Raw genomic sequence first — 99,465 nt, forward strand, 5'->3', positions numbered from 1 at the left:
CGCCGATTCCAAACGGCGAGCGGGGCCTTGGCTTGGCCGCCATCGGCGACCTGCGGACGACGCGGATTGGAGCCTTACTGCCCCGCGTAACGCGGCGAACGCGGACCGTACAGGATGCCGCCTTGCGTGCCGGCGCTGAGCAGGGCGTTGCTGGTCATGCCGGCCACGCCATAGCTGCGATCGGACAGCGTGTTGACCACCTGGTCCACCACCGCCTGCACCAGCATGCCGATCAGGCCGCCGCTGCTGTTGCTGGCCTGCGCCATGGTCTGGTGTCCGTCCCAGAGCTTGGCGCCGCTGCGCAGGTCCAGCAGCGTCGCGTCGATGGACACGGTGACATTGCTGGAGATCACCTTGTAGCTGGCTCCGTATTCCTTGACCGTCATATACAAGGCCGCGTCGGCGCCGAAGATCTCGCGCAGGCGCGAGGCGGGCAGGGCATGGATGTCGTCCGGCGTGGTCAGGCCGTTCTGGCGGAAGGTCTCTTCCATGACGGCAACCGGCACCACGTAGTAGCCGGACTCGGCCAGCGGCAACGTCGCTTGCGACAGCACGGCGGCGGACGCGGCCACGTCGACGGACGTATTCAGCGGCGGCAGCACCAGGATGGAAGCCGGCTTGCTTTCACGGAACGCGGTGTAGTCCACGTTGCGCTGCGGACCGGCGCAACCGGCGAGCAGGGCGACGATGGCCAGCATGGCCAAGCGCAGTGATTTCATCATGTTCAGCTCCCTTTCTTCTTCGGCACGGCCGGCGCGGTCTTGGCGGCGGGTTCGGCGGCCGGCGTCTCGGCCTGAGCTTGCGTCTCGGCCTGGCCTTGCGCCGTGGCCTGCGCTTGCGGCGTAGCGGCGGGCTTGCCCGCGTTGCGCATCAGGAAATCCATGAACGGCGTGGATTCAGGAAAGGCCTGCTTTTCGCCCTGCAGCTGCTCGACGCCCTTTTCGCCGTCGCCCATCTTCAGGTACAGCATGCCCAAGTGCGCGCGAAAGCCAGGAGGCAGTTCGCGGTTGGTGGCGCGCGCCTTCTCGACGCTCTTTTCCAGCGTCTGCGCCTGCACGGCGTAATCGTTGCCGTCTTCCTTCAGGTAGGCGTACACGGTGGGTTGATAGCCTTCCCAGGTGTACAGGCTCTTGGGCTGCTGCGCGCAAGCGCCCAGCAGGCCGGCCAGCGCCGTGATCGCCAGCACGCGACCCGTACGGGCGAACGCCGTCCGGCGCGGCTGCGCCATCGTCTTCATCATGATGGTTTCCCCTTTTAGTTGGCCGAGGGCGCCCAGGCGCCTTGCGTGATGCCGTCGACCAGGCGATCCACGGCCTCGCGGATGGCCAGGTCCAGCACCTTGCCGTTGAGCGTGGAGTCGTAGCCGGCCGAGCCGCCGAAGCCGATCACTTCACGGTTGGACAGGCTGTACTCGCCCGCGCCCGACGCGGAATAGACGACTTCGGAGCTGGTCACGTCGACCACGTTGAGATCGACCTTGGCGTAGGCCACCTGCTCCTTGCCGCGCCCCAGGATGCCGAACAGCTGCTGGTCGCCTGTCACCTTGCGGCCGAAGGCCGTGACGTCGCCGGTGACCACGTAGCGCGCGCCCTTGATCTTGTTGGCCTGCTTGTTGAAAGCGGCTTCCTGGGCGATCTCGGACAGGTTTTGGCGGTCCATGACCTGGAAGCGGCCGGTGCGCTGCAGATGGCTGGTCAGGATGGTCTTGGCCTGGCCGCCCAGGCGGTCCACGCCGTCGGAGAACACGCCGCGCAGGAAGTCCGTGCGGTTGTCGAACTTGCCCACGGAAATCGGGCTGCGCGGGCCCTGGTAAGGCGTGCTTGCCGCCACCGTCGCGGGCACGGCGACGGACTTCGACCGCTCCGTTGCGCAACCCGCCATCAACACCGACACCAGCGCCAGCGTGCCTGCTTTCACCACCGTACCCAACATCAAGCTTCTCCTGAAAATTTCCCTTGGCCTCTGACGGGCCGCATTTCTGACATTTAGCGAAGCTGCAATATATACAATCTTTAACAACTTACATAATTTGAAGTGACGGGTCATTTGCCGCCATTTGTCAGGAATCAAGCGCTTGCCGGTTCGCGCCGCCGGGGAACAGGCAAGTGCTGGCGGCCACTCTAGCGGCTGCCTGGGAATGCGGGAATGGGAAGAGTCCGAAATCGTGGCCGGCCGGGCCGTGATCACGGCAAGCCGCAAGCACACCGGCAGCCCATGGGCCCGCGCCGGCCGCCCGCCGGCGCGCCTAGTGTGCTGTCCCGCAGATACGCCCGCACGAAATCCACCCCTAGCCGCCATGGCGTCGTTGCAAATCCTCGCGATACCTACGGGTATCGCTGCGGTTTGCGCCTAGCCCTGACGTCTATGGATGAATTTCGTCATGCGGACGTACCTACGGGACAGCACACTAGCGCAGCGTCAGCGTCGCGCCGATGACGCGCAAGGTCGGCATCAGCTGACGCCACGCATCCTTGGACAGCGCCTCGGGCCGGCGCAGCTGCGCCGACGCCGGATCGTCCAGCAGCTCGCCCTTGCAGGCGAACACGATGCTGTTGGTCATGTCGTCATCCACCACCTCGAACATCGCCGCGCCGAAGGACTCGCGCACGCGGGCCAGGTACTCGTGGTACAGCGGATGATTGACGTGGAAGTTGATCACCAGCAGGCCGTCGTCGCGCAAGGCGCGCAGGCAATCGGCATAGAACGCCTCCGAGCACAGCGCGTCGGGCATGCCCTGGTCGCCAAAGCCGTCGAGCAGGATCACGTCGGCGTGGTCCGACGCGTCGCGCAGGAATTCGGCCGCGTCACAGGCGATGACGCGGAACCGCCCGTCGTCCGGCGGCACCATGAAATCGCCGCGCAGCGCGATGACCGCCGGATTGATCTCCAGCGCCTCGACCTGCGAACGCGGCAGGTGCCGATGACAGAACTTCGCCAGCGAGCCGCCGCCCAGGCCCACCATCACGATGCGCTCGGGCTCGGGATTGAACAGCACGAAGCCCATCATCATGCGCGTGTACTCCAGCTCCAGCGCGTCCGGATTCAGCAGCGACATGCTGCTCTGGATGACCTGCTCGGAAAAATGCAGCGAGCGCCGGTCGCCCATATCACGCACGAAGGGCCGCGATTCGCTGTCGGGGATGGCGGTCGGCGGGGTGGAAGCGGCGGGATGGTCGGACATGAAGCGGCGCGGCGTTGCGGGAAGACGGGCGAACGATAGCACCGCCCGCGCCAGGACGGCAGGCGCGGCGACGAGGACGCGGCAGGCGCCATCAGTACAACCCCCTATTACCTCCGTGCCGCCATCTAATTATCGTATTTGAGAATTATCAAATAATAGAATTTTCTCCGACGCAGCGATGAACCCAGACCTCATTTCGGACTATGCAGTGATCGGCGCCGGCATCGCCGGCGCTTCCGTGGCCTACCGCCTGAGCGCGCATGCCCGCGTAATCGTGCTGGAGCGCGAGGCGCAGCCCGGCTACCACTCGACCGGCCGCTCGGCGGCCATGTTCATGGAAACCTATGGCACGCCGCAGATCCAGGCGCTGACCCGCGCCAGCCGCGCGTTCTACGAGAATCCGCCCGAGGGCTTCACCGAGCATCCGCTGCTGCACCCGCGCGGCGTGCTGTACGTGGCCACCGCCGAACAGCGCGACCTGCTGCAGCAGACCTACGACGAATTCCGCCGGCATTCCGACAACGTCCGCCTGATCGAACCGCAGGCCGCCGCCGCGCGCGTGCCCTGCCTGCGCGCCGAGCAGCTGTGCGGCGCGCTGGAAGAGCCGGACGCGCGCGACATTGACGTGCATGGACTGCACCAGGGCTTTCTGCGCGGCATGCGGGCGCGCGGCGCCACCCTGCGCGCCAATGCCGAGCTGCGCGCGGCCAGCCACGCCGACGGCGTCTGGACGCTGACGCTGGCCGACGGCGCCACGCTGCGCGCGCGCGCCATCATCAACGCGGCCGGCGCCTGGGCCGATCACGTGGCCGCGCTGTGCGCCGCCTCGCCGGTCGGCCTGCAGCCCTGCCGCCGCACCGCCTTCACCTTCAACGGCCCGCCCGACGTGGATTTCTCCGCCTGGCCGGCGGTGGTGGGCGTGGACGAAAGCTATTACTTCAAGCCCGACGCCGGCCAACTGCTGGGCTCGCCGGCCAATGCGGACCCGGTCGACGCGCACGACGTGGCGCCGGAGGAACTGGACGTGGCCACCGGCATCTACCGCATCGAGGAAGCCACCTCGCTGACGATACGGCGCCCCAAGCACACCTGGGCCGGCCTGCGCTCCTTCGTGCGCGACGGCGACTTCGTGGTGGGCTGGGACGAGGCCGCGCCGGCCTTCTTCTGGCTGGCGGCGCAGGGCGGCTACGGCATTCAGACCGCCGCCGCGGCCTCGGAACTGGCGGCCGCGCTGGTCGAGCGCCAGCCGGTGCCCGACGCGCTGCGCGCGCATGGCGTCGACGCCCTGGCCATGCGTCCGGGCCGCCTGCGCTGATCCCTTTTTTCCTTCCACCTGTTTTCCGGACGTCACCATGACCGCCATCACCCGTTATCCCAGCACCCTGCCGTTGCCGTTTTCGCGCGCCACCCGCGCCGGCGGCTTCCTGTTCCTGTCGGGTCAGATCCCGATGGACGCCGACGGCAAGGTCGTGCGCGGCGACATCCGCGAGCAGACCCACGCGGCCATCGCCCGCATCAAGGACACGCTGGCGCTGGCCAATGCCAGCCTGGCCGACGTGGTGCGCGTGACCGTCTGGCTGACCGACCTGGCGCAATTCGCCGATTTCAACGAAGCCTACCGCCAGCATTTCCAGGCCGATTTCCCGACCCGCTCCACGGTGGAGGCGCGGCTGGCGCTGGAAGTGGACGTGGAGATCGAAGTGCAGGCCTGGGTCGGCGACCGGACCTGATTTCCCCGCAAGCATTCCCACGCGCGCCGGCCTCGCGCACCCTGCAAACGCTCGACATGGAGTGGCAGCATGAAGATCTTTTCCGGTTCCCTGGCAACCGAAACCAATACCTTTTCCCCCATCCCCACCGGCCTGGGCGCCTACCGCGCGCGCGGCTACTACCCGGCCGGCCAGCATCCTGACCGCATGCAGATGTATGCCGGCCCGCTGTGGGCGGCGCGCCAACGCGCCAAGGGCAAGGACTGGACGCTGGTCGAAGGCCTGACCGCCGCCGCCATGCCGGCCGGCATCACCACGCGCCACGCCTATGAAACGCTGCGCGATGAACTGCTGCAGGACCTGCGCAACGCCGGCCCCGTGGACGTGGCGCTGTTCGGCCTGCACGGCGCGATGGTGGCCGACGGCTACGACGATTGCGAGGGCGATCTGCTGCGCCGCGCGCGCGAGATCGTCGGCCCGGACACGGTGATCGGCGCGGAGCTGGATCCGCACTGCCACCTGACCGCGACCATGATGGAATCCGCCGACCTCATCGTCTGCTACAAGGAATACCCCCATACCGACATCCTGGACCGCGCCTACGAGCTGGTCGACCTGTGCGTGGCCAAGGCCGAGGGCCGCATCCAGCCGACGCGCGGCGTGTTCGATTGCCAGCTGATCTCGGTCATGCACACCAGCCGCGAGCCGATGCGCGGCTTCGTCGACAAGCTGATGGCGATGGAAGGCAAGAACGGCGTGCTGTCGATCTCGATCGCCCACGGCTTCCCCTGGGGCGACACCGCCGACATGGGCGCCAAGGTACTGGTCTATACCGACGGCGATCCGGCACGGGCCGAGGCGCTGGCGCGCGAGCTGGGCCAGGAGATCATCGGCTTTCGCGAACAGCTGTCGCCGGCCTATCCCCCCACCGACGAGGCGCTGGACCAGGCCCTGGCGCACGGCGCCTTCCCGGTGGTGCTGGCCGATTCGGCGGACAACGCCGGCGGCGGCGCGCCCAGCGACGCCACCTTCATCCTGGAACGCGTGCTGGCGCGCGGCATCGACGACGTGGCGATGGGTCCGTTCTGGGATCCGGTCTCGGTGCAGCTCTGTTTCGAGGCGGGCGAGGGCGCCGAGGTGCAGCTGCGCGTGGGCGGCAAGGTCGCGCCCGTGTCCGGCCAGCCGCTGGACCTGCGCTGCACGGTGCTGGCGCTCAAGCGCGAGGCCGTCATGACGGGGCTGTCCAACACGCCGGCGCTGCTGGGCGACGTGGCCATCCTGCGCACGGGCGGCGTGGTGCTGGCGCTGACCTCGCTGCGCACCCAGGCCATGGGCACGGACATGTTCACGCAATTCGGCATCGACCTGGCCGCGATGAAGCTCATCGTGGTCAAGTCCTCGCAGCACTTCTACGCCTCGTACTCGCAGGTGGCCAAGCACGTCATCTACGTCGCGACGCCCGGCGCCATCACGCAGGACTACAACAGCCTGCCCTACCGCAAGGTGCAGCGCCCGAAATGGCCGCTGACCGCCTGACATGGGATCACGGCGCGGTCCGCAGAGGCCGCGCCGCGGGCAAGACCACGACACACAATACAAGGGGATGACCATGATCAAACGTTTCAGCCTGCTGGCCACGGCGGCGCTGCTGGCGCTGGGCGCCGCCACCGGCGCGCACGCCCAGGGCAAGACCCTGCGGCTGGTGCCGCACGCCGACCTGAAGACGCTGGACCCGCTCTTCAACACCGCCTACATCACGCGCAACCACGGCTACATGGTGTTCGACATGCTGTTCGCGCAGGACAGCAAGGGCCAGGTCAAGCCGCAGATGGTGGACAGCTGGCAGGCCTCGGACGACGGCAAGCGCTGGAGCTTCACGCTGCGCCCGGGCCTGAAGTTCAGCGACGGCACGCCGGTCACGGCCGAGGACTGCGTGGCCTCGATCCAGCGCTGGGGCAAGAAGGACACGCTGGGCCAGGCCATGTTCGCGGCCGGCGCCGAGCTGGCTGCCACCGGTCCGGAGACCTTCACGCTGACGCTCAAGGAACCCTTCGGCCTGGTGCTGGAAGCCTTGTCCAAGCCGTCCGGCCTGCCGCCCTTCATCATGCCCAAGCGCATCGCCGCCACCGATCCGAGCACGCAGATCACGGAAATGGTGGGCTCCGGTCCGTTCCTGTTCAAGCGCGATGAATGGGTGCCGGGCAACAAGGTCGTGTACGTGAAGAACCCGGCCTACGTGCCGCGCGCCGAGCCGGCGGACGGCCTGGCCGGTGGCAAGATCGTCAAGGTGGACCGCGTCGAATGGGTCTACATCCCCGACGGCAACACCGCCACCGCCGCGCTGATGAACGGCGAGGTGGACATGATCGAGCAGGTCACGCCCGACTTCCTGCCGGTGCTGGAAAGCAATCCCGACATCAAGCTGGACACCTCGGTGGCCTCGCAGGGCATGGTGGTGCTGAACACGCTGCATCCGCCCTTCAACGACGCCCGCGCGCGCCAGGCGCTGTACTACCTGGTGAACCAGAAGCAGATGCTGGCCGCCATGGGCTACCCCGACAAGTACCGCGTCGACTACTGCGCCACGCTGTACATCTGCGGCTCGCCCCTGGCCACCGACGCCGGCGCCGCGCCCTACGCCAAGCCGGACCCGGCGCGCGCCAAGCAACTGCTGCAGGAAGCCGGCTACAAGGGCGAGAAGGTGGTGCTGCTGTACCCCACCGACCACCTGAGCGCGCCCGCCGTGATGGTGCTGTCGCAGAACCTGAAAAAGGCCGGCGTCAACGTCGACCTGCAATCCATGGACTGGGCCTCGCTGGCCGCGCGCCGGCTGAAGAAGGATCCGCCCGCGCAGGGCGGCTGGAACCTGTTCCTGACCTGGGGCGGCTACTACGACGCCAGCACGCCGGTCACCAACCCCTGGCTGTCGGCCGCCTGCGGCAACAGCCTGCCGGGCTGGCCCTGCGACAAGGAACTGGACGAGCTGCGCACCGCCTGGATCCGCGAGACCGACGCGGGCAGGCGCAAGGAGCTGGCCGCACGCATCCAGGAACGCGCCTACCAGACCGTGCCCTACGTGATGTGGGGCGAGTTCAAGCCCGTGTACGCCACGCGCGGCCTGAAGGGCACCGAGCTGATCAAGGCCGGCGTCCCGGTCACGTGGAACATCGAAAAGCCGTAAGGCGGGCGCCGGGCGCCACGGCGCCCGGCCCAGGTTCCGGGGGGACCGCAGCATGAAATACAACCTGCGCCGCATCGCGGCGGTTATTCCGGTCATGGCGGTGGTGGCGGTCGTGGTCTTTATGCTCATCCACCTGTCGGACGGCGATCCGGCGGCGGTCATCGCGGGCGACAACGCCACCGCCGAGGACGTGGAGAAGATCCGCCAGAACCTGGGCCTGGACAAGCCGCTGCTGCAGCAGTTCGGCATCTGGGTCGGCAATATCGCCACCGGCGACCTCGGCACCTCCATCGCCACGCAGATGCCGGTGTCGCAGCTGATCGGGCAGCGCCTGGGGCCGACCTTCTCGATCGCCGCCTTCACCATGCTGTTCGCGGTGCTGCTGGCGATCCCGCTGGGCGTGCTGGCGGCCTGGCATGCCGGCCGCTGGCTGGACCGGCTGGTGATGGTGGGCTCGGTCTGCGCCTTCTCGGTGCCGGTGTTCCTGATCGGCTACAGCCTGGTGTATGGCTTTTCGATCAAGCTGGGCTGGCTGCCGGTGCAGGGCTACAAGCCGCCCGACCAGGGCCTGGTCCAATACCTGCGCCACCTGGTGCTGCCCTGTCTGTCGCTGGGCCTGGTCTACATGGCGCTGCTCACGCGCATGACCCGCGCCACCATGCTCGAGGCGCTGTCCGAGGACTACATCCGCACCGCCCGCGCCAAGGGCCTGGCGGCCGGCCCGGTGGTCTGGCACGCGCTCAAGAACGCGGCCAATCCCATCGTCACCACCATCGGCGTGGGCGTGGCGCTGCTGATCGGCGGCGTGGTCGTGACCGAGACCGTGTTCGCCATTCCCGGCCTGGGCCGCCTGACCGTGGACGCCGTGCTGCGCCACGACTATCCGGTGATCCAGGGCGTGCTGCTGGTGGCCTCTGGCATCTATGTGTTCATCAATCTGCTGGTCGACCTGAGCTACCGGCTCTTCGATCCGCGCATCCGCTACTGAACGGGGCCGCCATGACCACGACCTCAATCCCGCTGCCGGCGCGCAAGCCCGCCGGCCGCCGCGCGCTGCGTTCGCTGCGGCGCCATCCGACGCTGTACCTGGGCTGCGCCATCCTGATCCTGCTGGCGTTGGCGGCGCTGGCCGCGCCCTGGCTGGCCACCATCGATCCTCAGGACATCGACCCGCTGGCGCGCATGAAGCCGCCCTCGGCCGAGCACCTGTTCGGCACCGACGCGCTGGGCCGCGATGTGTACTCGCGCACCATCTGGGGCGCACGGGTCTCGCTGCTGGTCGGCGCGGCGGTGGCGCTGGCATCCACCGTGATCGGCGTGGCGCTGGGCATGCTGGCCGGCTACTTCCGCCGCGTCGACGCGCTGATCATGCGCGTCATGGACGGCCTGATGGCCATCCCCGGCGTGCTGCTGGCGATCGCGCTGATGGCCACGCTCAAAGGCGGCCTGGGCACCGTCGTCATCGCCATCGTGATCCCGGAAATCCCGCGCGTGGTGCGGCTGGTGCGCGCGCTGGTGCTGACCATCCGCGAACAGCCCTACATCGAGGCGGCGGTGGCGTCCGGCACGCGCGTGCCGGCCATCCTGTTGCGCCACATCCTGCCCAACCTGTTCGCGCCGCTGATGGTGCAGGCCACCTTCATCGCGGCCTCGGCCATCCTGACCGAAGCGGTGCTGAGCTTCCTGGGCGTGGGCATTCCGCCGCACACGCCCAGCTGGGGCAACATCATGGCCGAGGGCCGCAACTTCGTGGCGGTGGCGTTCCACATCATCCTCTATCCCGGTCTGTTCCTGGGCGTGACCGTGCTGGCCGTCAACCTGGTGGGCGACGGGCTGCGCGACATGCTGGATCCGCGCCTGGCCAAGAAACTCTAGGAGCGCCCATGCGAACCGAACCCGTATTGCGCGTGCGCGACCTGACCACCTGTTTCGACGGCGACGAGACCACCACGGTGGCCGTCAACGGCCTGTCGTTCGACCTGCTTCCCGGCGAGACGCTGGGCCTGGTCGGCGAATCCGGCTGTGGCAAGAGCGTCACCTCGCTGTCCATCATGCGGCTGCTGCGCGCGCCCGGCCGCGTCGCCGGCGGCGCCATCGAATTCGCCGGCCAGGATCTGCTGGCGCTGCCGGAGAAGGCCATGCGCGCCATCCGCGGCAACCAGCTGTCGATGATCTTCCAGGAGCCGATGACCTCGCTGAACCCCGTGTTCACCATTGGCCGCCAGATCGCCGAGTCGCTGACGCTGCACCAGGGCCTGTCGCGGCGCGAGGCGCTGGCGCAGGCCGAGCGGCTGCTGGACCTGGTGCAGATCTCCGATCCGGCCCGCCGCGTGCATGAATACCCGTACCAGCTGTCCGGCGGCATGCGCCAGCGCGCCATGATCGCCATGGCGCTGGCCTGCCAGCCCAAGGTGCTGATCGCCGACGAGCCCACCACGGCGCTGGACGTGACCATCCAGGCCCAGATCCTGCACCTGCTGCGCGACATCCAGGCGCGGCTGGGCACGGCCATCGTGCTGATCACGCACGACCTGGGCGTGGTGGCGCAGATGTGCCAGCGCGTCATCGTGATGTACGCCGGCCGCAAGGTCGAGGAAGGCAGCGTGGACGACGTGCTGGACCGTCCGCAGCATCCCTACACGCAGGCCCTGATCCGCTCGCTGCCGGCCTTCGCCGACGGCCAGGGGCACGACGTCCGGCTGGCCGAGCTGCCCGGCATCGTGCCGGTGATCACGCCCGAGTCGCGCGGCTGCGCCTTCGCCGCGCGCTGTCCGCAGGCAATGCCACGTTGCGCTCAGGAAATTCCGCCGGCCGTCGACGCCGCCGACCGTCACCGTAGCTGGTGCTGGGCGAGAGTCCAGGCGCCGGTCGACGCCATCACCGCATGAGGCCAGACATGGACACTCCGATTTCCGCCGCGCCCATGCTGCAGGTCAGCGGCCTGAAAAAACACTACCCGGTCGACGGCGGACGCGTGCTGCGCGCGGTCGACGGCATCTCGCTGTCGGTGCCGCGCGGCCAGACCTTGAGCCTGGTCGGCGAGTCCGGCTGCGGCAAGTCCACCACCGGCAAGTGCCTGATCCGGCTGACCGATCCGACCGAGGGCCGCATCCTGCTCGAAGGCCAGGACCTGGCCGCGATGAACGGCGACCAGCTGCGCGCCATGCGCCGGCGCATGCAGTTCATCTTCCAGGATCCGTTCTCGTCGATGAACCCGCGCATGCGCGTGCGCGACATCATCGGCGAACCGCTGCGCAATTTCGGCCACAGCCGCGCCGCCATCCGCGAACGCGTGGCCGAGCTGCTGGCCCGCGTCAGCCTGCGGCCCGACGCCGCCGAGCGGTATCCGCACGAGTTCTCCGGCGGCCAGCGCCAGCGCATCGTGATCGCGCGCGCGCTGGCGCTGGAACCGGCGCTGATTGTCTGCGACGAGCCGGTGTCGGCGCTGGACGTGTCGGTGCAGGCGCAGGTCATCAACCTGCTGATGGACCTGCAGCGCGACCTGGGCCTGACCTATGTCTTCATCTCGCACGACCTGAGCGTGGTGCGCCACATCAGCCATCACGTCGCCGTCATGTACCTGGGCAGGATCGTCGAGACCGGTCCGCGCGATGCCGTCTTCAGCCGGCCCGCGCATCCGTACACGCGCGCGCTGATGGCCTCGGTGCCGTCGGCGCGCCAGGGCGAACGCCGGCCCGCGCAGGTGCTCAAGGGCGAGATCCCCAGCCCGCTGTCGCCGCCGTCCGGCTGCGCCTTCCGCACCCGCTGCCCGCAGGCCGCGCCGCGCTGCGCCGAGGAAACGCCGGCGCAGCGCGAGATCGCGCCGGGCCAGCAGGTGGCCTGTCATTTCGTCTGAACCCGCATCCGCATCACATATCGCCCTTCCCGCCGGAGCCCGCCATGCCAGATACCCAACCCTATGACTACATCCTCGCCGGCGGCACCGTCATCGACGGCAGCAACACGCCCGGCGTCAAGGCCGACGTGGGCGTGCGCGGCGACCGCGTGGCCGCCGTGGGCGACCTGAGCGGCGCGGCCGCGCGCGAACGCGTCGACGTGTCCGGCCTGGTGGTCGCGCCCGGCTTCATCGACTCGCACACGCACGACGACAACTACCTGCTGCGCCGGCGCGACATGACGCCCAAGATCTCGCAGGGCGTGACCACCGTGGTCACCGGAAACTGCGGCATCAGCCTGGCGCCGCTGGCGCATCCCGCGCCGCCGGCGCCGCTGGACCTGCTGGACGAGGGCGGCTCGTACAAGTTCACCCGCTTCGCCGACTACCTGGACGCGCTGCGCGCCACGCCCGCCGCCGTCAACGCCGCCTGCATGGTCGGCCACTCCACGCTGCGCGCCGCCGTCATGCCGGACCTGCATCGCCCGGCCACGCCGGCCGAGATCGACGCCATGCGCGCGCTGGCCGAGGAGGCGATGACCAGCGGCGCCATCGGCGTCTCCACCGGCACCTTCTACCCGCCCGCCGCCCACGCCACCACCGAGGAGATCATCGAGGTCTGCCGGCCGCTGGCCACGCACGGCGGCATCTACGCCACCCACATGCGCGACGAGGGCGAGCACATCGTGCCGGCGCTGGAAGAGACCTTCCGCATCGGCCGCGAGCTGGACGTGCCCGTGGTGATCTCGCATCACAAGCTGGCCGGCCAGCCCAACTTCGGCCGCTCCAGGGAAACGCTGGCGCTGATCGAGCGCGCCATGGCCGCGCAGGACGTGTCGCTGGACGCCTATCCCTACGTGGCCGGCTCCACCATGCTCAAGAAAGACCGTGTGCTGCTGGCCGGCCGCGTCGTCATAACCTGGTGCAAGCCCTTCCCCGAACTGACCGGGCGCGAGCTGGACGAGGTGGCGGCCGAGCGCGGCAAGTCCAAGTACGACGTGGTCGACGAACTGCAGCCCGCCGGCGCCATCTATTTCATGATGGACGAGGGCGACGTGCAGCGCATCCTGTCCTTCCCGCCCACCATGATCGGCTCCGACGGCCTGCCCCATGACGAGCGGCCGCATCCGCGCCTGTGGGGCACCTTCCCGCGCGTGCTGGGCCATTACTCGCGCGACCTGGGCCTGTTCCCGCTGGAGACCGCCGTCTGGAAGATGACCGGCCTGACCGCCGCCAAGTTCGGCCTGGCCGGACGCGGCCAGGTGCAGCCCGGCTGCTACGCCGACCTGACGGTATTCGATCCGGCCCGCATCGCCGACGCCGCCTCGTTCGAGCGCCCCACCGAACGCGCGGCCGGCATCCATTCGGTGTACGTCAACGGCGCGCCGGTCTGGCGCGAGCAGGCCTTCACCGGCCAGCATCCGGGCCGCGTGCTGGGCCGGGGCCCCGAGGCGTAAACAAAGGCCGCCGCCCTCTCCACGGGCGGCGGGCGCCGGAGACCGAACCCCGCGACGCTACAATCCGCCTACACGCGGCAGGGCCTGCGGGCCCGGCCGCCCCAAAGAACCTGATACGCCCAACCGCCCATGGCAGCTGCCAAATCCGCTCCCCCCGCCATCGTAGGCAAGGAAGAAATGGGCGCCCGCCTGCGCGCCGAGCGCAAGGCCCAGAAGATGACCCTGCAGGCGCTGTCGCGCGCCTCCGGCATCGCGGTGTCCACGCTGTCCAAGGCCGAACTCGGCCAGATCGCGCTCAGCTACGAGAAGTTCGCCGCCCTGGCGCGCGCGCTGCGCATCGACATGACGCGCCTGTTCATGCCCGGCGATGCCTCGCCGGCGCAGGTCCCGCCCACCTACGTCAAGAACAGCCTGATCGAGGCGCGCGACTACATCACGCCCAACTATCACCACCGCCTGCTCATGGGCGAGTACCCGGGCAAGAAGATGATCCCGATCTGGGCCACCATCACCTCGCGCGAAGTGGTGGAGTTCGAGGACTACATCCGCCACCCCGGCCAGGAATTCGTGCTGGTGCTGGCCGGCAAGGTCCGCATCCAGTTCGAGAACGGCGACAGCGTGGTGCTGGGCAAGCTCGAATCGGCCTACTTCGACAGCGGCATCGGCCACGTCTACCTGACCCTGAGCAAGCAGCCCGCCGAGGTGCTGGCGGTGTGCAGCGACGTGGAAGAGATACCGACGCGCAAGCGGCCGCTGTAGGCCGCCGCGCCTTCCTCTCGTCTCATGCCTTGAACGTCACCCACGGCCGCAGCCGCGCGACGGATCGGATCAGTCCCGCCTGCTCCTGCGCTTCCAGCACGGGCCCGATCGGCTTGTAGGCCTGCGGCGCCTCCTCGATCCTGCGCTCTTCGCGCAGGGTCACGCACTGCCAGGTGCCCGGCGCGGTTTCCTGCTTCATGCGGCGCACAGCCTGTCGCCGCACGCTGCGGCCCGCGCCGTGGCTGCACGACCAGAGCCAGTCGGCATTGCCCAGGCCGCCGGCCACGAAGCTGAAGTCGCCCATGGAGCCGGGAATCAGCGCCAGGTCGCCCGCGCGCGCCGGCGTCGCGCCCTTGCGATGGATGTTCAGCCCCTGCTCGCGCAGCACCACGTTGTGCGGCACGTCGACCACCAGGCGGGCGCGCAGGCCGCCGACGGCGGCCTCCATTTCCTGCCTGACCATCTCGCCCAGCACCATGCGGTTGGCCCAGGCGTATCGGGCCGCCGTGCCCATGGCGGTCAGGTACTCGTCCGCCAGTTCGCCGGCCAACCCGTAGAGCTTGCTGTCCGGATGCTTCAGGCCCTTGGGCCAGGCGGCGCGCGCGCGGTCCATCCAGCGGCTGCCGACGTGAAAACCCACGTCGCGCGAGCCGGTGTGGATCATCACGACCACCTCGCCCTTGACCAGCCCCGCCGCGTAGGCGGCGTGGCGGTCCAGGATCTCGTCGACGATCTGCAACTCGACGAAGTGATTGCCGCCGCCGGGCGTGCCCAGGCCGGGATCGCGGATCGTCTCGCGGCTGCCCACCATGCCTTCCGGCGCGTAGCGGGCCGCGCCGCCGAAATCGGCCAGGCTCACGCACTGCGCGAGTTCGGCCTGCAGCTGATCGCGGTCCGCGCGCGCCCACAGGCCCTCGGACGACAGCCGCTCGATGAAGCCCTGCGGACCGTCATCGAACAGGGCGCGGAACGCGCGGCCGGGGACCGGCACGTTGCGGCCGTTCTCCAGCAGCACGCGGGTCAGTCCGCGCAGCAGTTCCGGCTTGCGCGCCTCGACGGCGGCCTGCTTCAGGCCGGTGGTCAGCAGGCGCATGCCGCAATTGATGTCCGTGCCAATGGCGGCGGGGATGACGAATTCGGCGTCCGTGGCCACGATGGTGCCCACCGGCGCCACGCTGCCCGGATGGAAGTCCGGCGTGGCGCAGGCCTTGCAGACGCCATGGTGCGCGTCAGGCGAGCGCACCGAGGCGAAGGCCAATAGCTGGTCCACGGCCTTTTCTTCCAGCGGAAGGGCCTCGGGAAGCAGGACGGACGCCTGCGCGTGTTGATTGCTGAGGTGGTACGCGCCATGCCGGCGTTCCACCAGGATGCCCTGACGTTTCAGGGCGGATTGAAGTCGGGAAATGTTCTTCACTTTCGCTGCTACCTTGCAGGTACACACATGCCTCCGTGTTCCGGAAGGCTCTGGTACCCCCAGCAGCAGCGCCAGGAGGAAGCCGCAATTCTAAGACCCGATGGCGGCATTGCTCAAGAAACGGATGCGCGGCTGTTGTATTTCCCGCAGCGGCTGCGGCGGCGACGTTCGCGCGGCAACGCTCGCGGGGTACCGGCCACATGCCGGGTTGGTTGCTAATGAGCATATTGCTAATGAGCACTCGGTCTTTGACGCGCGCGGCCTCGCTGCCTAGCCTCGAGGGGTTGCGCACGTCACGTCAAAATCCTTCCCGACCTGAGAACATGAGCTATCGCTACCTGGGCCGCAGCGGCCTGAAAGTCTCCCGCCTGGCATTGGGCACCATGATGTTCGGCGGCCCCACGGACGAACCCACCTCCCACGAGATCATCGCGCGGGCCAAGGCCCGGGGCGTCAACTTCATCGACACCGCCGACGTCTACCAGAAGGGCCGCACCGAGGAAGTCGTGGGCCGCGCCATCCGGCACGACCGCGACGACTGGGTGCTGGCCACCAAGTTCGCCAACCCGCTGGGCGAGGGCCCCAACGACCGGGGCACATCCCGCAAGTGGATCATCCAGGCCGTGGAAGGCAGCCTGCGCCGGCTGGGCACCGATTACCTCGACATCCTGTACTTCCACCGCGCCGACTTCAACGCCCCGCTGGGCGAGGCCGTGCGCGCCATCGGCGACCTGGTCCGCGCCGGCAAGCTGCGCTATTTCGGCGTGTCGAATTTCCGTGGATGGCGCATCGCCGAAGCGGCGCACCTGGCCGACGCCGAGGGCATCGACCGGCCCGTGGCCAGCCAGCCGCTGTACAACCTGGTCAACCGCAGCGCCGAGGCCGAGCAGCTTCCGGCGGCGGCGGCCTATGGCGTGGGCGTGGTGTCCTACAGCCCGCTGGCGCGGGGCGTGCTCACGGCCAAGTACGAGCCCGACCAGCCGCCGGCCGAAGGCACGCGCGCGGCGCGCCAGGACAGGCGGCTGCTGGAAACGGAGTGGCGTCCGGAATCGCTGCGCATCGCCCGCCGCATCCGCGACTACCTCGACACCAAGGGCATCGATCCCGTGCAATTCGCGCTGGGCTGGGTGCTCAACAACCGGCTGGTGACCAGCGCCATCGCCGGCCCGCGCACCATCGAGCAATGGGAGTCCTACGCCAAGGCGCTCGACTACGCCTTCACCGCCGAGGACGAGGCGCTGGTGGACAGCCTGGTGGCGGCGGGCCATCCGTCCACGCCCGGCTTCACCGATCCCGGACACCCGGTGGAAGGCCGCGTGCCTTACGCCACACCGGCCACACGCGCCGCAACGGAGGAATGACAGCATGACCGCAACATCGACGACAGACCGCCCCTCGGCCAGCGCGCAGGACAGGACGCCTGGCCGCCCCGCCTGGCGCCGCGACGATATCCTCGCCAGCCTGCCGGGCCAGGCCGAGGCCCTGCTCGCCGGCGCCGTGGCGCGCGAACGCGAGCGGCGCCTGCCCTTCGACGCCTTCGACGCCGTGCGCGCGTCGGGCCTGGGCGCGCTGCTGGTGCCGGCCGAGCATGGCGGGCCGGACGGCACGCTGGAGGACGTGGCCGAGGCCATCATCACGCTGGCCGCCGCCGACTCCAACGTGCCGCACGCGCTGCGCCTGCACTACAACGTGTCGGCGCTGTGGCGCGTGCTGCCGGCCGACGAACACGTGCGGCAGCAGTTCGGCCGCATCCTGGCCGGCAAGCTGTTCGGCGGCGCCTCGACGGAGCAAGGCACGCCCAAGCCCGGCCTCATCACCACGCGGCTGACGCGCCAGGACGGCCACTACCGCCTGAACGGCCGCAAGTACTACTCGACGGGCACGCTGTACGCCGACTACGCCTACATCGCCGCCATCGACGAGCAGGACCAGCCCGTCACCGTGATCCTGCCTCTGGACCGACCGGGCCTGGAAATCGTCGATGACTGGGACGGCTTCGGCCAGCGCCTGACGGCCAGCGGCAGCCTGCTGCTGCACGACGCGCGCGTCGAGGAATCCGAACTGCAGCGCGTGTCCCTGCGCGAACTGGGACTGCCCAGCCATCACATTTCCGCCTGGCGCCAGCTGGTGCTGGTGGCGACGGCGGCCGGCATCGTGCGGGCGCTGGTGCGGGAAACCCAGGACTACGTGCGCAGCAAGGGCCGCGCGGCCCTGCACAGCGGCGCGGACGCGGCCCGCGACGATCCCTTCATCCAGCAGGCCATCGGCGATATCGCGGCGCACAGCCATGCCATCGACGCGCTGGTGCGCGACACGGCCCGCGAGCTGGAGCACGGCGCGCAAGCCATCCGGCGGCGCGCGCCCGACGCCCAGGCCATCGTTTTGCAGGGCGGGCTGGCCACGGCCAAGACGCAGCTCATCGTCAGCAAGCTCGCGCTGCACGCCGGCCAGCAACTGTTCGAGGCGGGCGGCGCGTCGGCCACCTCGTCCGCCCTGCAGCTGGACCGGCACTGGCGCAACCTGCGCACGATCTTCAGCCACAACCCGCTGAGCCACAAGGCGCGCGTGCTGGGCGACTATCACCTGAACGGCACGACCACCGAGTTCGAGCAGGGACGGGTGTTCTGAACGGCCGCGAGACGGCGCACGCAATGCGCCGTCCGCGTGGCTGAAAAAGCAAAATGGCGCCTCGCGGCGCCATTTTTCATTGCCGGGCCGCCCCAAGATGCAAAGCGCCCCCCTCCGGGGGGCAGCAAGCGCACGTAGTGCGCGCGGCGTGGGGGATATTTTTCATGCCGCGCGCGCGCTGCGCGGCGGCGGTTCCTGCACGCCCCGCCGCAAGCCCGGCCTGGGAGCGGCGGCGATCAGCGCCTGGGTATAGGGATGGCGCGGCGCGCGCCAGATCTCGCCCGGCAGCCCTTCCTCCACGATCCTGCCCTGGTGCATGACGATGACGCGATCCGACAGATAGCGCACCACCGACAGGTCGTGCGAGATGAACAGGTACGACAGGCCGAAGTCCTGCTTCAGGTCCACCAGCAGGTTCAGGATCTGCGCCTGGATGGATACGTCCAGCGCCGACACCGGCTCGTCCAGCACCACCAGGTCCGGACGCAGGATCAGCGCGCGGGCGATGCCGATGCGCTGGCGCTGTCCGCCGGAGAACTCGTGCGGGTAACGGCCGGCGGCCGAGGCCGGCAGCCCGACCCGGTCCAGCATGGCGGCGATGCGCGCGCGCCGGGCGTGGCGATCGCGCTCGCCATGCAGCGCCAGCGCCGCGTCCAGCGTGTCGTACACGCTGCGCCGGGGATTGAGCGAGGCATACGGATCCTGGAACACCATCTGGATGCGCCGGCGCCACGGCCGCACCTGGCGCGGCCGCAGGGACGCCAGATCCACGCCGTCCAGCACGATGCGGCCGGACGCTGGGTCGGTCAGCCTGAGCAGCGTGCGCGACAGCGTGGACTTGCCGCAACCGGACTCGCCCACCAGCCCCAGCGTCTCGCCGCGCGCGATATCGAACGATACGTCGTCCACCGCATGCAGCAGGTCCCCGTCGCGCCGGCGGTACGTCGTGCGCAGGGACTGCACCGACAGCAGCGTGGGGCCGCGCGGCGCGGGCGTGTGGACCCGGACGGAGTCCTGCGCCTGCCGTCCAGCCGCGCCGCCATGCGCGCGCCGGACCTCGGGCAGGCGCGCGCTGCTGTAGTGCAGCGCCTTGCCCCCGTGCAGCGAAGCGCCCAGCAGGCCCTGCGTGTACGCATGGCGCGGCCGCTCCAGCAGTTCCACGGCGGACGCCTCTTCGACTTTCTCGCCGTCCAGCATGACCAGAACCCGGTCCGCCCATTGCGACACCACGCCCAGGTCGTGCGTGATGAGCAAGAGACCCATGGACAGTTCCCGACGCAGCTCGTCCAGCAACTCCAGGATGCGCGCCTGCACGCTGACATCCAGCGCCGTGGTCGGCTCGTCGGCGATCAGCAGCCGGGGCTGGCAGGCGACGGCCATGGCGATCATGACGCGCTGGCGCTGGCCGCCGGACAAATTGTGCGGGTAGTCCTCGATGCGGCGCTGCGGCTCCGGGATCTTCACCAGCGCCAGCATCTCCACCGCCCGCCGATGCGCGGCCTCGCGCGACAGGCCCTGGTGCAAGCGCAACGACTCGACGATCTGCGCGCCCACTGTATGCACCGGATTGAGCGAGGTCATCGGTTCCTGGAAGATCATCGAGATCTCGCCGCCCCGGATCGCGCGCAGCTGCGGCAGCGGCAGGCGCACCAGGTCCTGCCCGCGAAAGCGGACTTCCCCGGCGATCCGAGCCTCCGGCGCCAGCAGGCGCAGCAGGGCCAGCGCGGTGGTTGATTTGCCGCAGCCCGATTCGCCCACCAACGCCAGCGTCTCGCCCTGGCCCAGTGTGAAATCCAGCTGCTTGACAGCGTGGTGGCCGCCGTCGCGGCCACGGAACCGGACGTCCAGGCCGCGCACGTCCAGCAGCGCGGGTGGAGGATGGGATACATGGGTCATGCGCGGCCTCTCAAGCGCGGATTGAACGCGTCGTTGATGCCGTCGCCCACCAGATTGAGCGACAGCACGGTCAGGATGATGGCGACGCCAGGCGCGGCCGCCAGATACCAGGCGGTGCGCAGATGCTCGCGTCCTTCGCCGATCATGCTGCCCCAGCTGACGACGTTGGGATCGCCCATGCCCAGGAAGGACAGGGCCGACTCCATCAGGATCGCGGTGGCCACCAGCACCGAGCTCGTCACCACCACCGGCGGCAGGGCATTGGGCAGGATCTCGCGGAAGATGATCCAGGCGTCGCCGAAGCCCTGGCTGCGCGCGGCCTGCACGAACTCCGCCTCGCGCAACGCGCGGAACTCGGCGCGCACCAGCCGCGCGATCACGGGCCAGGATGCCGCGCCAATGGCCAGCACGATCATGCGCGCGGAGGGCTGGCCGATGGCCACGATGACGATGACCAGCAGAAAAGTCGGGATGGTCTGCACCAGCTCGGTCAGGCGCACCAGCATATCGTCCAGCCAGCCGCCGAAATAGCCGGCTGCCGCGCCGACCAGCACGCCTATGCCCAGGCTGATGCCGGCCGCCGCCGCGCCCACGGCCAGCGACACTCGCGCGCCGTGCGCCAGTCCCGCGGCCACGTCGCGGCCGAGCGAGTCGCTGCCCAGGAAGAAGGCGGCGTCCTGCCCGGGGCCGAGCAGCGGCTGCGCGACCATGTCCAGAGGATCGCCCGGGAACAGCACGCCGGCGAACACCGCCGACAAGGCCACGGCCGCGAGCAGCAGCACGCCCGCCAGGGCGGAAGGATTGCGCAGGAAAGCGCGCCAGGCCGACGCGCGCGCCGCCAGGCCGGGCGCATCGTCCGCCTGGCCGGGCACGGGCTTGCGCGCCGGATTCAACAAGGCTTTCAAGGTCATGGCCAGCCGGCCCTCCTGTGCGGGGTCATTGGGTCAGCGCAGCCGGATGCGCGGGTCCAGCCAGGCCTGCAGCAGGTCCACCAGCATGTTGGCCACGATCACCAGCAGCGAGGACAGGAACAGGATGCCCAGCAGCACGGCGTAGTCGCGCGCCAGCACCGATTCCAGCGCCAGCCGTCCCAGGCCGGGCCAGCTGAACACGGTCTCGATCACGGTCGCGCCGCCCAGCAACGCGCCGAAGTGCATGCCCGCCACCGTCGTGACCGGGATCAGCGCGTTGCGCAGCACATGCCGGAATGTGACCGCGCCCGGCCCCAGGCCCTTGGACTCGGCGGTGCGCACATAGTCCTGGCGGCTGACCTCCAGCATGGACGCGCGCGTCAGGCGCGCGAAGATCGCGATGAAGAAGCCGGACGTGGCCAGCGCCGGCAGGACCAGATGGCGCGCGCCGTCGACGAACGCGGCCCAGCCCGACAGGCCCGCGCCTATCGTATGGTTGCCGCCGGTGGGCAGCCAGCCCAGCTTGACCGAGAACAGCACGATGGCCATCAGCCCCAGCCAGAACGCGGGCGTGGAATACAACAGCAGCGCGACGACGGACAGCAGCCGGTCCTGCCACTTGCCGGCCCGCGCCGACATCAGCACGCCCAGCAGCACGCCGGCGGCGACGGCGATGCCCAGCGCCGTGCCCATCAACAGCAGCGTGTTGCCCAGCCGGTCAAGGATCAGCTGCGCCACCGGCGCGTTGTGGCGCGGCGACATGCCCAGGTCGAACTGCGCGATACCGGTCAGGTAGCGCCACAGCCGTTCCAGCATCGGCAGGTCCAGCCCGAAGTGGCGCCGCAGCTGCGCCATGCCTTCCTCGGTGGCGCTGCCGGATTCGGCGGCGATCACGTCCGCCGCGTCGCCGGGCACCAGCTCCAGCAGGACGAAGTTCAACGCCACGATGCCGATCACCGTGGGCACGGCCTGCCAGGCGTTGCGCCGCAGGACGCCGGCGATGCGGGCCAGGCCATGGCGGCGAAAGACGCTCATGTCATGCACCCCTGGCTCAGGATCCGGCGAAGTACACGTCGGCGAAATTGCCGCGCGTGCCTTCGGCGCTCGTGTCCCAGTCCTTCACCTTGCGGCCTACGATGGTGACGTTGGGATTGGCGCCCAGCTCGATGGACGCGGCGTCATCGTGCACCGCGCGCTGAAACTCGACGAACAGCTGGCGGCGCCGCGCTTCGTCCGGCTCCACCGCGGCCGCCTCCAGCAGACGGTCTACCTCGTGGTTCTGGTAGTGCGAGGCGTTGGAGAAGGGCAGTCCGATCTTGAAATTGCGCGACCAGAACACCCGCTGCACGCCAATGGTGGGATCGAAGGTGTTGGTCAGGTTCTCCAGCGTGATATCGAAGGCCCTGTCCGAGTACACGCGCGTCACGTAGGTGGCGAAGTCCAGGCTTTCCAGCTCGGCGTCCAGGCCGATGCGCAGCAACGCCTGGCGCACGAACTCGGCCGCGCGGCGATCCTGGAACGGGTTGTAGAGCAGCCGGACCTTGAAGCGCTTGCCATCCGTCTTGCGCGGATAGCCGGCGCCGTCCAGCGCCGCCTCGGCCGCCTTCACGTCATAGGGATAGTGCCGGATCTGGTCGTCGTGAAAGCGTGTCAGGGCCTTGCCGATGGGGCTGGCCGACACCACCCCGCGCCCGTACCACACGGTACGCGCGAAGACCTCGACGTTCAGCGACTGGGCCACCGCCTGGCGCACATCACGCTTGCGGAACGGCTCGGAATCGAAGTTGAAATAGATCTGCTGGTGATCGCCCACATAAGGCCATGGCGTCACGTCCACCACGACGTGCTTCAGCTTCTCGAAGCGGTCGATGTCCGACAGCGCGATGGACTTGTTCGCCAGCTGCGCTTCGCCGGACTCCAGCGCCGCCGCGCGCGCGGCGGCCTCCGGAATGAATCGGGCGACCGCGACATCCAGGTAGGGCTTGGGCGCGTTCCAATAGTTCGGATTGCGCTCCAGCCGCACATGGCTGCCACGCACCCATTCCTTGAAGATGAACGGCCCAGTGCCCACCGGACTGTTATTGCGCGGATTGGTGGCCACGTCCTTGCCCTCGTACAGATGCTTGGGCACGATCGGCGATTCCGAGGCCGACAGCGCCGTCAGCAGGTAGGGCGCGGGCTTTTCCAGCTTGAGCACCAGCGTGTAGTCGTCCGGCGTCTCGATGGCGCCGACGTTGGCGAAGGTCACGCGTCCGCGCGGATGCACGGCCTTGATGGTGGCGATGGAATAGGCCGCGTCGGCGGCCGTGAAGGGCTGGCCGTCGTGCCACTTGACGCCCTGGCGCAGCGTGAACTCATAGCGCAGGCCATCGGCCGACACCTGCCAGCCAGTGGCGAGCTGGGCGATGGGCTTGAGCTCCCGGTCATAGGCGAGCAACCCTTCGATCACCTTGGGCCCGAGTTCCGTGCTGCCGCCGGCCGAGGTGGTCAGCGGCACGAACGCGGCTGGCTCCTGCGGAATGATCCAGGTGAGCGTGCCACCGCGCGGCGGCGTCGCCTGGCTCCAGGCCGGTGACGCCAGCGTCGCCGCGCCGATCAGCGCCAGAAGGCCCAGCAGCCGGGCCAGCCCGCGCGGGTGCGTAATTTCTCGGATGCTCTGCATTGCTTGCGTTCCACCAATCTACGGAAAGCGTCGATATTAGAAAGACCCTCGCGCCATCGCTACGACTGATGAATCATGAGCAAATACCCGCATCCCGACGCGCCCGACCGACCCGATGGCGCCGTGGCGCGCGCCGCCACGCCTATGGAAATGGCGCCTTAGCAAATGGAAATTGGTTCTTTGACGCGCCTTTCTCCGCTTGCCGACAATGCAGGATTCCCCCAGCCCTGGCGCACGTTCCATGAGCACACTACTCGCGGCCGATCCGGCCGCCGGCATCGAGCATCATCCATCCCCCGCCGATCTGCCCGGCAGTCCGTTCGCACAGGCGCTGCGCCAGCCCATCCTGCTCGGCCTGTTCCTGCCGATCCAGGCCGGCGGCTGGAGCGCTTCCACGCTGGAGCGGACCACCGACTGGCGCTGGGAGTACAACCGCGACCTGGTGCTGAAGGCCGAAGCGCTGGGCTTCGACCTGGTGTTCGCGCTGTCGCAATGGCTGCCCAAGGGCGGCTATGGCGGCGTGTTCGACGGCAACGCGCTGGACTCGTTCCAGACCACCGCCGCGCTCACCTCCATCACCCGCCGCATCCTGCTGATCTCGACGATCCACGTGCTCTACGGCCCGCTGCATCCGCTGCACCTGGCCAAGTGGGGCGCGACGCTGGACCATATCTCCGGCGGCCGCTGGGGCATCAACGTGGTGACGGGCCACAGGGAAGTCGAGCACCGCGCCTTCGGCACGGAACAGATCGAGCACGACCGGCGCTACGAACTGGCCTCGGAATTCGTCGACGTGCTGCAGCGCCTGTGGCGCGAGGACGAACCGCTGTCCTTCAGCGGCCGCTCGTCATGGAAACTGCAGGATGCCTATGTCACGCCCAAGCCGCGCTACGCGCGGCCGCTGCTGGTCAGCGCCACCGGCTCGGACGCGGGCATTGCCTACGCGGCGCGCCATTCAGACGTGGTCTTCATCACCAGCCCGGGCGCGTCGGACTTCGCCAGCGCCATCGAGGTCCTGCCCGCCCATGCCGAACGCGTGAAGGCGGCGGCGCGCGGCGTCGGCCGGCGCGTGCGCACGCTGCTCAATCCCATGGTGATCAGCCGCGAGACCGAGGGCGAGACGCGCGCCTACTACGAGGCCATCGTCGCCAGGCAGGATTTCCGCACGCCCGACGGCTTCCAGAGCCTGAAGAGCGATGCCCATGCCTGGCGCGGCCGGGAGGGCGTGGACCCGCCCGGCCGCCGCGCCATCGGCGGCAATATCGAAGTGGTGGGCACGCCCGAACAGATCGTCGAACAGTTCGTGCGGCTCAGGCAGGCCGGCATCGACGGCCTGCAGCTGAGCTTCTTCGATTTCAAGCCGGACCTGGAGTTCTTCGGCGACAGGATCCTGCCGCTGATGAAACAGGCGGGCTTGCGGACTTAGGCGCGGCGCGCCGTCAGCCACTGCGCCGGCTTGAGCGCCTTGCCCACGATGCGGATCTCGCCGATGCTGCCGAAGAAGCCGTCGGCCCGCTGGCCGTCCCACGAGCCCGCGCCGATGATCCAGGGCATGTTGGCCGCCAGCGCGGCAAGCCCGGGCGCGTTGCTGGCATTGCGCAGCACCGGCGCGCCCTCGATGTACAGCACGGTTTCATGCGTGACCTCGTCGTTGACGATGGCCACGTGCATCCACTTGTCGGCGATGATCTCGCCGGACCAGTTGGTCTTGGCGCCGCGCGTGCCCGACACTTCGGGCACGACTTCCCACTGGACTTCGCGCAGGCTGGACAACGCGAACAGCAGCGGCGGCGATTCCGGATCGCCGTCCGAGAAGCCGGCCAGGCTGCCGCGCTTGCCGTCGCGCGTCATGACGTTCATCCACGCGTGCTTCTGCGCCGTCCAGTCCTTGTCGATCTTGAGGAAGGCCTCGACGGTATAGCCCGACGGCACCGTCTCCGGATTGATCGGCGCGGCCACGTCGGTCGTGAAATAGCTCATGCGGGCCGTGTTCTTGTCCGTGTTCAGGAAGCGCACCGAACCGGGCGCGGCCGACAGGTAGTGATGGTCGCCCGACCACACCAGGTCGGCTTCCTGCGCCCCGGCCACGCCGTCGATGTTCAGCGGCGCGCGGCGGATCGAGTTCGCGCCGGTCACGTCGGCCACGGTCTCGCCCACCTTCACTGGCTGCCCGGCAACGCCACCGAAGAAGCGCCAGTGCGCCAGCGTGTTGGCGACCTTGGGATAGTCCTCGGCGTCGACGGCCGGCTTCTGCACGATCGTGGCGGGATCGGTGTAGTTCGCCAGGATCAGCGCGCGCGCCTGCTCGACCAGCGAGCCGCGCGTGGCGGCGCCCGCCTTGAAGGTCTTGTTGAAGCCCGAGAAGCGCTGGGCGAAGTCCATCTTGATGGTGAACTGCTCGTTCGGCGCCGTCAGCACCGCCTGGTCGAAGGCGTTCAGCGTTTCCTTGGGTTTTTGCGGCACCCAGGGCGAGAAGGACAGGACCTTGATCTCGTTGTGGGTCAGGTCGAATTCGTACAGGCGCATCAGGCCGTTGCCGCCCTGGTAGGCCATCTGATAGTCGACCACCATTTCCTCGACGGGATTGCCGAAGTCGTTGGTCTTCGTCAGCCGCGCCGCGCCGTGGTAGTGGCCATTGAGCGTCATGAAGATCTGGTCGTTCTTGCGGATCAGCTTTTCCCACAGCATCTTGCCGTAGGGCACTTCCAGCGGCGAGACGCCGTCCTTGTCGATGTTCAGCAGCTGGTGATTGACCAGGATGACGGGCAGCGTGGGATTGGCGCGGATGACCAGGTTGGCCCATTCCAGCGCCGCGTCCGACACGCGCCACGACAGCGACAGCACCATGAACTTCTGTCCCTCGGCTTCGAACACATGGTATTCGTGGAAGCCGCTGGCATCGCGGCCGCCGAACGTGGCCTGCTGCTTCGCGCGGTCGCGGCCGAAGTTCTTCAGATAGGGTTCGAGCGCCCGGTCCCGCAGCTCGTCGGTTTCCTTCCCGTTCTTCTGGCTGCTCTCGTCCACATAGTCGCGATCCATGATCACGTCATGGTTGCCCGCCAGGATGGAGTAGGGCACCTTGGCATCCTCCAGCACCTTCATCGCGGCGCTGGCCACCTTCCACTGGTCCGGCTTGCCCTGCTGGTCGACCACGTCGCCCAGGTGCGCCAGGAACGGGATGTTCAAGGCGGCGGCATGCTGCGCCACCCAGCGGGTCTGGGCCTGGAACGGCTCGCTGCCGTACTTGCGCATGAACTGCTGGTTCTCGGCATCGGTGGCGTAGCGCGAGTAGAACTGCGTGTCCGGCAGCACCGCCAGGGCGAAGGTCGAGGCGAGCGCGGGCTGCGGCTGCGGTTGCGGCTTGGCCGGGACCGCATCGTCGTCATCGTCGCTGCTGCTGTTGCAGCCCGCCAGCAACAGACTCCCGCCGATGGGCAGCAAGGTCGCGCCGATGCCGGCGCGCAGCAGGCTGCGCCGCGTGGTGTTGAGCGCGATAGGCAGGTCGGCGCTTTGCTGCGCGGTGATGACAGGGGTCTGGGATGGGGTCTTGCTGCCGTGCTTCATGAATGCAACCTGAAAAAGCTAGGCAGTCTAGGCAGGACGAATGACGTAGCCATGACGATGGCGATACCGCGAACGGGAAGCCACAGCCGGCGCTGTCAGACCACGGACTTATTCACATGTTAGGGAAACGCGCGACGCCTGGAGACGGCAACGCCGCGCCGTCTCCTCAAGGCCGGCCGCGCGTCAGCCGACAGGTCCGGAATGCCGGCGTGACAGCGGCCACGGCAAGATTGCATCCAACCAGGCCCAGCATCATCCACAGCGCGGCATCGATGCCCGAGGCCGCGATCAGACTGCCCGCGACATACGGGAATCCGAAGGCGCCGGCGAAATAGCCCAGGGTGAACACCTGCGACGCGGCGGGAATGGAGATGCCCAGGCCGTCGGCCAGATTGACCGCCATGGCGTTGAGCGTGGAATAGGTCAGGCCATACCCCGTGGCGAACAGGATGGTGGCGGCGACATAGAGCGGCGCGCTGCCTGCGTTCACGGCCAGCAGCAGGATGCCGCACAGCGTGATCGCGAACAGGGACAGGGCCAGGCGCCCCAGCGGCAGCTTGCCGATCCACGAGGCGACCGTGAAGCGCAGCAGCACGGTGGTGATGGTGAAGGTCAGGAAGAACGTGTCGGCGCTCAGCCCCCGGGATTGCGCATAGAGGCTTTGGAAGGTCGACAGCCCCGCGAAGGTGCAGGCGGCGATGCCCATCAGCGCGACCGGCAGCACGGTCTTCGCGCGCAGCACGCAGGCCACGGCGGACAGCGACAGTGCCACCGTCTTGAGCTCCAGCTGCGGCTGGCGGGCAAGGCTGCGCCGCAGCAGCCAGGCAACGCCCGCCGCGATCGCACAGCACGCGGCATAGGCCGCGAAAGCGGCGGACACCCTGCCGGACTGCCGTGCCAGGAAATGACCGAGCGGCGCGGCCAGCCCCATGCCCAGCATCTGCGATCCCGACAGCAGGGTCAGCGCCTCCAGGCGCGCCTTCGGTTTCAGGCAATGGATCAGCAGGATGGGCGCCAGCATGTAGAACACGGCCCACCCCAGGCCCAGCAGCAAACCACCCGCGTAAGCCATCGGCAAGCCTGCGGCGTCCAGCAGCGCGAAACAGGCCATCGCCATGGCCATCGCGCCTGCCGCGCAGGCAATCAAGGGCAGGATGCCCATGCGCTCGGCCCAGCGTCCGGCGAAGACCGAGCCGACCAGCGTCGCCACGATGCCGATGCCGATGACGGTGCCGGCGCGGGATGCCTCATGGCCGGCCGCGACCAGCGCATCCGCCAGCAGGAAACTCGCGCCGTAGGCCAGCGCCAGCGACATGGCGGCCAGCAGGTAAGGCAGCAGGATGCGCAGCGGCAGCCGGTCCGCCAGCTGCGTTGCCGCATCCTGGGGCGCTACGAAATGACGGGTCGCGAAACGGGACGATGCGTTCATGGATGGCGGCGCAGCGGGAGGATCGTCGGGGAGCCGCCATTATCCCCCTATGGCGGCGACTCCGGCGAGCCGCGAGCCGACGGCCGGACGCGCGTCTCCTCGCGCATCTGCGTGAACCATGCGGGCCAGGAGCTGCGGTGCCTGTCAGCCGCTTCGATGCAAGGAATCAGCGCCTGTTCCAGCACGGGCAATTGATCGGCCGATTTGGCGATCCGGTATTTGACGCTGTGCACGCACTCCCGGTCGTCGAATTCGCAACGATTGAGCCGGGTGCCGCCGCAGGGGCCGTTCGCCAGGCCCTTGGGACAGGTCTCGGGACATACGTAAAGCGTCTCCTGCAGGCGGCAGCTGCCGCAGGTATCGCAGCCGACCAGCGGTCGCTTGACCATGCGTTCGACGGCATGCAGCGCATGCGCCGCCACGGCGGTCTGCCAGATCGGCCGCGTCATGCTCCAGCCTAAGGCCTTGCTGAGCCATCCCCTGCGGCTGAAGAATTGGCGATGCATCGCCGAGAACAGCGCGTAGCGCAGGCGTTCCCGGCGGCTGGCGGTGACGTCGGAGCGTCCCAATTCCCATGCGCCATCATCGGGGGTGAAACATACCTGCGGCGCCCCCGGCATCCGCCAGCTGGCATGCCATTGTTCAAGCCATTCTGCCAGCGAAGTAATCCGATCCCGTTGCGCGATGAGCGCCTGGTCCAGCAACAGCAGTTCGTCCAGCGTGTGCACCCCGGACACATGCGCGCCGGCATAGCCCATCAACTGCAAGCCCACTATCTGCAAGGCCAGGCGCTCGATGCTGCGTCTGGCCGCAAAGGCCTGGGATACGTCCCGCTCCCTGACCAACAACTCGCGCATGGTGTCGGTGATGACAACGCCGGGCACGGCCTGCAGCGCGGCGGCGCGCTTGTCGGTCAGGCTCATGACGCAGGCCAGCATGGGTTTCATGCAGCCCTGCGCGCGCATCCAGGCCTGGGCCTCGACATGCTTGGCGGCGTCGAAACCCAGCTGCAGGGTCAGGAAATCCGCGCCCGCCAGCAGCTTCTTCCGCGCCTTCAGATACTGTGCGCCGCCTTCTTCCTCGCGGTACTTGAACGGGTTCAACGCCGCGCCCAGCAGCCAGTCGGGACCATGCTCGCGAGCGATCTGCAGCGCGGATACCGACTCCAGGTAGCGCACGGCCTTCCGGCCTGGATCGTGGCCCGGCAGGCGATCCCCACTGAGCAGCAGCAATTGATTCAGGCCACGGGCCTTCATCTCCGCCATCTGGCGCAGCAGATCCGCGCGCTCGCGATCCTTGCCTGAAAAATGCAGCAGGGATCCCGCCGGATCGCCCAACGCGCCCGCACCTTCGAGCGGACTCAGATCGGAGTGCGCGCCGACGCGATCGGCGTAGGCCGGCAGCAAGGGCCAGCCCGCCAGATGCCCGCGTTGCACGATCTGCCCGAGCGCCGCCAGGCGCGCGGGGGACTGCTGGGGGATGATCTCCAGCACGCAGACAAAGCGTCCGTCGTCCAGCGCCTGCTTCAATGCGCTCAAGACGGCTCGATACCTGGCAACGCCAATACGGATGGAACGGCGGCGGTCAAACGCTCAAGCCTCGCAGTGCGCGGCGATGTTGCGGTACTGCCCTTTGAAATACAGCAATGGCTGCGTGGCGGCGGTTTGCTGCAGGTTCAGCGCCTTCACCTCGCCGATGACGATCACGTGATCGCCGGCGGCGTGTTCGGCGTAGATGTCGCAATCCAGCCAGTGCAGGCTGCCGGCGATGAGCGGATTGCCCAGCGGCGATTCCCGCCATTCGATGCCGTGCCACTTGTCCGTGCCGCGACGGGCGAACTGATTGGAAATATCGACCTGCTCGTCCGACAGGATATTGACCGCGAATCGGCCTGCCTGGCGGATCTTGGGATAGCTGGCCGAACCGGACATCACGCTGAATGACACCAGCGGCGGGTTCATCGACACGCTGTAGAACGACTGGCAGGTGAAACCCACCGGCTCGCCCGCGATGTGCGATGTGACCACCGTGATGCCGGACGCGTAGTGTCCGAGCGCTTCGCGAAAGCGCAATGGTTCGATGGTGGTGCTGGGCAGTGACATGGTAGCTACGAAATACGAGGGACTGCTCGACGGCGAGCCTGCCGCCGCAAACGCATGCGGCGGCGGGCTTCGCCCCAGGCTTAGTTCGAGAGTTCCTGGCGGACGATTTCCGCGCCGGCGCTCAGCGCGCTCAGCTTGCCGCGCGCGACGGCGCGGGGCAGGGGCGCCATGCCGCAGTTGGTGCAGGGATAGAGCTTGTCGGCATCCACGAACTGCAGCGCCTTGCGCAGGGTATTGGCGACGTCCTCGGGCGTTTCGATGGTGTTGGTGGCCACGTCGATGGCCCCGACCATCACCTTCTTGCCGCGAATCAGCTCGATGAGATCCATCGGCACGCGGGAATTCTGGCATTCCAGCGAGACGATATCGATGCTGGACTTCTGCAGCTTGGGGAAGGCCTCTTCATACTGGCGCCATTCGGAGCCCAGCGTCTTCTTCCAATCCGTGTTGGCCTTGATGCCGTAGCCATAGCAGATGTGGACGGCCGTTTCGCACTTCAGGCCTTCGATGGCCCGTTCCAGCGTGGCCACGCCCCAGTCATTCACCTCGTCGAAGAAGACGTTGAACGCGGGCTCGTCGAACTGGATGATGTCGACGCCTGCCGCTTCCAGCTCCCTGGCTTCCTGGTTCAGGATCTTGGCGAATTCCCAAGCCAGCTTTTCGCGGCTCTTGTAGTGATCGTCATACAGCGTATCGATCATGGTCATGGGACCCGGCAGGGCCCATTTGATCGGCTGCCTGGTCTGCTGGCGCAGGAACTTGGCATCCTCGACGAAGACCGGCTTGCGACGCGCCACGGCGCCGACGACCGACGGCACGCTGGCGTCATAGCGATCGCGGATCCGCACCGTCTTGCGGTTCTCGAAATCAACGCCGTCCAGGTGCTCGATGAAGGTGGTCACGAAGTGCTGGCGCGTCTGCTCGCCATCGCTGACGATGTCGATGCCCGCGTGTTGCTGTTCCTGCAGGGACAGGCGCAGCGCGTCTTGCTTGCCCTCGAGCAAGCCCTCGTCCTGCAGTTTCCAGGGCGACCAGAGCGTCTCGGGTTGCGCCAGCCAGGAGGGTTTGGGCAGGCTGCCGGCGGTGGAAGTGGGAAGCAGTTTTTTCACGATGAATGACCTGGTAGCTTTTTATTGATCAAAACGGGCGGTGGCGGACCACTGCGCAAGAACCGATTGGTAGGGCTTGATGAAGTGCTCTTCGACAAACCGTCCCTGCTCGACAGCCAGCCGGCTGCGTTCCTCTCGGTCATAGACGATGCGGGTCAGCGAATAATCCTGGTGCTTCAGGCTGGGCTGATAGGATTTCCCCGCCGCGGAATTCGCGTTGTAGATCTCGGGCCGATAGATCTTCTGGAAGGTGTCCATCGTGCTGATGGTGCCGATCAACTCGAGATTGGTGTAGTCGCCCAGCAGATCGCCCGTGAAATAGAAGGCCAGGGGCGCGGCGCTGTTCGGCGGCATGAAGTAGCGAACCTTCATGCCCATTTTCTTGAAATACTCGTCGGTCAGCGAATATTCATCCTGCAGGTATTCAACGCCCAGTACCGGATGCTGGTTTTCGGTCCGGTGATAGACCTTGCTGCTGGAAACACTCAGGCAGATGACGGGCGGCTTCTTGAAATATTCCTTGTAAGTGCTGGAATTCACGAAGAACTTGAAAAGATTGCCATGCAGGTCGCCGAAATCTTCCGGCGTGCTGAACTTGGCCTGATCCTTGTTGTGCTCCAGCAGCAGGACGCTGAAGTCATAATCCCGCACGTAGGAGGAGAAATTATTCCCCACGATGCCGTCGATGCGCTCGCCGGTCTTGCGGTCGACGATATTGGTCTTCAATATCTCGATCAGGGGAAGGGCATTGCCGCTGGTTTCCCCATCGATATTCAGCTCGACGGAGATGATTTCAAGTTCGACGCCATAGCGGTCGCCCTTGGGGTTGTCCCAATGCGCCAGGGCATTGAAACGATTGTTTATCATGCTGAAGGTGTTGCGCAGGTTCTCCTGGCGGCTTGTCCCTCTGGCCAGATTGGCGAAATTGGTGGTGATGCGCGTATTATCCGAGGGACGATAATCCTCATCGAAATTAATACTCTTGATGGAAAACGTGAAATCTTTGCTCATTGCTATCTGGCGCCCAGAACCCTGAAATAAAACCCGCTTGCTGCCACAATGCCTGCCAGTATTATTTTTTATTCTCTTGACCTGGCAGCCTTGACATCCTCGGAATCAGGGCCGAATTCTATGCTGCGCTGCGCACAAATAAAAATGAAATGATTTCAAAACACCATTAGCCAGACTCATAGTCTGTATAAATGAGTTGGCTTCATAACATTATTAGTCAAACTCATATTGACGCACCGGGTGATTTGGCCGCGACAATTGGCGTACTGAGGGTCCGCATTGCGCGGGCATCGCAGGCGCAGGCCTTCCTGTCGATCGACATGGTGATGTCCTGATCGCAGGTCGACGCCCGGTAGCGCCCGTTTCGCACTACGCTCCATACGCGGCGGAAATCAGTAAGCCCCCTGGCCTGCTTGCGTTTCCAAGCCACGGGATCAGCGGTTCTTTTGCTTGGCAAGCGCTAGCGCGCTGTCCCGTAGATGCGCCCGCACGAACGCCACCCCTAGCCGCCATGGCGTCGTTGCAAATCCTCGCGACGCCTACGGGGGTCGTTACAGTTCGCGCCCAGCCCTAACGTCTGTGGATGCGTTTCCTCATGCGGACGCCCCTACGGGACTACACACCTGGCAAGCAGCATCATAAAAAACGGCGTCATAGAAATAGGATGCTAAGTCCATGTTTTCTTTGACTATTGGAAGAATTCAATGGAAAATTCATGAATCATCCAATCCTCATGTAAATCAAATACTTATGCCTCACTCTTTCTTCGACGAGGTTCCAGAGGACAAGCTGAAGCACATCGTTGACGCTCAGCAGCTTCACACTGCCTACCGGGCGGCTTTCCAAGAAGCAAAGCGGTATCAGGGGCGGCTCAATTGGGAAAGCGCGAACGGTACGGAGTACCTCGTCAGCACTCGATATGACTACGGGGTACGCCAGCGGAAAAGCCTCGGGCCCAGAAGCGATCACACCGAAGAAATCCTCCGCTTTTACACGGAACGATCAGCGGCGTGTCGCAAGCTGCTCGATGCCCTTACCGCGAAACTCGAGAAACAGGTCAAGATCAATCGTGCGTTGCGCCTGGGCAATGTGCCGCCCCCGGTCACCAAGGTGTTGGCCCAGATCGAAAACGCCGGGCTGGCCAGGAAAATCATGACCATCGGCACGAATGCGATGTACGCCTACGCTTGCGCGGCCAGTGTCACGTTTGCAGACTCCATCATGGCGACGCAAGATCTAGACCTGCTCTGGGACAGCAGGTCAAAGCTGCGAATCGCGAGCCCGGACCCAAAGGGCTTGCTCGGCGTCATTCAGCGTGGCGACCCATCCTTCATGAAAATGGAGGGCAAGCCATTCACGCTAGTGAACAACGAGGGCTACCTGGTCGACTTGATCAAGCGCGACGAAGGCTACCAACACTCGGAGCCAGGCCAGATTTGGGCCAACGAGGAGGACTTCTGGGCGGTGAAGGTGCACAACATGGACTGGCTTCTCTCCGCTCCCAGATTCGAGCAGATCGTGATCAGCACCAACGGCGGCATGGCAACGATGACTACCGTCGACCCGCGTGCTTTCGGACTCTTCAAAGTCTGGCTAAGCGAGCAAAAAACGCGCGATGCCGCCAAACGCAGACGGGATTCCGCTCAGGCGACTGCCATCTTTCGACTGATCGAAGAATGGCTTCCACAACTTTCTTTCGAAGACATCAAGACGATACCGGAACGAATCCGGGTCCGCGCGCGCGACATCTGAGCCTGAAACCCATCTGAGCCGCTGGCGAGGCGGAAAAACACCTCAAAGGTTGGATCGGCGTCCAACTTTTGAGGTGTGGTTCAAAACCAATACCACAGGCTTCCGCCTCACTCCACCGTCACGCTCTTGGCCAGATTGCGCGGCTTGTCCACGTCCGTGCCGCGCGCGCAAGCCGTGTGATACGACAGCAGTTGCAACGGCACCGTGTGCAGGATCGGCGACAGCATGCCGTAGTGCTCGGGCATGCGGATCACGTGCATGCCCTCGGCGCTGACGATCTTGCTATCGGCGTCGGCGAACACGTACAGCTCGCCGCCGCGCGCGCGCACTTCCTGCATGTTGGACTTCAGCTTTTCCAGCAGGCCGTCCTTGGGCGCGATGGTGACCACGGGCATGTGCTCGGTCACCAGGGCCAGCGGGCCGTGCTTGAGTTCGCCGGCCGGGTAGGCCTCGGCGTGGATGTAGCTGATTTCCTTGAGCTTGAGCGCGCCTTCCAGCGCGATCGGATAGTGCATGCCGCGACCCAGGAACAGCGCGTTTTCCTTGGAGGCGAAGCGGTCCGCCCAGGCCATGATCTGCGGTTCCAGCGCCAGCACCGAACCGATGGCGGCGGGCAGGTGGCGCAGCGACTTGATGTGCGCGGCTTCCTGCTCGGCGGTCAGATTGCCGCGCACCTGCGCCAGCGCCAGCGTCAGCAGGAACAGGCCGGTCAGCTGGGTGGTGAAGGCCTTGGTCGAGGCCACGCCGATCTCCACGCCGGCGCGCGTGATGTAGGACAGCTTGCACTCGCGCACCATGGCGCTGGTGGCCACGTTGCAGATGGTCAGCGTGTTCTGCATGCCCAGCGAGCGTGCGTGCTTGAGCGCGGCCAGCGTGTCGGCCGTTTCGCCGGACTGCGAGATCGTCACCACCAGCGCGCGCGGGTTCGGCACGCTGTCGCGGTAGCGGTATTCGCTGGCGATTTCGACATTCACCGGGATCTTGGCGACGGACTCGATCCAGTACTTGGCGGTCAGGCCCGCGTAGTAGCTGGTGCCGCAGGCCAGGACCAGCACCGAATCGATGTCCTTGAAGATCTTGTAGGCGTCATCGCCGAACAGCTCGGGCGTGATGGACTCGATGTCCTGCAGGGTATCGCCCACCGCGCGCGGCTGCTCGAAGATTTCCTTCTGCATGTAGTGGCGGTACGGGCCCAGCTCGGCGGCGCCGGTGTGCACGTGCACAGTATGCACGGCGCGATCGGCGGCGCGGCCTTCGGCGTCCACGATCCAGACGCGGGTCAGCTGCAGGTCGACGACGTCGCCGTCTTCCAGGTAGATGATCTGGTCGGTGGTGCCGGCCAGGGCCAGCGCATCGGACGCCAGGAAGTTCTCGTTCTGGCCCACGCCCACCACCAGCGGCGAGCCCTGGCGGGCGCCGACCACGCGGTGCGGTTCATCGCGGCAGAACACGGCGATGGCATAGGCGCCATGCAGGCGGCGCACGGCCTGCTGCACGGCCTCGAACAGGTCGCCGGCGTACAGGTGGTTGACCAGGTGGGCGATGACCTCGGTGTCGGTCTGGCTTTCGAAGACGTAGCCGGCGGCCTGCAGCTCGGCGCGCAGTTCGTCGTGGTTCTCGATGATGCCGTTGTGGACCAGCGCGATGCGCGGCTCGTCATTGCCCAGGTGCGAGAAATGCGGGTGGGCGTTGTGCGTGGCCGGCACGCCGTGGGTGGCCCAGCGGGTATGGGCGATGCCGGTGAAGCCGGTCACATGGTCCTGGGCGATCTGGTCGCTCAGTTCGGCCACGCGTTGCGTGCTGCGCGTGCGGCGCAGGTGGCCGTCGGCGTAGACCGCGACGCCGCAGGAGTCATAGCCGCGGTATTCCAGCCGCTTCAGGCCTTCGACGAGGATCGGGGTGATGTCGCGCTGGGCGACGGCGCCAACAATGCCGCACATAGGAGAAACTCCTGTAAGGGTTCGGGTACGGAACGCATTGTGCGCGCGCCACAAAGAAATTTGATTTCTTTATGTGAAGTTTTTTGGAAGTTTATTTACTTACTGGATTGTGATTAAATAATATTTCATTTCATACGCCAAAGTGAAATATATGGCGCAAAACACCCCTCCCGCGCTACCCGAACTGGACGATCTGGACCGCCGCATCCTGGAACAGCTGCAGATCGACTGCGCGCTGACCAACCAGGACCTGGCCGAACGCGTGCACGCCTCGCCCCCGACCTGCCTGCGGCGGGTGCGGCGGCTGGTCGACATCGGCGTGATCGACCGGCAGGTGGCGATCCTGGCCGCCGACAAGCTGGGCAGCACGCTGACGGCCATCGTCGAGATCACGCTGGACGTGCAGGCCGCCGAAAGCCTGGACGCGTTCGAGCAAGGCATGCTGGCCGAGCCCGCCGTGCTGCAGTGCTACCGGGTGTCGCCCGGTCCGGATTTCGTGGTGATCGCGCAGGTGCGGGACATGCCGGCCTACCACGCGCTGGTGCACCGCGCCTTCACGGCGCAGGCCAATGTGCGCAACGTGCGCACGTTCTTCTCGGTGCATCGCGCCAAGTTCGAGACGCGGATCGCGGTGCGCGACTAGCGGTGCGGAGATGGCAGCTTGGCACTGGCTTCCCCTCCTGAACCACGCAATTGCGCATTGCCAGAGGATAATAGTCACAGCCCCCGGCGAATGGCGCCCAAGAGTAGCGCCCTGGAGCAGCCCATGCACACTCGTTCCACCCGTTACCTCGACATGATCGCCGCTCATCTCAACGCCCCATATGGGCTTGCGGTCAGCCCGGACGATATCGCGGCTGCCTTGCGCGCGGGCAGCTTGTCGCCCGTTCAGGCGGACGCGTGGGTCAAGGAGCTGCTGGCCAGCATGTTTGTAGAAATGGAACCGGAATATATCGGCCGAGCCAGTTTCGAGGCCGGAGTACGCCTCGAAGAAGCGGATGCCCTATACCAACAGGCTCGCAGTGAATACGGACTGCCCCGCGTCGAGCGCTGGGAAGATGCGCTGAAAGGAGTCCTCTGATGCCAACCTCCAAGCAGGACATTCTGTATCACCGATCCGCTGGTCCGTGGAGGGTGCTGGAGACCCGGGCGCAACAGCTGGTGGATCAAACCCGCAAGCACGGCGGTGAGTCCTTTCAACCCCTGTTGGGTGGTGGCACCCGGTTGATGCTGGCACTGAATCACCGCATCAGCGACGACATCGACCTCTTTGTCGATTCACCAGGATGGCTTCCTTATGTCTCGCCTCGGCTGAATGATCTGTTCGATACGGAGCTGGCGGGTTACAACGAAGACAATGCACACGTGAAGCTGCGCTTCGCCGAAGGCGAGATCGACTTTATGGTTGCAACGCCGCTGCTTCCCGATCTGCCCGGGCTATGGAATCCTCCGGCGGCAGAAACAAGTTTTGCCTTGGAACCACCTGCCGAGGTCCTGGCCAAAAAACTGTTCTTCCGTGGTTGGGCGCTTACCGCGCGCGACCTGTTCGACTGGATCGCCCTGCAATCAGAAGCGCCCGCCAGTGCCATCCCGGACGCCCTGCTTGCCCGCGTGCTTATGGCCAAGATGGACGGCATTGCCGCAGCCTTGACGCACATGGTGCAACGACCAGCCCAGCATATGGCTTGGCAGAATATTCGCGCCCCCCATCTGCCGGATCTGCAGCAAGCCGCCCAACTCGCCAGAGAACAACTAGCTCGCTGGAGCGAGCTCACGTAAGACCTCGCCACCGGCGGGCCTGCGGCTCATGAACGCCGCGCCATTAGCGGCTGCTCAGCACCCGCTCGAACTGCGCCAGATACCGGTTCCCCATCTTCTGCACATCGTGCTCATCGCGCACGTAGGCATAGGCGCGCTCGGTGACTTCCTGGCGGAAGGCCACATCGTCCAGGCAGCGCGCCATGCCGGCGGCCAGGGCCTTGTGGTCGCCCACGGCGCAGAGCACGCCTCGGCCGTCGGCCAGGCTTTCCTTGAGGCCGCCGGCGTCGGTGGACACCACCGGCACGCGCTGCAGGAAGGCGTCCAGCACGCTGCTGCCCAAGGCTTCTTCCTCGGAGCTCATGACGAACACGTCCAGCACGCTGTAGAAATCTTCCACGCCCTTGCGAAAGCCGGCGAAGCGGTAGACGTCCTCAATGCCCAGCTTGCGGGCCTCGTCCTTGGCGGCCTGTTCCTGGCCGCCGCCGGCGCCGAAGTGCAGGAAGATGAAGTCGCGGCGCGTGCGCGCCAGCTCAGCCACGGCGCGCACCAGCGTGACCGGGTCCTTGTCCTGGATCAGCGCGGCCGAAGTCGCCATGACCTTGCGGCCGTCCAGCTGGAACTCGCTGACCAGCGCGGCGACGTTGTCGGCGTTGATCGCATGCGGCTCGACGGCGCTGCGGATGATGGCGGGCTCGATGCCGAGCCGGCGCGGCTCGCTCGCGGCCATCTCGCTGATGGCCACGAACAGGTCGACGTGGCGCCACTTGAAGCCGGTCTTCCATTCCTCGCTCGGCTTGACCACGAAGGAGGTGCGGCGCGAGAAGGCCACCGGCCGGCGGTGCAGCCATTTGGTCAGCACGGCCCAGGTGACGGTATTGGCCGTCTGGGCATGGATGATGTCGTAGCGGCCGGCGCCGGCCAGGAAACGCAGCTGCGCGGGCACGTTGCGGCATTCGTGGACGGTGAATCCTTCCTGGCGCGCGCGCTCGGCCAGCGGGCCGCCCAGGCGGCACATCAGTTCGACCTCGTGGCCGGCCTTGCGGAAGGCGCGCATGCAGTAGAGCGTCTGCCGCTCGCCGCCGCGCCAGCCCTTCTCGAAGTTCAGCTGCAGGATCTTCATGCGCGGCCGATGCCCGAGTAATCGAAGCCCAGGGCGCGCACGTCGGCCGGCGTGTAGAGGTTGCGGCCGTCGATGATCAGCGGCGTCTTGAGCAGGGCCTTGACGCGGTCGAAGTCGGGCGCGCGGAAGACCTTCCATTCGGTGGCGATCAGCAGCGCGTCGGCGCCATCCAGCGCGTCGTACATGTCCTTGGCGAAGGTCACGCCGGGCTGGCCCACCAGCACGCGCGCGGCTTCGTGCATGGCCACCGGATCATAGGCGCGCACTTCGGCGCCGCGACGGGTCAATTCCGCGATGGCGGTCAGGCTGGGGGCTTCGCGCATGTCGTCGGTATTGGGCTTGAAGGCCAGGCCCCACAGCGCGATCTTGCGGCCACGCAGGTCTTCGCCGTAGCGCTGCGTCAGCTTCTCGGACAGGCGGAATTTCTGCGCGTGGTTGGCGGCCTCGGCGGCCTCGATGACGCGCATGGGCAGGCCGTGCTCGGCGGCGGTGTTGACCAGCGCCTGCACGTCCTTGGGAAAGCAGGAGCCGCCATAGCCCGCGCCGGGATAGAGGAAGTGATAGCCGATGCGCGGATCCGCGCCGATGCCGCGCCGCACCTGCTCAACGTCGGCGCCCAGCGTCTCGGCCAGGTTGGCCATCTCGTTCATGAAGGAGATGCGCGTGGCCAGCATGGCGTTGGCGGCATACTTGGTCAGCTCGGCCGAGCGCACGTCCATCACCATGAGACGGTCGTGGGTGCGCTGGAAGGGCTCGTAGATGCGGCGCATGACGCCGATGGTGTAGTCGTCGTCGGCGCCGACGATGACCCGGTCCGGACTCATGAAGTCGTTGATGGCCGCGCCTTCCTTGAGGAATTCCGGATTGGACGCCACCGTGAACGGCAGGTCCACGCCGCGCGCGGCCAGCTCCTTGGCGATCACGGCGCGCACCTTGTCGGCTGTGCCGACGGGCACGGTGGACTTGTCCACGATGAGCTTGCGCGAGGTCATGTGGCGCGCGATGTTGAGCGCGGCGGCCAGCACGTATTTCAGGTCGGCCGAGCCGTCCTCGCCCGGCGGGGTGCCGACGGCGATGAACTGCACGTCGCCGAAGGCCACGCTCTGCGCCACGTCGTCGGTGAAATGCAGCCGGCCGGCCTGCACGTTGCGGCGCACCAGGTCTTCCAGGCCGGGCTCGTAAATGGGGATGCCGCCCTGGCGCAACAGCGCGATCTTGGCGGAATCCACGTCCAGGCACATGACGTCGTTGCCCATGTCGGCCAGGCACGCCCCCGACACCAACCCTACGTAACCGGTACCCACGACCGTGATCTTCATGCCCGAACGCCCTTCAAGAATTGGAAAACCGGCGCCGCGGTGGACAAGCCGGCGCCGGCCGCCATTATAGAAGCGCGGCCGGCCGGGACGCCGGTCCGGCGCGCTCCCGGGCTTAGGTCGTCGCGGACAGGGCCGCTAGGGCGTCCGCAGCTTGTTGAAGCGGATGGCGTTCACCGCCACCGCCAGCGCGGCGCAGACCGTGCCCAGCACCAGCGCCAGGCCGGGGCCATGGGCCGCGCTCAGGCTGAAGGCGATGGCGACCAGGGCGGTGCCGAAGCTCTGGCCGAACACCCGGGTGGTGGCCTGCAGGCCGCCGGCGGCGCCGCTGCGCGCGCGCGGCGCGGCCGACAGCATGGCGCGGTTGTTCGGCGTCTGGAAGAAGCCGAAGCCCAGGCCCGCCACGAACATGCCCGCCAGAATGGGCGTATTGGACACATGCGTGGGCAGCAGCGCCAGCCACAGCATGCCAGCCACCATGGTAGCGGCGCCGATGCCGCTCATGGTCGCGGGCGAATAGCGGTCGGACAGCCGGCCCGCCAGCGGCGCGACCAGCGCCGTGCCGACCGGCCAGGCGCCCATCAGCATGCCGACTTCCAGGTACGGCCGTCCCAGCACCTGCTGGAAATAGAAGGGCAGCGACACGTAGGACGCCATCTGCGCGGCGAAGGTGCAGGCGGACGCGGCCACGGCATAGGCCAGCGGACGGATGCGCAGCAGGTCCACCGGCACCAGCGGCGCGGGCTGGCCGCTGGCGCGGCGCATCAGCACGATGCCCAGAACGGTGGCGATGGCCACCAGGCCGATGCCGCGCAGCAGGTCCGCGCCCATCATGTCCACGCCCGAGATGAACACGCCCAGCGTGGCCATGCTGAGCAGCGCGCTGATGCCGTCGAAGGCGACGTTGTTGCGCGGCACCTCCGGCAGGTGCCGCAGCCCCAGCATGGCCAGCACGCAGACGGGCAGGTTGACCGCGAAGATCCACGGCCACGGCGCCACCGACAGGATGGCCGAGCCGATGGTCGGCCCCAGCACCGACATCACCGCCACGGTGGTGGCGTTGATGCTGATGCCGCGCCCCAGCATCTTGAGCGGATAGATATTGCGCACCAGGCCGCCGAACAGGCACATCAGCGTGGCCGCGCCCACGCCCTGGAACACGCGCGCCAGCGTCAGCTGCAAGAGCGTGCCGGCCAGCGCGCAGCCCAGCGAGGCCAGCGTGAACAGCACCAGCCCGAAGGTGAACATGCGCCGGAAGCCGATGCGCTCGGCCAGCGCCGACAGCGGCAGCAGCATGGTCACCACCGCCAGGTTGTAGGCGTTGACGACCCAGACCGCCTGGGCCGGCGAGGATTGCAGGTCGGCCGCGATGGTGGGCAGGGCGACGTTGGCGATGGTGGTATCCAGCACCGACAGGCTGATGCCCGTCATCACCGTGGCCGCTGCCCAGTAGCGCCGGGGCGCCGGCAGGCCGTCCTGCGGCGCGGCGCCCGGCGTGCCGGTCGGCCCCTCGGCGGTCACGACTTCTTGGTCGGGCGTTGCCAACCGTCGACGGTGAGCTGCTTGGCGCGCGAGACCGTCAGCTTGCCGGCCGGCGCGTCGCGCGTCAGCGTGGTGCCGGCGCCCAGCGTGGCGCCCTGGCCCACGCGCACCGGCGCGACCAGCTGTGTGTCCGAGCCGATGAAGGCGTCGTCCTCGATCACGGTGCGGTGCTTGTTGACGCCATCGTAGTTGCAGGTGATGGTGCCGGCGCCCACGTTCACGCGCGCGCCGATCTCGGCGTCGCCGATGTAGGCCAGGTGATTGGCCTTGCTGTCGGCGCCCAGCACGCTCTTCTTGATCTCGACGAAGTTGCCGACGTGGCTGCGATCGCCCAGCTCGGCGCCCGGACGCAGGCGGGCATAGGGGCCGACGCGCGCATCGCGGCCCACCTGGGCGTCCTGCAGATGGCTGTAGGCCTCGATCTGCGTGCCGGCGCCGACGCTGACGTCGCGCAGCACGCAATGCGGGCCCACGCGCACGCCGTCGGCCAACGTGACCTCGCCTTCGAACACGCAGCCCACGTCGATGAACACGTCGCGGCCGCAGCGCAGCGTGCCGCGCAGGTCGAAGCGCGCGGGATCGGCCAGCGTGACGCCGGCTTCCAGCTGGCGGCGGGCCTGCTCGGCCTGCCAGCGGCGCTCCAGCTCGGCCTGCTGCACGCGGCTGTTCACGCCCAGCGTTTCCCAGGAAGCCGCCGGCTGGGCCGCGCCCACCGGCACGCCGTCGGTCACGGCCAGGCCGATCACGTCGGTCAGGTAGTACTCGCCCTGGGCGTTGTTGTTGTCGATACGGGACAGCCAGTCCTTGAGCCTGGCGGTCGGCGCGGCCAGGATGCCGGTGTTGACTTCCTTGATGGCGCGCTCGGCCTCGGAGGCGTCCTTGTGCTCGACGATGCGGCAGACCTGGCCGGCGGCGTCGCGCACGATGCGGCCGTAGCCGGTGGAATCGTCCAGCACCTCGGTGAGCACGGCGGCGCCATCGCCGCGCGCGGCCAGCAGGCGGCGCAGCGTGTCGGGCTGCACCAGCGGCACGTCGCCGTACAGCACCAGCGTCACATCGTCCTTGCCGTCGCCCTCGAGCAGCAGCGGCACGGCTTGCTGCACGGCGTGGCCGGTGCCCTGCTGCGGCTGCTGCAGCGCGAAGTGCAGGCCTTCCTGGCCGCCAAACGCCTGCTTGACGCGGTCGGCGCCGTGGCCGACCACCACGGTGATGCGGGCGGGCGCGAGTTCGCGCGCGCTGGCCAGCACGTGCGCCAGCATGGGCTTGCCGGCCAGCGTGTGCAGCACTTTGGGAAGGTCGGACTGCATGCGCTTGCCCAGTCCGGCGGCGAGAATCACTACATTGAGCATAGGGGTCTACTGTGTTGGAAAACGCAACGGCCCCGAGGAGCCGTTGCGCGTTGCGATTGAGGTCAAGGAGCCGGCGCTAGGCGGACGGCTCCGTCTTGGGGGCCGTCTTGCGAGCGGCGGGCTTGGCGCGGGCGGCGGGCTTCGAGGCCGGTTTGCCCGGCGCCTTGGCCGTGGATTTGGCCGCGGTCTTGGCGGCAGCCTTGGGCGCCGGCGCGGCGGCCTCGGCCTCCGGCCTGGACGGCGCGGCGGCGGGCATGGTCGCGGCGGTGGCGGCGGCGATCTGGCCGAACTGCTGCTGCAGCAGGTCCCACCAGGCCTTGGACGCCGATTGCGCCGCGGCGCCCATCTGTTCGCTCATGCCGGCAAAGGGCGGCGCGGCGTCCTTGCCGGCTTCCTCTTCGTGGGCAGCGTCGCCGGCGGGATCCTGAGCCGGAGCTTTGCCGCCGTCCCTGGCCGCGTCGCCTGACGGCGCGGCCGCCTTGGCCTTGCCCGGCGCCGGTTTCAGCCCCAGCACCACTTCCAGCGGCGAGGCCGCGCCGCTGTCGCGCAGGGCGCCCAGGTCCATGCTGGCCGCGCTGTCGACGAAGGCGCGCAGCGTGTTGATGGTGGAGCGCTGCACTTCCATGCCCTGGATGGTGCTGCTGAGCATGGACAGGTTCATGCGCAGCCAGTTTTCGACCGAGCGCAGTTCGGCGATGCGGCGGTCCAGGTCCTCGACGTTCATGGGCGGAGCCATCGGCAGGCTGCTGGCCAGCCCGCCCGGCCCGGTCAGGCCGGCCCAGGCCTGGCGCATCATCTCCATGCTGGCCAGCAGGGGATTGCCGGACAGATCGGAATGCTGGCCCAAGCCCGGCAGGACGAACGGATTGCCGTGTTGATCGCTCATACCTGGTTTCCCCCTAAACAGATGGTTGCCACCGGCCGCCAGGCTCAGCCGGGCAGCAGTTGATTGTTTTCCACGCGGACGCGGTCGCCGGACGCAAACGCGAACGGCTGGGCGCTGCGGAATTGACGGACGCTGCCGTCGCTCATGCGCACGGTCAGCTCGTAGTGCGTCACGGTTTGTTGCTGTCTGATATTACGCTCAACTTCACGGCCTGCCAAAGCGCCGCCCACGGCGCCCAGCACGGTCAGCGCGGTCTTGCCGTTGCCGCCGCCGAACTGGTTGCCGACCACGCCGCCCGCGACGCCGCCGGCGATGGTGCCGATCAGATGGTCGCTATTGTCGCGCACCGGCGCCTGGACCTGGCGCACGCTCTCGACCACGCCGCAGCTTTGGCAGACGACCGGCGCGGCCGGGCGGGGCTGCGCCGGCGCGGCCGCCTGGGGACGCGGCGCGGCGGGTTGACGAGCCGCCGGCTGCTGGCCGGGCGCGGGCGCCAGCGGCTGGGCGGGGATCTGGGGCGCGGGCGCCAGGTTGCCGCCTTCCGGGCCGGCCAGGGCCGCGCTCTCGGCGCTCAGGGCGTTGGGATTGGTATTGGCCGACGGCGTGGGCAGCCAGCCCATCACGGCCGCCACGCCCACCGTACACATGACGATCACGGCGACGGCGGCGGCGGCGACCAGGGGATGCAGGCCACGGCGCGCAACGCCGGTCTGGAGGGGAGTATTCATCACAGGTCTCCGAAATTACTAACCGGCTGTGGTATAGCACCCTGGCGCCGTATCGGCGTATTGCGATGGTGACGCTTCATTGCAGAACGGGCCTGCTGGACAGGGTCCGCCATTGATGGACAATAGGGGCATGGATTCCGTCACCTTGCCCCAGCTCGAACAGGCCATCAACTATTGGCGCAATCTCACGCCGTCCGCCGGCGAGGACCACCGGCTCTGCCCGGAGGCGTCGGCGCTGGCCACGCCCTATGCGCTGATGATCATGTCCCATCGCCGCGAGCTCCCCACCGTGGAACTCGACGAGCGCGCCCGCGCGGCGCTGGAGACCTGGGCGGCCGCCCTGAAGTGAACGTGAATGGCGCGGGCCGGCGCCGCGCGCGGCGATCGGATGGCGACACCCGTGCCGCCGTCGCCCGGCCCTGGCCTGATCAGCCCTTGAGCAGCGCCTGGATGTCGTGCACCAGGGCGTCCACCCCGATGTTGTTGTTGGCCAGCACGCGCGATTCGCCCTTGCCGTCCAGCAGGTAGAACGCGGCCGTGTGATCCATGGAATAGCCGCCGTCCTTGGTGGGCGCCTTGGCGTAGTAGGCCTTGAACGAGGCCGCCGCCTTCTTCACCTGGTCCGGCGTGCCGGTCAGGCCCAGGAAGCGCGGGTCGAACGCGGTCACGTATTGTTTGAGAATATCGGGCGTGTCGCGCTCCGGATCCACCGTGATCAGCAGCACCTGCACGCGGTCGGCGTCCGCGCCCAGCTTCTTCATGGCCTCGGCCAGCTCGGCCAGCGAGGTCGGGCAGACATCGGGGCATTGCGTGAAGCCGAAGAACGCCACCACCACCTTGCCCGAGAAATCCGACAGCTTGCGGGTCTTGCCGTTGTAATCCACCAGTTCCATGCCCTGGCCGAGTTTGGTGCCGCTGATGTCGCTGCCCTTGAACTGGGGCGCGCTTTCACCGCAGGCGGCCAGCGCGGCGGCGAATGCGGCGGCCGCGCCCAGGCGCAGGGCCAGGCGGCGGGTGGCGGAAAACACGGACATGGACAACCTCCGGCAACGGTCAGCGCAACAGGCCGACCCAGTGATCCACCAGCAGCGCGCCGAACAGCAGCGCCAGGTACAGGATCGAGAAACGGAACATGCTGCGCGCCAGTTCGTCGCTGTATTCGCGATACAGGCGCCATGCATAGGACAGGAACATGCCGCCCAGCACCAGCGCGGCGGTCAGGTAGAGCACGCCGCTCATCAGGATGATGTAGGGCAGCAGCGTGGTGGCCAGCAGCGCCACGCTGTAGAGCAGGATGTGCAGGCGCGTGAACTGCTGGCCGTGCGTGACCGGCAGCATGGGCAGGCCGGCCTTGGCGTAGTCGTGGTTGCGGTACAGCGCCAGCGCCCAGAAATGCGGCGGCGTCCAGATGAAGATGATCAGCACCAGCACCCAGGCCTCGGCCGGCACGGAATCCGCCACGGCGGCCCAGCCCAGCGCGGGCGGCATCGCGCCCGACAGGCCGCCGATGACGATGTTCTGCGGCGTGCGCGGCTTGAGGATGACGGTATAGATGACGGCGTAGCCGACGAAGGTGGCGAAGGTCAGCCACATGGTGAGCGGGTTGACCATGTGGTACAGCACGAACATGCCGGCGCCGCCCAACAGGCCCGACAGGCTCAGCACCTGGTAGGCGGAGATGGTGCCGCGCGCGGTCGCGCGCCTCGCGGTGCGCAGCATGCGGGCGTCGACCTCCTGCTCGATCAGGCAGTTGATGGCGAAGGCGGCGGCGGCCAGCAGCCAGATGCCCAGCGTGCCGAACAGCACGCGCTGCATGTCCGGAATGCCGGGCGCGGCCAGGAACATGCCGATGACGGCGCAGAACACCGCAAGCTGCGTGACGCGCGGCTTGGTGAGCACGAGATACTGGCGGAGCAATCCGGATTGGGGAGCGGCAAGACTGGTCATGATGGCCCCTATTTTAAACGCGCGCCGAATTGGGGCCGCAGCCCCCCGCGGGCGCCCGTCCGGCGGTGGACAGGCGCACCATCAATACCACCGCCGCCAGCGTCAGGCCGGCCGCCCCGCCATTGTGCAGCACCGCGATCAAAAGCGGCCACTGGAAGAAGATGGTAGTCAGCCCGGTCAGCAGTTGCGCGCCCAGCAGCGCCAGCATCAGCGTGGCCGGTCCGCGCAGTCCGGCCTCGGCGCGCAGGCGCCAGGCCAGCACGCCCAGGTAGGCGAACACCACGAAGGCGAAATTGCGATGCACCCAGTGGATCGCGGTGAGCGCCGGCTGCGAGATCATTTCACCGGACGGCAGCTCGCCCAGCCCCCGGATCACCGAATAGCCGCCGTGGAAATCCATCTCGGGCACCCACTGGCCATGGCACATGGGAAAGTCCATGCAGGCCAGCGCCGCGTAATTGGTGCTGACCCAGCCGCCCAGCGTGACCTGCACCAGCAGCAGCGCGAAGCCGCCCGCGACCCAGGGCTTCCAGCGCGCGGCAGCGGCGGACAGGGCCAGGTGCGGACGCTCGCGCGCCGACAGCCAGGTCATCAGCGCCAGCACCGACAGGCCGAACACCAGGTGCGCCGTGACCACGGCGGGCATCAGCTTGTGAGTCACGGTCCAGGCGCCGAAGGCGCCCTGCACGCAGACTGCCACCAGCGTGACGATGGCCAGCGTGGGCGAACGGCCCAGCTGGCGACGGTAGCGCCAGGCCATGACCACGATGGCGATGATCAGCATGCCCAGGATGGCGCCGACGTAGCGGTGGATCATCTCGATCCAGGCCTTGGACAGCGTGACCGGCCCGAAGGGCATGGCCTGCGTGGCCTCGTGGATGTCGCCCATCGCGCCCAGCGGCGTGGCCTTGCCATAGCAGCCCGGCCAGTCCGGACAACCCAGCCCGGAATCGGTCAGGCGCACGAAGGCGCCGAACATGATCAGGTCCAGCGTCAGGAACCAGGTGAAGAAAACCAGCTTGCGGTAGCGAGCCTTGATGCGATCCATATCCATGTAGAAAAATCCGGTCAGCCGACCCGCGAGTTGTAGACCAGCTTGCTGACGTCCTTGCGCACCTTCACGCCGTCGGCGTCGGCCGGGTACTGCATCATCAGGTTGCCCAGCGGATCGATGATCCAGATGGGCGCGGCCAGCGCAGGCGCGGCCTGTTGCTGCTGGCCCGCCAGCAGGTAGCGGGCGAGCTGGCCGGGGTCGGCGCGCAACATGATAGTGCCCTTGTAGGCCTCCAGCACCTTGTCCGGCACCGGCGCGTCGTCGGTGATGAACCAGACCCGGGCCAGCCGGTCCACGTTCTTGCCCTGGCTGGCGTGGCTGTTGCGCGCGATGTAGAGCTTGCGGGCGCAGCTTTCCGGGCAGGCCGCGCCATCGGCGGCCACCAGCAGCCATTTGCCCTTCAGGGTCTGCAGGTCGAAGGGCTGGCCGTCCAGCGTGGTCAGCTTCAATTCACCGGCGGCGGGCATGGGACGCTGCGGCGTCACCAGCGTGCCGTAGTTGCTGGCCTCGTCCGGCCACCATTGCGGGTTGTAGTAGACGACGAAGGCCGCCACGATGGGCGCCAGCGTACACAGGAACACCAGCACCAGCGGCAGCCTGGAGCGCTTGCGGGCGGCGGGGACGGAGGTAGCGGAAGTTTCGCGGGCCACTATGTATCCTGTTATGCGGTTGCGCGGTGCGCCGGGGACCTTGCTGCGGGCTTGCGGTGTTGCGGGAATTCAAGACGTCGATGCTGCGGGCTTGCGGTATCCGCGCGGCGGCTCAGCCCCCGGGGCCGGCCTGCTCGCGCTGGCGCTGGCGCATGCGCTTGAGCGCGCCCGCCATCACCACCAGCCAGGCGATCGCCGCGAACAGCGCGAAGGAAAACCATTGCACGGCGTAGAAGGTGTTTTTCTGGAAGTCGACCGAAGGCTGCGGCCAGTCGTGCACCAGGCCGTCGTCGTCGCGGCCGTCGCCGAACTGGCTCAGCACCGTGGGCAGCAGCTTGAGTCCGGTAGCCTGCGCGTAGGCGTCCAGCTCCAGGTTCTGCACCTGCGGCACGACGCCGCCCAGCGCCGGCAGCGCCGCCGGCAGGCCGGACTTCCCATCGCCGCCCAGCGACCACAGCTCGAACAGGCGCGGCACGCGCGCGGACAGCTCGCCGTGCACGGCCTGTGCGCCCGGCGGCGTCGCCGGCACCTCGGGCTGGCCCTGCATCACGCGCGGGATCCAGCCGCGCAGCACCAGCAGGGCCTGGCGCGTGCCACCATCCAGCAGCAAGGGCGTGGCCAGCCAGTAGCCGGGCTTGCCGTCCAGGTTGCGGTTGTCCAGCAGTACACTGAACTGCGGCAGCCACTGGCCGCTGGCCTCGGCCACGCGCCACGGCGCCATCTCGGCCGCCGGCGTCGCGGCGCTCAAGGGTAGCGGGGCCTGCTTGCGGCCTGCCTCGATCGCGGCCAGAATGGCGCGTCGCTCGTCGGCCCGGCGCAGTTGCCACTGCCCCAGCGATACGAGTATGACCACGGAAATGCCCAGCAGCAGCAAGGCGGCTACCGTGTAGCGGGTGGAATGCGGTCGAGCCATGTGTTCGTGATTGAATCTGATTTGTCCGGAGACCCAAATGCGTGTTTTCGTGGTGCTGGCCTTTATCGGCATCCTCGCCAGCCTGGCGTCCGCCCTGGTCTATCTGATGCGGGACAAAGGTACCACCAACCGCACCGTCAATGCGCTCACCGTGCGCATCGGGCTGTCCGTCGCGCTGTTCCTGTTCGTGCTGTTCGCCCATCACATGGGCTGGATCGAAAGCACGGGGATCAGATAGGCGCCGCCGGCGGGAGTTCCCGCGCCGGCCCCCGACCCTGAAAGCGCAAGGGCCCGGCCAGACTGGCCGGGCCCTTGCCGTTGAATGCACGCGGCCGCGGGCCGAAGCCCGCGCGCGGCGATCACATCCAGTAGACGAACAGGTACAGGCCCAGCCACACCACGTCGACGAAGTGCCAGTACCAGGCGGCGCCCTCGAAGCCGAAGTGATGGTCGGCCGTGAAGTGGCCGCGGATCAGGCGGATCAGGATCACGGTCAGCATGGTGGCGCCCAGCAGCACGTGGAAGCCGTGAAAGCCCGTCAGCATGTAGAACAGCGAGCCGTAGGCGCCCGAGTTGAACTTCAGGTTCAGCTCGGTATAGGCGTGATGGTATTCCGCCGCCTGGCAAGCCACGAAGATGAAGCCCAGCACCACGGTGGCCAGCAGCCAGAAGATGGTCTTGCCGCGATGGTTTTCACGCAGCGCGTGGTGAGCGATGGTCAGCGTCACGCCCGAGCTCAGCAGCAGCGCGGTGTTGATCGTGGGCAGCCAGAACGGGCCGACGGTCTGGAAGTGCTCGACCACGCCCGCCGGGCCGAAATTCGGCCAGACCGCCTGGAAGTCCGGCCACAGCATCAGCTTGTGATCCAGGTCGCCGAGCCAGGGCGTGGTGATCGTGCGCACGTACCACAGCGCGCCGAAGAAGCCGGCGAAGAACATGACCTCCGAGAAGATGAACCAGCTCATCCCCCAGCGGTAGGAATTGTCGATGCGCTTGCTGTTCAGGCCGGCCTCGGACTCGCGGATGGCGTCGCCGAACCAGTAGTACAGGATCACGATCAGGGACAGGAAGCCCGCCAGCACCAGCCACTTGCCCCAGCTGACGGAATTGATCCAGGCGGCGGCGCCCAGGCCCATGAGCAGCAGCGCGGCGGCCGTGCGCACGGGGTGACCCGAATCTGCGGGCACGTAGTAGTAGGGTGCCTCTTTGTGAACCGAGTGGCTTGCACTCATGGTTTTCTCCCTGGTACAGATCAGATGGTTCGAATTGCTTCAGGAATCGTGGCCGTCAGGTCAGGCTGGACACCGCCCAACGCACGATCAATATCAGTACGCCCACGAATACCGCTCCGGCCAGCAGCCCGGCCACGATCACGTGTACCGGGTTGAGCCTGGCGCTGTCTTCCTGGTAGCCCGCGCCCTTGCGCACGCCGAACAATCCCCAGCCCACGGCTTTCAGCGTCTGCAGAAAGCTCAGCTTGCGTTGGGAGGCGTCGCGCAGGTCGTCGCTCATGGGACCGCCTAGCGCAGCGCCACGCCCGTGAGCAGCGACGAGCCGCGCAACAGGGTCCACGCGAACACGGCGGCGACGAACACCACCAATATCAGTCCTGCGATCCGGTTGCGACGGCGCTGCTCTGGAGTCATGGCTCTGCTACCTGAAAACGTTGCGGCTTACTTCACTTCGGGCGGGGTTTCAAAGGTGTGGAAGGGGGCCGGCGACGGCACCGTCCATTCCAGGCCTTCGGCGCCTTCCCAGGGGCTGGCGGGCGCGGGCTCGCCGCGGCCGCGATAGCAGCGGATCACCGTCCACAGGAAGATCAGCTGCGACAGGCCGAACCAGAACGCGCCGATGGTGGCGATCTGGTGGAAGGTCGTGAACTGCGCGGCGTAATCGGCATAGCGGCGCGGCATGCCGGCCAGGCCCAGGAAGTGCATCGGGAAGAACGTGACGTTGAACGAGATCAGCGTCGACCAGAAGTGCAGCTTGCCCAGCTTTTCGCTGTACATGCGGCCCGACCACTTGGGCAGCCAGTAGTAGGCGCCGGCGAACAGGGCGAACAGCGAACCCGCCACCAGCACGTAGTGGAAGTGCGCCACCACGTAATAGGTATCGTGCACCTGGATGTCGATGGGCGCCACCGACAGGATCAGGCCGGTGAAACCGCCCATGGTGAACACGAAGATGAAGCCGATCGAGAACAGCATCGGCGTCTCGAAGGTCATCGAGCCGCGCCACATGGTGGCGACCCAGTTGAACACCTTCACGCCGGTCGGGATCGAGATCAGCATGGTGGCGTACATGAAGTACAACTGGCCCGTCACCGGCATGCCGGTGGTGAACATGTGGTGCGCCCAGACGATGAACGACAGCACGGCGATGGCGGCGGTCGCGTACACCATCGAGGCGTAGCCGAACAGCTTCTTGCGGGCGAAGGCGGGCACGATGGCGGACACGATGCCAAAGCCCGGCAGGATCATGATGTAGACCTCGGGGTGCCCGAAGAACCAGAACACGTGCTGGTACAGCACCGGGTCGCCGCCGGCGGCGGCGTTGAAGAAGCCGGTGCCGAAGTGGCGGTCGGTCAGCACCATGGTGATGGCGGCGGCCAGCACCGGCATCACGGCCAGCAGCAGGAAGGCGGTGATCAGCCAGGTCCAGCAGAACAGCGGCATCTTCATCAGCGTCATGCCGGGCGCGCGCATGTTCAGCACGGTGACGATGATGTTGATCGCGCCCATGATGGAGGACGCGCCCATGATGTGCATGGCGAAGATGGCCAGGTCCATGCCCGGGCCCATCTGCAGCGACAGCGGAGCGTACAGCGTCCAGCCGGCGGCGGTGGCGCCGCCCGGCACGAAGAACGAGGCCGTCAGCATGATGGCGGCCACGGGCAGCAGCCAGAAGCTGAAGTTGTTCATGCGGGCGAACGCCATGTCCGAGGCGCCGATCTGCATGGGGATCATCCAGTTCGCGAAGCCCACGAAGGCCGGCATGATGGCGCCGAACACCATGATGAGGCCGTGCATGGTGGTGAACTGGTTGAACAGTTCAGGCCGGAAGAACTGCAGGCCCGGCTCGAACAGCTCGGTGCGCAGCAGCAGGGCCAGCGTCCCGCCCTCCAGCAACATGAAGAACGAGAAGATGAGGTACATCGTCCCGATGTCTTTGTGGTTCGTGGCGAAAAGCCAGCGCCGCCAGCCCGTCGGCATGGCGTGGTGGTGGTCATCGTGACCGTGGCCCGGGGACACGTGGTCTACAGTGACGCTGCTCATGATGGACTCCTTCCTGCTGAGTGCCGCCCCCGCCAGGCGGGGACGTCAGGGTATCTCGACTAAACGGAAAGCGGTTCTGACCGCGAGGGAAACAGCGACGGCGCGCGCATCAGCGCCCGGCCGTCACGTCCTTCGGTTGAACCGTCGGGTCCTGCCCCTTGCCGGCGTTGCTCCAGGCATGGCGCGTATAGCTGATGACCGCTGCGATTTCGACATCGTTGAGCTGGCCGCCGAACGCCGCCATGGCGGTGCCCGGCTTGCCCTTCAGCACGGTGTTGATCTGGGCCGCCTTGGGGCCCAGCACAACCTTGTCTCCGTCGAGCGCGGGGAAGCTGCCCGGGATGCCCTTGCCGTTGGCCTGGTGACAGGCCACGCAATTGGCGGCGAAAACCTTTTCGCCGCGGGCAACCAGTTCGGCTTCCGTCCACTCCTTGTTGGGATCGTCGGCCGAGGCCGCCATCCTCTTTTTCTGGTCTTCAACCCACTTATCGTAGTCCGCCTGCGCCAGGACTTCCACGACGATGGGCATGAAGGCGTGGTCCTTGCCGCACAGCTCGGCGCACTGGCCACGGTAGATGCCGGGCTGTTCGGCGCGGAACCAGGCGTCGCGCAGGAAGCCCGGGATGGCGTCCTGCTTGACGCCGAAGTCGGGGATCATCCAGGAGTGGATCACGTCGGCGGCGGTCAGCACGACGCGGACCTTCTTGTCGACGGGCACAACCATGTGGTTGTCCACTTCCATCAGGTAGAACTGGCCCTTGGGCTCGCGGTTCTCGATCTGGGCGCGCGGCGTCGACAGCGTGGAGAGGAACTTGACGCCGGCGGCGGAGCCGTCGAGGTACTCGTAGCCCCACTTCCATTGATAGCCGGTGACCTTGACGGTCAGGTCGGCGCTGGACGTGTCTTTCATGGCGACCACCGTCTTGGTGGCCGGCAGGGCCATCGCAATGACGATGATGAAGGGAATGACGGTCCAGGCGACTTCCACGCCGAGGTGCTCGTGGAAGGTGGCGGCCTTGTGGCCGCGGGATTTGCGGTGCGCCCAGATGGAGTAGAACATCACTCCGAAGACGCCGATGAAGATCACGATACAGATCGTGAGCAGCATCCAGTGCAGCCACATGACATCGCGCGCGATCTGAGTCACGCCTTCGTGCAGGTTCAGCTGATTGACCTTCGGGCCGCCGGGCATGTCTTGCACCTGAGCACCCGCCATGCCGCCAATCAGCATGGCACAAGCCCCCAGTATCCCTCTCCACTTCTTCATGCTTACCTCGAAACACGGCGCAAGGGCCGCTGTCGCCTCGTGGCACGAATGTCACTGCAACAGGACTACGCGCGATTATTAGATGGCAAGGATCGGCAGGGAGAGATGCTGCGGCCCCGCGTTCCCACTCGAATCATAAAGAAACTGGCGGATTATAGCGGACGCGCAAACAGATGTAATTTAATCCCCTTGATTTCGTTGGACCCGCCCCCATGGCCTCGCCGCGAGGCCGCGCGGGCCGGTGGCATAAAATCAGCCGCACCTTCATCCAAGACGGTCCCGAGATGCACAAGCAGTTGCCCGACCTGTATGCCGCGCTGCGCGCCCGCGCGCAGGAACTCCCGCCCGAAGGGGCGCATGCCTTGTATATAGCGGGGCGCCGCTGCGGCTGGGCCACGCACGCCGCGGCCGACGCGCTGCAAGGCGCCGACCACATCGAAACGGACCACAACAGCGTGCGGATCGGCGAAGGCATGGCCCCCGGCCCCGAGCTGGACGCGGTGCTGGAACGGGCCGCGATACTGTTGCGCGATGCCAACTGCCTGCGCGGCTGGCGCGACGAACTGCTGGACGTGGTCGTCGGCGACGACAAGCTGGGCGTGATGGAGCGCACCGCGCTGCGGCCCTTCGGCCTGCCGACCAAGGCCGTGCACCTGAACGCCTGGACGCCCGATGGCCGGCTGTGGGTGGCGCGCCGCGCACTGAGCAAGTCAACAGATCCCGGTATGTGGGACACCCTGGTCGGCGGACTGGCCGGCAGCGGCGAAGACCTGGAAACCGCGCTGGTGCGCGAGTGCGGCGAGGAAGCCGGCCTGGACGAGCCGGACCTGGCCCACCGCACGCCGCTGCGCACCATCCTGCGCATCCACCGCCGCCTGCCCGAGGGCTACCAGGTCGAGGACGTGCTGACCAGCACCTGTGTACTGGCGGCCGACGCCAGCCCCGCCAACCGCGACGGCGAAGTCATGGAAATCCGTGCCATCGAGGTGGCCGAGGCGGTGCGCCTGCTGGCCGAAGGCGAGTTCACGCTGGAAGCGGCGCTGGTCATCGCCGAGGACATCCTGCGCCGCCAGGCGGCCGGGGAAATCCCGGCCTGAGCCGGGACTGACGCCGGGGCCGGCGCTGACTCAGCGTGATTGCAGGCCGGGTTCGCCCGGCGTCGCTCCGCTCTGTGCGGACCGGTCGGTGGCCTGCCGCGCGTCTTGCGCGCCATCGACCTGCCGGACCACGACAGCCTCGCTTCCGAGCGCGTGCGCATCCCTGGTTGTCACGTCCTTTGCCTCATCCTTCGGCGCGGCTTTCGCCGCCTCTTCCTCGCGCCGCTCCTCGCCCGCCGCCTCGGCGGCTTCGGCGGCGGCCGCCGCGCTGGGCGCCGGCGCAGGCGCGGCCACGGGCGTCGCCGCCGCGACCTGCGAGGCCTGCGAGAACTGCTTCCACACCTCGATCGCGCGCAAGCGCTGCTTGGCCACGACCTGGATGCGCTCGCGCAGGTGTTCATCGCGCGCCAGCAGCGCATGGAAATCGCGCGAGGACAGCATCAGCAGCTTGCAATAGCCCAGCGAGGTCACGTCGGGCGCGATCTGCTGCTCGCCCAGCAGGCCGAGTTCGCCGAAGAACTCTCCGCTGCCCAGCTCGATCATGGTGTTGTCCGGCAGGTGCACGGCCACGGCGCCCGACGCCACGAAGCACATTTCCTCGCCATGGCGGCCCTTGGTCAGCACGCGCTGGTCCGGCAGCGCCAGCCTCGGCTTGAGCAGCTTGCTGATGGCGCGCAGCGAATCGGCCGACAAGCCTTCGAACAGGGGCACGCGCTTGATCAGGTCGGCCGCGCTCAGCTCGATGTCCAGCGGCGGGTGCTGGTCGATGTGCGACCAGCGGCTCTGCAATTGCGACATCAGATCGGCGTACACCTCGCCGCTGATCAGGAACTGCTCCAGCATGTCGCGGTAGCGGATGCGCTCGAGCTCGCGGGCCACGCGGCCCAGGTAGCTTTCCTGCAGCCATTGCGCATACTGGGGATATTGCAGGTTCAGCGCCTGCATGGCGTTCTCGATCAGGTCCAGCCTGCGCTGGTGCAGCGACACGATGCGCAGCGTGGCCTCTTCGCCCAGCAGCGGCGTGATCTGCTCGCGGGTGAACAGGATCAGGCGCTGTGCCACGGAACGCTTGCTCATCAGGTTGGCGAAACGCTGCCCCAGCTCATGCGCCAGCCAGCCCTGGAAACCGAACAGATAGTGCACGCGCAGGGCCAGCCGGAAGCCGGTCGAATAGCGCACATCGGCCGCGATGGCCTTCTCGAAGCCCTCCACGCCGCCAAGGCGGATGGCGTCCTCCAGCCGCTCGGCCCGCGCCAGCAGCGATTCGGCCATGCGCCAATCCACGATCTGCGCCTTCAGGATGTCGAAGAACATTTCCTCTTCGCGCTGCGCCACGATCGCCAGGCCGACGGCCACGCGCTGCTCGTCGCTCATCTGGCCCACCTGGCCGTCGTGCACGCTGGCCAGGCTGGCGTCGAACACGGCGCGGATGCGATCACGCACCTCGCTGCCGATGTGCTCGGTCTTGGCCAGATCGTCGGTCTTGCCCTGCAGGTCTTCCAGCGCCACGGCCAGCGCCTGGTTGCGGATGGTGCGCTCCACGGGCGACAGCTGGTTCAGCCCCAGCATGCGGATCAGCGGGCGCAGGCTGATGCCATTGACGAACAGGGTGATCAGCACGAAGGCCGTGGTGGCCACGGCGATGAACTGGCGAGCCTCTTCGGGCACGCCGGTCTGCTCGGTCACGGCCAGCGCCAGCGCCAGCGACACGGCGCCGCGCAGTCCGCCCCACAGCATCACGACCTTGTAGGGCCGGCTGACCTTGGTGCCCAGCCGCGTCAGTCCCAATAGCGGCAGCAGGCCGAACACCACGATGGCGCGCGCCGCCAGCGTGGCCACGAACAGCACCGCCACCAACACCAGTTCCTGCCAGTCGGCCGCGGCCATCAGCTTGGGAATCAGCATGGCCGCGAACAGGAAGATCAGCGAATTGGCCCAGAAGCCAAACTGTTCCCAGGCGCTGGACAGGTATTCGAAGGTGGTCGGCGACATGCGGGTGCGGCCGGTGGACCCCACCACCAGCCCGGCGATCACCGTGGCCACAACACCGGACACGTTCAGGTAGTGCTCGGAGATGAAGAAGGACAGGTAGGCCAGCGTCAGCGTCAGCGTGATCTCGGCGGTGGGGAAGCCGCGCAGCCAGGCGAACAGGAAACAGGCCAGCCGCCCCATGGCGAAGCCGGCCACGCCGCCGCCGATGAAGTGCACCACGAAATCATTGAATACGCCGCTGGCGCTGAGTTCGCCATGGCCGCCCAGCACCGCCAGCAGCACGGAGTACAAGGCGATGGACGCGGCGTCGTTGAACAGGCTCTCGCCTTCGACCAGCGTGGTCAGGCGCTTGGGCGCGCCCACTTCGCGGAAGATGCCCACCACGGCCACCGGATCGGTGGTGGCGACGATGGCGCCCAGCAACAGGCAGACCACCAGCCCGTAGGACGAGATGGCATCGAGCGTGACACCCACCACCAGCGTGCACACCACCACGGCCACGATGGCCATCATGAGAATGGGGCCGATGTCGTCCATCAGCCGGCGCACGTTCATGGACAGCGCGGTCTCGAACAGCAGCACCGGCAGGAACACCATCAGGAAGGTCTCGGACGAGATCTCGAAGCGTTCCAGGGAGTCCAGGAAATCGCCGATCCAGCTGGGCGCCCAGCCATGCAGGTGGATGATGATGCCCAGCAGACAGCCGACGATGGCCAGCAGCACCGAATAGGGCAGCTTGAGGCGACCGGCCAGCGGCGGCATGAAGCAGACCAGCGTGAGCAGGCCCGCCAGGCCGAATACGAGAAAACCGACATCCATGTAAAGCCGCGTCCAGATCGTGAGGCGTGTGCGAAGTTTGACAAGAATAGCGGTTTTTCCGAGCTGTTCCGTCAGGCAATTCACGCTTGCTCACGATTGAGCGGTCCGGAGGCAGCGCCATCGCGCGCGCGGGCGCCGGTTTTTGGATAATGTAGAGCCGTGCCAACTACGCAGGAGCGGCCCTTGGTCCGCACTCAGTCCCAAGCGCCGCGCGACGGCGCGCCCGCCTTGCTTGTCCAGCTTACCGACTGCCATCTGTTCGGCGAGGCCGAGACCTCCATGCTCGGCGTGAACACCGACGCCAGCCTGCGCGCGGTGCTCGGCCAGATCGAGGCCGACCACAAGCGTCCCGACCTGGTCCTGGCCACGGGCGACCTGTCGCAGGACGGCGAAATGGCGGCCTATCAGCGCCTGGCCGGCATGCTGCAGGCCAGCCCGGCGCTGGCCGGCGCCCGCATCCGCTGCCTGCCCGGCAACCACGACGCGCCCGACACGCTGCGCCGCGCGCTGCCCGCCTGGAGCGAGCCGGTGACCGATGTGGGCGCGTGGCGCGTCATCTGCCTGGACACCACCGTGCCCGGCTCCAACGGCGGACACCTGCCCGACAGCCAGCTCGACCTGCTGGAAAGCGCGCTGGCCGAGGCGCCGGAACGACCCGCGCTGGTCGCCACGCATCACAACGCCATGCCGATCACGCACTGGCACGACACCATGATGATCGACAACCCGCAACGCCTGTTCCAGCTGCTGGCGCGCTGGCCGCAGGCGCGCGTGCTGCTGTGGGGCCATGTGCATCACGAGTTCGACCGCCGCCGGCACAATCTGCGCATCCTGGCCACGCCATCGACCTGCTTCCAGTTCAGCGTGCGCGACGGCCGGCACGTGGTCGACGGCAAGGCGCCGGGCTATCGATGGATCAAGCTGTACAAGGATGGCTCGCTGGCGACCGGCGTGCGGCGGGTGCAGGAACCGCAAACCGTGAATGCCGCCGAGGTTGCGCGGGTCGCCTGAAGGACGCCGACCGCCGCCCATGACGCACCAGCCGGGTGCGATCCATGCGCGGCTGCGAATCGCGCGCGCAAAAAAAATCGGGGCACCGGTATATACAGGTGCCCCGCAAGCATCCGTCTCATAGGGGAGGGGAAAGAGGAGAAGCCGAGACGGATGACAAGACTGCTAACCGGAGTTCGCGGTCTACATGAAGTTAGGCGCGGCCCACCCGATTAAGTTTCTGCAATCTGGTGAAATTCCTTAGCGAAGTTGTATCAATTTATTGATGCAACGATGACCATAGATCCTGGACGCAGGCCCGCGACGAATCGCTATCGGCTTGCCGCAAAAGCAAAGGGCCGCTTGCGCGGCCCCGGGCTTGTCTGGCATTGCGGCGTCAGGCAGCCAGCGTGCCCCGCATCTTCTTCAGCGCGGCGGCCTCGATCTGGCGGATACGCTCAGCCGACACGCCGAACTCCTGCGCCAGCTCATGCAGCGTGGCGCCGCCGTCGTCCTGCAGCCAGCGCGCCTCGACAATGCGGCGCGAGCGCGGATCCAGCGCCTCGAGCGCGCCATTCAGACCGGCGCTCTGCAGGTGGTCGCGCGCGGCGCGTTCCAGCACGCGGGTCGGCTCCTGGCGGCCTTCGTCGGACAGATAGGCGATGGGCGCGTAGCTGTCATCGTCATCGTCCTGGTTCTCGAGCGACATGTCGCGGCCGGACATGCGCACTTCCATTTCGCTGACGTCTTCGCGGCGGACGTTCAGTTCCTGCGCGATGTGGTCGACCTGTTCCGGATCCAGCGTCTGGCCGTCCGGGCGCATGCTGCGCAGGTTGAAGAACAGCTTGCGCTGCGCCTTGGTGGTGGCAACCTTGACCAGGCGCCAGTTGCGGATGATGTATTCGTGGATCTCGGCCTTGATCCAGTGCACGGCGAAGGACACCAGGCGCACGCCGCGCTCGGGGTCGAAGCGCTTGACGGCCTTCATCAGGCCGACGTTGCCTTCCTGGATCAGGTCGGCATGCGGCAGGCCGTAGCCGAGATACTGGCGCGCCACGGATACCACCAGACGCAGGTGCGACAGCACCAGCTCACGGGCGGCGGACAAGTCTTCCTGGTCGCGCAGGCGGCGGCCCAGCTCGGTTTCGCGCTCGGCCGACAGCACCGGCAGGCGGTTCACGGCCGAAATGTACGCGTCGATCGTGCCCAGCGCGCCCGGATTGGCGATGGCCAACGCCAGGGCGTTGCCGGAAGCGGCCAACGAGGTACTGGGTTGCTTCATGGCGGAGGTCTCCGGAAAGCTCAGGGAAAGCGACATGGATTCGATCTTAGCACTCTGGTTATGGGAGTGCTAATTCGACTATTGCGGCGCGTCAAAGTTTCGCTCCTGATGACGTGGCCCCATTTATTTTCACTGGCGCACGTCGCGGAAGGCCCCGCCCGCCGGCGACGGCCGGGACGGGCCCGGCCTCACCAGCCCAGGCGCTTGAGCCCTTCCTCCGTGGCCTGTCCGTCCGGGCGGGCGAACAGCGCGCCCCGGGGATCCAGGAAGACCTGGTAGCGGGCCCCGTCGAACAGGGGCATGTAGGCGCCGCTGCCGAACTGCACGTCGACGAACGGAAACCAGTTCGGGAAGCTCTTCTTCAGCGAGCCGAGGTCGGGCGCCGGCCAGTCGTCCAGCGAATGGACCGAGCGCGTGGCGGCGGCTTCGCGCGCGGCATCGCCATAGCGGCCGGACAGCCGTTCCAACCGGTACAACGGCGGCACGCCCGCCATCAGGGCGGGCAGCTTCCAGCGCACCACGCGGGCGTCGATCTGCCACTGGTCGCCATACAGTACATATTGCTTCTCGCCGATGCCCGGCGCGCTGGCGCGCACCTGGAACTGGCCGTCGCCCTGCTGGCGGACCTCGAGGCGCGCGACCGGCGCGTCCGTGGTCAGGCGAAAGAACTGCACCAGCGACAGCGCCAACAGGCCCGACACGCAGCCCAGCGCCACCAGCATCAGCCCGAACAGGCGTCGTACCGGCCGGAACTGGAAGAGGCGGCGGCCGCGCTCATCTTTCGGGCCGCCCCGGCCCAGCAGCATGAACAGGCCCGGCAACAGGACCACGACGGCGCCCAGCAGGATCCAGGCGAAGGGAGCGAAACCGTTGATCAAATCAGGCGTTCCTCATCAGGGCAAGAACGCCGCGTGCCGGGCGCGGCGCCGGCCTGCGGCGGCAGGCCGACCAGTATAGAAGCGGGGTTTCAGGCCGCCGGTTTTCCAAGCTGCTCGACGTGAAACCGGATGTGATCCTCGATGAAGGTCGAGATGAAGTAATAGCCGTGGTCGTAGCCCTCGTGACGGCGCAGCGTCAGCGGCTGGCCGGCCTGGGCGCAAGCGGCCTCGAACACCTCGGGATACAACTGTTCGGCCAGGAACTGGTCGGCCTGGCCCTGGTCGACCAGGATGCCGCCAGGGAAGGGCTGGCGCAGCCGCGCCATCAGCGCCGACGCGTCATAGGCGGCCCAGGCCTGGACATCGTCGCCCAGATAGGCGCCGAACGCCTTCTTGCCCCAGGGGCAGCGGCTGGGCGCGGCGATCGGCGCGAAAGCCGAGACCGAGCGGTACTTGCCCGGGTTGCGCAGGGCCAGCACCAGCGCGCCATGGCCGCCCATGGAATGACCGAAGATGCCGGCGCGCGCGGCGTCGCCGGGCAGCTCGCCGCCCGTGGCGATGGCGTGCAGCTCGCGGGTGACGTAGCTGTCCATGCGGTAGTGGCGGCTCCAGGCGGGCGCGGTGGCGTCCAGATAGAAGCCCGCGCCGGTGCCCAGGTCCCAGCTCTCGTCCTCGCCCGGCACGTTGGCGCCGCGCGGACTGGTGTCCGGCGCCACCAGCATCACGCCCAGTTCGGCGGCGACGCGCTGCGCGCCAGCCTTGATCATGAAGGTTTCCTCGGTGCAGGTCAGCCCGGCCAGGTAGAACAACACCGGCACCGGGCCTTGTTCGGCCTGCGGCGGCACGAAGACGGAAAAACGCATCGGCAGGCCGATTTCCGCCGAGTCGTGGCGGTAATAGCGCTGCGAGCCGCCGAAGCAGCGATGCTGGGAAATGAGTTCCAAGGCCGCGGCCATGCGGGAGTCCTCCGGATGCGGGTTGAAAGATGCGCCCTGACTTGCGGGCCGGGGAAGGGTGGCGGACGGGCCGGATCGCGGCGTGGACATCCTTTGGGATTAGGGTATATCCACGGTACGACGTTCCGTCGCCAAATGTTAACCTGCGCCTCACGGACGACCGGCATCTGGTTTGTCCCCATGCAGCGCCCGTCCACGCGGGCTTGCCGCCCGGAACGGGCGACGCGGCTGGGTACGAGCCATTGAAAAAAAATCCGGCTTCCGTGCCCAGTTTGTGATCAGGGGGCTTGACCGGCGGCCACCGTGGCACTATTTATATACGTGAGAGAAGACATCCCGTTCTTCCGGATGCGCAAGCGCTGACACTATGGCACGTCTGCCCCGCCTGTACGCCCCCGGGCTGCCCCAATTGGTGCAAGCCAATTTCATCCAGCCCCTGGCGGCGCCGTCGCAACCCGCGCCGGCCGATATCCTCAATCAACTGGCCACCTGGCTGGGCGAGTCCGCCCAACGCCACCGGGTGTCGGTGCACGCCTGGCTGCTCGCCAACGACCGCATCCTGCTGCTGGCCACGCCCGCCGACGAGGAAGGCCTGCCGCGCCTGATGCAGACGCTGGGCCGCAACCTCGCGGCGCGCTTGCGCGGCGGCCGCGTCTTCGCGGGCCGCTACCGCTCCGCGCTGCTCGAGCCCGGCGCCTGGGTCCTGCCCTCGCAGGTCTGGCTGGAAACCTATCCGGTGCGCAGCGGCGCGTCGCAGGATCCCGATTCCTGGCCCTGGTCCTCGGCCAGCAGCCATACCGGCAACACCAGCGCGCCGCCCGCGCAATGGCAGTCGGACCACGCCGATTACTGGGCCTGCGGCAATACGCCGTTCGACCGCCAGGCCAACTACCGCAAGCGCCTGCAGGACGGCCTGTCGCGCGAGGAATCCCAGCGCATCGATCAGGCGGTATCCGGCCAGTGGGCGCTGGGCGGCCCCAGCTTCATCGCCAGCCTGGCCCACACCGCCAGCCGCCGGGTCGCGCCAGGACAGCGCGGACGTCCGCGCAAGAAACCGGCCACGCCCGCGACAGCAGGGGACGCTTCCGAAGCGACGCCCACGCCTGTGACGCCGGTTTCCGGATCCTCACACTAATCCATCCCCATTATTGACGCGCCGCCGGCCATGCCGCGCGGCGCGTTTGCTTTTCGGCGCCCACTCCACATCCGGCCCCTCGGATCGCGGGCCGGCGGCAGGCCGCCGTGGCCGCCCCTCAACGAAGAAGCCTGCTCGATCTGATGGATTATTGCCACGGATTCCACGGGAACCGATGCCGAGAACGTCCTTTTTAATGGGGACGTATTTCTGATATTTGCACACTTGCAGTGCAAAGTCGATATCCGCCTTTTTCACTCCTCCCCGCAAAGCCTTTATTCATGCGGGTTTAAATATGTCCCTATATATTTAATACGATGAAACAATTAAATTAATTTAGGGACGCACCCCCAATATTTTTATTGCACCCTACCACCGCCAGGGGTATTGTCCTTCTCCTGCACTGCAACATTACGAAGCAGGCCCACTGCGGAGCGCGCCATGCCCAAAGACACCTTGAACGATTCCTGTCGCACCCCCACGGCGACCCCCATCGATGCCAGCCGCATCGGCCTGCCCGCCCCCCAGGGCCTGTATCACCCGCAGAACGAGCATGACGCCTGTGGTGTCGGCTTCGTGGCGCACATCAAGGGCAAGAAAAGCCACGCCATCATTCAGCAGGGCCTGAAGATCCTGGAGAACCTGGACCATCGCGGCGCCGTAGGCGCCGACAAGCTGATGGGCGACGGCGCCGGCATCCTGATCCAGATTCCCGACACCCTGTACCGCGACGAATTCAGCCAGCAAGGCATCGTGCTGCCGCCGCCCGGCGAATACGGCGTGGCCATGGTCTTCCTGCCCAAGGAAACCGCCTCGCGCCTGGCCTGTGAGCAGGAGCTGGAACGCTCGGTCCGGGCCGAAGGCCAGGTCGTGCTGGGCTGGCGCAACGTGCCGGTGGACGTGGACATGCCCATGTCCCCCGCCGTGCGTGACTGCGAACCCGTCATCCGCCAGCTCTTCATCGGCCGTGGCGCCGACGTCATGGTGCCCGACGCGCTGGAACGCAAGCTGTACGTGATCCGCAAGACCGCCAGCCACGCCATCCAGAACATGCGCCTGGCCCACGGCAAGGAATACTTCGTGCCCTCGGCTTCGGTGCGCACCGTGGTCTACAAGGGCCTGCTGCTGGCCGACCAGGTCGGCCGCTACTACCGCGACCTGGCCGACCCGCGCACGGTCTCGGCCCTGGCGCTGGTGCACCAGCGCTTCTCGACCAACACCTTCCCTGCCTGGCCGCTGGCCCACCCGTACCGCATGATCGCCCACAACGGCGAGATCAACACGGTCAAGGGCAACTTCAACTGGCTGCGCGCGCGCGAAGGCATGATGCAGTCGGCCGTGCTGGGCGACGACCTGAAGAAGCTCTATCCCATCGTCTACGAAGGCCAGTCGGACACCGCCACGTTCGACAACTGCCTGGAACTGCTGGTGAACTCGGGCTACTCGCTGGCCCACGCCATGATGATGATGATCCCGGAAGCCTGGGAACAGCACACGCAGATGGACGAGAGCCGCCGCGCGTTCTATGAATACCACGCGGCCATGATGGAACCCTGGGACGGCCCCGCCGCCGTCGCCTTCACCGACGGCCGCCAGATCGGCGCCACGCTGGACCGCAACGGCCTGCGCCCGGCCCGCTACCTGGTGACGGACGACGACATGGTGATCCTGGCCTCCGAGGCCGGCACGCTGTCCATCCCCGAGAACCGCATCGTCAAGAAGTGGCGCCTGCAGCCCGGCAAGATGTTCCTGATCGACCTGGAACAGGGCCGCATCATCGACGACGCCGAGATCAAGCTGCAGCTGGCCAACAGCCGCCCGTACCGCCAGTGGATCGAGCGCCTGCAGATCAAGCTGGAATCGCTGCCTGCCCCGCGCCAGGGCAATCTGGCCACGCAATCGTCCGTCTCGCTGCTGGACCGCCAGCAGGCCTTCGGCTGGACCCAGGAAGACTACAAGTTCATCCTGGAGCCCATGGCCACGACCGGCGAGGAAGTGATCGGCTCGATGGGCAACGATGCCCCGCTGGCCGTGCTGTCGGACCGCGCCAAGCCGTTCTACAACTATTTCCGCCAGCTCTTCGCGCAGGTGACGAACCCGCCGATCGACCCGATCCGCGAACAGCTGGTGATGTCGCTGGTGTCCTTCATCGGCCCCAAGCCGAACCTGCTGGACATCAACAACGTCAACCCGCCGCTGCGCCTGGAAGTGTCGCAGCCGGTGCTGGACTTCGCCGCCATGGCGCAGATCCGCGACATCGAACAGGTCACGGGCAAGAAGTTCCGCAGCTATGAACTGGACATCACCTACCCGGCCGCCTGGGGCCCCGAGGGCATCGAGGCCCGCGTGGCCGCGCTGTGCGCACGCGCCGTGGACGCGGTGCAAAGCGGCTACAACATCCTGATCGTGTCCGACCGCCTGGTCGACGGCGAGCGCGTGGCCATCCCCGCGCTGCTGGCGACGTCGGCCGTGCACCAGCACCTGATCCGCGCCGGCCTGCGCACCAACGCCGGCCTGGTGGTGGAAACCGGCTCGGCGCGCGAAGTGCACCATTTCGCGCTGCTGGGCGGCTACGGCGCCGAGGCGATCCATCCCTACCTGGCGCTGGAATCGCTGGGCAAGATGGGCGATCCCGAAAAGGCCGTGAAGAACTTCGTCAAGGCCATCGGCAAGGGCCTGAACAAGGTCATGTCCAAGATGGGCATCTCGACCTACATGTCCTACACCGGCGCGCAGATCTTCGAGGCCGTCGGCCTGCAGAAGGCGCTGGTGGACAAGTACTTCACCGGCACCGCGTCCAATATCGAAGGCATCGGCATCTTCCAGGTGGCCGAGGAAGCGCTGCGCCAGCACCGCGCCGCGTTCGGCAACGACCCGGTCCTGGCCAACGACCTCGAAGCGGGCGGCGAGTACGCCTACCGCGTGCGCGGCGAAGAGCACATGTGGACGCCGGATTCCATCGCCAAGCTGCAGCACGCCTCGCGCCAGAACAACTACCGCACGTACAAGGAGTACGCGCAGATCATCAACGACCAGAGCCGCCGCCACATGACGCTGCGCGGCCTGTTCGAGTTCCGCTTCGACCCGTCGCGCGCCATTCCGCTGGACGACGTCGAGCCGGCCAAGGACATCGTCAAGCGCTTCGCCACCGGCGCCATGTCGCTGGGCTCGATCTCGACCGAGGCGCACTCGGTGCTGGCCGTGGCCATGAACCGCATCGGCGGCAAGTCCAACACCGGCGAAGGCGGCGAGGACGAGCTGCGCTACCGCGCCGAAATGCGCGAAGGCAAGAGCACCATCAAGGACGGCGACACGCTGGCCTCGGTGCTGGGCGCCGACCGCATCGAAGCCGACGTGCCGCTCAAGAAGGGCGATTCGCTGCGCTCGAAGATCAAGCAGGTGGCCTCGGGCCGCTTCGGCGTGACCGCCGAGTACCTGTCCTCGGCCGACCAGATCCAGATCAAGATGGCCCAGGGCGCCAAGCCCGGCGAAGGCGGCCAGCTGCCCGGCCACAAGGTCTCGGAATACATCGCCAAGCTGCGCTACTCGGTGCCGGGCGTGGGCCTGATCTCGCCCCCGCCGCACCACGACATCTACTCGATCGAGGACCTGGCCCAGCTGATCCACGACCTGAAGAACGTCAACGCCAAGGCTTCGATCTCGGTCAAGCTGGTGTCCGAAGTGGGCGTGGGCACGGTGGCGGCGGGCGTGGCCAAGGCCAAGGCCGACCACGTCGTGATCGCCGGCCATGACGGCGGCACGGGCGCCTCGCCGGTGTCGTCCATCAAGCACGTCGGCACGCCCTGGGAACTGGGCCTGGCCGAAACGCAGCAGACGCTGGTGCTGAACCGCCTGCGCAGCCGCATCCGCGTGCAGGCAGACGGCCAGATGAAGACCGGCCGCGACGTGGTCATCGGCGCGCTGCTGGGCGCCGACGAATTCGGCTTCGCCACCGCGCCGCTGGTCGTCGAAGGCTGCATCATGATGCGCAAGTGCCACCTGAACACCTGCCCGGTGGGCGTGGCCACGCAGGATCCGGTGCTACGCCAGAAGTTCCAGGGCAAGCCCGAGCACGTCGTCAACTTCTTCTTCTTCATCGCCGAGGAAGTGCGCGAGATCATGGCCCAGCTGGGCATCCGCAAGTTCGACGACCTGATCGGCCGCGCCGACCTGCTGGACATGCGCTCCGGCGTCGAACACTGGAAGGCCAGCGGCCTGGACTTCACCCGCGTGTTCCACCAGACCCAGTCGGACGCCGACGTGCGCCAGACCGAAGAGCAGGACCACGGCCTGGCCGGTGCGCTGGACCACCAGCTGATCGAGCGCAGCAAGCCCGCGCTGGAACGCGGCGAGAAAGTGTCCTTCATCGTGCCGGTGCGCAACCGCAACCGCACCATCGGCGCCATGCTGTCCGGCGCCGTGGCGGCGCGCTACGGCCATGACGGCCTGGCCGACGACACCATCCACATCCAGTGCAACGGCACCGCCGGCCAGAGCTTCGGCGCGTTCCTGGCGCACGGCATCACCATGGACCTGGTGGGCGAAGGCAACGACTACGTGGGCAAGGGCCTGTCCGGCGGCCGCATCATCGTGCGCTCGCCCAACGACTTCCGCGGCTTCGGCCCCGACCACATCATCGCCGGCAACACCGTGCTGTACGGCGCGCTGGCGGGCGAGGCCTTCTTCAATGGCGTGGCCGGCGAACGCTTCGCGGTGCGCAACTCGGGCGCCGCCACCGTGGTGGAAGGCACCGGCGACCACGGCTGCGAATACATGACGGGCGGCACGGTCGTGGTGCTGGGCGCCACCGGCCGCAACTTCGCGGCCGGCATGTCCGGCGGCGTGGCCTATGTCTGGGATCCGGAACGCACGCTCAAGCAGCGCGCCAACCTGTCCATGGTCGAACTGGAAGCCGTGGTGCCGCACGCCGAGCAGCAGGCGCAGAACGGCATCGACACCTGGCACAGCGCGCAGCGCGGCGGCGAACGCGAAACGGACGAGACCATCCTGCGTCGCCTGGTGGAAGACCACTTCCGCTACACCGGCAGCTTCCGCGCCCGCGAGATCCTGGGCGACTGGGAAGCGGCGCGCGGCAAATTCGTAAAGGTCATGCCGACGGACTACCGCCGCGCATTGGGTGAAATGTGGCGTGCAGCCAACCCGCAACAACTGGCTGCGTGAGGGAAATCATGGGAAAGATCACCGGATTCATGGAATACCAGCGCCTGCAGGAGGCCTCCGAGGCCCCGCAGAAGCGGCTGAAGAACTGGCGCGAATTCGTGCTGCACCTGAACGACGACCAGGCCAAGCAGCAGGCGGCGCGCTGCATGGACTGCGGCATCCCGTTCTGCAACAACGGCTGCCCGGTCAACAACATCATCCCGGACTGGAATGACCTGGTGTACCGGCAGGACTGGCGCCGCGCGCTGGACGTGCTGCACTCCACCAACAACTTCCCGGAGTTCACCGGCCGCATCTGCCCGGCGCCGTGCGAAGCCGCCTGTACCCTCAACATCAACAGCGACGCGGTCGGCATCAAGTCCATCGAGCACGCCATCATCGACAAGGGCTGGGCCGAGGGCTGGGTCACGCCGCAGGTGCCGGCGCGCAAGACCGGCAAGAAGGTCGCGGTGGTGGGCTCGGGCCCGGCCGGCCTGGCCTGCTCGCAGCAGCTGGCGCGCGCCGGCCATTCCGTGACGCTGTTCGAAAAGAGCGACCGCATCGGCGGCCTGCTGCGCTACGGCATCCCCGACTTCAAGCTGGAAAAGCACCAGATCGACCGCCGCATCTCGCAGATGGAAGCCGAGGGCGTTGAATTCGCGCCGTCGACCTACATCGGCAATCCCAGCGACGCGGCCGCCGACGGCCTGACCGTGCGCACGCCCGAATCGCTGATGGCCGAGTTCGACGCCGTCGTCATGACCGGCGGCTCCGAAACCCCGCGCGACCTGCCGGTGCCGGGCCGCGAGCTGTCGGGCGTGTACTACGCCATGGACTTCCTGCGCCAGCAGAACAAGGCCGTGGCCGGCGACCGCCTGACCAGCCAGACGCTGGCCAAGGGCAAGCATGTGGTGGTGATCGGCGGCGGCGACACGGGCTCCGATTGCGTGGGCACCAGCAACCGCCACGGCGCGGCCTCGGTCACCCAGTTCGAGCTGCTGCCGCAGCCGCCCGAGTCCGAGAACAAGAGCATGACCTGGCCCTACTGGCCCCTGAAGCTGCGCACGTCCTCGTCGCACGAGGAAGGCTGCGAGCGCGACTGGTCCGTGACCACCAAGCTGCTCAAGGGCAGCAACGGCAAGGTCGAGAAACTGGTGGGCGCGCGCGTCGAGTGGTTCAAGGACGAAGCGACCGGCCAGATGAAGATGCGCGAGGCCGAAGGCTCGGAATTCGAGATCAAGGCCGACCTGGTGCTGCTGGCCATGGGCTTCGTATCGCCGGTGCAGACCGTGCTGGATGCCTTCGGCGTGGACCGTGACGCGCGCGGCAACGTGCGCGCCAACACCGACGACTACCGCACCAACGTCGACAAGGTGTTCGCCGCCGGCGACATGCGTCGCGGCCAGTCGCTGGTGGTCTGGGCCATCCGCGAAGGCCGCCAGTGCGCGCGCTCGGTCGACGCCTTCCTGATGGGATCCAGCGACCTGCCGCGCTGATCTTCCGGGACCGGCCCCCACGCCGCCCCGCGCCCCCAGGCGCCGGGCGGCGTTTCATTTGCGCCGCCTGAACGGCCAGCGCGCACCGTCCACGCATGGCCGGCGCACGCCTGACCGCCTCGTGTTGCGGCTCAACCACGCGATTCCCGACATCCCGGTAGGGTTTGATTCCCGTCAATCCAGCCGGCGCCAGGGTTTGAGAACCTGTCGTCTCACCCCACGGAAAGATCGGAGAAGAAAATGTTTTCGAAGCTCGGGCGCGTCCGCGCCACCGCCATCGCCGGCCTGCTGGCCGCCGGCGCCTTCGCCGTCCCCGCCCATGCCCACGAGGCCGGCGATGTGCTGCTGAAGGTCGGCGTCACGCAGGTCCGCCCCGATTCCAACAACGGCAGCGTTCTGAACGGCGGCGTCAAACTGGACGTGAACAACAACGTCCGTCCCAGCTTCACCGTGACCTACATGGCCACGCGCAACATCGGCATCGAACTGCTGGGCGCCTGGCCCTTCCAGCACGACATCCGCGGCGGCGGCCTCGGCAAGATCGGCTCGACCAAGCACCTGCCGCCCACGCTGAGCCTGCAATGGCACATCCTGCCGGACAGCATGGTGCAGCCCTACATCGGCGTCGGCCTGAACTACACGCACTTCTTCAGCACCAAGGCCGAAGGCGCGCTCGACGGCTCCAAGCTCAAGCTGAAGGATTCGTGGGGCGTGGCCGCGCAGCTGGGCGCGGACATCAAGATCAACGAGCGCTGGTTCATGAACGCGGACATCCGCTACATCGACATCAAGTCGAAGGTCAGCCTGAACGGCGACCGCATCGGCACTGCAAAGATCAACCCGTGGGTGGCGACGCTGGGTATCGGCTATCGCTTCTGATCGGGACGCACGCATCAAGCAAGAACGCGCGGGCACATGCCCGCGCGTTTTTTTTGGCACTCGACAATGCGACGCGACCGCCTGGCGTCTCAGGCCGCCAGCTGATCGCGCAAGGCCTGCACCGCCGGCGTGTCGTCATCGGCCCGCCACACCAGCCGGGTGCGCGCGGCGCCGTATTTGCCCGGCAGGTCGCGCACCCGCAGCGCGGTCTGTCCGCCCAGCACATCCAGCACGGAGCGCGGCACGATGGCCACGCCCGTACCGGCCGCCACGCAGGCGACGATCGCATGATAGGACGCGAACTCCATCACCTTGCCCGGCGCCACGCCTTCGCGGCTGAGCCAGGATTCCAGGATGCGGCGATAGGAACAGCCGGACGCGAAGGCGATCACCGTGTGATCGGCCAGCGCCCGCGCGTCGGCGATCTCGGGCCAGGCGCGCGGCGAAATCAGGACCAGCGTTTCGGCAAAGGCCTCGGTTGCTGCCAGGCCCTCGGCGGGAAAAGGCTCGGCCACGAAAGCCGCTTCGAGTTCGTAGTCGCGCACCTTGGCCGCCAGCGCGGCCGAGGTGCCCGTGACCAGCTCGATGCGCACCTGCGGCCAAGCCGCGTGGTAGGCCGCCAGCACCGGCGGCAATCGGGCCGCCGCCGTGCTTTCCATGGTGCCCAGGCGCAGCGTGCCGCGCGGCGCGCCGTCGCGCACGGCCTGCTGCGCCTCGGCCGACAGCCGCAGCAGGCGGTCGGCGTAGGACAGCAGCACGCGGCCCTGGTCCGACAGCACCAGGCGCCGGTTCTGGCGGCGGAACAGCGGGGCTTCCAGTGAAGTCTCCAGCTGCTTGAGCCGGGTGGACACATTGGACTGCACACGGTTCAGCCGGGCGGCCGCGCGCGCCACGCCGCCCTCATCGGCGACCGCCTTGAAAATCTGCAGCGCGTCCAGGTCCAAGTTTCTCATTTAAAGAACCTATGTTCTTAATAATTCACTATTCAAGATATTAGTACAGCCGTAGAGTGGGCTCATGTCAAGCCATGCCCAGCCCCTCGTCCCCGCCCGCTACGCCGTCAGCCTCGCCTGGCCGGCCGCGCTGGCGCTGGCCGTGTTGATGGGCATCGGCCGCTTCGCCTTCACGCCGGTCTGGCCGCTGATGGCGCACGACGCCGCGCTCTCGCTGGAACAGGGCGGCTGGCTGGCCTCGGCCAACTACGCGGGCTACCTGCTGGCCGCGCTGATCGCGGCCGCGTGGCCGCCGCGCCGGCCGCTGGCCGCGCTGGGCGCCAGCCTGCTGGCGGTGGCGGCGCTGACCCTGGCCATGCCGCTGCTGCATTCCGTGGCGGGCTGGGCCGCGCTGCGGCTGGCGGCCGGCTGGGCCAGCGCGCTCGGTTTCATCTGCGTGGCCTCGTGGCGGCCCGCGCCAGCGGGCGACCCGATCGAGCCGGCCGCGTCCGCCGTGGTCTATGCGGGCGTTGGCGCCGGCATCGCGGCGACGGGGCTGGCCTGCCTGGCCCTGATGGCGGCCGGCGCCACGGCAGCGCAATGCTGGGTGGCGCTGGGCGCGCTGGCGCTGGCCTTGGCGATGGCGGCCTGGCCCAGGCTGCGCATGGCGCTGCCGGCCGCCGCCGCGTCCGCTCGCCCAGCCAGCCGGGAACCGCTGCCGCGCGGCATGGCGGGACTGGCGCTGCACTACGGCGTGTTCGGCGTCGGCTACATCATTCCCGCCACCTTCCTGCCCGCCATGGCCAAGGACGTCATGCCCAACCCGGCCGTGTTCGGCTGGGCCTGGCCCCTGTTCGGGCTGGCCGCCGCGCTGTCCTGCCTGCTGGTGCCTCGGCTGGCGCGCCGGCACGGCGAGATCCGGATCTGGCGCGGCGCGCAGGCGGCGATGGCGCTGGGCATGGCGGTGGCGGCACTGCGGCACGACCTGGCGGCCGTGATCGTGGCCGCGCTGCTGGTGGGCGGCACCTTCATGGTCATCACCCAGGCCGGCATGGTGGCGGCCCGGCGCCTGGCGGGCGCGGCCGCGCCTCGCGCCGCCGCCCTGATGACGGCGGCCTTCGCCGCCGGCCAGATCGTCGGCCCGCTGCTGGCCGCCTGGGCGGCGCGGCTGGGCGCCAGCCTGCCGCAGACGCTGGCGGCGGGCGCCGCGTTGCTGGCGCTGTCGGCCTGGGGCTTGGGGAAAATCACGGCTACGCGCGGCAGCGCTGGGCATAATGCAGTCAACCCGAGGGGCAATGCCCCCTGAGGCCGCACTCATTATGAAAGAGGAGTCCCCAGCATGAAACCGTTGCGCCCCCTGATCGCCGCCCTGGCCGCCATGGCAGCCGTCGTCGCCCCGGGCAGCCAGGCCCACGCCCAGGCCGCCGACTGGCCCGCCAAGCCCATCACCATGATCGTGCCCTATGCGCCGGGCGGCTTCGCCGACACCCGCGTGCGCCTGCTGGCGCGCAAGCTGGGCGAATCGCTGGGACAACCCATCGTGGTCGAGAACAAGGCCGGCGCCGGCGGCGTGGTCGGCACCAACCTGATCGCCAAGGCGCAGCCCGACGGCTACACCATCGGCACCGGCAACCTGGCGCCGATGGCGGTGAACCCGTCGCTGATGAAGGAAATGCCCTACAACCCGCAGAAGGACCTGGCGCCCGTCATCCTGATCGAGAACAGCCCGCTGGTGCTCAGCGTCAACAATGAGCTGCCGGTCAAGACGCTGGCCGACCTGATCGCGCTGGCCAAGAAGCAGCCGGGCAAGCTGTCGTTCGGCTCGTCCGGCGTGGGCGGCGCGCACCACCTGTCCGGCGAGATGTTCCGCGAGCAGGCCAGCATCGACATCGTGCACGTTCCCTACAAGGGCGGCAGCCTGGCCGCGACCGACCTGATGGGCGGCCATATCTCGATGATGTTCGAGATGGGCTATTCGGCGCTGCCGGCCATCCAGGGCAAGAAGATCCACCCGATCGCGGTCACCTCGGCCAAGCGCCTGGACGTGCTGCCCGACGTGCCGACCATGGCCGAATCGGGCCTGGCCGGCTTCGAATCGTATAACTGGCAGGGCATCGTCGCCCCGGCCGGCACCCCGGCGCCCATCATCGCCAGGCTCAATGCGGAGTTCAACCGCATCCTGAAGGAACCCGACGTCCAGAAGGCCATCGCCGACACCGGCAGCCAGGCCGGCGGCGGCACGCCCGAGGACTTCGCCGCCTTCATCAAGAGCGAAACCGAGAAGTGGGCCCACGTCATCAAAGCTGGAAACATCCAGCTCCAGTAACCCACGCCCCAGGAGCGCGCCATGACATCCCGCCTTTGCGAACGACTTGAACTCGACCAGCCCGTCATCCAGGCCCCCATGGCCGGCGGGGCCACCACGGTGGCGCTGGTGGCCGAATCATCGCGGGCGGGCGTGCTGGGCTCGCTGGGCGCCGCCTACCTGAGCGCCGCCCAGATCGAGGAAGCCGCCGGCGCGATCCGCGAACGCACCGGCCGACCCTACGCCATCAACCTGTTCGCGTCCGTGCCGGACCAGCCCTACCAGGGCGACGGCGCCCGCCTGCTGGCATTGGTGGCGCGCTATCACGCGCAACTGGGTCTGGACGCGCCCGCCATGCCCGGCCCGCAGGCAGACCCGCTGGCGACGCAGATCGAAGCCGTGCTGCGCGCGCGGCCGGCGGTGTTCAGCTTCACCTTCGGCCGCATCGCGCCGGACGTGCTGGCGCGCTGCCGCGAACTGGGCATCCTGACGGTGGGCACGGCCACCACCGTGCGCGAAGCGGTAGCGCTGGAACAGGATGGCGTGGACGCCGTCGTGGCCCAGGGCTATGAGGCCGGCGGCCATCGCGGCACTTTCCTGGACGATTTTGACCAGTCGCTCGTCGGCACGCTGGCGCTGGTGCCACAGGTGGCCGACGCGGTCTCGGTGCCGGTGATCGCCTCCGGCGGCATCATGGACGGCCGCGGCATCGCCGCCGCGCTGGCGCTGGGCGCGCAGGCCGCTCAAATGGGGACGGCCTTTCTGTCCACCGAGGAATCCGGCATCAGCGAAGCCTACAAGGCCGTCCTGCCCGCCTCCCGCTCCGAGCAGTCGCGTATCACCCGGGCCTTTTCCGGACGGCCGGCGCGCGGCATCGCCAATACCTTCATGCGCGACATGGACGCGAATCCGTCCGACATCCTGCCCTATCCGCTGCAGAACGCGCTGACGCGGCCCATGCGCAACGCCGGCGGCCGCGTCGGCAATATCAACGTGCTGTCGTTGTGGGCGGGCCAGGGCGCGCCCATGGCGCGGCGCGAGACCACTGCCGAACTGGTGCGCCGGCTGGCCGTGGAGACCGCCGCGGCCCAGGCCCGGCGCTAATCAGGGACCGATTTCCGGAAGGGCCGGCCGCCGGGCGGCGCCCGCCTCGCCCTCCGGATTGTCCCTGATTGTGAAAAGACTGTTCCACTCGTTGCCTAGCAGATTGTGATCACAAATCGTCGGGATACAATGGCCCCTCGCCGCCGGTTACAGATCGGATTTCCTGTCCCGGCATATGAGTAACAGGGCGCTTCCCGACGCAGCCTGTTCTGCCAGCGCTGCGGCCCCTTGCCCGCGCCGGGCGGACTGGCCGGCAAGCACCGCCGCCGAAACACCCTTTCGTTGCCCATGCCCGCTCACACCCGCAGCACCCCCGAATTCGCCCTGCGCCTGGACGGCGTCGTGCTCGGCTATGGTGAATTCACCGTGCTGCGCGACATCTCCATGGAAGTGCGGGCCGGCCAGGTCGTCGCCATCATGGGCGGCTCCGGCTCGGGCAAGACCACGCTGTTGCGCGCGGCCACCGGCCAGCTGATCGCCCAGCGCGGCACCGTCCAGGCTTTCGGCCAGGACATCGCCGCCGTCGACGCCGCCGGAATGCAGTCGCTGCGCAAGCGCATGGGCGTGCTGTTCCAGCAAGGCGCGCTGTTCACCGACCTGAACGTCTTCGAAAACGTTGCTTTTCCGCTACGCGAGCACACCCGGCTGAGCGAGGCCGAGCTGACCGAGCGCGTGCTGGACAAGCTCGACGCCGTCGGCCTGCGCGCCGCCGCCCACCTGAAGGTCGCCGAGGTGTCCGGCGGCATGGCGCGCCGGGTCGCGCTGGCGCGCGCCGTGGTGCTGGAGCCCGAGCTCATCCTGTATGACGAGCCCTTCGCCGGCCTGGATCCGATTTCCATGGGCATCACTGCCCGCCTGATCCGCGACCTGGCCGACCGCCTGGGCTGCGCCTCGGTGCTGATCACCCACGACGTGCAGGAATCCTTCGCCATCGCCGATCAGGTCTATCTGGTCGGCCAGGGCGAGCTCAAGGCCGCCGGCACCCCGCAGATCCTGTCGCAATCGCAGGACCCCTACGTGCAGCAATTCCTCAAGGGCGAACCCGACGGCCCCGTCGCGTTCCAGTACCCCGAAACACCGGCCTTCAAGAAATGGCTGGCGCAACAACAGGGGCGCAAGGCATGAGCGGCAAGACCAATCCCATCAGCGCGCTGGGCGGCTGGATCCGGGGGCAGATTTCCGGCATCGGCTACTTCACCCGCTTCTTCCTGGGCATGCTGGGGCGCAGCGGCATCGCGTTCTCGCGCCCGCGCCTGGTGTCGCAGCAGGTCCACTTCATCGGCAATTACTCGCTGCTGATCATCGCCGTGTCCGGCATGTTCGTCGGCTTCGTGCTGGGCCTGCAGGGCTATTACACGCTGAACCGCTACGGCTCGTCGGAAGCGCTGGGCCTGCTGGTGGCGCTGTCGCTGGTGCGCGAGCTTGGGCCGGTGGTCACGGCGCTGCTGTTCGCCGGCCGCGCCGGCACCTCGCTGACCGCCGAGATCGGCCTGATGAAGGCCGGCGAGCAGTTGTCGGCGATGGAAGTGATGGCGGTGGACCCGATGCGCCGCGTGCTGGTGCCGCGCCTGTGGGGCGGCATCATCGCCATGCCCATCCTGGCGGCGGTGTTCTCCATGGTGGGCATCCTGGGCGGCTGGGTGGTCGGCGTGCTGATGATCGGCGTGGACGCAGGCGCCTTCTGGTCGCAGATGCAGAACGGCGTGGACGTCTGGAACGACGTGCTCAACGGCGTCATCAAGAGCCTGGTGTTCGGCGTCACCGTGACGCTGGTCTCGCTCTACGAAGGCTGGCAGGCCAAGCCCACGCCCGAAGGCGTGGCCCGCGCCACCACGCGCACCGTGGTGGTGGGATCGCTGGCGGTGCTGGGCCTGGATTTCCTGCTTACGGCCTTGATGTTTGGAAACTGATACGGATTGATCATGTCACGCGAAAAAACCGACTTCTGGGTAGGCCTGTTCGTACTGCTGGGCGCGGCCGCGCTGGCGTTCCTGGCGTTGCGCGCCGGCAACCTGAGCGCCTTCTCCTTCGCGCCCACCTATACCGTCACGGCGAATTTCGATAATGTGGGCGGCCTCAAGGTGCGCGCGCCCGTCAAGAGCGCCGGCGTGGTGGTGGGGCGGATCGCCGGCATCTCCTTCGACGACAAGACCTTCCAGGCGGTGGTTTCCATCAACCTGGAAACGGCCTACCAGTTCCCCAAGGACTCGTCGGCCGCCATCCTGACGTCGGGCCTGCTGGGCGAACAGTACCTGGGCCTGACGCCGGGCAGCGAAGAAGAGAACTTTGCCGAAGGCGGCAAAATCCGCTATACCCAGAGCGCCGTCGTGCTTGAACAGCTGATCAGCAAGTTCCTCTACGGATCGGCTGAAAAGCAAGGCTCGGGCGGCGCCCAGGAACCGGCCAAGACGCCCGCGAATTAAGGACTAACCGGCGCGCGGTATTGCCTGCCGCGCAGCCGTCGCTTATAAGAAAATGTTGATAGGGATGCCCTGATCATGAACAAGCACGCTCTTTCCCGCATCGCCACCGTCGCTGCCGCGGGCGCACTGATGGCCGGCTGCGCCGCGCCCAAGAACCCGGATCCGCGCGATCCCTGGGAAGGCTTCAACCGGGGCGTCTACAAGTTCAACGATTCGGTCGACCGGGTGGTGTTCAAGCCCGTCGCCCAGGCCTACACCTACGTCACGCCGCAGCCGGTGCGCAGCTGTGTGCACAACATCTTCAGCAACGTCGGCGACCTCTGGTCCGGTGCCAACAGCATGCTGCAGGGCCGCGGCCACGACTTCGTCAACACGCTGGGCCGCTTCCTGTTCAACACCACCATGGGCGTGGGCGGCTGCTTCGACGTCGCCTCGGCCAACGGCGCGCGCAAGATCCCGAACGACTTCGGCACCACGCTGGGCGTCTGGGGCATCGGCCAGGGTCCGTACCTGGTGCTGCCGATCATCGGTTCGTCCACCATCCGCGACGGCGTCGGCCTGGCCGGCGACTGGTACGGTCGCAAGGCCACCTACACCAGCATCAGCGCCATCGACAACGTGCCGCTGCGCAACTCGCTGTGGGGCCTGAGCGTGGTCGACACGCGCGCCAGCCTGCTGGACGCGACCGACATGGTCGATCGCGTGGCGCTGGATCCGTACAGCTTCGTGCGCGACGCCTACCTGCAACGCCGCGCCGCCATGGTGCTGGGCCAGAAGGTGGAAGACGAGTCCGCGCTGCCCAACTACGAAGACGACGAGGACGACGCCAAGAACAAGGGCGCCGCCCCCGCCATGGCGCCGGTCATCCAGCCCGCCAAGTAAGCCAACGCCGCCCGCGCGGCGCAGCAAGGAGAGTTCATGCGGTTTTCATTGTTTTCGACGTTCAAGCGGCTGGCGGTTGCCGGCCTGATGAGCCTGGCCGCCGCCGGCGCCCATGCCCAGACCCAACCCGACCCCAACGGCCCGGCCGACAAGTTCGTGCTGGCCGCGGCCGACCAGGCCCTGGCCGTGCTCAAGAGCGACGGCGCGGTCAAGTCCGGCAACACGGCGCGCATCAACCAGGTGGTCGACCAGTACATCCTGCCCTACGTGAACTTCCAGAAGACGACCCGCCTGGCCGCGGGCCGCTACTGGCGCCAGGCTAGCGACAAGCAGAAGCACGACCTGGCCGACGCTTTCCGCGGCACCCTGGTGCGCACCTACAGCGGCGCGCTGACCCGGGTCGACAACAACACCAAGGTCAGCCTGGTGCCGACCCGCAACAGCCTGGACGGCGACGACGTGGTCGTGCGCACGCAGATCAGCCAGACCAACGCCGCGCCCGTGGGCGTGGACTACCGCCTGGAAAAGACGCCGCAAGGCTGGAAGATCTACGACATGAACGTCGAAGGCATCTGGCTGATCGAGAACTACCGCAACCAGTTCGCGCAGCAGATCAACCAGAACGGCATCGACGGCCTGATCCAGGCGCTGAACCAGCGCAACCAATAGGCGGCCGGCTCCGGCCTCAGCCAGCCCGGCATGCCCTCGCGGCCCGCCGGGCTTTTTTTCGCCCGCGGACCGCGCGACGGCGCCGCGCTTTTCAGCGCGATGCCAGGATGGAGAAATCAAGGGACGCATAATCCCGGAACGCCCAGGTCCACCACGTGGCCATAGGCGCGCCGCGCCGCCATGCGTATATATAATGACCGATTCGCGCTTTGCCGGACGCTCCTGTGCGCCCGCAAACTTGGTCACCCCTCTGGTCATACCTGGTCAGCCCCTGGTCCCCCGGCAAACCGCCGACCCCGCCGCCATGTCCGCAGTCAGCCTCGAAAACGTATCCAAAATCTATGCGCCGCGCTCGCGCGGCCTGGGCAGGCTGTTCGGCCGCGCGCCCGGCCCGGGTTTCCAGGCCCTGAACGACGTCAGCCTGCGCATCGAGCACGGCGAGTTCTTCGGCCTGCTGGGTCCCAACGGCGCCGGCAAGACCACGCTGATCTCCATCCTGGCCGGCCTGGCGCACGCCACTTCCGGCCGCGCCTCGGTCTGTGGCTACGACGTCGTGGCCGACTACAAGTCGGCACGGCGGGCGCTGGGCGTGGTGCCCCAGGAACTGGTCTACGACCCGTTCTTCACCGTGCGCGAGACGCTGCGCATCCAGTCGGGTTATTTCGGCCTGCGCAAGAACGACGACTGGATCGACGAGATCCTGTTCAACCTGGGGCTGGCCGACAAGGCCAACTCCAACATGCGCGCGCTGTCCGGCGGCATGAAGCGCCGCGTGCTGGTGGCGCAGGCGCTGGTGCACCGCCCGCCCGTGATCGTGCTGGACGAGCCCACCGCCGGCGTCGATGTGGACCTGCGCCGCACGCTGTGGGAATTCATCTCGCGCCTGAACAAGGCCGGCCACACCATCATGCTGACCACGCACTACCTGGAAGAGGCCGAGGCCCTGTGCGGCCGCATCGCCATGCTCAAGGGCGGCCGCGTCGTGGCGCTGGACACCACCCAGGCGCTGCTGGCGCGCGTGGGCGGCGTGGACCTGGAAGACGCCTTCGTGCGCATCATGCACCAGGACGACGCCCCCGCCGTCCGCAGCCCGCAAACCGTAGGGACCCCGCAATGACGCAACCCGCCGCGCCCGCCAGCCAACCGCTGGTGCAGCCCCGCCTGGACGCGGGCTCGGGCTTTCCGACCCTGCTGCGCAAGGAATTGCTGCGCTTCTGGAAGGTCAGCTTCCAGACCATCGCCGCGCCGGTCATCACCGCGTTGCTGTACCTGCTGGTGTTCGCCCACGTGCTCGAAGGCCGGGTCATGGTCTACGGCAGCGTGCCGTATACCGCGTTCCTGATCCCCGGGCTCATGATGATGAGCATGCTGCAGAACGCCTTCGCCAATCCGTCGTCGTCGCTGATCCAGAGCCGCATCACCGGCAACCTGGTGTTCATGCTGCTGCCGCCGCTGTCGCACCGCGACATCTTCGCCGCCTACGTGCTGGCCGCCGTGGTGCGCGGCATCGCCGTCGGCATTTGCGTCTGGGTGGTGGCGCTGTACTTCGTCTCGCTGGTGCCCGCGCATCCGCTGTGGCTGGCGGTGTTCGCCGTGCTGGCCTGCGGCATCATGGGCGTACTGGGCCTGATCGCCGGCCTGTGGTCCGAGAAATTCGACCAGCTCGCCGCCTTCCAGAACTTCCTGATCATGCCGGCCACCTTCCTGTCCGGCGTGTTCTATTCCATCCACACGCTGCCCGCCTTCTGGCAAGGCGTGTCGCACTGGAACCCCATCTTCTACACCATCGACGGCTTCCGCTACGGCTTCTTCGCGGTGTCCGACGTCTCGCCGTGGCGCAGCCTGGCGGTGGTGGCGGGGGTGTTCCTCGCGCTTTCGATCTACGCGCTGCGGCTCCTGGCCAGCGGCTACAAACTCAGGAACTGAAGTCCATGCTTCCCACTCCCGCGCAAGTCCGCCAATACATCGCGGACGGCCTGCCCTGTGAACATCTGGACGTGCAGGGCGACGGCTCGCATTTCGACGCCGTCATCGTCAGCGCCGCCTTCGAGGGCAAGCGCCTGATCCAGCGCCACCAGCTGGTCTACGCGGCCCTGGGCGACCGCATGAAGGCCGAGATCCACGCGCTGTCGATGCGCACGCTGACCCCGGACGAATACCGGCAGGCCGGCGAATAATGGACAAGCTGCGCATCACCGGTGGCGCCCGCCTGCACGGGGAAATCTCGATCTCTGGCGCCAAGAACTCGGCCCTGCCAATCCTGTGCGCCAGCCTGCTGACGGCCGACGCGCTGTCGCTGGCCAACGTGCCGCGCCTGAACGACACCGGCACCATGCTGAACCTGCTGGCCCGCATGGGCGTGCGCGCCGAGCGCGGCAATGACGGCATGGTCACGCTGCAGGCCGACCGGGTCGACAGCCTGGAAGCGCCCTACGAGCTGGTCAAGACCATGCGCGCGTCCATCCTGGTGCTGGGCCCGCTGGTGGCCCGGTTCGGCGAGGCGCGCGTCAGCCTGCCCGGCGGCTGCACCATCGGCCAGCGTCCGGTGGATCAGCACATCAAGGGCCTGGCCGCGCTGGGCGCCGAGATCAGTATCGAGCACGGCTTCGTGGTGGCGCGCGCCAAGCGCCTGAAGGGCGCTTCCATCCGCACCGACATGGTCACCGTGACCGGCACCGAGAACCTGCTCATGGCGGCGGTGCTGGCGGACGGCCGGACCATCCTGGAAAACGCCGCGCGCGAGCCCGAGATCGTCGACCTGGCGGAACTGCTCATCAAGATGGGCGCCCGCATCCAGGGCCACGGCACCGACCGCATCGTGATCGACGGCGTCGAGCGCCTGCACGGCGCCGAGCACCGCGTCATCTCCGACCGCATCGAGGCCGGCACCTTCCTGTGCGCCGTGGGCGCGGCCGGCGGCGACATCACGCTGCGCGACACCGATCCCGGCATCCTCGGCGCCACGCTGGACAAGCTGGTCGAGGCCGGCCTGACCATCGAGACCGGCCCCGACTGGATCCGCGGCGCCATGTCCGCGCGCCCCAGGGCCGTGGGCTTCCGCACGCACGAATATCCCGGCTTCGCCACCGACATGCAGGCGCAGCTGATGGCGCTGAATACCGTGGCCGACGGCACCTCGGTGGTCGTCGAGACCATCTTCGAGAACCGCTACATGCACGTGCAGGAACTGCGCCGCATGGGCGCCGACATCGACATCGACGGCCACACCGCCATCGTGCGCGGCGTGCCCAGGCTGTCGGGCGCCACCGTCATGGCCACCGACCTGCGCGCCTCGGCCAGCCTGGTCATCGCCGGCCTGGCCGCGGATGGCGACACGCTGGTGGACCGCATCTATCACCTGGACCGGGGCTACGACCGCATGGAACTGAAACTGCGCGCCCTGGGCGCCGACATCCAACGCGTCAGCGGCAAGGAGAATGCTTGATGAGCGAAACCACCACGCCGCTGACCCTGGCCTTGTCCAAGGGGCGGATCTTCGAGGAAACCATGCCCCTGCTGGCCGAGGCCGGCATCGAGGTGCCCGAGAATCCGGAAAGCTCGCGCAAGCTGATCCTGCCGACCAGCGATCCCGGCCTGCGCCTGATCATCGTGCGCGCCTCCGACGTGCCCACCTACGTGCAGTACGGCGCGGCCGACCTGGGCATCGCCGGCAAGGACGTGCTGATCGAGCATGCCGCGCAGCAGCCCGGCGGGCTGTACCAGCCCATCGACCTGAACATCGCCAAGTGCCGCCTGGCCGTGGCCGTGCGCAAGGGCTTCGACTACGAGGCCGCCGTGCACCAGGGCGCGCGCCTGCGCGTGGCCACCAAGTACGTGCAGTCAGCCCGTGAACACTTCGCGTCCAAGGGCGTGTACGTCGACATCATCAAGCTGTATGGTTCGATGGAGCTGGCGCCGCTGGTCGGCCTGGCCGACTGCATCGTCGACCTGGTCTCCACCGGCGGCACGCTGCGCGCCAACGATCTGGTGGCGGTCGAGGACATCATGCCGATCTCCTCGCGCCTGATCGTCAACCAGGCCGCGCTGAAAACGCGCGGCGCGCGCCTGCAGCCGCTGCTGGACGCCTTCGAGCGGGCCGCCGCCCGCAATGCCTAACCCCAGGCCGCCGCGCCCGCGCGGCGGCCGTCGCCAGACCCCATGACGCCATGGCCCTGATCAATCGTCTCGACTCCCGCGATCCCGGATTCGCGTCCGCCCTGTCCAAGCTGCTGGCCTTCGAGGCCGCCGAGGACGAATCCATCGACCGCGCCGCGGCCGGCATCCTGGCCGACGTGCGCGCCCGCGGCGACGCCGCGCTGCTGGAATACACGCAGCGCTTCGACCGCGTGCAGGCGGGCAGCGCCCAGGCGCTGGAGATCCCCAAGGCCGACTGGCATGCCGCGCTGGCCGCGCTGCCGGCCGCCCAACGCGACGCCCTGCAGGCCGCCGCCGCCCGCGTGCGCGCCTACCACGAGCGCCAGCGCGCCGAGACCTGGACCTACACCGAGGCCGACGGCACGCTGCTGGGCCAGCAGGTCACGCCGCTGGACCGCGTCGGCCTGTACGTGCCGGGCGGCAAGGCCGCCTATCCCTCGTCGGTGCTGATGAACGCGATCCCGGCCAAGGTCGCCGGCGTACCGGAACTGGTCATGGTCACGCCCACGCCCGACGGCGCGCGCAACCCCATCGTGCTGGCGGCGGCCGCCATCAGCGGCGTGGACCGCGTGTTCGCCATCGGCGGCGCGCAGGCCGTGGGCGCGCTGGCCTACGGCACCGCCACCGTGCCCGCCGTGGACAAGATCGTCGGCCCCGGCAACGCCTACGTGGCCGCCGCCAAGCGCCGCGTGTTCGGCGTGGTCGGCATCGACATGATCGCCGGCCCCAGCGAGATCCTGGTCATCTGCGACGGCAAGACGCCGGCCGACTGGATCGCCATGGACCTGTTCTCGCAGGCCGAGCACGACGAGCTGGCCCAATCCATCCTGCTCTGTCCCGACGCCGCCTTCCTGGCCGAGGTCGAGGCCGCCATCGCGCGCCTCCTGCCGACCATGCCGCGCGCCGACATCCTGCGCGTCAGCCTGGCCAACCGCGGCGCGCTGATCCAGGTGCGCGACCTGGACGAAGCCTGCCGCATCGCCAACGACATCGCCCCCGAGCACCTGGAGATCTCCACCGAGAACCCGGAACAGTGGACCGCCAAGATCCGCCACGCCGGCGCGATCTTCATGGGCCGCTACAGCTCCGAGGCGCTGGGCGACTACTGCGCCGGCCCCAACCACGTGCTGCCGACCTCGCGCACGGCGCGCTTTTCCTCGCCGCTGGGCGTGTACGACTTCCAGAAGCGCTCCAGCCTGATCCAGGTCTCGCGCGACGGCGCCCAGACCCTGGGCCGCATCGCCGCCGAGCTGGCGCTGGGCGAGGGCCTGCAGGCGCACGCCGCCAGCGCCCAGTACCGGCTGGACCAGCCATGAGCGGGCCGGCCTCGGGCGCCGACCAGGGAAGCCCGATGACTCCGTCCGGCGCCCGCATCGCCGCCACCGTCCGCGCCGATGTCCGCGCCCTGGCCGCCTATCCGGTGGCCGAGGCGACCGGCTGCATCAAGCTGGACGCCATGGAATGCCCGTACGAGCTGCCCGAGGCCGTGCGCGACGACATCGCGCGCGCCGTCCGCGACACGCCGCTGAACCGCTACCCCAGCGCCGACCTGTCCGCGCTGCAACAGGCGGTGCGCGCGGCCTTCGGCGTGCCGGACGCGGCCGGCCTGCTGTTCGGCAACGGCTCGGACGAGCTGATCCACATCGCCATCCAGGCCTGCTGCGCGCCCGGCGACGTGGTGCTGTCGCCCTGGCCTTCCTTCGTCTATTTCGACATGGCGGCGCGCTTCGACCACGCCCGCTTCGTCGGCGTGCCGCTGACCGAAGACCTGTCCCTGGATCTGCCCGCCATGCTGGCCGCCATCCGCGAGCACCAGCCCAAGCTGGTGTTCCTGGCCGTGCCCAACAATCCCACCGGCGGCCTGTGGCCGGCCGCACAGGTCCAGGCCGTGATCGACGCCGCGCCCGGCCTGGTGGTGATCGACGAGGCCTACCAGCCCTTCGCCGACGGCACCTGGATGCCGCGCGTGCTGGACCTGCCCAACGTGGTGGTCATGCGCACCGTGTCCAAGATCGGACTGGCGGGCCTGCGCTTCGGCTACATGGCCGGCAGCCCCGACTGGATCGCCGAGCTGAACAAGGTGCGCCCGCCCTACAACCTGGACGTGCTGACCCAGGCCGCGCTGCTGGCCGTGCTACGCCACAAGCCGGTGCTGGACGAGCAGGCCGCCCGGCTGCGCGCCGACCGGGGCCCGCTGGCGGCCGCCCTGGCCGCCTTGCCGGGCACGCGGGTTTTCCCTTCCGCCGGTAATTTCGTCCTGGCCCGCTTTTCCGGCAAGATGGATGGCAACGCCGTGCATCTCGCCCTGAAAACGCGCAAAATATTGGTGCGCAACTTCTCCGGCGCCCACCCGCTGCTGGCGAACTGTCTGCGCATCTCGGTTGGCGCCCCCGCCGAAAACGCCGCCCTGCTGGCCGCGCTACAAGAAATACTTAGTTAATCGAGTCCCGACATGCGTACCGCAGAGATCACCCGCAACACCAACGAAACCCGCATCCGCGTGGCCGTCAACCTGGACGGCACCGGCAAGCAGACGATCGACACCGGCGTGCCGTTCCTGGACCACATGCTGGACCAGATCGCGCGCCACGGCCTGATCGACCTGGACATCAAGGCGGAAGGCGACCTGCACATCGACGCGCACCATACCGTCGAGGACGTCGGCATCACGCTGGGCATGGCCATCGCCAAGGCGGTCGGCAACAAGGCCGGCCTGCGCCGCTACGGCCACGCCTACGTGCCGCTGGACGAGGCGCTGTCGCGCGTGGTGGTGGACTTCTCCGGCCGCCCGGGCCTGGAGTACCACATCCCCTTCACCCGCGCCCGCATCGGCGACTTCGACGTGGACCTGACGCGCGAATTCTTCCAGGGCCTGGTCAATCACGCCCTGATCACGCTGCACATCGACAACCTGCGCGGCGTCAATGCCCACCACCAGTGCGAAACGGTCTTCAAGGCCTGTGGCCGCGCCCTGCGCATGGCCATCGAGGTCGACCCGCGCATGGGCGACATCGTGCCGTCCACCAAGGGCGTACTGTAACGTCCGCGATCTTCCGCACCGCATCAGGCAGACAGAATTGACCACAATCGCCATCGTCGACTACGGGATGGGCAACTTCCATTCCGTCGCGCGCGCGCTCAAGTACGCCGCCCCCGACGCCGACATCCGCATCTGCAACCAGCCCCATGAGATCGACGCGGCCGACCGGGTCGTGTTCCCCGGCCAGGGCGCCATGGCCGACTGCATGCGCACCTTGAACGAATCCGGCCTGCGCGAAGCGGTCGAGCGCGCCGCGCGCGCCAAGCCGCTGCTGGGCGTGTGCGTGGGCGAACAGATGCTGTTCGACCGCAGCGAGGAAGGCGGCACGCCCTGCCTGGGGATCTTCCCGGGCGTGGTGCGTCGCTTCTCCGGCCCGCGCTACGCGCCCGTCGTCACGGGCGAGGGCGAGACCTGCGCGTCCGACGCCGGCCAGGCCGGCGCCGCGCCGACCGGCGCCGAATTGCTCAAGGTGCCGCACATGGGATGGAACAAAGTGCGCCAGACGCGCTCTCATCCTGTGTGGGCCGGCATCCCCGACGAGACGCACTTCTATTTCGTCCATAGTTATTACGCCGATCCCGCCGATCCCGGCCTGACCGTCGGTGAAACCGATTATGGCGTCGGCTTTACCTGCGCAGTGGCGGCAGCTAACATTTTCGCGGTGCAGTTCCACCCGGAAAAGAGCGCCGAGCACGGTTTGCGCCTGTATCGCAATTTTGTAGACTGGCAGCCTTAACCCAGGCTCAGGCCTGCCGCTCCAGCCCGTTCAACTCTCTTTCTTTCGCTACCATGCTGCTGATCCCCGCCATCGATCTCAAAGACGGGCGCTGCGTGCGCCTGCGCCAGGGCGACCTGGACGATGCAACGGTGTTCTCCGAAGACCCCGCCGCCATGGCCACCCGCTGGCTCGAACAGGGCGCGCGCCGCCTGCACCTGGTCGACCTGAACGGCGCCATCGCGGGCAAGCCCCGCAATGAAGCCCCCATCAAGGCCATCCTGGATGCCGTGGGCGACGAGATGCCCGTCCAGATCGGCGGCGGCATCCGCGACCTCGACACCATCGAGCGCTACCTCGACGCCGGCATCTCCTACGTCATCATCGGCACGGCCGCGGTCAAGAACCCCGGCTTCCTGCAGGACGCCTGCGGCGCCTTCCCCGGCCAGATCATCGTCGGCCTGGACGCGCGCGACGGCAAGATCGCCACCGACGGCTGGAGCAAGCTGACCCGCCACGACGTGCTGGACCTGGCCAAGAAGTTCGAGGACTACGGCTGCGAGGCCATCATCTACACCGACATCGGCCGCGACGGCATGCTCTCGGGCGTGAACGTCGAAGCCACGGTGCGCCTGGCGCAGCACGTGCGCATCCCGGTGTACGCCTCGGGCGGCATCGCCGGCATCCAGGACATCGAGGCGCTGTGCGCGGTCGAGGAAGAGGGCGTCGAAGGCGCCATCCTGGGCCGCAGCATCTACGAAGGCACGCTGGACTTCCAGGCTGCCCAGGCGCGCGCCGACGAGCTGTCCAAATGACCACGCCCGGCACGCAGGGCGGCGCGCCCGCGCAGAGCGCGCTGACCCGCCGCATCATTCCCTGCCTTGACGTCACGGCCGGCCGCGTCGTCAAGGGCGTGAACTTCGTCAACCTGACCGACGCGGGCGACCCCGTCGAGATCGCCCGCCGCTACAACGAGCAGGGCGCCGACGAACTCACCTTCCTGGACATCACCGCCACCAGCGACGGCCGCGACCTGATCCTGCCCATCATCGAGCAGGTGGCCTCGCAGGTCTTCATCCCGCTGACCGTGGGCGGTGGCGTGCGGCAGGTGTCCGACATCCAGCGCCTGCTCAATGCCGGCGCCGACAAGATCAGCATCAACAGCGCCGCCGTGGCCAATCCGGAACTGGTGCGCGCGGCGTCCGACTACCACGGCTCGCAATGCGTGGTGGTCGCCATCGACGCCCGCCGCGTGTCGCAGCCGGGCGAGCCGGCGCGCTGGGAAGTGTTCACGCACGGCGGCCGCAAGGCCACCGGCCTGGATGCCGTGGCCTGGGCCCGCCGCATGGCCGCCTACGGCGCCGGCGAGATCCTGCTGACCAGCATGGACCGCGACGGCACCAAGTCCGGTTTCGACCTGGAGCTGACCCGCGCCGTGTCCGACGCCGTGCCGGTGCCGGTCATCGCCTCGGGCGGCGTGGGCAACCTGCAGCATCTGGCCGACGGCGTCACCACTGGCCGGGCCAGCGCGGTGCTGGCCGCCAGCATCTTCCACTTCGGCCAGCATACGGTCCGCGAGTGCAAGCAGTTCATGGCCGCGCAGGGCATCCCAACTAGATTGTGACCCACCCCGAGCGCTGCGCGCTTCCCCTCAAGGGGCGCAGCTGCGGACCGGCAAAGCCGGCTCCGCGCTGCCCCGCTCGTGGCGTAGCGCTTGCTGTTTGGGGGGTGTCTTTCGAAGGAAGGATGCGGACGGGATTCGGCTTGTACGCCGCCATCCGCCTTGGCTCCAACTGGCGCAGGCGCGCGTGCAACAAGGTATTGCCGTAAGATGATGGATCCCTGGCGCCCGCGGCGGCCAGCCGGCCGGATCGGCCGGCTGCACGCGGCGCGCGAGGACAACGGATGGATGACATGAGCAATGAACCCGCCTGGCTGGCCGATGTCGTGTTCGACAAGGACGGCCTGATTCCCGCCATCGCGCAGGATGCCGAGAACGGCCAGATCATGATGGTCGCCTGGATGAACCGCGAATCGCTGGCCGAGACGGCCGCGACGGGCCGCGCCGTGTACTGGTCGCGGTCGCGCCAGCGCCTGTGGCGCAAGGGCGAGGAATCCGGCCATGTGCAGCAGGTGCACGAACTGCGCCTGGATTGCGATGGCGACGTGGTGCTGCTGAAGATCCACCAGGAAGGCGGCATCGCCTGCCACACCGGCCGCGCCAGCTGCTTCTACCGCCGCCTGGAAGGCCGCGCCGACGAGGCCGCCTGGGTCACCGTGGACCCGGTGCTGAAAGACCCCGAGCATATCTACAAATGACCGCCACCCAACTGAACGCGGGCGATGTGCTCGCCCGCGTCGCCGACACCCTGGAAACCCGTCGCCCCGAGAGTGGCGGCGATCCGCAGGCATCCTACGCCGCCAAGCTGCTTGCCAAGGGGCCCGACGCCTTCCTGAAGAAGATCGGCGAAGAAGCCACCGAGCTGGTCATGGCCGCCAAGGACGGCGTGCCGGAGCGCATCGTCAGCGAGACCGCCGACCTGTGGTTCCACTGCCTGGTCGCGCTGACCCATTTCAAGCTGCGCCCCGAGGACGTGCTGGCCGAGCTGGCGCGCCGCGAAGGGCTGTCCGGCCTGGCGGAAAAGGCCAGCCGCCCCAAGGATTGAAGACGGAAACCGGAAAAATGAGCGCCAACTGTATCTTCTGCAAGATCGCCGCGGGCGAGATCCCGGCCAAGAAAGTCTACGAAGACGAAGACTTCCTGTGCTTTCACGACATCAATCCGGCCGCGCCGGTACATCTTTTGCTGATCCCTCGACGTCATGTCATATCCATGCAGGATATTACGGGCGAGGACGCAGTCTGGTTGGGTAGAATGATGGCACTGGTTCCGAAGCTCGCGGCCGAGAACGGCTGCAGCCCGGGCCCCGATGGCGGATTTCGGATCATGATCAATTCTGGCGTCGAAGGCGGCCAGGAAGTCCCGCATCTGCATTTCCACATTCTTGGCGGCGCGCGGCCCTGGAAAGGACGCGCGGCCCCCACTGCGTAACACGGAGAAACCGTCATGGGTAGCTTTAGCATTTGGCATTGGTTGGTCGTCCTGGTCATCGTGGCCCTGATCTTCGGCACCAAGAAACTGCGCAACATCGGGTCCGACCTGGGCGGCGCGGTCAAGGGCTTCAAGGAAGGCATGAAGGACGCCAACGGCGGCGACAAGCCCGCCGAACCCATCGCGCAGCAGCGCGTCTCGGGCGAGACCATCGACGTGCAAGCCAAGGAAAAGTCCAATTCCTGAGCCCTCGCGGCTTTCCCTCCGGGCCGCGCCCACGCCGGCCCATCCAGCCTTTCTTTCCGAGCGGCCATCGCATGTTTGATGTCAGCCTCACTGAACTGATGGTGATCGGCGTCGTCGCCCTGATCGTCATCGGCCCCGAACGCCTGCCCAAGGTGGCCCGCACCGTCGGCCACCTGCTGGGCCGCGCGCAGCGCTACGTCAACGACGTGAAGTCCGACATCCAGCGCGAGATCGAGCTGGATGAGCTGCGCAAGTTCAAGAGTGAAATGGAAACCGCCGCCCAGGACGTGCAGAAGTCGATGCACGAAACCCAGGCGTCGCTGGAAGAACCGGTGCAGCAGCTGCGCGCCGAGCTGGACGAGGCGGCCCGCGAGGTCAACGGCCGGCCGGCGGGGCAAGCGCCCGCCGCCGACGCGTCCGAAGCGCTGCCCGCGCCAACGCCTGCCGCTGGGTCGCCTGCCGCAGGATCGCCTGCCGCAGGGCTGCCTGCCGCTCAGCCCGCCACCGAACCCGCGCGCACCATCGCGCCGCCCCCGCAGAACCCCAATCTGGCCCTGGACCTCGGCCCCGAGCCGGCGCAGGCCGCCGCGCCCGCCACCCCGGCGGCCAGCGAACCCGCGCCCACCGCCAAGCCCGCCACGCCCTCCGGAACGCCAACGTGACCCAGGACGCCTCCCAACAAGAAGACGGCCAGCAGGAGAGCTTCATCTCCCACCTGGTCGAGCTGCGCTCCCGCCTGCTGCGCGCCGCCGCCGCGATCGTGGGCGTGTTCATCGTGCTGTTCATCTATCCCGGCGCCTCGCCGATCTATGACGCGCTGGCCCAGCCCATGCTGGCCTCGCTGCCGCAGGGCACGCGCATGATCGCCACCGGCGTCATCACGCCCTTCATGGTGCCGGTCAAGGTCACCATGATGGCGGCCTTCATCATCTCGCTGCCGGTGGTGCTGTACCAGGCCTGGGCCTTCGTCGCGCCCGGCCTGTACCGCCATGAAAAGCGGCTGGCGCTGCCGCTGATCGTCTCCAGCACGGTGCTGTTCCTGGCCGGCATGGCGTTCTGCTATTTCGTGGTGTTCCGCACGGTCTTCCACTTCATCGCCACCTTCGCGCCGCAGTCGATCACGCCGGCGCCGGACATCGAGGCCTACCTGAGCTTCGTCATGACCATGTTCCTGGCCTTCGGCATCACCTTCGAGGTGCCCGTGGCCGTGGTGCTGCTGGTCAAGATGGGCGTGGTCGAACTGTCCAAGCTCAAGGCCGCGCGCGGCTACGTGGTGGTGGGCGCCTTCATCATCGCGGCGGTGGTCACGCCGCCCGACGTGGTCAGCCAGTTCATGCTGGCCGTGCCGCTGTGCCTGCTGTACGAGGTCGGCCTGATCTGCGCCCGCATGGTCTCGCCCAGGCGCGCCGCAGAGGACGATCCGGCATCGGATTCCCTCACCGAACGCCACTGAAGTAAGACCGTTTCACCTTGCGGGGACATGACTGCAATCCTACATTGCACTCATGTCCCTAGCCCAACGCCTGAGCGCCCTGATGCGGTGGCGCGGCATCAAAAGCCAAAACCAGCTGGCCCGCATTTCCGGCGTGCCGCAGTCCTGCATCCATCGCATCCTCAATCGCGGAGACCACTACTGGCCCGACCGCCGCACGGTGCTGCGCCTGGCCAAGGCGCTGGACACCAGCGCCGTCTGGCTGACCGACGGCGTGGCCCCCGCCTCCGGCCCCGGTGACCGCGCGGCCCCGCCGCATGTGCTGCAAGACGCCGCCCAGCCGGGCGACGGCTATTGCACCGAAATCTGCGCGCTGTTGCGCAGCCGCCCCGACGCCACCAAGAAGCAGGTGCTGACCGTGGTCCGCATCCTGCTCGACGGCCGGCCCGCGAACTAGACGTTGCGGCGCGCCAAGCGCGGCCGCGGCCAATCCCTAGCGCGGCCGGCCCGGCCGCGTGCCCACCACGACATCCAGCTCGCTGAGCTTGCCTGCGCGCAGCAGGCCCAGCCGGGCGCGCTCGCCGGTCGGCAGCTGCGCGATCTCGGCCAGCAGGCCGTTGGTACTGGACATGCGCTTGCCGTTCACCGACTGCACGATATCGCCCACGCGCAGGCCGGCGCGAGCCGCCGGGCCGTCGCGCAGCACGCCGGCGATGATCACGCCACCGGCGTCGCGCTCCAGCTGGAACGCGCGCGCCAGTTCGGGCGTGATGTCCTGCGGCTCGATGCCCAGCCAGCCGCGCTTGACCTTGCCGGTCTTGACGATCTCGTCCATGACCCTGCGCGCGATGTCGATGGGCGTGGCGAAGCCGATGCCCATCGAGCCGCCGGACTCCGAATAGATCGCGGTATTGATGCCGACCAGGCTGCCTTGGGCGTCGACCAGCGCGCCGCCCGAATTGCCGGGGTTGATCGCCGCATCGGTCTGGATGAAGTGTTCGTAAGTGTTCAGGCCCAGCCCGTTGCGGCCCAGCGCCGACACGATGCCCTGCGTCGTGGTCTGGCCCACGCCGAACGGATTGCCGATCGCCAGCACCACGTCGCCCACGCGCAGCCCCTTGTCGGGCGCCAGCACGGCGGTGGGCAGGTTGCGCAGGCTGCCCAGCTTGAGCACCGCCAGGTCCGTGTCCGGATCGGCGCCCACCACCTTGGCGCTGTCCTTGCGGCCATCGGCCAGCGCCACCTCGATGGCCTCGGCCGCCTGCACCACGTGATAATTGGTCAGCACGAAGCCGTCCTGGCTCACGATCACGCCCGAGCCCAGGCTGGTGGTGGCCTGCTGGCGGCTGGCGCCGGGCATGTTGCCGAACAGCTGGCGCAGGATGGGATCGTCCGGCAGGGGAATCAGCGGCACGTTCACGAGCTTGGTCGTGTAGACGTTGACCACGGCCGGCGCGGCGCGGGCCACGCCGTCGGCGTAGGACGCCAGCCCGGCGGCGCGCGTCGCCGGCGGCCCGGCGGGCACAGCGGCCTGGACGGCCGGCGCGGCCGCAGGCCCCGCCAGCCGCAGCAGGTCGGGCCGCAAGGTGGTGACGACGAATAGAATACCCAGGCAGACCGTGACGGCCTGAGCGAAGATCAGCCAATATCGGCGCATGTTTCTGATAGGACTAGCAATGCAAAAAGTGGATTCCCGCGTCCTGGCCGACTGGCTGGACGACACCCTGCAGGCCCCGCGATTCAAGGACTACTGCCCCAACGGGTTGCAGGTGGAAGGCCGTTCCGAGATCGGACACATTATCACCGGAGTCACCGCCAGCGAGGCGCTCTTGCGCGTGGCTGTCGAGCGCGGCGCGGACACGGTGCTGGTCCATCACGGCTGGATGTGGCGCAACGAGGACCGCCGCATCATCGGCACCCGCCGCACCCGCATGGCGCTGGCGCTGAACAACGACCTGAACCTGTACGCCTACCACCTGCCGCTGGACGCCCATCCGCAGCTGGGCAACAACGCCCAACTGGCCCGCGTGCTGGGCCTGGCGCCGTCGCTGCGCGACGACGGCGCGCCGCGCACCTGTGGGCAGGACAATCTCGTCTGGCTGGGCGACGCCCCCGGCCTGGCCACGCTGGGCGACCTGGCCGCGCGCGTGCGCGAACGCCTGGGCCGCGCGCCGCTGGTGGTGGGCGATCCGAGCCAGCCGCTGGGCCGCGTGGCCTGGTGCACCGGCGGCGCGCAGGGCATGCTGGCCGACGCGGTGGACGCCGGCGCCACCGCCTACATCACGGGCGAGGTCTCCGAATCCACCGTGCACCTGGCGCGCGAGACCGGCGTGGGCTTCATCGGCGCGGGCCACCATGCCACCGAGCGCTACGGCGTCCAGGCGCTGGGACAGGCCGTGGCCGAGCGCTTCGGCATCAAGGTCGAGTTCGTGGACATCGACAACCCCGTCTGACCGCCCGGACGCAAGCGCGCCGCGGCGCCAGGCCGCGAAGATGCGCAGGCAAGAAAAACGCCCCGGGAAGGGGCGTTTTTTCTATCGGGTCACGTCTGGGTGAAAGCCCCCTGGCAATGCGCGCGACGCAGGGGGGTCATGCTCATTTCTTCAACAGATCGCGGATTTCACGCAGCAGGGCCACGTCTTCCGGCGTGGCAGCGGGCGCGGCCGGCACTTCCTCGGACTTGGCGCGCGCCTTGTAGATGGCCTTGACCATCCAGAAGATCACGAACGCCAGCAACACGAAGTTGATGATGATGGTGACGAAGTTGCCCCAGGCGAAGACGTTGGCGCCGGCCTTGGAGAGATCGGCGTAGGTCATCGGGCCGTTATAGCCGGCAGGCATGGAGAGGACGAGGAACTTGTTCGAGAAATCGACCGAGCCGCCCAGCACGAAGTTGACCAGCGGCATCACGATGTCCTTGACCAGCGAGTCGACGATCTTGCCGAACGCCGCGCCAATGATGACACCGACGGCCAGGTCGACCGCGTTGCCCTTGACGGCGAAATCTCGGAACTCTTTGATAAAACCACCCGCTTTGCTCATAAATAGCACTCCCTTCGTGATACGCCCTAGAATGGGCGACGCTATAATACGCGGTTGCTATGTTGTTACATTTTCCCGCGAACCCGATGCCGCAGAAGTGATGCTACTCGTAGAGCGGGCGCATCAACAAGGATAGGAAGATGAGTCAGGATACGCTGGTGCATGACGACGATGACGGTGCGGTTGATCCCAATCTGCCGCCCGATCCTTCGCGACGTTTCTGGGTAACCACCGCCTGTGCTGTCGGTGGCGTAGCAGGTGTAGCAACAGCCGTGCCGCTGGTCAGCACGTTTTCCCCCTCGGAAAAGGCCCGCGCCGCCGGCGCCCCCGTGGAAGTGGACATCGGCGACATTCCCGTCGGCGCGATGAAGACGGTGGAATGGCGCGGCAAGCCCGTGTGGATCATCCACCGCTCCCCCGAACAGCTCGCCGGCCTGAAATCCCAGGACGCGCTGCTGGCCGATCCGAACTCCAAGCGCCCCGGCTTCACGCCCAAATACGCCGAAAACGAAGGCCGCTCGCGCAAGCCCGAGATCTTCGTCTGCGTCGGCATCTGTACCCACCTCGGCTGCTCGCCCACCGCCCACTTCGAAACCGGCGGCGGCGGCGGCCTGGGCGCCAGCTGGCAGGGCGGCTTCCTCTGTCCGTGCCACGGCTCCACATTCGACTTGGCCGGCCGCGTCTACAAGAACAAGCCCGCGCCCGACAACCTCGAAGTTCCGCCGTACCAGTATCTGAGCGACACCCGCATCATCGTGGGCGTCGACGAAGACAACAAAGCCTGACGCCCGCGTCGCGCTTTCATTCCCGAATTGCGTAAGTAAAACAATACGCCACGTGAGAGAAGGAGCCGTTACATGGCTGGCGAGAAAACCGTCGAGACAACAGGCCTGCTGGGCTGGCTGGACCGGCGCTTTCCGGTGACGTCCACCTGGAAAGCCCATCTGTCTGAATACTACGCGCCGAAGAATTTCAACTTCTGGTATTTCTTCGGCTCGCTGGCACTGCTGGTGCTGGTGCTGCAGATCGTGACCGGGATCTTCCTGGTCATGCATTACAAGCCGGACGCCGAACGCGCGTTCCAGTCCGTCGAATACATCATGCGCGAAGTCCCGTGGGGCTGGCTGGTGCGCTACATGCACTCGACCGGCGCCTCGATGTTCTTCGTCGTGGTCTACCTGCACATGCTGCGCGGGCTGCTCTACGGTTCGTACCGCAAGCCGCGCGAACTGGTCTGGATCTTCGGCGTCGCGATCTTCCTCTGTCTGATGGCGGAAGCCTTCTTCGGCTACCTGCTGCCCTGGGGCCAGATGTCCTACTGGGGCGCCCAGGTGATCGTGAACCTGTTCGCCGCCATCCCGTTCATCGGCCCCGAGCTGTCGATCTGGATCCGCGGCGACTACGTCGTGTCCGACGCCACGCTGAACCGCTTCTTCGCCTTCCACGTCATCGCCATCCCGCTGGTGCTGGTCGGCCTGGTCGCCGCCCACTTGGTGGCGCTGCACGAAGTCGGCTCGAACAACCCGGACGGCATCGAGATCAAGCAGGGCCCGAAGGACAAGTACGGCCGCCCGAAGGACGGCATCCCGTTCCACCCGTTCTACACCGTGCATGACCTGTTGGGCGTGGCGGGCTTCCTGCTGGTGTTCGCGGCCATCGTGTTCTTCGCGCCGGAAATGGGCGGGTACTTCCTGGAGTTCAACAACTTCATCCCCGCCGACTCGCTGAAGACGCCGCCGCACATCGCGCCGGTCTGGTACTTCACGCCGTTCTACTCCATGCTGCGCGCCACCACCGACGAGTTCACCTGGGTGCTGGCGGGCGCGTCCGTGCTGGGCGCCATCGCGCTGCTGGTCAAGAGCAACCTGAAGGGCATCCTGCGCGTCGCCGTCCCCGGCATCCTGATCGTCGTGGCCATCCTGCTGCGCGCGATCGACGCCAAGTTCTGGGGCGTGGTCGCCATGGGCGGCACCGTGGTCATCCTGTTCTTCCTCCCGTGGCTGGACCATTCGCCGGTCAAGTCGATCCGCTACCGCCCGACCTGGCACAAGTGGATCTACGGCATCTTCATGGTCAACTTCCTCGTCCTGGGCTACATCGGCACGCAGCCGCCCAGCCCGCCGCTGAACCTGACGTCGCAGATCGGCACGCTGCTGTACCTGGCATTCTTCTTCCTGATGCCGGTCTGGAGCCGCCTGGGCACGTTCAAGCCCGTGCCCGAGCGCGTCACGTTCCAGCCCCACTGAGCCCACGAGATAACGGACCGACCATGATCAAGAAGCTGATTGGCGCCGTGGCACTGATGATGCTCACGTGCACCGCCACTTTCGCCGCGGAGGGCGGCTTCCCCCTGGAAAAAGCCCCGTACCGCGTCAATGACGTCGCCTCGCTGCAAAATGGGGCCAAGCTGTTCGTCAACTACTGTCTGAACTGCCATAGCGCGTCCTCGATGCGCTACAACAAGCTGCGGGACATCGGCCTGACCGACCAGCAGATCAAGGAAAGCCTGCTGTTCACGGGCGAGAAGGTCGGCGACATGATGCACGTCGCCATGACGTCCAAGGACGCCAAGAAGTGGTTTGGCACCACGCCGCCGGACCTGTCCGTGATCGCGCGCGCCAAGTCGGTGAACGCCGGCCCCTCGGGTTCGGACTACATCTACACCTATCTGCGTACGTTCTACCGCGACACCTCGCGCGCCACGGGCTGGAACAACCTGGTCTTCCCGGCCGTGGGCATGCCCCACGCGCTGTGGGAACGCCAGGGTCCGCGCGAGCTGACCACGGTGGCCATGCACGAAGTCGAGGGCAAGGAAGGCGCGCCCAAGACCTGGGAAAAGGTCACGACGGTGTACGATGCTCAAGGTTTTGCAAACGTGAAGGCCGAGCCGGTGGCGAATTACCACGGCCACGCCACGTTTGAGGCTAAATTCAAGGCCGCCAACCCGGCCCAAGTCGCAACATACGACAACGACGTGGCCGACCTGACCGCGTTCATGGCCTGGATGTCCGAACCCGTCCAGACCTTCCGCGTGCAGCTCGGCGTCGGCGTCATGTTGTTCCTGCTGTTGTTCTTCCTGGTAATGTGGCGCCTGAACGCCTCCTACTGGAAGCACGTACGTTAACCGCAACGCCCCGCCAGGTGCTTCCGTCCCCACAAAAATAGGGACGGGACCAGCGGACAGGGCCGTACCGCCTGTCCCGCCTGGCAATCGGGGCCAGCGCCTGCTAGATTAAGGCGCTGGCCTTTCGCTTTTTATACAAGGACTTATCGCCATGATGGTGCTCTATTCCGGAACCACGTGTCCGTTTTCGCAACGCTGCCGCTTCGTGTTGTTCGAGAAAGGCATGGATTTCGAGATCCGCGACATCGACCTGTACAACAAGCCCGAAGACATCTCGGTGATGAACCCGTACGGTCAAGTGCCCATTCTGGTCGAGCGCGACCTGGTCCTGTACGAGTCGAACATCATCAACGAGTACATCGACGAGCGCTTCCCGCACCCGCAGCTGATGCCGGCCGATCCGGTCATGCGCGCCCGCACCCGCCTGTTCCTCTACAACTTCGAGAAGGAACTGTTCGTTCACGTCTCGACGCTGGAAGACCGCAGCGCCAAGCCCGACGAGAAGAAGCTGGCCAACGCGCGCCAGAACATCCGCGACCGCCTGGCCCAGCTGGCCCCCATGCTGCTGAAGAACAAGTACATGCTGGGCGAGGAATTCTCCATGCTGGACGTGGCCGTGGCCCCGCTGCTGTGGCGCCTGGACCACTACGGCATCGAACTGCCGAAGAACGCGGCTCCGCTGCAGAAGTACGCCGAGCGCATCTTCTCGCGCCCGGCCTACATCGAAGCGCTGACGCCTTCGGAAAAGGTCATGCGTCGCTAAGGCAGTCAGATGGGTGAAACTTCGACCAAACCGTACCTGATCCGCGCGCTGCACGAGTGGTGCACCGATAACGGCTATACGCCCTACATCACCGTGCAGGTCGACGAGCACACCATGGTGCCGATGGCCCATGTGCGCGACGGCCAGATCACGCTGAACGTGGGCACGCTAGCCACCAACCGGCTGGTGCTGGGCAACGAATTCATCGAATTCCAGGCCCGCTTCAGCGGCGTGACCGAGAACGTCTACGTTCCCGTGGGCGCCGTCAGCGCCATCTACGCGCGCGAGACCGGCGCCGGCATGGGCTTCGAAGTGCAGCCCTACGAGCCGCCGGCCGCAGGCGCGCAAGGCACGGCCGAGCCGGCCGAAGAGGGCACCGCCGATGCCGCCTCGCCGTCCGGCGACGACACTGGCGGCGACGAGCCCAAGCGCCCGCGCCTGACCATCGTCAAGTAAGTCCGGCCGGGCCTGCCTGGCCCGGCCCGCGAC

Annotated in this window: 96 protein-coding genes; 57 read left to right on the plus strand and 39 right to left on the minus strand. The window is 67.5% G+C overall.

All coding sequences use genetic code 11. The features are described from left to right. Nucleotides 1–74 precede the first annotated feature (74 nt). The 4 genes from AC6LJ9_RS07350 to AC6LJ9_RS07365 all read right to left on the minus strand — a co-directional run bounded on the left by AC6LJ9_RS07350 (nucleotide 75) and on the right by AC6LJ9_RS07365 (nucleotide 3,181). Nucleotides 75–722: a DUF799 domain-containing protein gene (locus AC6LJ9_RS07350; protein WP_498147045.1), complete on the minus strand. Its 648-nt coding sequence runs from the start codon at nucleotides 720–722 to the stop codon at nucleotides 75–77. 2 nt (nucleotides 723–724) lie between these two features. Further along, entirely contained in the window at nucleotides 725–1,240 is a 516-nt protein-coding gene (locus AC6LJ9_RS07355) for a DUF4810 domain-containing protein (RefSeq protein ID WP_498147046.1), read from the minus strand. A gap of 14 nt (nucleotides 1,241–1,254) precedes the next feature. Further along, on the minus strand, nucleotides 1,255–1,932 hold the full coding sequence (locus tag AC6LJ9_RS07360; protein ID WP_212319973.1) for a CsgG/HfaB family protein: 678 nt from the start codon (nucleotides 1,930–1,932) through the stop codon (nucleotides 1,255–1,257). Between the two features lie 475 nt (nucleotides 1,933–2,407). Continuing rightward, nucleotides 2,408–3,181 (minus strand): fused MFS/spermidine synthase, encoded by a 774-nt coding sequence (locus AC6LJ9_RS07365; protein ID WP_498147047.1) that lies wholly within the window; start codon nucleotides 3,179–3,181, stop codon nucleotides 2,408–2,410. Nucleotides 3,182–3,359: 178 nt separating this feature from the next. Between AC6LJ9_RS07365 and AC6LJ9_RS07370 the strand changes: the two genes are divergently transcribed. The 10 genes from AC6LJ9_RS07370 to AC6LJ9_RS07415 all read left to right on the plus strand — a co-directional run bounded on the left by AC6LJ9_RS07370 (nucleotide 3,360) and on the right by AC6LJ9_RS07415 (nucleotide 14,182). After that, nucleotides 3,360–4,496 (plus strand): NAD(P)/FAD-dependent oxidoreductase, encoded by a 1,137-nt coding sequence (locus AC6LJ9_RS07370; RefSeq protein WP_498147048.1) that lies wholly within the window; start codon nucleotides 3,360–3,362, stop codon nucleotides 4,494–4,496. A gap of 37 nt (nucleotides 4,497–4,533) precedes the next feature. Then, nucleotides 4,534–4,911 (plus strand): RidA family protein, encoded by a 378-nt coding sequence (locus AC6LJ9_RS07375; RefSeq protein ID WP_212321671.1) that lies wholly within the window; start codon nucleotides 4,534–4,536, stop codon nucleotides 4,909–4,911. Nucleotides 4,912–4,980: 69 nt separating this feature from the next. Beyond that, nucleotides 4,981–6,426, plus strand: coding sequence for a M81 family metallopeptidase (locus tag AC6LJ9_RS07380; RefSeq protein WP_498147049.1), 1,446 nt, complete (start codon nucleotides 4,981–4,983; stop codon nucleotides 6,424–6,426). A gap of 73 nt (nucleotides 6,427–6,499) precedes the next feature. After that, nucleotides 6,500–8,071, plus strand: coding sequence for an ABC transporter substrate-binding protein (locus tag AC6LJ9_RS07385; protein ID WP_498147050.1), 1,572 nt, complete (start codon nucleotides 6,500–6,502; stop codon nucleotides 8,069–8,071). A gap of 52 nt (nucleotides 8,072–8,123) precedes the next feature. Then, nucleotides 8,124–9,059: an ABC transporter permease gene (locus AC6LJ9_RS07390; RefSeq protein ID WP_498147051.1), complete on the plus strand. Its 936-nt coding sequence runs from the start codon at nucleotides 8,124–8,126 to the stop codon at nucleotides 9,057–9,059. An 11-nt stretch (nucleotides 9,060–9,070) separates the two neighbouring features. Next, nucleotides 9,071–9,946: an ABC transporter permease gene (locus AC6LJ9_RS07395; protein ID WP_103272047.1), complete on the plus strand. Its 876-nt coding sequence runs from the start codon at nucleotides 9,071–9,073 to the stop codon at nucleotides 9,944–9,946. 8 nt (nucleotides 9,947–9,954) lie between these two features. Continuing rightward, nucleotides 9,955–10,959, plus strand: a complete 1,005-nt coding sequence (locus tag AC6LJ9_RS07400) for an ABC transporter ATP-binding protein (RefSeq protein WP_498147052.1) — start codon at nucleotides 9,955–9,957, stop codon at nucleotides 10,957–10,959. 8 nt (nucleotides 10,960–10,967) lie between these two features. Further along, a complete protein-coding gene (locus AC6LJ9_RS07405) occupies nucleotides 10,968–11,927 on the plus strand; it encodes an ABC transporter ATP-binding protein (protein ID WP_498147053.1) in 960 nt (319 codons plus the stop codon). A gap of 44 nt (nucleotides 11,928–11,971) precedes the next feature. Then, nucleotides 11,972–13,423 (plus strand): N-acyl-D-amino-acid deacylase family protein, encoded by a 1,452-nt coding sequence (locus tag AC6LJ9_RS07410; protein ID WP_498147054.1) that lies wholly within the window; start codon nucleotides 11,972–11,974, stop codon nucleotides 13,421–13,423. Nucleotides 13,424–13,552: 129 nt separating this feature from the next. Further along, nucleotides 13,553–14,182 (plus strand): helix-turn-helix domain-containing protein, encoded by a 630-nt coding sequence (locus AC6LJ9_RS07415; protein ID WP_249205095.1) that lies wholly within the window; start codon nucleotides 13,553–13,555, stop codon nucleotides 14,180–14,182. A 22-nt stretch (nucleotides 14,183–14,204) separates the two neighbouring features. Here AC6LJ9_RS07415 and AC6LJ9_RS07420 read toward each other — a convergent pair whose 3' ends face one another. Next, nucleotides 14,205–15,596, minus strand: a complete 1,392-nt coding sequence (locus AC6LJ9_RS07420; protein WP_498147055.1) for an RtcB family protein — start codon at nucleotides 15,594–15,596, stop codon at nucleotides 14,205–14,207. Nucleotides 15,597–15,919: 323 nt separating this feature from the next. Between AC6LJ9_RS07420 and AC6LJ9_RS07425 the strand changes: the two genes are divergently transcribed. Then, nucleotides 15,920–16,957, plus strand: coding sequence for an aldo/keto reductase (locus AC6LJ9_RS07425; RefSeq protein ID WP_498147056.1), 1,038 nt, complete (start codon nucleotides 15,920–15,922; stop codon nucleotides 16,955–16,957). A gap of 4 nt (nucleotides 16,958–16,961) precedes the next feature. After that, nucleotides 16,962–18,224 (plus strand): acyl-CoA dehydrogenase family protein, encoded by a 1,263-nt coding sequence (locus AC6LJ9_RS07430; RefSeq protein WP_498147057.1) that lies wholly within the window; start codon nucleotides 16,962–16,964, stop codon nucleotides 18,222–18,224. A gap of 162 nt (nucleotides 18,225–18,386) precedes the next feature. Here the strand turns inward: AC6LJ9_RS07430 and AC6LJ9_RS07435 are convergent, their stop codons facing one another. From AC6LJ9_RS07435 to AC6LJ9_RS07450, 4 genes are read right to left on the minus strand one after another with little or no spacing between them, the layout of a single operon-like run. Continuing rightward, complete coding sequence (locus AC6LJ9_RS07435; RefSeq protein WP_498147058.1) at nucleotides 18,387–20,120, minus strand: ABC transporter ATP-binding protein; 1,734 nt, start codon at nucleotides 20,118–20,120, stop codon at nucleotides 18,387–18,389. Then, nucleotides 20,117–21,031, minus strand: a complete 915-nt coding sequence (locus tag AC6LJ9_RS07440; RefSeq protein ID WP_498147059.1) for an ABC transporter permease — start codon at nucleotides 21,029–21,031, stop codon at nucleotides 20,117–20,119. The genes AC6LJ9_RS07435 and AC6LJ9_RS07440 overlap by 4 nt, the downstream gene beginning before the upstream one ends. 33 nt (nucleotides 21,032–21,064) lie before the next feature. Continuing rightward, the gene (locus AC6LJ9_RS07445; protein WP_498147060.1) at nucleotides 21,065–22,066 is read right to left on the minus strand and encodes an ABC transporter permease; all 1,002 of its coding nucleotides are present in this window, start codon (nucleotides 22,064–22,066) and stop codon (nucleotides 21,065–21,067) included. Nucleotides 22,067–22,082: 16 nt separating this feature from the next. Next, complete coding sequence (locus AC6LJ9_RS07450) at nucleotides 22,083–23,693, minus strand: ABC transporter substrate-binding protein (protein ID WP_498147061.1); 1,611 nt, start codon at nucleotides 23,691–23,693, stop codon at nucleotides 22,083–22,085. Nucleotides 23,694–23,934: 241 nt separating this feature from the next. Here AC6LJ9_RS07450 and AC6LJ9_RS07455 point away from each other — a divergent pair, with 241 nt between their 5' ends. Continuing rightward, a complete protein-coding gene (locus AC6LJ9_RS07455; protein ID WP_498147062.1) occupies nucleotides 23,935–25,119 on the plus strand; it encodes an LLM class flavin-dependent oxidoreductase in 1,185 nt (394 codons plus the stop codon). Here the strand turns inward: AC6LJ9_RS07455 and AC6LJ9_RS07460 are convergent. From AC6LJ9_RS07460 to AC6LJ9_RS07485, 6 genes are all read right to left on the minus strand, one after another. Continuing rightward, a complete protein-coding gene (locus tag AC6LJ9_RS07460) occupies nucleotides 25,116–27,257 on the minus strand; it encodes a LamG-like jellyroll fold domain-containing protein (RefSeq protein ID WP_498147063.1) in 2,142 nt (713 codons plus the stop codon). The two genes, AC6LJ9_RS07455 and AC6LJ9_RS07460, sit on opposite strands and share 4 nt — an antisense overlap. Before the next feature lie 166 nt (nucleotides 27,258–27,423). Next, nucleotides 27,424–28,686: an MFS transporter gene (locus AC6LJ9_RS07465; protein WP_498147064.1), complete on the minus strand. Its 1,263-nt coding sequence runs from the start codon at nucleotides 28,684–28,686 to the stop codon at nucleotides 27,424–27,426. Nucleotides 28,687–28,733: 47 nt separating this feature from the next. Next, nucleotides 28,734–30,092 carry a methylenetetrahydrofolate reductase C-terminal domain-containing protein gene (locus AC6LJ9_RS07470; RefSeq protein ID WP_498147065.1) on the minus strand — a complete coding sequence of 453 codons (1,359 nt, stop codon included), beginning with the start codon at nucleotides 30,090–30,092 and terminating at the stop codon, nucleotides 28,734–28,736. Between the two features lie 186 nt (nucleotides 30,093–30,278). Next, nucleotides 30,279–30,788 (minus strand): flavin reductase family protein, encoded by a 510-nt coding sequence (locus tag AC6LJ9_RS07475; RefSeq protein WP_498147066.1) that lies wholly within the window; start codon nucleotides 30,786–30,788, stop codon nucleotides 30,279–30,281. An 80-nt stretch (nucleotides 30,789–30,868) separates the two neighbouring features. Beyond that, nucleotides 30,869–31,897 (minus strand): methionine synthase, encoded by a 1,029-nt coding sequence (locus AC6LJ9_RS07480; protein WP_498147067.1) that lies wholly within the window; start codon nucleotides 31,895–31,897, stop codon nucleotides 30,869–30,871. Between the two features lie 21 nt (nucleotides 31,898–31,918). Next, nucleotides 31,919–32,908, minus strand: a complete 990-nt coding sequence (locus tag AC6LJ9_RS07485) for a DUF1852 domain-containing protein (protein ID WP_212316600.1) — start codon at nucleotides 32,906–32,908, stop codon at nucleotides 31,919–31,921. 675 nt (nucleotides 32,909–33,583) lie between these two features. Here AC6LJ9_RS07485 and AC6LJ9_RS07490 point away from each other — a divergent pair. Beyond that, entirely contained in the window at nucleotides 33,584–34,660 is a 1,077-nt protein-coding gene (locus tag AC6LJ9_RS07490; protein ID WP_498147068.1) for a GSU2403 family nucleotidyltransferase fold protein, read from the plus strand. Nucleotides 34,661–34,767: 107 nt separating this feature from the next. On the opposite strand, the gene glmS is transcribed toward AC6LJ9_RS07490, so the two are convergent. After that, nucleotides 34,768–36,600, minus strand: coding sequence for a glutamine--fructose-6-phosphate transaminase (isomerizing) (glmS, locus tag AC6LJ9_RS07495; RefSeq protein WP_212316610.1), 1,833 nt, complete (start codon nucleotides 36,598–36,600; stop codon nucleotides 34,768–34,770). A 151-nt stretch (nucleotides 36,601–36,751) separates the two neighbouring features. Between glmS and AC6LJ9_RS07500 the strand changes: the two genes are divergently transcribed. From AC6LJ9_RS07500 to AC6LJ9_RS07510, 3 genes are all read left to right on the plus strand, one after another. Further along, complete coding sequence (locus AC6LJ9_RS07500; protein WP_498147069.1) at nucleotides 36,752–37,243, plus strand: Lrp/AsnC family transcriptional regulator; 492 nt, start codon at nucleotides 36,752–36,754, stop codon at nucleotides 37,241–37,243. Between the two features lie 123 nt (nucleotides 37,244–37,366). Beyond that, the gene (locus AC6LJ9_RS07505) at nucleotides 37,367–37,681 is read left to right on the plus strand and encodes a hypothetical protein (RefSeq protein ID WP_498147070.1); all 315 of its coding nucleotides are present in this window, start codon (nucleotides 37,367–37,369) and stop codon (nucleotides 37,679–37,681) included. Further along, a complete protein-coding gene (locus AC6LJ9_RS07510) occupies nucleotides 37,681–38,379 on the plus strand; it encodes a nucleotidyl transferase AbiEii/AbiGii toxin family protein (protein WP_498147071.1) in 699 nt (232 codons plus the stop codon). Before AC6LJ9_RS07505 ends, AC6LJ9_RS07510 begins: the two co-directional genes overlap by 1 nt. Before the next feature lie 43 nt (nucleotides 38,380–38,422). Here the strand turns inward: AC6LJ9_RS07510 and AC6LJ9_RS07515 are convergent, their stop codons facing one another. The 6 genes from AC6LJ9_RS07515 to AC6LJ9_RS07540 form a co-directional block, all read right to left on the minus strand. After that, entirely contained in the window at nucleotides 38,423–39,481 is a 1,059-nt protein-coding gene (locus tag AC6LJ9_RS07515) for a glycosyltransferase family 4 protein (RefSeq protein WP_498147072.1), read from the minus strand. Then, complete coding sequence (locus tag AC6LJ9_RS07520; protein WP_212316624.1) at nucleotides 39,478–40,800, minus strand: UDP-glucose dehydrogenase family protein; 1,323 nt, start codon at nucleotides 40,798–40,800, stop codon at nucleotides 39,478–39,480. Before AC6LJ9_RS07520 ends, AC6LJ9_RS07515 begins: the two co-directional genes overlap by 4 nt. Nucleotides 40,801–40,935: 135 nt before the next feature. Further along, on the minus strand, nucleotides 40,936–42,318 hold the full coding sequence (locus AC6LJ9_RS07525; protein WP_498147105.1) for an MFS transporter: 1,383 nt from the start codon (nucleotides 42,316–42,318) through the stop codon (nucleotides 40,936–40,938). Further along, nucleotides 42,315–43,688, minus strand: coding sequence for a bifunctional UDP-N-acetylglucosamine diphosphorylase/glucosamine-1-phosphate N-acetyltransferase GlmU (gene glmU, locus AC6LJ9_RS07530; protein WP_212316628.1), 1,374 nt, complete (start codon nucleotides 43,686–43,688; stop codon nucleotides 42,315–42,317). The genes AC6LJ9_RS07525 and glmU overlap by 4 nt, the downstream gene beginning before the upstream one ends. A 76-nt stretch (nucleotides 43,689–43,764) precedes the next feature. Next, nucleotides 43,765–44,574 (minus strand): PhaM family polyhydroxyalkanoate granule multifunctional regulatory protein, encoded by an 810-nt coding sequence (locus AC6LJ9_RS07535; protein ID WP_498147073.1) that lies wholly within the window; start codon nucleotides 44,572–44,574, stop codon nucleotides 43,765–43,767. 44 nt (nucleotides 44,575–44,618) lie between these two features. After that, complete coding sequence (locus tag AC6LJ9_RS07540; RefSeq protein ID WP_498147074.1) at nucleotides 44,619–45,302, minus strand: outer membrane lipoprotein; 684 nt, start codon at nucleotides 45,300–45,302, stop codon at nucleotides 44,619–44,621. 130 nt (nucleotides 45,303–45,432) lie between these two features. Between AC6LJ9_RS07540 and AC6LJ9_RS07545 the strand changes: the two genes are divergently transcribed. Further along, nucleotides 45,433–45,651, plus strand: coding sequence for a DUF3717 domain-containing protein (locus AC6LJ9_RS07545; protein ID WP_212319316.1), 219 nt, complete (start codon nucleotides 45,433–45,435; stop codon nucleotides 45,649–45,651). A gap of 79 nt (nucleotides 45,652–45,730) precedes the next feature. Here the strand turns inward: AC6LJ9_RS07545 and AC6LJ9_RS07550 are convergent, their stop codons facing one another. From AC6LJ9_RS07550 to AC6LJ9_RS07570, 5 genes are all read right to left on the minus strand, one after another. Further along, on the minus strand, nucleotides 45,731–46,336 hold the full coding sequence (locus tag AC6LJ9_RS07550) for an SCO family protein (RefSeq protein WP_498147075.1): 606 nt from the start codon (nucleotides 46,334–46,336) through the stop codon (nucleotides 45,731–45,733). Nucleotides 46,337–46,355: 19 nt separating this feature from the next. Next, on the minus strand, nucleotides 46,356–47,249 hold the full coding sequence (cyoE, locus tag AC6LJ9_RS07555) for a heme o synthase (RefSeq protein WP_103272016.1): 894 nt from the start codon (nucleotides 47,247–47,249) through the stop codon (nucleotides 46,356–46,358). 13 nt (nucleotides 47,250–47,262) lie between these two features. Then, nucleotides 47,263–48,297, minus strand: coding sequence for a COX15/CtaA family protein (locus AC6LJ9_RS07560; RefSeq protein ID WP_498147106.1), 1,035 nt, complete (start codon nucleotides 48,295–48,297; stop codon nucleotides 47,263–47,265). Between the two features lie 20 nt (nucleotides 48,298–48,317). Continuing rightward, the gene (locus AC6LJ9_RS07565; RefSeq protein ID WP_498147076.1) at nucleotides 48,318–48,953 is read right to left on the minus strand and encodes an SCO family protein; all 636 of its coding nucleotides are present in this window, start codon (nucleotides 48,951–48,953) and stop codon (nucleotides 48,318–48,320) included. 112 nt (nucleotides 48,954–49,065) lie between these two features. After that, nucleotides 49,066–49,866, minus strand: coding sequence for an SURF1 family protein (locus AC6LJ9_RS07570; RefSeq protein WP_498147077.1), 801 nt, complete (start codon nucleotides 49,864–49,866; stop codon nucleotides 49,066–49,068). A gap of 37 nt (nucleotides 49,867–49,903) precedes the next feature. Here AC6LJ9_RS07570 and AC6LJ9_RS07575 point away from each other — a divergent pair, with 37 nt between their 5' ends. Further along, nucleotides 49,904–50,104 (plus strand): twin transmembrane helix small protein, encoded by a 201-nt coding sequence (locus AC6LJ9_RS07575; RefSeq protein ID WP_103272014.1) that lies wholly within the window; start codon nucleotides 49,904–49,906, stop codon nucleotides 50,102–50,104. A 121-nt stretch (nucleotides 50,105–50,225) separates the two neighbouring features. Here the strand turns inward: AC6LJ9_RS07575 and AC6LJ9_RS07580 are convergent, their stop codons facing one another. The 5 genes from AC6LJ9_RS07580 to coxB all read right to left on the minus strand — a co-directional run bounded on the left by AC6LJ9_RS07580 (nucleotide 50,226) and on the right by coxB (nucleotide 54,408). Beyond that, nucleotides 50,226–51,098 (minus strand): cytochrome c oxidase subunit 3, encoded by an 873-nt coding sequence (locus tag AC6LJ9_RS07580; RefSeq protein ID WP_103272013.1) that lies wholly within the window; start codon nucleotides 51,096–51,098, stop codon nucleotides 50,226–50,228. Nucleotides 51,099–51,153: 55 nt separating this feature from the next. Then, nucleotides 51,154–51,378, minus strand: coding sequence for a DUF2970 domain-containing protein (locus AC6LJ9_RS07585; protein ID WP_103272012.1), 225 nt, complete (start codon nucleotides 51,376–51,378; stop codon nucleotides 51,154–51,156). 8 nt (nucleotides 51,379–51,386) lie between these two features. Then, nucleotides 51,387–51,512 carry a cytochrome oxidase small assembly protein gene (locus tag AC6LJ9_RS07590; protein WP_212319326.1) on the minus strand — a complete coding sequence of 42 codons (126 nt, stop codon included), beginning with the start codon at nucleotides 51,510–51,512 and terminating at the stop codon, nucleotides 51,387–51,389. 27 nt (nucleotides 51,513–51,539) lie between these two features. Further along, nucleotides 51,540–53,141, minus strand: coding sequence for a cytochrome c oxidase subunit I (gene ctaD / locus AC6LJ9_RS07595; RefSeq protein ID WP_103272011.1), 1,602 nt, complete (start codon nucleotides 53,139–53,141; stop codon nucleotides 51,540–51,542). A gap of 109 nt (nucleotides 53,142–53,250) precedes the next feature. Further along, nucleotides 53,251–54,408 (minus strand): cytochrome c oxidase subunit II, encoded by a 1,158-nt coding sequence (gene coxB, locus AC6LJ9_RS07600; protein ID WP_103272010.1) that lies wholly within the window; start codon nucleotides 54,406–54,408, stop codon nucleotides 53,251–53,253. Nucleotides 54,409–54,692: 284 nt separating this feature from the next. Between coxB and AC6LJ9_RS07605 the strand changes: the two genes are divergently transcribed. Next, nucleotides 54,693–55,505 carry an NUDIX hydrolase gene (locus tag AC6LJ9_RS07605; RefSeq protein WP_498147078.1) on the plus strand — a complete coding sequence of 271 codons (813 nt, stop codon included), beginning with the start codon at nucleotides 54,693–54,695 and terminating at the stop codon, nucleotides 55,503–55,505. A 30-nt stretch (nucleotides 55,506–55,535) separates the two neighbouring features. Here AC6LJ9_RS07605 and AC6LJ9_RS07610 read toward each other — a convergent pair whose 3' ends face one another. Continuing rightward, nucleotides 55,536–58,316 carry a cation:proton antiporter gene (locus AC6LJ9_RS07610; protein WP_498147079.1) on the minus strand — a complete coding sequence of 927 codons (2,781 nt, stop codon included), beginning with the start codon at nucleotides 58,314–58,316 and terminating at the stop codon, nucleotides 55,536–55,538. Nucleotides 58,317–58,499: 183 nt separating this feature from the next. On the opposite strand from AC6LJ9_RS07610, the gene AC6LJ9_RS07615 reads away from it, so the two are divergent. After that, nucleotides 58,500–59,327, plus strand: coding sequence for a phosphodiesterase (locus AC6LJ9_RS07615; RefSeq protein WP_498147080.1), 828 nt, complete (start codon nucleotides 58,500–58,502; stop codon nucleotides 59,325–59,327). Nucleotides 59,328–59,703: 376 nt separating this feature from the next. Here the strand turns inward: AC6LJ9_RS07615 and rpoH are convergent, their stop codons facing one another. From rpoH to fghA, 3 genes are all read right to left on the minus strand, one after another. Further along, nucleotides 59,704–60,624 carry an RNA polymerase sigma factor RpoH gene (gene rpoH, locus AC6LJ9_RS07620; protein ID WP_498147081.1) on the minus strand — a complete coding sequence of 307 codons (921 nt, stop codon included), beginning with the start codon at nucleotides 60,622–60,624 and terminating at the stop codon, nucleotides 59,704–59,706. A gap of 152 nt (nucleotides 60,625–60,776) precedes the next feature. Next, a complete protein-coding gene (locus AC6LJ9_RS07625) occupies nucleotides 60,777–61,466 on the minus strand; it encodes a hypothetical protein (RefSeq protein WP_103272008.1) in 690 nt (229 codons plus the stop codon). A gap of 89 nt (nucleotides 61,467–61,555) precedes the next feature. Beyond that, nucleotides 61,556–62,422, minus strand: coding sequence for an S-formylglutathione hydrolase (gene fghA, locus AC6LJ9_RS07630; RefSeq protein WP_212319334.1), 867 nt, complete (start codon nucleotides 62,420–62,422; stop codon nucleotides 61,556–61,558). Between the two features lie 367 nt (nucleotides 62,423–62,789). Between fghA and AC6LJ9_RS07635 the strand changes: the two genes are divergently transcribed. The 4 genes from AC6LJ9_RS07635 to AC6LJ9_RS07650 all read left to right on the plus strand — a co-directional run bounded on the left by AC6LJ9_RS07635 (nucleotide 62,790) and on the right by AC6LJ9_RS07650 (nucleotide 71,092). After that, nucleotides 62,790–63,557 (plus strand): hypothetical protein, encoded by a 768-nt coding sequence (locus AC6LJ9_RS07635; RefSeq protein WP_212319336.1) that lies wholly within the window; start codon nucleotides 62,790–62,792, stop codon nucleotides 63,555–63,557. A 441-nt stretch (nucleotides 63,558–63,998) separates the two neighbouring features. Further along, nucleotides 63,999–68,738 (plus strand): glutamate synthase-related protein, encoded by a 4,740-nt coding sequence (locus AC6LJ9_RS07640; RefSeq protein WP_498147082.1) that lies wholly within the window; start codon nucleotides 63,999–64,001, stop codon nucleotides 68,736–68,738. 8 nt (nucleotides 68,739–68,746) lie between these two features. Continuing rightward, the gene (locus AC6LJ9_RS07645; protein WP_212321515.1) at nucleotides 68,747–70,213 is read left to right on the plus strand and encodes a glutamate synthase subunit beta; all 1,467 of its coding nucleotides are present in this window, start codon (nucleotides 68,747–68,749) and stop codon (nucleotides 70,211–70,213) included. 240 nt (nucleotides 70,214–70,453) lie between these two features. After that, a complete protein-coding gene (locus tag AC6LJ9_RS07650; RefSeq protein ID WP_498147083.1) occupies nucleotides 70,454–71,092 on the plus strand; it encodes an OmpW/AlkL family protein in 639 nt (212 codons plus the stop codon). 89 nt (nucleotides 71,093–71,181) lie between these two features. Here the strand turns inward: AC6LJ9_RS07650 and AC6LJ9_RS07655 are convergent, their stop codons facing one another. Further along, the gene (locus AC6LJ9_RS07655) at nucleotides 71,182–72,045 is read right to left on the minus strand and encodes a LysR family transcriptional regulator (protein ID WP_498147084.1); all 864 of its coding nucleotides are present in this window, start codon (nucleotides 72,043–72,045) and stop codon (nucleotides 71,182–71,184) included. A gap of 64 nt (nucleotides 72,046–72,109) precedes the next feature. Here AC6LJ9_RS07655 and AC6LJ9_RS07660 point away from each other — a divergent pair, with 64 nt between their 5' ends. From AC6LJ9_RS07660 to AC6LJ9_RS07785, 26 genes are all read left to right on the plus strand, one after another. Continuing rightward, nucleotides 72,110–73,330 (plus strand): YbfB/YjiJ family MFS transporter, encoded by a 1,221-nt coding sequence (locus AC6LJ9_RS07660; protein ID WP_498147085.1) that lies wholly within the window; start codon nucleotides 72,110–72,112, stop codon nucleotides 73,328–73,330. A 33-nt stretch (nucleotides 73,331–73,363) separates the two neighbouring features. Further along, nucleotides 73,364–74,350, plus strand: coding sequence for a Bug family tripartite tricarboxylate transporter substrate binding protein (locus AC6LJ9_RS07665; RefSeq protein ID WP_498147086.1), 987 nt, complete (start codon nucleotides 73,364–73,366; stop codon nucleotides 74,348–74,350). A gap of 21 nt (nucleotides 74,351–74,371) precedes the next feature. Beyond that, nucleotides 74,372–75,433, plus strand: a complete 1,062-nt coding sequence (locus AC6LJ9_RS07670) for an NAD(P)H-dependent flavin oxidoreductase (protein WP_498147087.1) — start codon at nucleotides 74,372–74,374, stop codon at nucleotides 75,431–75,433. Nucleotides 75,434–75,721: 288 nt separating this feature from the next. Then, nucleotides 75,722–76,558, plus strand: a complete 837-nt coding sequence (locus tag AC6LJ9_RS07675) for an ABC transporter ATP-binding protein (RefSeq protein ID WP_498147088.1) — start codon at nucleotides 75,722–75,724, stop codon at nucleotides 76,556–76,558. Continuing rightward, a complete protein-coding gene (gene mlaE / locus AC6LJ9_RS07680; protein WP_498147089.1) occupies nucleotides 76,555–77,343 on the plus strand; it encodes a lipid asymmetry maintenance ABC transporter permease subunit MlaE in 789 nt (262 codons plus the stop codon). Before AC6LJ9_RS07675 ends, mlaE begins: the two co-directional genes overlap by 4 nt. 12 nt (nucleotides 77,344–77,355) lie before the next feature. After that, the gene (gene mlaD / locus AC6LJ9_RS07685; protein ID WP_212319401.1) at nucleotides 77,356–77,856 is read left to right on the plus strand and encodes an outer membrane lipid asymmetry maintenance protein MlaD; all 501 of its coding nucleotides are present in this window, start codon (nucleotides 77,356–77,358) and stop codon (nucleotides 77,854–77,856) included. 75 nt (nucleotides 77,857–77,931) lie between these two features. Further along, nucleotides 77,932–78,738: an MlaA family lipoprotein gene (locus AC6LJ9_RS07690; RefSeq protein WP_498147090.1), complete on the plus strand. Its 807-nt coding sequence runs from the start codon at nucleotides 77,932–77,934 to the stop codon at nucleotides 78,736–78,738. A 36-nt stretch (nucleotides 78,739–78,774) separates the two neighbouring features. Further along, complete coding sequence (locus AC6LJ9_RS07695; RefSeq protein ID WP_498147091.1) at nucleotides 78,775–79,407, plus strand: MlaC/ttg2D family ABC transporter substrate-binding protein; 633 nt, start codon at nucleotides 78,775–78,777, stop codon at nucleotides 79,405–79,407. A gap of 304 nt (nucleotides 79,408–79,711) precedes the next feature. Continuing rightward, nucleotides 79,712–80,524 carry an ABC transporter ATP-binding protein gene (locus AC6LJ9_RS07700; protein WP_212319407.1) on the plus strand — a complete coding sequence of 271 codons (813 nt, stop codon included), beginning with the start codon at nucleotides 79,712–79,714 and terminating at the stop codon, nucleotides 80,522–80,524. Further along, complete coding sequence (locus AC6LJ9_RS07705) at nucleotides 80,521–81,333, plus strand: ABC transporter permease (protein WP_103271993.1); 813 nt, start codon at nucleotides 80,521–80,523, stop codon at nucleotides 81,331–81,333. The genes AC6LJ9_RS07700 and AC6LJ9_RS07705 overlap by 4 nt, the downstream gene beginning before the upstream one ends. Before the next feature lie 5 nt (nucleotides 81,334–81,338). Continuing rightward, complete coding sequence (locus tag AC6LJ9_RS07710; protein ID WP_212319409.1) at nucleotides 81,339–81,584, plus strand: BolA family protein; 246 nt, start codon at nucleotides 81,339–81,341, stop codon at nucleotides 81,582–81,584. After that, nucleotides 81,584–82,852: a UDP-N-acetylglucosamine 1-carboxyvinyltransferase gene (gene murA, locus AC6LJ9_RS07715; protein WP_498147092.1), complete on the plus strand. Its 1,269-nt coding sequence runs from the start codon at nucleotides 81,584–81,586 to the stop codon at nucleotides 82,850–82,852. Before AC6LJ9_RS07710 ends, murA begins: the two co-directional genes overlap by 1 nt. After that, nucleotides 82,852–83,523, plus strand: a complete 672-nt coding sequence (gene hisG, locus AC6LJ9_RS07720; RefSeq protein WP_212319413.1) for an ATP phosphoribosyltransferase — start codon at nucleotides 82,852–82,854, stop codon at nucleotides 83,521–83,523. The genes murA and hisG overlap by 1 nt, the downstream gene beginning before the upstream one ends. 50 nt (nucleotides 83,524–83,573) lie before the next feature. Then, the gene (gene hisD / locus AC6LJ9_RS07725) at nucleotides 83,574–84,878 is read left to right on the plus strand and encodes a histidinol dehydrogenase (RefSeq protein WP_498147093.1); all 1,305 of its coding nucleotides are present in this window, start codon (nucleotides 83,574–83,576) and stop codon (nucleotides 84,876–84,878) included. 35 nt (nucleotides 84,879–84,913) lie between these two features. Beyond that, complete coding sequence (hisC, locus tag AC6LJ9_RS07730) at nucleotides 84,914–86,002, plus strand: histidinol-phosphate transaminase (RefSeq protein WP_498147094.1); 1,089 nt, start codon at nucleotides 84,914–84,916, stop codon at nucleotides 86,000–86,002. 12 nt (nucleotides 86,003–86,014) lie between these two features. Continuing rightward, on the plus strand, nucleotides 86,015–86,602 hold the full coding sequence (gene hisB / locus AC6LJ9_RS07735; RefSeq protein ID WP_103271988.1) for an imidazoleglycerol-phosphate dehydratase HisB: 588 nt from the start codon (nucleotides 86,015–86,017) through the stop codon (nucleotides 86,600–86,602). A gap of 37 nt (nucleotides 86,603–86,639) precedes the next feature. Further along, nucleotides 86,640–87,338: an imidazole glycerol phosphate synthase subunit HisH gene (locus AC6LJ9_RS07740; RefSeq protein WP_498147095.1), complete on the plus strand. Its 699-nt coding sequence runs from the start codon at nucleotides 86,640–86,642 to the stop codon at nucleotides 87,336–87,338. 53 nt (nucleotides 87,339–87,391) lie between these two features. Further along, nucleotides 87,392–88,132 carry a 1-(5-phosphoribosyl)-5-[(5-phosphoribosylamino)methylideneamino]imidazole-4-carboxamide isomerase gene (gene hisA, locus AC6LJ9_RS07745; protein ID WP_498147096.1) on the plus strand — a complete coding sequence of 247 codons (741 nt, stop codon included), beginning with the start codon at nucleotides 87,392–87,394 and terminating at the stop codon, nucleotides 88,130–88,132. Next, nucleotides 88,129–88,941, plus strand: coding sequence for an imidazole glycerol phosphate synthase subunit HisF (hisF, locus tag AC6LJ9_RS07750; protein ID WP_212319423.1), 813 nt, complete (start codon nucleotides 88,129–88,131; stop codon nucleotides 88,939–88,941). The genes hisA and hisF overlap by 4 nt, the downstream gene beginning before the upstream one ends. A gap of 290 nt (nucleotides 88,942–89,231) precedes the next feature. Further along, a complete protein-coding gene (hisI, locus tag AC6LJ9_RS07755) occupies nucleotides 89,232–89,636 on the plus strand; it encodes a phosphoribosyl-AMP cyclohydrolase (protein WP_212319425.1) in 405 nt (134 codons plus the stop codon). Then, a complete protein-coding gene (locus AC6LJ9_RS07760; protein WP_498147097.1) occupies nucleotides 89,633–89,983 on the plus strand; it encodes a phosphoribosyl-ATP diphosphatase in 351 nt (116 codons plus the stop codon). The genes hisI and AC6LJ9_RS07760 overlap by 4 nt, the downstream gene beginning before the upstream one ends. 17 nt (nucleotides 89,984–90,000) lie before the next feature. Then, nucleotides 90,001–90,369: a histidine triad nucleotide-binding protein gene (locus AC6LJ9_RS07765; protein WP_212319427.1), complete on the plus strand. Its 369-nt coding sequence runs from the start codon at nucleotides 90,001–90,003 to the stop codon at nucleotides 90,367–90,369. 15 nt (nucleotides 90,370–90,384) lie between these two features. After that, the gene (gene tatA, locus AC6LJ9_RS07770) at nucleotides 90,385–90,615 is read left to right on the plus strand and encodes a Sec-independent protein translocase subunit TatA (protein WP_088143704.1); all 231 of its coding nucleotides are present in this window, start codon (nucleotides 90,385–90,387) and stop codon (nucleotides 90,613–90,615) included. 71 nt (nucleotides 90,616–90,686) lie between these two features. Then, on the plus strand, nucleotides 90,687–91,277 hold the full coding sequence (tatB, locus tag AC6LJ9_RS07775) for a Sec-independent protein translocase protein TatB (RefSeq protein ID WP_498147098.1): 591 nt from the start codon (nucleotides 90,687–90,689) through the stop codon (nucleotides 91,275–91,277). Further along, the gene (gene tatC, locus AC6LJ9_RS07780; protein WP_498147099.1) at nucleotides 91,274–92,068 is read left to right on the plus strand and encodes a twin-arginine translocase subunit TatC; all 795 of its coding nucleotides are present in this window, start codon (nucleotides 91,274–91,276) and stop codon (nucleotides 92,066–92,068) included. Before tatB ends, tatC begins: the two co-directional genes overlap by 4 nt. A gap of 52 nt (nucleotides 92,069–92,120) precedes the next feature. Further along, the gene (locus tag AC6LJ9_RS07785) at nucleotides 92,121–92,504 is read left to right on the plus strand and encodes a helix-turn-helix domain-containing protein (RefSeq protein ID WP_103271979.1); all 384 of its coding nucleotides are present in this window, start codon (nucleotides 92,121–92,123) and stop codon (nucleotides 92,502–92,504) included. 36 nt (nucleotides 92,505–92,540) lie between these two features. Here AC6LJ9_RS07785 and AC6LJ9_RS07790 read toward each other — a convergent pair whose 3' ends face one another. After that, the gene (locus AC6LJ9_RS07790; RefSeq protein ID WP_498147100.1) at nucleotides 92,541–93,704 is read right to left on the minus strand and encodes a trypsin-like peptidase domain-containing protein; all 1,164 of its coding nucleotides are present in this window, start codon (nucleotides 93,702–93,704) and stop codon (nucleotides 92,541–92,543) included. Nucleotides 93,705–93,723: 19 nt separating this feature from the next. Between AC6LJ9_RS07790 and AC6LJ9_RS07795 the strand changes: the two genes are divergently transcribed. Continuing rightward, nucleotides 93,724–94,500 (plus strand): Nif3-like dinuclear metal center hexameric protein, encoded by a 777-nt coding sequence (locus tag AC6LJ9_RS07795; protein ID WP_498147101.1) that lies wholly within the window; start codon nucleotides 93,724–93,726, stop codon nucleotides 94,498–94,500. Between the two features lie 142 nt (nucleotides 94,501–94,642). Here AC6LJ9_RS07795 and mscL read toward each other — a convergent pair whose 3' ends face one another. Then, complete coding sequence (gene mscL / locus AC6LJ9_RS07800) at nucleotides 94,643–95,089, minus strand: large conductance mechanosensitive channel protein MscL (protein WP_498147102.1); 447 nt, start codon at nucleotides 95,087–95,089, stop codon at nucleotides 94,643–94,645. A gap of 140 nt (nucleotides 95,090–95,229) precedes the next feature. Here mscL and petA point away from each other — a divergent pair, with 140 nt between their 5' ends. From petA to AC6LJ9_RS07825, 5 genes are all read left to right on the plus strand, one after another. Then, nucleotides 95,230–95,874, plus strand: a complete 645-nt coding sequence (gene petA / locus AC6LJ9_RS07805) for a ubiquinol-cytochrome c reductase iron-sulfur subunit (protein WP_212313392.1) — start codon at nucleotides 95,230–95,232, stop codon at nucleotides 95,872–95,874. 72 nt (nucleotides 95,875–95,946) lie between these two features. Next, nucleotides 95,947–97,335, plus strand: coding sequence for a cytochrome b (locus AC6LJ9_RS07810; RefSeq protein ID WP_498147103.1), 1,389 nt, complete (start codon nucleotides 95,947–95,949; stop codon nucleotides 97,333–97,335). A gap of 23 nt (nucleotides 97,336–97,358) precedes the next feature. Next, a complete protein-coding gene (locus tag AC6LJ9_RS07815) occupies nucleotides 97,359–98,213 on the plus strand; it encodes a cytochrome c1 (RefSeq protein WP_498147104.1) in 855 nt (284 codons plus the stop codon). Nucleotides 98,214–98,364: 151 nt separating this feature from the next. Next, complete coding sequence (locus tag AC6LJ9_RS07820; RefSeq protein ID WP_006388039.1) at nucleotides 98,365–98,976, plus strand: glutathione S-transferase N-terminal domain-containing protein; 612 nt, start codon at nucleotides 98,365–98,367, stop codon at nucleotides 98,974–98,976. Nucleotides 98,977–98,985: 9 nt separating this feature from the next. Continuing rightward, entirely contained in the window at nucleotides 98,986–99,432 is a 447-nt protein-coding gene (locus tag AC6LJ9_RS07825; RefSeq protein ID WP_103271968.1) for a ClpXP protease specificity-enhancing factor, read from the plus strand. Nucleotides 99,433–99,465 lie beyond the last annotated feature (33 nt).

This window comes from Achromobacter sp. 1011811831 (assembly GCF_059760905.1).

What these genes read in the sequence shown, in the direction of transcription:
- AC6LJ9_RS07350 (WP_498147045.1), bottom strand. Translation starts at nt 722, where the DNA reads ATGATGAAATCACTGCGCTTGGCCATGCTGGCCATCGTCGCCCTGCTC.
- AC6LJ9_RS07355 (WP_498147046.1), bottom strand. Translation starts at nt 1,240, where the DNA reads ATGATGAAGACGATGGCGCAGCCGCGCCGGACGGCGTTCGCCCGTACG.
- AC6LJ9_RS07360 (WP_212319973.1), bottom strand. Translation starts at nt 1,932, where the DNA reads ATGTTGGGTACGGTGGTGAAAGCAGGCACGCTGGCGCTGGTGTCGGTG.
- AC6LJ9_RS07365 (WP_498147047.1), bottom strand. Translation starts at nt 3,181, where the DNA reads ATGTCCGACCATCCCGCCGCTTCCACCCCGCCGACCGCCATCCCCGAC.
- AC6LJ9_RS07370 (WP_498147048.1), top strand. Translation starts at nt 3,360, where the DNA reads ATGAACCCAGACCTCATTTCGGACTATGCAGTGATCGGCGCCGGCATC.
- AC6LJ9_RS07375 (WP_212321671.1), top strand. Translation starts at nt 4,534, where the DNA reads ATGACCGCCATCACCCGTTATCCCAGCACCCTGCCGTTGCCGTTTTCG.
- AC6LJ9_RS07380 (WP_498147049.1), top strand. Translation starts at nt 4,981, where the DNA reads ATGAAGATCTTTTCCGGTTCCCTGGCAACCGAAACCAATACCTTTTCC.
- AC6LJ9_RS07385 (WP_498147050.1), top strand. Translation starts at nt 6,500, where the DNA reads ATGATCAAACGTTTCAGCCTGCTGGCCACGGCGGCGCTGCTGGCGCTG.
- AC6LJ9_RS07390 (WP_498147051.1), top strand. Translation starts at nt 8,124, where the DNA reads ATGAAATACAACCTGCGCCGCATCGCGGCGGTTATTCCGGTCATGGCG.
- AC6LJ9_RS07395 (WP_103272047.1), top strand. Translation starts at nt 9,071, where the DNA reads ATGACCACGACCTCAATCCCGCTGCCGGCGCGCAAGCCCGCCGGCCGC.
- AC6LJ9_RS07400 (WP_498147052.1), top strand. Translation starts at nt 9,955, where the DNA reads ATGCGAACCGAACCCGTATTGCGCGTGCGCGACCTGACCACCTGTTTC.
- AC6LJ9_RS07405 (WP_498147053.1), top strand. Translation starts at nt 10,968, where the DNA reads ATGGACACTCCGATTTCCGCCGCGCCCATGCTGCAGGTCAGCGGCCTG.
- AC6LJ9_RS07410 (WP_498147054.1), top strand. Translation starts at nt 11,972, where the DNA reads ATGCCAGATACCCAACCCTATGACTACATCCTCGCCGGCGGCACCGTC.
- AC6LJ9_RS07415 (WP_249205095.1), top strand. Translation starts at nt 13,553, where the DNA reads ATGGCAGCTGCCAAATCCGCTCCCCCCGCCATCGTAGGCAAGGAAGAA.
- AC6LJ9_RS07425 (WP_498147056.1), top strand. Translation starts at nt 15,920, where the DNA reads ATGAGCTATCGCTACCTGGGCCGCAGCGGCCTGAAAGTCTCCCGCCTG.
- AC6LJ9_RS07430 (WP_498147057.1), top strand. Translation starts at nt 16,962, where the DNA reads ATGACCGCAACATCGACGACAGACCGCCCCTCGGCCAGCGCGCAGGAC.
- AC6LJ9_RS07435 (WP_498147058.1), bottom strand. Translation starts at nt 20,120, where the DNA reads ATGACCCATGTATCCCATCCTCCACCCGCGCTGCTGGACGTGCGCGGC.
- AC6LJ9_RS07440 (WP_498147059.1), bottom strand. Translation starts at nt 21,031, where the DNA reads ATGACCTTGAAAGCCTTGTTGAATCCGGCGCGCAAGCCCGTGCCCGGC.
- AC6LJ9_RS07445 (WP_498147060.1), bottom strand. Translation starts at nt 22,066, where the DNA reads ATGAGCGTCTTTCGCCGCCATGGCCTGGCCCGCATCGCCGGCGTCCTG.
- AC6LJ9_RS07450 (WP_498147061.1), bottom strand. Translation starts at nt 23,693, where the DNA reads ATGCAGAGCATCCGAGAAATTACGCACCCGCGCGGGCTGGCCCGGCTG.
- AC6LJ9_RS07455 (WP_498147062.1), top strand. Translation starts at nt 23,935, where the DNA reads ATGAGCACACTACTCGCGGCCGATCCGGCCGCCGGCATCGAGCATCAT.
- AC6LJ9_RS07460 (WP_498147063.1), bottom strand. Translation starts at nt 27,257, where the DNA reads ATGAAGCACGGCAGCAAGACCCCATCCCAGACCCCTGTCATCACCGCG.
- AC6LJ9_RS07465 (WP_498147064.1), bottom strand. Translation starts at nt 28,686, where the DNA reads ATGAACGCATCGTCCCGTTTCGCGACCCGTCATTTCGTAGCGCCCCAG.
- AC6LJ9_RS07475 (WP_498147066.1), bottom strand. Translation starts at nt 30,788, where the DNA reads ATGTCACTGCCCAGCACCACCATCGAACCATTGCGCTTTCGCGAAGCG.
- AC6LJ9_RS07485 (WP_212316600.1), bottom strand. Translation starts at nt 32,908, where the DNA reads ATGAGCAAAGATTTCACGTTTTCCATCAAGAGTATTAATTTCGATGAG.
- AC6LJ9_RS07490 (WP_498147068.1), top strand. Translation starts at nt 33,584, where the DNA reads ATGTTTTCTTTGACTATTGGAAGAATTCAATGGAAAATTCATGAATCA.
- glmS (WP_212316610.1), bottom strand. Translation starts at nt 36,600, where the DNA reads ATGTGCGGCATTGTTGGCGCCGTCGCCCAGCGCGACATCACCCCGATC.
- AC6LJ9_RS07500 (WP_498147069.1), top strand. Translation starts at nt 36,752, where the DNA reads ATGGCGCAAAACACCCCTCCCGCGCTACCCGAACTGGACGATCTGGAC.
- AC6LJ9_RS07505 (WP_498147070.1), top strand. Translation starts at nt 37,367, where the DNA reads ATGCACACTCGTTCCACCCGTTACCTCGACATGATCGCCGCTCATCTC.
- AC6LJ9_RS07510 (WP_498147071.1), top strand. Translation starts at nt 37,681, where the DNA reads ATGCCAACCTCCAAGCAGGACATTCTGTATCACCGATCCGCTGGTCCG.
- AC6LJ9_RS07515 (WP_498147072.1), bottom strand. Translation starts at nt 39,481, where the DNA reads ATGAAGATCCTGCAGCTGAACTTCGAGAAGGGCTGGCGCGGCGGCGAG.
- AC6LJ9_RS07520 (WP_212316624.1), bottom strand. Translation starts at nt 40,800, where the DNA reads ATGAAGATCACGGTCGTGGGTACCGGTTACGTAGGGTTGGTGTCGGGG.
- glmU (WP_212316628.1), bottom strand. Translation starts at nt 43,688, where the DNA reads ATGCTCAATGTAGTGATTCTCGCCGCCGGACTGGGCAAGCGCATGCAG.
- AC6LJ9_RS07535 (WP_498147073.1), bottom strand. Translation starts at nt 44,574, where the DNA reads ATGAGCGATCAACACGGCAATCCGTTCGTCCTGCCGGGCTTGGGCCAG.
- AC6LJ9_RS07540 (WP_498147074.1), bottom strand. Translation starts at nt 45,302, where the DNA reads ATGAATACTCCCCTCCAGACCGGCGTTGCGCGCCGTGGCCTGCATCCC.
- AC6LJ9_RS07545 (WP_212319316.1), top strand. Translation starts at nt 45,433, where the DNA reads ATGGATTCCGTCACCTTGCCCCAGCTCGAACAGGCCATCAACTATTGG.
- AC6LJ9_RS07550 (WP_498147075.1), bottom strand. Translation starts at nt 46,336, where the DNA reads ATGTCCGTGTTTTCCGCCACCCGCCGCCTGGCCCTGCGCCTGGGCGCG.
- cyoE (WP_103272016.1), bottom strand. Translation starts at nt 47,249, where the DNA reads ATGACCAGTCTTGCCGCTCCCCAATCCGGATTGCTCCGCCAGTATCTC.
- AC6LJ9_RS07560 (WP_498147106.1), bottom strand. Translation starts at nt 48,297, where the DNA reads ATGGATCGCATCAAGGCTCGCTACCGCAAGCTGGTTTTCTTCACCTGG.
- AC6LJ9_RS07570 (WP_498147077.1), bottom strand. Translation starts at nt 49,866, where the DNA reads ATGGCTCGACCGCATTCCACCCGCTACACGGTAGCCGCCTTGCTGCTG.
- AC6LJ9_RS07575 (WP_103272014.1), top strand. Translation starts at nt 49,904, where the DNA reads ATGCGTGTTTTCGTGGTGCTGGCCTTTATCGGCATCCTCGCCAGCCTG.
- AC6LJ9_RS07580 (WP_103272013.1), bottom strand. Translation starts at nt 51,098, where the DNA reads ATGAGTGCAAGCCACTCGGTTCACAAAGAGGCACCCTACTACTACGTG.
- AC6LJ9_RS07585 (WP_103272012.1), bottom strand. Translation starts at nt 51,378, where the DNA reads ATGAGCGACGACCTGCGCGACGCCTCCCAACGCAAGCTGAGCTTTCTG.
- AC6LJ9_RS07590 (WP_212319326.1), bottom strand. Translation starts at nt 51,512, where the DNA reads ATGACTCCAGAGCAGCGCCGTCGCAACCGGATCGCAGGACTGATATTG.
- ctaD (WP_103272011.1), bottom strand. Translation starts at nt 53,141, where the DNA reads ATGAGCAGCGTCACTGTAGACCACGTGTCCCCGGGCCACGGTCACGAT.
- coxB (WP_103272010.1), bottom strand. Translation starts at nt 54,408, where the DNA reads ATGAAGAAGTGGAGAGGGATACTGGGGGCTTGTGCCATGCTGATTGGC.
- AC6LJ9_RS07605 (WP_498147078.1), top strand. Translation starts at nt 54,693, where the DNA reads ATGCACAAGCAGTTGCCCGACCTGTATGCCGCGCTGCGCGCCCGCGCG.
- AC6LJ9_RS07610 (WP_498147079.1), bottom strand. Translation starts at nt 58,316, where the DNA reads ATGGATGTCGGTTTTCTCGTATTCGGCCTGGCGGGCCTGCTCACGCTG.
- rpoH (WP_498147081.1), bottom strand. Translation starts at nt 60,624, where the DNA reads ATGTCGCTTTCCCTGAGCTTTCCGGAGACCTCCGCCATGAAGCAACCC.
- fghA (WP_212319334.1), bottom strand. Translation starts at nt 62,422, where the DNA reads ATGGCCGCGGCCTTGGAACTCATTTCCCAGCATCGCTGCTTCGGCGGC.
- AC6LJ9_RS07635 (WP_212319336.1), top strand. Translation starts at nt 62,790, where the DNA reads ATGGCACGTCTGCCCCGCCTGTACGCCCCCGGGCTGCCCCAATTGGTG.
- AC6LJ9_RS07640 (WP_498147082.1), top strand. Translation starts at nt 63,999, where the DNA reads ATGCCCAAAGACACCTTGAACGATTCCTGTCGCACCCCCACGGCGACC.
- AC6LJ9_RS07645 (WP_212321515.1), top strand. Translation starts at nt 68,747, where the DNA reads ATGGGAAAGATCACCGGATTCATGGAATACCAGCGCCTGCAGGAGGCC.
- AC6LJ9_RS07650 (WP_498147083.1), top strand. Translation starts at nt 70,454, where the DNA reads ATGTTTTCGAAGCTCGGGCGCGTCCGCGCCACCGCCATCGCCGGCCTG.
- AC6LJ9_RS07655 (WP_498147084.1), bottom strand. Translation starts at nt 72,045, where the DNA reads ATGAGAAACTTGGACCTGGACGCGCTGCAGATTTTCAAGGCGGTCGCC.
- AC6LJ9_RS07660 (WP_498147085.1), top strand. Translation starts at nt 72,110, where the DNA reads ATGTCAAGCCATGCCCAGCCCCTCGTCCCCGCCCGCTACGCCGTCAGC.
- AC6LJ9_RS07665 (WP_498147086.1), top strand. Translation starts at nt 73,364, where the DNA reads ATGAAACCGTTGCGCCCCCTGATCGCCGCCCTGGCCGCCATGGCAGCC.
- AC6LJ9_RS07670 (WP_498147087.1), top strand. Translation starts at nt 74,372, where the DNA reads ATGACATCCCGCCTTTGCGAACGACTTGAACTCGACCAGCCCGTCATC.
- AC6LJ9_RS07675 (WP_498147088.1), top strand. Translation starts at nt 75,722, where the DNA reads ATGCCCGCTCACACCCGCAGCACCCCCGAATTCGCCCTGCGCCTGGAC.
- mlaE (WP_498147089.1), top strand. Translation starts at nt 76,555, where the DNA reads ATGAGCGGCAAGACCAATCCCATCAGCGCGCTGGGCGGCTGGATCCGG.
- mlaD (WP_212319401.1), top strand. Translation starts at nt 77,356, where the DNA reads ATGTCACGCGAAAAAACCGACTTCTGGGTAGGCCTGTTCGTACTGCTG.
- AC6LJ9_RS07690 (WP_498147090.1), top strand. Translation starts at nt 77,932, where the DNA reads ATGAACAAGCACGCTCTTTCCCGCATCGCCACCGTCGCTGCCGCGGGC.
- AC6LJ9_RS07695 (WP_498147091.1), top strand. Translation starts at nt 78,775, where the DNA reads ATGCGGTTTTCATTGTTTTCGACGTTCAAGCGGCTGGCGGTTGCCGGC.
- AC6LJ9_RS07700 (WP_212319407.1), top strand. Translation starts at nt 79,712, where the DNA reads ATGTCCGCAGTCAGCCTCGAAAACGTATCCAAAATCTATGCGCCGCGC.
- AC6LJ9_RS07705 (WP_103271993.1), top strand. Translation starts at nt 80,521, where the DNA reads ATGACGCAACCCGCCGCGCCCGCCAGCCAACCGCTGGTGCAGCCCCGC.
- AC6LJ9_RS07710 (WP_212319409.1), top strand. Translation starts at nt 81,339, where the DNA reads ATGCTTCCCACTCCCGCGCAAGTCCGCCAATACATCGCGGACGGCCTG.
- murA (WP_498147092.1), top strand. Translation starts at nt 81,584, where the DNA reads ATGGACAAGCTGCGCATCACCGGTGGCGCCCGCCTGCACGGGGAAATC.
- hisG (WP_212319413.1), top strand. Translation starts at nt 82,852, where the DNA reads ATGAGCGAAACCACCACGCCGCTGACCCTGGCCTTGTCCAAGGGGCGG.
- hisD (WP_498147093.1), top strand. Translation starts at nt 83,574, where the DNA reads ATGGCCCTGATCAATCGTCTCGACTCCCGCGATCCCGGATTCGCGTCC.
- hisC (WP_498147094.1), top strand. Translation starts at nt 84,914, where the DNA reads ATGACTCCGTCCGGCGCCCGCATCGCCGCCACCGTCCGCGCCGATGTC.
- hisB (WP_103271988.1), top strand. Translation starts at nt 86,015, where the DNA reads ATGCGTACCGCAGAGATCACCCGCAACACCAACGAAACCCGCATCCGC.
- hisA (WP_498147096.1), top strand. Translation starts at nt 87,392, where the DNA reads ATGCTGCTGATCCCCGCCATCGATCTCAAAGACGGGCGCTGCGTGCGC.
- hisF (WP_212319423.1), top strand. Translation starts at nt 88,129, where the DNA reads ATGACCACGCCCGGCACGCAGGGCGGCGCGCCCGCGCAGAGCGCGCTG.
- hisI (WP_212319425.1), top strand. Translation starts at nt 89,232, where the DNA reads ATGAGCAATGAACCCGCCTGGCTGGCCGATGTCGTGTTCGACAAGGAC.
- AC6LJ9_RS07760 (WP_498147097.1), top strand. Translation starts at nt 89,633, where the DNA reads ATGACCGCCACCCAACTGAACGCGGGCGATGTGCTCGCCCGCGTCGCC.
- AC6LJ9_RS07765 (WP_212319427.1), top strand. Translation starts at nt 90,001, where the DNA reads ATGAGCGCCAACTGTATCTTCTGCAAGATCGCCGCGGGCGAGATCCCG.
- tatA (WP_088143704.1), top strand. Translation starts at nt 90,385, where the DNA reads ATGGGTAGCTTTAGCATTTGGCATTGGTTGGTCGTCCTGGTCATCGTG.
- tatB (WP_498147098.1), top strand. Translation starts at nt 90,687, where the DNA reads ATGTTTGATGTCAGCCTCACTGAACTGATGGTGATCGGCGTCGTCGCC.
- AC6LJ9_RS07785 (WP_103271979.1), top strand. Translation starts at nt 92,121, where the DNA reads ATGTCCCTAGCCCAACGCCTGAGCGCCCTGATGCGGTGGCGCGGCATC.
- AC6LJ9_RS07790 (WP_498147100.1), bottom strand. Translation starts at nt 93,704, where the DNA reads ATGCGCCGATATTGGCTGATCTTCGCTCAGGCCGTCACGGTCTGCCTG.
- AC6LJ9_RS07795 (WP_498147101.1), top strand. Translation starts at nt 93,724, where the DNA reads ATGCAAAAAGTGGATTCCCGCGTCCTGGCCGACTGGCTGGACGACACC.
- mscL (WP_498147102.1), bottom strand. Translation starts at nt 95,089, where the DNA reads ATGAGCAAAGCGGGTGGTTTTATCAAAGAGTTCCGAGATTTCGCCGTC.
- petA (WP_212313392.1), top strand. Translation starts at nt 95,230, where the DNA reads ATGAGTCAGGATACGCTGGTGCATGACGACGATGACGGTGCGGTTGAT.
- AC6LJ9_RS07810 (WP_498147103.1), top strand. Translation starts at nt 95,947, where the DNA reads ATGGCTGGCGAGAAAACCGTCGAGACAACAGGCCTGCTGGGCTGGCTG.
- AC6LJ9_RS07815 (WP_498147104.1), top strand. Translation starts at nt 97,359, where the DNA reads ATGATCAAGAAGCTGATTGGCGCCGTGGCACTGATGATGCTCACGTGC.
- AC6LJ9_RS07820 (WP_006388039.1), top strand. Translation starts at nt 98,365, where the DNA reads ATGATGGTGCTCTATTCCGGAACCACGTGTCCGTTTTCGCAACGCTGC.
- AC6LJ9_RS07825 (WP_103271968.1), top strand. Translation starts at nt 98,986, where the DNA reads ATGGGTGAAACTTCGACCAAACCGTACCTGATCCGCGCGCTGCACGAG.